Source organism: Chryseobacterium sp. P1-3, from assembly GCF_000738495.1.
GTDB classification, from domain to species: domain Bacteria; phylum Bacteroidota; class Bacteroidia; order Flavobacteriales; family Weeksellaceae; genus Chryseobacterium; species Chryseobacterium gallinarum.
The window spans coordinates 57,672-152,763 of record NZ_JPEQ01000003.1 but is presented as its reverse complement, the minus strand read 5'-3'; the positions used below and the strand labels follow the sequence as shown (position 1 = coordinate 152,763).

Genomic DNA, 95,092 nt, shown 5'->3' with positions numbered 1-95,092 from the left:
GCACGGCAAGCTTATGGGGTGTTTAATAAAGAGGTAATGTGAAATTATTAAAATATAAGCTATAAAAGCACGAATAAAAACAATTAAAAAACGGCAAATTTAACAAATTGCTTGTTTTATTTTGAATTTAATAATTATTGCAATGTTTTTATGTATATAAAGCATAAATTGCTTGTCTAAAAACATGTAAGATGAATAAAAAACTATTTTTAACGCCAGTTATTGTGGCTGCTTTTTTTAGCTTTTGGTGACATCAGCGCACAAAACTCTAATATCATTATTCAGGAGTATTACAAAAAAAATGAATTACTCACTAATGGCAGTGATAAAACAGGAATCCTTATTTTAAATGAAGATCATTCTCAAAGTCTTGGGGTTAATATTGTCAACGTACAGCAAACTTATAACGGGCTTAGAGTTTTTAATGCTTTAGGTAAGGTGCTTATTAAGGACGGAAAAATTGTTTCTGAAAAGAATGAATTTAAACGGAATATTGTAGTATCTGATCAGAAAAAAGTTAAAGAAATGTTTCCGGAAGATCTTGTTAAACGGAAACTGGCAGTCAGTGAAACCTCTAAAACAGACTATTTTCCGGATGTATATTTTGAAAAAAACGGGATTTATATTCTTGCTAAGGAAATGTTTATATCAGATCAAAACTCTTCTGATATATGGCATGTTATTGCTGATGCAAACAGCGGGGAGATACTTCACAAAAGCAATACAACCTTGAGCTGTAATTTTGAAAGTATTTCACACCCGGGCAACGGAGCCGGAAAAACAGCAGAAGATCATTCCGGAAAAAAGATTCAAAGTAAAACAACAAATCTGCTTGTACCGGGTAATGCTTCCTATAATGTTTTTGCTTTGCCTGTTGAAGCTCCCACATTTGGCTCCCGGTCGGTGGTCAATAATCCTTGGGATCTGACAGCTTCCCCTGAAGGATGGCATTCCGATGGAACAAATACGTATACCAATACCAGAGGAAATAATGTATACGCTTACTCCGATCAGGATGATATGGATGCCCCAGGATATTCCCCGGATGGAGGAAGCTCACGTAATTTTGATTTCCCTTTTGCAGATGGAAGATACGAGAACCCTTTCATGTATAAAGATGCTTCCATTACAAATTTGTTTTATATGAATAACAAGATACATGACATCTTCTACAAATTTGGATTTACGGAGACCGCAAGAAATTATCAAGACAACAATTTTGGTAAAGGAGGGTTGGAAGGAGATGCCGTAAGAGCTGAGGCTTTTGATGGAAGCGGACTTAATAACGCAAACTTTAATCCGGGATATGAAACCGTAATTTCCGGACAAACTTATCTGGCGGAGCCGAGAATGCAAATGTATCTCTGGGATAGAGTAGAAACAGCCAATGATCCGGTGATAAGGTATCAGTATAATGCTCCTGCTTCAATTGTTAACCGCCCTAAAGTAGCAACAGGAGGAGCCGTGTTCGGATCTCTTTTATTTGGTGGACAGTCTGTAACAGGCGATCTTGGTCTTTCTACTCCCAATAGTGCTTGTACTGCGCTGGCTGCAGGAAGCTTGACAGGAAAAATAGGTATTGCCCGAAGAGGGGCATGCAGCTTTAAAACGAAAGTTAAAAATATGCAGACGGCCGGAGCGGTAGGAGCCATTATTTATGATCCGGTGAATGCGGATCCTGTACCCATGGGTGATGATGATACTGTGTACGATGTAACCATCCCTTCTATTATGATGGGTAAAGCAGAAGGAGAATATCTCGTGAGTCAGGTTAGTGGAGGAACAATAGTCAATACTACCTTGAATTTTGATTATAACGGCTTTAAGCATTCAAGTTTTGATAATGGTATTATTGCTCATGAATATGGACACGGTATTTCAAACAGATTAACAGGACCAGGGTATGGCTGTCTTAAGATCTCTGTTTCTGCAGAACAGATGGGAGAAGGATGGTCAGATTATTTTGCATTAATGCTGACAACCAGGCCTGGGGATACTTCGTCTTTAGCAAGGGGAATCGGAACCTATGTTAAAAATCAACCAACAGATGGAGGAGGAATCAGACTTGCTAAATATTCCCCTGATTTTTCTGTGAACAATTATACTTATATAAGAACAAATACGGTTTCAGGGGCTCACCGAATAGGATTCATTTGGGCAACAATGTTATGGGATCTTACCTGGAAGTATATTGAAAAGTATGGTTATAATAGTGATGTTCTGGCAAGTGCTACATCCGGAAATGCCAGGGTGCTGCAAATAGTAGTGGATGCGCTTAAACTTCAGGCGTGTAATCCTACTTTTATTGATGGGAGAGATGCTATTCTTCAGGCCGATGCTGTTAAAAATGCAGGAGCTGATAAATGTATGATCTGGGCTGCTTTCGCTAAAAGAGGATTAGGAGTTAATGCTTCTGCAGGAGTTAAATCTGTAGCCAACGATCAGGTTGAGGATTTTACGGTACCACAGGAATGTAATTCGGCTTTAGCTACCCAGGATGTTAAATTAACAGATAATAAGTTTGTTATATTCCCTAATCCTACTTATGATGAATTCTTTGTAGGAAATATCGACAAATCTAATAAAGAAGTTAAAATTACCATGTTTGATATGTCCGGGAAATTAGTGTTTTCTGATTCCAGGGAAGCTGCTTCTAAAAAAGCAATTTCTACCAAAGAGCTGCAAAAAGGAGTGTATATGGTTCATATCCGGCAAGGAGATAAAATACAGGTTGAAAAACTTATTGTAAGATAAATTTGTTAACGCAGGCAAAAAAATAAGCTTTCAACGGAAAGCTTATTTTTTATTTACTGAAATCAGGTAATCATATACCATTTGATGCTGATCATCACTAAGCTTGGCTTTTGGGGCCATTCTGCTTAACGTTTTGATCCAGCCCTGGTCATCATGTTTTGCAGGATCAGGTAATTTATGACATTTTGAACAGGCATTTTCAAAAATAGTCTTTCCCTGAGCCAATTGTTCAGATGAGGTATACTTGGGCCCGGTTACAGCAACGCTCTTAGGTCCGCAGGATAGCAACAGTGCTGAACCTGCAATACTGCTTACAATCAATTTTTTCATATCCATATTTGTTTAATGATTATTTTTTTACTGAAACGATGTAATCGTAAACCCATTGATGCTGCTCATCTGTCAGTTTTGCTTTTGGAGCCATTGAATTCATAATTCCTACCCATTGTACAGGATTATGTGAGGCGGGATCCGGTAACTTGTGGCATCTTCCGCATGAATTCTCAAAAATGGTTTTCCCCTGGGCAATTTGTTCAGCTGTAGAGGTCGCGGTTCCTGCAGTAGCTGTTGCCGTTGAAGCTTTTGGAGTACAAGAGGTTACCAGGATAGCAGTAAGAAATGCTGCAGCGATGAGTTTTTTCATGTTTCTTATTTTGATAGATAACAAATGTAATAAATTCCCTAGGCCGTTGTTACAGTGTTTTATAGTTTTAATTTAGAAGAAATAAAAATTGAATATGCCTGCAATCATAAAAATAAAACACAGCACTTCGCCTTTTTACTTGGCCATTAAGCATTGATCATTCACTTTTAATTATTATTTTTGAATCAATGAAATTTTCTACAAAAGAGCTAATAGAAGGGATACAATCAGGAAACAAACGCCTGATTGCAAAAGCCATTACGCTGGTTGAAAGTAAAAAAGCAGAACACAGGATACAGGCAGAAGAACTTTTGAAAAAAATAATGCCCTTTACGGGGAATTCCGTCAGGGTAGGAGTAACCGGAGTGCCTGGTGCAGGAAAATCCACTTTTATTGAAAATTTCGGCAGGCTGGTCATTGCTCAGGGGAAAAAAGTAGCTGTTCTCGCCATTGATCCAAGCTCTTCTATCAATAAAGGAAGTATTTTAGGAGATAAGACCAGGATGGAGGAACTGGCTAAAGAAGAAAATGCATTTATACGTCCTTCCCCAAGTTCGGGATTTTTAGGAGGAGTAGCCAATACCACCTTTGAAACGATGTTGATCTGCGAAGCAGCAGGCTACGATTATATCTTAATCGAAACTGTCGGCGTAGGACAATCGGAGGTTCTGGTAGCTGATATTACTGATGTTTTCTTATTTCTTAAAATTATCGGAGGAGGGGATGAGCTCCAGGGAATAAAAAGAGGAATAATGGAAATGGTAGACCTTATTTTCATTAATAAAGTTGACCAGGATAATCTTCAGAAAGCAAAAAATACAAGACTGGAGCTGAAAAGGGCACTCGATTTTATTCCCCCTAAAGAAAAAGACTGGAAAATTCCTGTTTTATTAGGCTCAGCACTACATAATGAAGGACTGAATGAGGTCTATAATAAGATTGCCGAATTTATAAACCTGAAAAAGAAAACAGGACGTTTTTGAGGTAGTCCGTACCCGGCAGGCCGAAAAACGCTTTGAATATTGGGTTCAGGAATATATCCTGGCTTTGATGAAAAAAAGTAATGCTGTAGAAGAAGCCTATCGCATACACAAAAAAAATGCTTCAGAAACTGGTTTCGAATCCAAGTACTGAAGCTAAATTATTTGTTGAAAAATTTTTATCCGGAGAAAACAGGGATTAAAGCTTAGCTTTTTCCTGATTCACTTCATTTTTTGAAATGTATCCGTCGTAAGTGATAGGCTGCCTGTCGTTACTTCTCATAGAAACAAAAGCCTTACCGGTTTTAAAGACTTCGATATTGATCTCGCTTACATTTTTTACATCGTTAGGCTTGATCTTTAATGTCCATTTCCCTTTCTTATTCTGCTCCTTCGTGATGGTAAAGTCTTTTGATGTGAATCTATAGCTGTTATCACTGGCACTACCATAAGTAGGATTAAATAATCTTCCGAAATAAGGAAGAACAACTTCCAGATTTCCTTTCCTTAATTCAATAGTATAATCTCCATTAAGATTTAACATTCTTGTTGCTGTAGCATTAGGCATCGAATTCATGATGTTGATTACATCATAATTGGTAGGATTTGCTCTCTGGGCATTAAATGTGAACTCCTGTGATTCGACTAATGCATCTACTGTTTTTGAATCTAATGAACCTTGTGAAGCACAGCTTTGGAAAAAGAACAAAAATCCAAAAATAAACAGAAGAGAAATATACTTTTTCATAATGAGATAATTATTACATTTAAATAGCAAAATGTATGCAAATATATATGATCCGGAATATTTTGGAATAAAAATTGTTAAAGTTGAATTATTAACACTCAAACTATGAAAGTTACACATCTATTAGGAATAGGAGCTATTGCTCTGTCGGCTCTTGCCTGTACTACCAACCCGATTACAGGGAGATCTTCTTTACAGCTGGCCAATAATTCAGAAATTTTAACAATGTCTGCCCAGGAATATAGAACGACATTGTCTAAAGGAAAAGTGATTACCGGTACGGCAGATGCAAAAAGAGTGGCAAATGTTGGAAGCAGAATAAAAAAATGCGGCAGAAAGATATTACCAGAGTATAGGAAGATCAGCAGATCTTGCGAATTACAGCTGGGAATTTAATCTTCTGCAAAGCAACGAGCTGAATGCATGGTGTATGCCGGGAGGTAAAGTAGCTGTTTATACAGGGATTTTACCAATAACTAAAGATGACAACGGGCTTGCCGTGGTAATGGGACATGAGGTTTCCCATGCGTTGGCTGGCCATGGTAATGAAAGAATTTCCCAGGCGATGGTAGCTCAATACGGAGGGGCTATCCTTGGAGGTACAATTTCCAATGCACAATGGGCCAGTATATTCCAGAAAGTATACCCGATAGGCTCACAGGTTGCTTTATTGAAATACGGAAGAAATCAGGAATCTGAAGCTGATGAAATGGGACTTTACCTGATGTCTATGGCAGGATATGATCCTAGAGCAGCTATTCCTTTCTGGAACAGGATGGAGGCGGCATCTACAGGCTCCAGACAACCGGAGTTTTTATCTACCCACCCGAATCCGGAAACAAGAATTTCTGATATCAATAAAGATCTTCCTAAAGCATTGGAATATTATAAGGCAGCAGGAGGAAAAATATAAGCTAGTATAAAATTTTAATCTTGAATAAGCCTTATTAAATTTTTAGTAAATTTGGTAAGGCTTTTTAATGTAAACACCTAAACACAATATTATGAAGAGTTTATCAATTACCGGACTTATTCTTTTGGCTGTTTCGGCCTTACTTTTTTATCTTACTACTGATTTTGCTGTAGAACAAATTAAAATTTCCCACGTTATGGGTATGATGGCGGGAGTAGGTATAGGGCTCATTATCGGTGGAATGGTAGGATATGTAAGTAAAGGAAGTGCTATGAAGGCAGAGCAAAAGAAAAAAGAATTTAAGCAACTGCAGAAAGAAAAAGAAGAGCTGGAAAAGCAGGCCGCTGATATCGCAAAGCGCCAGGCTGAGCTTGATAATCAAAATAGAAACCCCCAGATCTGAATCTGAGGGTTTTACAGTTGTTATTTTCGAAATGATTAAAATTTGTATCCTAAACCAACCATAAATAAGTTGGGTCTGTTGTCATATCTGATTTCCGAGCCGGAAACCCTGTTGATAAAGTTTCTTTGGTCTTTGCTGAAAGCACCTTCATATCTTGCATTCACAATAAGTTTTTTGATTTCAAGCTGTGCTCCAAACTGATATCCTACTGTAAAATCATTTTTGGCATTTTCTTTAAAATCATTGTACGTATTGTCTTTGTTTAGATTGAAGCTTCCAACAGGTCCTACAAATGCACCTAGCATATTACCTAAAAGATTATATCCCAGAAGAACCGGAACATCAATACGGTTGCTTTTTACATCAAAAGTAGTGTTTTCTGTAGTGAACTCATTTTTGAAATGGGTATAATAGATTTCCGGCATCACAAACAATGAAGTAGGCAATCCTATTTTCATGGAAAGTCCCACGTTGAATCCTACATTGTTTTTTCCTGTTCCCTCAATAGCATCATTCACAGTTCCTTTAATGTTGGACCATGAAGGTGAGCCTGTAGGAAAGATTAAATTGGCTTTACCTGCCAGGGAGATCTGTGCGGAAGCCAACATTGAAAACCCTATTAACGCTATACTAAGTACCTTTTTCATTATCATCTATTTTTGTAATTGTATTTTCAATTGTTTTATTATTTTCAAGCAAATATTCTCTCAGCTCCTTAAACAGCTCTGAAGAATAAACGAAGTCAATCAGATTTTTATTGCCTGCGGTAATCAGAATATCCTTATTACCCTCCCATTCTTTGATACCTAACCTCAGATATACAATTTTCTCACCAATCGTCATTACAGAGTTCATATCATGGGTATTGATGATAGTGGTGGTGTTGTATTCCTTCGTAATTTCGTAAAGAAGATCATCAATGACTTTGGAAGTATAAGGATCCAGTCCTGAATTGGGCTCATCACAGAACAGATATTTAGGATTGTTCACAATTGCCCTGGCAATGGCCACCCTTTTTTGCATTCCTCCCGAAATTTCAGAAGGGTATTTTTTATCAGCTTTATCAAGGTGTACTCTTCCGATTACTTCAAAAACTCTTTTCTTTTTTTCCCTGTAGGTAAGATTGGTAAACATATCCAGTGGAAACATAATATTTTCTTCCACCGTTAAAGAGTCAAATAATGCACTTCCCTGGAATACAGTTCCGATTTCCGAGCGGAGATGCTGTTTCTCATCTCTTGTCATGGTGTTGATATCCTTACCGTCGAATAAGATTTCTCCCGAAGACGGCATATATACATTCAGTAAACTTTTAAGGAATACTGTCTTCCCGGAACCACTCTGCCCAATGATCAGGTTTACCTTTCCTTTATCAAATGAAGTTGAAATTCCCTTAAGTACTTCAACATCACCAAAACTTTTCTTAAGATCTTTTACCTCAATCATTAGCTTAATATTAATTGGGTTAAAATTAATTCGGAAATGATAATGAATACCATGGTCCAGACTACAGCCTGTGTACTAGCTCTACCTACTTCCAAAGATCCGCCTTTTACATTGTATCCGAAATAGGAAGGGACGGTGGCAATGATAAAAGCAAAAACAATGGTTTTAATAAAGGCATAATAAATAAACAGGTTAGGCATATACATCTGAATTCCGACGATATAGTCATTTTCTGTCCAGTTTCCGGTTAAAATCCCGGCAACATAACCACCGCCAATACCGAATACAATACTGATAGCAATAAGAAGGGGATTAAAAAGGACACAGGCAATAATTTTAGGGAATATCAAAAAATTAGGGGAATTCACTCCCATAATATCCAATGCATCAATCTGCTCAGAAACCCTCATCGTTCCGATGCTGGATGCAATATAAGATCCCACTTTTCCTGCCAGAATCAGACTGATAATGGTAGGGGAGAACTCAAGCACTAAAACAGCTTTCGTAGCATATCCAACGAAAGAAGTGGGAATAGGAAACGACGAAGCATCAAAGTTATTGAACATCTGAATGGCGACTACCGCTCCTACGAATATAGATGTAAAGACAACCAATCCAAATGAATTGACTCCCAAATCATTAATTTCTCTCATGAACAGCTTCCAGAAAACCCTCATTTTCTGAGGCTTCTGTAAGGATTTTCCTAGAAGGAGCATATATTCCCCTACTGCTGTGAAAAACTTTTTTAACATGCTGCTAAATTAGACTTTTTTATTTAATTAGGCCAGAGTTCAAGGTAACGCCAGGCCCGGTTTAGTGTTAAAGTTATTTTAAAGCGATTTTGATCCCGTGGATTCCTTATTTTGCATTTTTATCTCCACCTATCACTAATAAAACGGTTTTTAATATAATGACAAGGTCCAACACAAAACTCCAGTTCCTGACATAAAAGGCGTCAGCCAGAATCCGTTTTTTCATTTCCACTTCTATATCTCCGAAATCCCCTCTAAGGCCGCTTACCTGTGACAATCCCGTGATTCCGGGACTTACCATGCTGCGCAGGCTGTATCTTCCTATTTTAGGTTTGTAATAATTATCTACAGCCAGCATATGAGGACGGGGCCCTACAACAGACATCTCTCCTTTTAATACATTAATGAACTGCGGGAGCTCATCCAGGCTGGTTTTCCTCAAAAACTTGCCTACCCTGGTGATTCTGGAATCATTCACCTGTGTGGTTTTGGTAGTAGATTCATCATTGATGACCATGGTCCTGAATTTAATACAGTTAAAAACTTCTTCATGGAATCCGTATCGTTTTTGCAGGAAAAAAACCGGTCCTTTTGAGGTTGTTTTTATGAGTAGGGCAATAATCGGAAATACCCAGGAGCAAATAAAAATAAGGATGACCAGGGAAAAAATAATATCAAAGGCCCTTTTCATCAGAAAATTAGCATAATAATCTAATGGATACCGGGCCTGGTTAAGCACCGGCTGGGTCTGGATATATCCCAGATCATAAAGGAAAAAATCACTTTGTGTAATACTCGGGATTAATGAAATGTGAACCTTATTTTCCTCAGCCATTTTAAAAATCTGAGCTTCGGTATCTTCCGAAAATGAATTTTCTGTGGATAAGAATAAAGTATGAATTCCGTTTTTTTTCCAAAATTCGACTAATTCATAAGCTTTAATTTCTGCCTTTTCGTACTCAAATATCCGGTATCCGTAATCTTTCCGGTCTTCAAATATATTTTTCAAGATCTCCGTAGACCCACTGTCGCCCAGAAACATGACATTCCTGTAATTGGCCCCCAGAGACCGGAGGTATTTGATGGCAAAGAAAATAATAGACTTCGCCAGAAAAATAAAAACCAACAGGTAAAGAGAGAGCCAATAAATATCCGAATTAAAAAAAAACATTTTTACTCACCTTCCCGATAAGCAGAACCCCCAGGATAAAAAAAAAGGAAATGGATCAGCAGGCGCTCAAGAAAAAGAGTATACGTCAGGTTCCTCGGGATATTGTATATTTTTGTTCTACCACTCAGGAGCATCCAGAACAAAAACAGCAAAATCAACGAAAACACATTCTGATACCAGGTTTCCTTGTGGAACTTTAAGCTTTCATTTCTGCTTATGAAAAAGAATATGAAGATAGATGCAATAACCATGAGGTCAAGCAAAATAATGATCGATTTCAGGTATCTAGAGTATCGAATTCTCTGCATCTATCGGTATTATCGGAATAGCAGCTAATTTACATATTTTTATGGGATATTCAGATATTTGTGGGTCTGAACAGAAGCCTGCCATTCAGGATGTTCCAGAATAAAATCTGTAATCTTAGGATACATATCATTTCTCTTGCTCCACTCACTCTGAAGATACAGCTTGCAGTTTTCAGAAACCCTGGCAGCCTGTTCTTGTGCGAATGTAAAATCATGATTGTTAAAGATGATTACCTTAAGCTCGTTGGCTTTCTGATAAATCTCTTCTTTAGGCAATCCTGTTTTCTTGGGTGAAAGGGTAATCCAGTCCAGCTGGCCACTCATCGGATAGGCTCCGGAAGTTTCGATATGAATGCTGCATCCTAGTTCCTTCAATCTGGATGTAAGGATATCCAGATTCCACATCAGGGGTTCCCCTCCGGTGAGAACAATCGTTTTACAATGTTTAGCAGCTGTTTCTGCAATTGCTGTAGCATCCATTAACGGATGAAGATCCGGATCCCAGCTTTCTTTTACATCACACCAGTGGCATCCCACATCACATCCTCCTAATCTGATGAAATAAGCGGCTTTTCCGGTGTGGGCTCCTTCTCCTTGTAAAGTGTAAAAATGCTCCATTACAGGGAGCATTTTACCTTCTTTTAATAAAATATCTTGTTCTTTATTCATTGTAAAATTAGTCGTTATAGACCGAAGTTTTGTAAGCAATGATGGTATTTTTCATCAGCATTGCTCTTGTCATTGGGCCTACTCCTCCGGGTACAGGGGTGATCCAGCTTGCTTTTGCGGCACAGCTGTCAAAATCTACATCACCCGCCAGGTAATATCCTTTTGGAGAATCATTATCTACTCTTGTAATCCCTACATCAACAATTACTGCTCCTTCTTTGATCATTTCACCTTTCAGGAAATGAGGGTCTCCCAGGGCGGTAATAACGATGTCTGCCTTTTTAGTATATTCTTCAATATCTTTAGTATAAGAATGGGTAAGGGTAACCGTAGAATTCCCGGGAAAATCTTTTCTTCCCATCAGGATGCTCATCGGTCTTCCTACAATTTTACTTCTTCCTATGATCACACAATCTTTTCCTTTGGTTTCAATATTGTATCTTTCTAACAATGTCAGAATTCCAAAAGGAGTGGCAGGTAAGAAAGTATCCATTTCGAGTGCCATTTTTCCGAAGTTTTCAGGATGGAAGCCATCCACATCTTTCCTCGGATCGATTGCATTGATGATTTTTTCCTGATCAATCTGGTCCGGTAATGGAAGCTGAACGATAAATCCGTCAACAGCTTTAGATTTATTCAGTTCTTCAATTTTTTCCAATAATTCTGATTCGGAAACGGTGCTTGGGAATTTAATTAAGCTGGATTGAAAGCCTACTTCTTCACAATCTTTTACTTTAGCATTTACATAGGCTTTGCTTGCTCCGTTGTTTCCTACAAGAATTGCCACCAAATGTGGTGCCCTTCTTTTGCTTTGAAGGATCTTCTCCACTTCAGCTTTGATCTCTGCTTTTATTTCTTTGGATACTTTAAGTCCGTCAAGAATTTCTGCCATTTTTACTTTTTTTACTTTTATTTAGATTTTATTAAATACTACAATATCCTGGAATTCATCAGCACCTTCTTTTTCCACATCATTTCTCCAGAAGCCTTCTTTTATAGTCGTTACTTTCAGTCCTGCGTCGTAAGCCATTTGATTTAATAATGGGATGCTCACGGCTATATTGGCTGCAGTTACTTTGTCATCCATCAGCCTGTAACCATCATACTGATAAGGGAAATCCATTGTTCCGCTTTCATTTCCGGAAACATCATACAGGAAAAAAGTTGCCAGGCATTGCCCGTCTTTTTTTCAGTACCCTGCTGATCTCCTGCAGGTATCTTCTGATTTCAGGAATCTGCATATGCGTGAATACGGAAAAGAGAAAAGCCTTATCAAACCGGCCATTTTCATAAGGAAATGTAAAGTCTTCAGCCTTTTGACTGTAAGTATTATACAGATCGTTATAGATGGGTGTGAATTTAAAATTGAAATGGGGATATTTTGAGTGAATATGCTTATTACACCATATGATTCCCTTTTCTACAGCGTCAAACCCGTCATACGTTCCTTTATCTATAAATCCGCTTAAAGCGACAGCCGTTCTCCCGATTCCACATCCTATATCAAGCACGTGGTCAGAATTTTTTAAAGCAATATATTTCTTTAAAACATTCATCTGGCGGATTCCGTGGGGGATAAAATCACTGCTGCCTACATAAATATCTCCTTTTTTAGGCTCATTTTCAGCTCTTTTCCCGGTAAGCCCTTCATACAGATCAATAGGAAAATAATAAATTTTTCTTCCTAATAATCTAAGGCCTGGAGGGAGCTTATAATAATATGATCGTAAGGCAGACATCTGCTATTTATTTCCTTTATAATAATTAATCAGTCCGTTGGTAGAGCTGTCGTGTGAGTTTACCGGCTCATTGTTTTCAAGCTCGGGAAGGATTTTATTGGCTAAAACTTTTCCTAATTCCACTCCAAACTGGTCGAAACTGAAAATATTCCAGATAACGCCCTGAACAAAGATTTTATGCTCATACATTGCGATCAGCTGTCCCAATGAAAATGGAGTTAATTCCTTGAATAGTATAGAGTTGGTAGGCGTGTTTCCGTGGAAGACTTTATAAGGTACTAAACGGTCTGTTTCTTCCTCAGATTTTCCGGAGTTCCTCAGTTCTTCCTCAGCTTCTTCCTCAGTCTTTCCAAAGGCAAGTGCTTCAGTTTGTGCAAAGAAATTGGCCAATAACTTTTCCTGATGGTCGGAAATAGTATTCGGACTTTTTACATAGGCAATAAAATCTGCAGGAATCAATTCCGTGCCCTGGTGGATCAGCTGATAAAATGCATGCTGCCCGTTTGTTCCGGGTTCGCCCCAAATAATAGGACCGGTTTCATATTCCACAAATTCACCATTGCGGTCTACACATTTTCCGTTGCTTTCCATATCTCCCTGCTGCAGATAAGCGGCAAATCTGTCCAGATACTGCGAGTAAGGAAGAATAGCATAACTGGTTGCTGCATAAAAGTTACGGTACCAGATTCCTAAAAGCCCCATTAAGACAGGAACATTTTCAGAAAAATCAGCAGTCTGGAAATGCAGGTCGGTATCATAGGCGCCTCTTAAAAGCTGCTCGAAGTTTTCATAGCCTACAGCCAATACAATACTTAGTCCGATAGCACTCCATAGAGAATATCTTCCGCCTACCCAGTCCCAGAATTCAAAAATATTTTCTTCTGCAATTCCGAATTTTTTAACTTCCTCAATATTAGTAGACAAGGCAACAAAATGTTTGGCCACATCCTCCTGTTTTCCCGCTTTCAGGAACCAGTCTTTTGCCGAGTTGGCATTGGTCATCGTTTCCTGTGTCGTGAATGTTTTAGAAGCAATGATAAACAAAGTTGTTTCAGGATTTAGGCTTTTGACAACTTCTGCAATATGATTTCCGTCTACATTGGAAACAAAATGTACATTTAACCTTGTTTTAAAATGTTTTAAAGCTGAACAAACCATCACGGGCCCCAAATCTGAACCTCCGATTCCGATGTTGACAACATCAGTAATTTCTTTTCCGCTAAAACCTTTATGCTCTCCTGAAATAATTTTTTCGGAGAACGCTTTCATATGATCAAGTACTCTTTTAATGTGTGGTTTGATATTCTCGCCATCCACAAGAATTTCTTTACCGGAAAAATCCCTTAAAGCAGTATGAAGAACTGCTCTTCCTTCTGTTTCGTTGATTTTATCACCGGAGAACATTTTAGAAATGGCATCTTTTAGCTGACATTCTTCTGCGAGACTCAATAAAAGCTCTTTCGTTTTTGAATCAATCAGGTTTTTAGAATAATCAAAAAGATAATTTTCTTTCTGTAAAGAAAATTCTGCAAAACGGTCAGGATTGTACTGAAAAAGACTTCTCAGGTCAAAATCATTTTCGCCGAAATGTTCATCAAGTGCCTTCCAGCTATTGGTTTGTATAGGATTTATTTTTGATAACATATTTAGGAATTTATATAGCTCAGAAATTAATTAAAGGGTAAAATCCATAAAAATTTACCATACTTTATTTCTGATTGGCAAATTTAAGGAAAAATAAAACCTCAAATAAATTTGGAGACGATAAATAACGATTTTTTAAAAAAACAAAATCACAGGAATGACCTGAGGCTTGCTTTTTTACATACTTTGAAGATATTTTTAATTGTAGTTTTCTGATAGTATTAGGACGGTATGAAAGCCGTTACCGCTTTAAGCAGAAAAACCTCCTGAAAAGGAGGCTGTAAAATCTAAAATTATGATGATAACCTTATCGGTTAGGATAGCTTTAATCAGGAATTTTGCTTTGTTTAGGTTTTGCCCCCTTTCTTTTTCTTACAAAATAGATTACACAGGCAGCAATTAATAATAATGGCCAGATATTAATAAGCGAAACAATGATTTTCTGGATCAGGTAAAATCCATATACCAAACCATCTTTTGCATCATAAATAAAATTGAATTTGTATTTATTATCAATACGGGTGGTGTTGGTAACGGCAATTTCAGCAATCCGGAGCTTAGGTTCTTTGATGTAAATGTCTACGGTGCTGTATTTCAGATTGTCTGCAATATCCATACCTGAGAGCTTCTGCAGATTGCCCTCTGTCATATTGTTGTCATCCAGCCTTACTTTATCTTTATTTGTTTTAAGCTGGCTGATGTTTTCAGCTGTTTTTTTGTTGCGCTGGCTTTCCATTTCTGCATATCTGATGCTGGAAGTCACATCTTCAGCGTTGATGGAACGGGAATTGAGGAACAGTTTATCATTATTGATTACTGTAAGAAACTCGCCAAGCTTTGCTGTAGGCACACGGACCTGCATTGCATTTTCAGTCTGGTATTTTTTGATCAGCATGGCATCCTCATCAGAAGTGTTATAGGTGTTTTCGGAAACAACATTACTTCGCAGATTGCTATGTGTAACAAATCCTCCTAGATCCTGAACGGATTTTTCAATGGAAATGGTGGCATTGTATACGTCTTTTACTTCCATATTGACATCTGCCGTTTTAATGAACTGCTTATCTTTTATTTTCATTGTAGCGGCTGAAGAAACACTGTCTGATACCATCTTGCTTGCCGGCTCTGTATTGGAATATGCTTCAAGGTCGCTTGCGGAGGCTTCTCCTTTTTTGCATGAATACACGCCCAGTAAAATTACTGCTGATAAAGATAGTTTGATGTAGGTAGATTTCATAACGTGGATTTTAATGGTTTGCTTAGGTCAAAGTTCAGAAGGATTCTTTTGTAACCTTTGAAAATCGGAAGTAAAAAGTTTGTAAAGAAAAATGTCGCTTTAATGTTTTGATTTTTAATGTTTTGTAAAATAAGCAAAAGGGTTTTCGATTGTTTATGGAGTAATTTTTGCTTATCTTTTACAAATCAAACCACAATATATCATTATGTCAAATACTTTCTCTAAAATCAGAAATGCAATTGAATTATTTACATCCATAGATTTTGATCAGCTAAGTGCAATCTCAGAAAAAGTTGATTTACCTAAATTGATGCATAATTTTTCCAAATTGGATGACAGGCAGCTCACAGGACTCATGAAAATGCTTGATCCGAATAAGAAAAAGAAAGAGCTTCCTCCTATTGATGGAGATTTCTATGATATCTACCATACATTAAACCCGGACCAAAGAGAAATTCAGCTTAAAGTAAGAGCTTTTATGGAAAAAGAAGTAAAACCTCTGGTTAATCATTACTGGCTTAGAGATGAATTCCCTTTTGAATTGATACCGAAGTTCCGCGAGCTTAATATTTGTGGGGTTACCTACGAAGGATATGGCTGCCCGGGAATGCCCTTTTTGATGGAAGGGGTTATTGCCATGGAAATGGCGAGAATTGACGCTTCCATTGCTACCTTTTTTGGAGTACAGTCCGGATTGGCGATGGGGTCTATCTACATTTGTGGTTCCGAAGAACAAAAACAGAAATGGCTTCCTCAGATGCAGAAATTTGAAAAAATTGGTGCCTTTGGACTTACAGAACCTGAGGTAGGCTCCGGGGCAGCGGGAGGTCTCACCGTCACTTGTAAAAAAACAGAGGAAGGGTGGGTGCTTAATGGCCAGAAAAAATGGATCGGAAATGCCACTTTTGCTGATCTGGTGATCATCTGGGCCAGGGATCTGGATAGCGGTGAAGTAAAAGGATTTATTGTAGAAAAGGATAATCCCGGATATTCTGTAGAAAAGATTAAAGGAAAAATGGCGCTCCGAATTGTTCAGAACGGGTTGATCACTTTAAAAGACTGTCTCGTGACTGAAGAAAACCGTTTGCAGAATGCCAACTCATTTAAAGATACCGGAAAAGTGCTGCGGATGACAAGAGCAGGAGTAGCCTGGATGGCGACCGGCTGTGCCAGGGGAGCTTATGAAAGTGCATTGGATTATACCCGGAAAAGGGAGCAGTTCGGGAAGCCTATTGCTTCATTTCAAATGATCCAGGGACACCTGGTAGAGATGTTGTCTAACCTTACAGCAATGCAGACGATGGTTTTCAGGCTCTCTGAAATGCAGGATGAAGGTATTTTGAAAGATGAACATGCTTCTTTAGCTAAAGTTTTCTGTACTTTAAGGACTAGAGATATTGTTTCCAGAGCCAGGGAAGTCATGGGCGGAAACGGTATCCTGCTGGAATATGATGTGGCAAGGTTTGTAGCAGATGCTGAAGCCATTTATTCTTATGAAGGAACAAAAGAAATCAACTCGCTCATTGTAGGGCGATCAATTACAGGCTTCAGTGCTTTTGTATAGATATTTGGCAGATAAATGAATGGTCAATAGCCAATGGTGAATTTGTTTGCATTGAATTTATAAAAATCGGCAAGCGATGGATTACTATTGACCATTATCGGAGCATTAGCTTACCAGTGCTTTATATTTTTTCCGGTTATCGATAATAATTCCAATATTGATCAGGAACAATATGCCGGAAATGGCAATACCTGTTGGTGAAGGATCTTTGAAAAGGTTGTGACTCAGGATTCCGACCATTACCGGCAAAATAACAATAGCTCCTAATGCTCTTGTTTTAGGAAAGATAAACAAGAGCCCTCCTATTATTTCAACGGCCCCGACTAAGGGTAATAGCCAGCCTATTTCTCCAAAAGCTGCATACACTTTCATTTGTGCATCAGTTAATTTTGGAGCAGGATTATAATGAAAGAATTTATCTAATCCTGCATTAAGAAACATGATTCCGAATAATAGGCAAAGAATGAATTTTATTATTTTCATGATTGGAAATTTTATATCAAATGTATAATAAAAACAGATTGTTTGTATTGGTTTTTGATAAAAATTTAAAATAAAGTACCAATTACGGCTTATTGATGATTAATCCATTTCTTTCAGGGTAATGTTCTTTGAGATTTTTATAGCTTTTTTTTCTTTTTATTAGGCTTTTGTTCCTCACCTAATAATCTTCCCCAGGGTTTTAAATCATCTACCTTTTCACAAATGATTTTTATAATAGCAATAGCCGGAATACAAAGGAACATGCCCGCAATTCCCCAAAGATGTTCCCCTAAAAGAATTCCGATAAAAGAAAATAAAGCGTTGATTTTCACCTTTGATCCTACAACAAACGGAAGGACAATATTCCCGTCAATAGCATGAATGCCAATATATCCCAATGCTACATAGATACATGTTGAGGGACTCGCAGTAGCAAATGCAATAAAACAGGAAATTAAAAGGGAAATAAAAATTCCCAGATAGGGAATCACGTTCAGTAAGCCCGTTAAAACTGCCAGGAGAATGGCATATTTTACACCTAAAATAGTAAGTAAGATAGAAGTAAGAACAGAAACGATAATAACCTGAAGGAAAAGCCCGAAAATATACTTTTTGGTCATGATACGGATCTCGGTAACAGCTTGTTGTACACTTGCTTTATGCCTTTCGCTAAAAACAGTAACAATAAAATTGTTTAAAATTCTTCTGTAATTTAAGATGAAAATAAAAAATAGGGTAAAGAATATAATAAACCCGAATCCTGTAGAAAATATTCCGAAAGTAAAGCCCAGAATAGCTCCTGAGGAAGAGAGAAGCTTGTTCAGCCCCTGGTTGATATAGTCTACCTGCTCATCCACTTTCACGTTAAATGTTTTGGATACCCAATGCTGGATATTGTTGAACACGGTAGTAAATTGCTCCCTTAAGTGAGGCAGGTCTTTACTGAAATCTGAAAGTTGGGTGCTGAAAAAATAAATAATTCCTCCCAGGATGATCAGCATGGTAAATACTGAGGTCATCGTAGATAAGGATCTGGGGAACCTTAATTTTCTTTCCATAAAAGTGGCTGCCGGTAAGAAAAGCATTGCCATAAGGAATGCAAGAAAGAACGGAGCCAAAATGCTTTGTCCCAATGCTAGAAGATAGCCGATTCCAATGATGGAAATAACCACAAGGGTGAGCTTGACAAGGAAAGGTAGTCTAAGAAAATTCATAATTTAAAATCTGCTGTGTGAAATAAATATAAGAAAACCCTATGAATTGAAGAATTTTTTATTCAATTCATTTGTATTTACTGTAGCGAAGCAAATTTTATTCCACTGATTAATGAATAATAAAGAGATACAATACTTTTCTGAATAACAGAAACACGCCCCGGTAGCGGAACGTGTTTCTTTATTGAGAAGTTGATATGTTATATAAGTTGTTTTATTTTTCAATGGCGATGTCGATGACTTCCTCCATTCTGTTGACATAGTGAACCTTCAGGTTTTTTAAATAATCCTTCTTGATCTCTTCTACATCTTTACGGTTTGCTTCACAAAGGATAACGTCTTTAACGCCGGCTCTGGTGGCAGCGAGGAGCTTTTCCTTAATTCCTCCCACCGGAAGTACTTTCCCTCTCAGGGTAATTTCTCCCGTCATTGCAAGGTGAGGCCTTATTTTTTTATTTTTAAAAGAAGAGACCATTGAGGTAAGCATGGCAATACCTGCTGAAGGTCCGTCTTTCGGGGTTGCTCCTTCCGGAACATGGACGTGGATATTTTTCTTGTCCAGGTCTTCCTGTGGAATTCCGAGCTCATCATGCTTGGCTTTGATGTATTCTAAAGCAATGGTTGCAGATTCTTTCATGACAGTACCAAGGTTTCCCGTCATCGTTAATGTTCCTTTCCCGTTGCTTAAAATGCTCTCAATATACAGAATGTCTCCGCCTACGCTTGTCCAGGCCAGGCCGGTTACTACTCCCGGAACACCTGTGATCTCTGATAAGCTTTTCGGTCTTGGTACTCCAAGAATCTCATCTACTTTTTCAACAGAAATTTTAGGGTCATATTCTTTGACCAAAGCGGTCTGTAAAGCTACCCATCTTGCGATAGCAGCAATTCTCTTTTCCAGTGTTCTGACGCCGCTTTCTGAAGTATGAGCTTCAATAATATGTTTAAGCTCAGCATTTCCAAGCTTAAATGATTTGGTATCCAGACCATTTTCTTCCTGTTGCTTTTTGATCAGGTGTCTTTTGGCAATTTCAATCTTTTCTTCCAGGGTATACCCGGCAATCTGAATGATCTCAGTTCTGTCTAAAAGCGGAGTCTGTATGGTAGATAGCGAATTGGCTGTAGCAATAAACATTACCTTTGACAGGTCGTATCCCATTTCAAGGAAATTGTCATAGAATGACTTATTTTGTTCAGGATCAAGAACTTCTAATAATGCTGAGCTCGGATCTCCATGAAGTCCCTGCCCGATCTTGTCAATCTCGTCAAGGACAATAACCGGATTGGACGTGCCTGATTTCTTGATAGACTGCAAAATACGGCCCGCCATAGCTCCGATGTAGGTCTTTCTGTGACCACGGATTTCGCTTTCGTCGTGAAGGCCTCCTAATGATAACCTTACATATTTTCTTCCTAAAGCATCTGCAACAGATTTTCCTAAAGAGGTTTTTCCTACTCCCGGAGGACCCACCAATAACAGGATGGGAGACTTCATGTTGTTTTTTAATTTTAAAACAGCCATGTGTTCCAGGATTCTCTTTTTAATATCTTCCAGGCCAAAATGGGCTTTATCCAGAACTTTTTCAGCTTTGGCAATATCAAAAACATCTTTAGTATACGTTTCCCATGGAAGATCAGTAAAGAAATCCAAATAATTTCTCTGAACGTTATAATCCGGAGAATTGGGGTTTTGGCGTTGTAGCCTGTTGATTTCCTTTTGGAAATGTTCTTCTACTTCTTTACTCCATTTCTTTGTTTTAGCCTTGGCGATAAGATCTTCCACATCGCTTTCGGGTCCTCCTCCCAGTTCTTCCTGAATCGTTCTGATCTGCTGATTCAAAAAGTATTCTCTCTGTTGTTTATCAAGATCTTTTGACGTTTTCTGGTGGATCTGGTTTCTTAATTCCAGCTTTCTGAAATCCTCATGCATCATTTCATAGCATTTGTTTGCTCTTTCCATAACGCTTTTTTCCTCAAGCAGTCTTTGTTTTTCTACTGATGGGAAATTTGCGTTTGTGCAGATGAAATTCAGAAGGTCATCGTTATTGTTGATGTTTTTGATAGCAAAATTAGCTGCGTTAGGAATATTAGGATCCAGCTCTATAATTTTTAAAGCAAGGTCTTTAATATTTTCTAACAGGGCATCATACTCCTCCTGGTTTTTAGGTCTCGTATCCTTTAGTTTTGATATTTCCGCTCTGAAATAAGGTTTATTTTCAACGATCTTCTTGATCTTGAACCTGTGAAATCCTTTGGTGATTGCAGTAATATTGCCTTCAGGAAGCTTTATAATTTTAATGATCTTTGCCAATGTTCCCGTAAGATAAATATCTTTTTCGGTAGGCTGTTCAAGATCTGAATTTTTCTGGCTTACAATTCCGATAAAATCTCCGTTTTTCTGGGCTTCTTCAAGGAGCTGTATAGATGTTTTTCTCCCGGCTGTAATAGGAATGACTACATTAGGGAACATCACCATATTTCTTACGGGAAGTATCGGGATTATTTTTTGTTCGGAATTTTTATCAGTCTCCGAAAAATCGGAAAGATTGATTTCTTCAGCTACAATATCAAATCCGTCGCTGATCATTTCTTCTAAACTAATATCTTCAAATTCTGTCATAATGGATCGCATGACAAATTGTCATTTTCGTTTTTAATCGTTAAAGAGATTTTTTTATAATACGCTCTGAAAACGTGTGGCATATTATAATATACTAGAATGCACAATACTTATGCCATTCATTTTTTACTAAAAAATATGGTCAAAATTTCCTTATTTCCATAATCTTTCCAATTAAAAAGTAAAATAAAGAACTTCCGCTTCTGTAATTTCTTAAAAATGTGTATTTTCGCAAACTGATAAAAAACTATAATTTATAAAATGGCAATTTTAGGACAGATTAGGAGTAGACCTTGGCTTTTGATGGGAGTAATAGCACTGGCGCTTTTAGCATTCTTGGTGAACCCGGAAAGCATCGACAAGGTTTTTGGTAAAAATCCTGATGTTTTAGGAAAAGTAAACGGTGAAGAAAATCACCCGCGAAGAGTTCAATGATCAGCTTTTCGTGCTGCAGCAGCAGGCTGAACAACAAGGCCGCCCAAAGAATGGTCTTGAAGAGCAGGCATGGCAGTTACTTGTACAATCCAAACTTATCAAGCAGCAGTTTGAGAAATTGGGCTTTGAAATGACTGATGACTATTTCTGGAATCAGATCCAGTACGATCAGATGTTTGCCCAAAATCAACAGTTCTTTGATGAGAAAGGTAATTTTAAAACTCAAGAGCTTAAAAAAGAAATTGAAACATTAAAAAACACTAACCCTCAGGGATATACTCAGTGGTTGAAAACAAGAAAGACTATTGAGTACAGACTGATGGCAAGACAGGTGTTTACCAATATTTCAGCAGGTATCACTACAGGGAAAAAAGAAGCTGAAGAATTGATGAAGCAGAGAGATCAGCTTGCTGACATCGATTTTGTAAAAGTGGATTATGCTGCCTATCTTCAGAAAACTAAAATCAACGTTAGTACAGAAGATCTTGCAAATTACATCAAGCAACATCCTGTAATGTTCAAAGCGGAGCCAAGCCGGAATATCGGAATTGTATATTTCCCTTCCAAGCCAAGTGCAGCTGATGATGCCGCGGCAATGAAAGAAATTACAAAATTATATTCAGGAGGTACCGATGCAAGCGGTGGTACGGAGAATTTCCAGAATACGAAAAACGACTCTATGTTTGTTATGGCGAATTCAGATACCCCGTTTAATCCTCAGTATGTGACACCTAAGCAATTGCCTGCAACCATACAGGGTCAGATCACTACTGCTGCGGTAGGACAGGTTTTCGGACCTTATAAAGAACAAAACTTCTATGTTCTTTCTAAACTTGTAGGTAAAAAGACTTCAGATTCTACTTTATCCAGACACATCCTTATTGCTTTCAAGGGAAGTCCTGCAGGAGAAGGAGTGTCAAGAACGAAAGAACAGGCTAAAAAATTAGCGGATTCTATCGGGGCAATCGTAAAAGCAACACCTGCCAAATTTACAGAATTCCTTAAGTTATCCAATGATCCGAATTCTGCCGCACAAGGGGGGAGCTTAGGATGGACAACTCCGGAAACTCCTTTTGTACCTGAATTCCTAACTTATCTTGCAAATAATCCTAAGGGAGCTACAGGAGTAGTGGAAACCCAGTTTGGATACCATATCATCAATATTGAAGATAAAAAGACAGGTTCAATGGGATATAAGGTTGCTAACCTTACCAAAGAAATTAAGCCTTCGGACGCTACAGAAGCAGAAACTGATAAGAAAGCAAGAAAATTCATTCAGCAGGTTCAAGGGAAATCTTTCAACGATTTCGTGAACATTGCTAAGAAAGGTAACTACCAATTCTCTAATCCTAAAACGGCGAAGAGATTTGACGGTCAGCTTCAGGGATTAGGAACAGATAAAGATGCTGAAATCCTTGCCTGGGCTTTTGATAAGAAGAGATCTAAAGGAGATACGGAATTCTTTACCGTAGACGGAACAGGAGATAAAATTGTAGTGTATCTGAACGGAAAACAAGAAGCCGGTCTTGCTGATCCTGAATCAGTAAGAGATCAGATTGAAGTTATTGTGAAGAATAAATTAGCCGCAAAACAAATTTCAGATAAGATTGCAGCAGCTAAAGCTTCAAACTTAGACCAGATTGCTAAATTATTCGCCACTTCAAAACAGACGGCTCAGGTGAATCTACTGAACCCTTCAGTAGCCGGATCTATGGAGCCTAAAGTTGCAGGAGCTGCATTTGGAGTAGCAAAAGGAAAACTATCCAACCCGGTTGAAGGCGGAACAGGAGTTTATGTTCTGATCAAAAAATCAGAAACGGTAAACAAACAACCTGGTGATCTTAAACAGTTTACGGAATCTATTACCCAGAGAAATGCAGGAATGTTCGGGCAGGCCTGGATGAAGAGTCTTCAGGACAATGCTGACATCAAAGATTATAGAATTGAAATCTGGAATAAGCTGGGAAATCAACAATAGTAAGAAATTAATTTTTACAGATATAAAGCGACAAATTTTTTTGTCGCTTTTTTTTTGTATTTAACGCAGAATAATAAAGGAAAAGATTTATTTAAAATGTATTATATTTGCTTATTAGAAAAAAATTAGCAAGTGAAGTTCAGTAAAGAATTAAAAGCTGGTGTGATTGCACTTCTGGCTGTCGTAGGCTTTGTGGTGTTGTTTCAATTTATGAAAGGGAAAAGCCTTTTTACTACCGATAATATATTTTACGCAAAATACGATAATGTAGAAGGTCTGGCACAGTCTTCCGCAGTATCTATTAATGGTCTGAAAGTAGGGCAGGTGGATAAAATTATTCCTAAAACCTCTAAAGACGGTAAGATCAGTTTTGTGGTAAAAGTTACGGTTGATAACAAATTTGAATTTTCCAAAAACTCTACTCTGGAAATCTTTGAACCGGGATTAATGTCCGGTAAGGAAATGAGAGTAAATCTTGTCTATGGCGGAGCTACTGCAAAAGATGGAGATACATTACAGGGAGCTTTCAAACTGGGAACCCTGGGAAGCCTTTCATCACAGGTAGGTCCTGTAAAAGATCAGCTCCAGGTAGTGCTGCACAGAGTAGACTCTTTGATGGCCAATGCCAATCAGATCGTGGATGCACAGAATAGGGCTGAAATCAAAGCTTTATTGTCAAACCTTAACAAAACGGTAGGAGCATTACAAACTACTGCAGCCAGTGTAAACAACCTGGTAGGGCATAATGATCCTAAACTTCAGAAAGTATTGGATGATGCAAGTCTTACAATGCAGAGCGGAAAGGTAACCCTGGATAAATATGGTAATCTTGCTCAAAGTATTGATACCAAACAGTTGAATGCTGCTATCGCGAACCTGGATGCCACAGTAGGAAGGCTGAACCAGGTAATTGGCGGAATAGATAAAGGAGAAGGAAGCTTAGGTAAACTGATGAAGGATGAACAACTTTATAATAACCTGAATTCTGCTTCTTCCAATTTGAATTCACTGATTGAAGATATGAAAGCGCACCCTAAGAGATATATCAATTTCTCTGTTTTTGGTAAGAATAATAAAGACTAATATGCCCTATGGAGTACATCGATAACATTATTTTCCTGATTTTATTAGTAGCCGGATTTGGTTTATTTGCCAAAAGCCTCCAAAAGATATACAGAAATATCAGGCTGGGCCATGAAATCAACAGAAATGACAGAAAATCCGAACGCTGGAGTACCATGGCGAGAGTGGCGATGGGACAAAGCAAAATGGTAAAAACGTCCTGTTGCCGGAATACTTCACGTTTTTGTGTACGTAGGTTTTATCATTATTAACATAGAGCTTGTTGAAATCATTGTAGACGGAATTTTCGGAACTCACCGTTTTCTGGCCTCTGTTTTTGGGAACAGCTTCTACAGCTTCTTTACGGCAACATTAGAAATCCTGGCACTTCTTGTAGTCATCGGGGTTGTTATATTTTTCATCAGAAGAAACTTTTACGGGGTTAAAAGATTAACCATGAAAGAGCTGTTCGGATGGCCGAAACATGATGCAAACTGGATTCTTATTATAGAATTTGCCCTAATGATGGCGTTTTTTAAAATGAATGCCGCAGACTGGGTTTTACAACAAAGAAACGTATTACCGGAGCTTGGAAGCTTTCCTATCAGCTCCACTGTTTTAGGACCTTTGTTCAGTAATTTCAGTGACGGGTTTTTACACTTTACCGAAAAAGGAGCCTGGTGGTTCCATTTTGTAGGAATCCTTTTCTTCATGAATTATCTTTATTATTCCAAACACCTTCATATTATCCTTGCTTTCCCAAGCACATGGTACGCCAATCTTGATAAAAAAGGCAAATTCAATAATCTTGATTCTGTGACCAAGGAAATTAAATTGATGATGGATCCCAATGCAGACCCTTATGCAGCTCCGGCAGAAGGAGAAGGTGATGCTGCTCCCTCTAAATTTGGAGCGGAAGATGTATTTGATCTGAACCAGGTACAATTACTGAATGCCTATTCCTGTACAGAATGTGGACGATGTACCTCCGTATGCCCTGCCAATATTACAGGTAAGAAGCTTTCTCCGAGATTGATTCTGATGAAAACCAGAGACAGGCTTGAAGAAGTGGGCAGAAATATTGATAAAAATGGGAAATTTGTTGATGACGGCAAAAAACTGTTAAACGATTATATTACAAAAGAAGAACTTTGGGCTTGTACTACGTGTAATGCCTGTACGGAAGCCTGCCCTGTGCTGCTTGATCCACTCTCTATCATTTTTGAGATGAGAAGATTCCTGGTAATGGAACAGTCTGCTGCTCCGCAGGAACTGAATCTGATGATGACGAATGTGGAAAACAATGCCGCTCCTTGGCAATATAATCAAGCAGACCGTTTGAACTGGGCAAATGATTAATACATGTACCAATGTAACAATTTCAAATTGGTACATTGATATATTGCTAGATTGTTACATTATTTAATTTTGAAGAAATGGATTTCAATATAAAAACAATGGCAGAATATGCTGCCGAAGGAAAATCTCCGGAAGTCTTATTCTGGGTTGGATGTGCCGGAAGTTTTGATGACCGTGCGAAAAAAAATTACAAAGGCATTTTGCAAAATATTAAATAAAATAGGGGTTGAATTTGCGGTCCTGGGACAGGAAGAAAGCTGTACCGGAGATCCTGCAAAAAGAGCCGGAAATGAATTTGTTTTCCAGATGATGGCGCTTACGAACATTGAAGTTCTAAATGCCTATGAGGTAAAGAAAATTGTAACGGCATGTCCGCACTGTTTCAATACCCTTAAAAATGAATACCCAAGCCTGGGAGGGCATTTCGATGTAGTGCACCATACCCAGTTCCTTAAATCATTAATGGAAGAAGGAAGGCTGAAGATTGAAGGCGGAGCTTTCAAAGGAAAGAAAATTACCTTTCATGATCCATGTTATTTGGGACGTGGTAATGATGAATATGAAGCACCAAGGGTTTTACTTGAAAAACTGGATGCTGAGCTTGTTGAAATGAAGCGTTGCAGGACAAATGGTCTTTGCTGCGGAGCAGGAGGTGCACAGATGTTCAAAGAACCCGAAAAAGGAAATAAAGATATCAATATCGAAAGAACTGAAGAAGCTTTATCTGTTGAACCTAAAGTGATTGCTACAGGCTGTCCTTTCTGCAATACCATGATGACGGATGGCGTGAAGCACTTTAACAAAAATACTGAGGTTGCCGTAAAAGATATTGTTGAACTTCTTGCTGAAGCAGAAGACTTGTAATATTTTTGTTCTATGAAGGTAAAATGGAGGATGTCCTTCCTGTTTATAATCGCCGTACTTGCTTTTCTTACGTATTGGAATTATAACAACAGGGTCTATGATTGGGATATGCCGGGATATCTGGGGAGCGTATATACATGGGAATTCCCTGATTCACCCGATAAAGTGCGGGAAATTACATATTCAACCATAAAAGAAGAGGCCCCTTCAGATCATTATACAGACCTTATCGGAACAAAACCCTGGGATATTCCGAGGCAGTATTTTGCTCAGAATACTCAGTCTTTTACAGAACAACTGCCTTACTTTCAAATAAAAATAGGCTATATTCTTGTCATTGCACTTTTTTTTTAAGCTGGGACTTACACCACCCATGTCGGTATTGGGTGTAAGCCTTATCTCCTATTTTTTTTCAGGATTACTGATCTTTTATATCTTAAAAATCCTGTTTCCCGAAAAATATGGACTTGCGGTCCTGCTGACAATAGCATCGATGCTGTTACCTCCAATGACTTATATGGCCAGGGTTTCCACTCCGGATATGTTCATTTTCCAGTTTATCCTCATCTTTGTGATAGGTTTACTAAAAAACTGGAGTAAATGGACAATATTTTTACTCCTTTTAGGGATTACTTTTATACGGCCTGACTATGCCACCTTTACACTGTCTTACCTTGGAGCTGTATTCCTATTAAATTATTTTAATGAAAAGACTATTGATTTTTCACTAGTCATACAAGGTGTTGTCATTCTGTTGATGTATGTATTTATCATGAAATTTTATCATTATCCGGGCTGGACAGATCTTTTTTATGATTCATTTATAGACAGGAGGCCTATCATTTCCACACAGCCGGTGAATTTAACCCTATACGCTTATTTACAGGTTATATACATCAAAATTATTTATTTTAAAAAAGTAACCCTTTCTGTTGCCATCATGATAACAGTAATTTTCTGGAAATCAAAAGACGTCTGGGTAAGACTTATTTCGGTTCTGTTTCTGGTAAATGTATACATTAAATTCTTTTTCTTCCCACAGTCGGCGGCATTACGTTTTTTTCTTTCCGTTTATTTTTCCGCTTTTCATCATGATGTTGTATGTGTTAAGTCAAAAATACAATAATCTTAAACTCACGAAAATTACGTAATTTTGTTCTTTGAACTGAAAGGGCACGAAAACACACTATTAAAATTCTGAATGATCAAATAGATGAAGATAGTTGACTATCATGGCCTTATAAAATATTTGTTTTATGAAAATCGAAGAATCTAATATAGTAGAAACCAATGATTACCGGGTTATTATATATCCGGCATCAAGACCTTTTGAAACAAAAGAGGCAAAAGCGATTACTGAGAAATTATTTGACTTCCTGGCTACGTGGGCTGCGCACGGAAAACCACTTTCTTCTTCTTTCAAAATTGAAAAAAATCAATTTATAGTGGTATGCGTGGATGAAGAAAAAGAGATGGCCTCAGGGTGTAGTATCGACGCCTTAGGGAAAGTGATGAGGGAAATTGACGAAGAATATCAATTAGGACTTTTTGACAGGATGAAAGCCAGCTTTGTGGAGAACGGAGAAGTGAAAACACTGAAACTGATGGACTTTAAAAGCAAACTTAGAAATGGAGAGCTTTCAGAAGATATCCAGGTGTTTGATTTTTCAAAAAATACCTATCTGGACTTTTTAAGCCACTTTCTTCTTCCATTAGAGAAGAGCTGGGCAGCATCAATAAAATAAGTAAACTCCGTCAGGGATTGCTATACATCATAAAGTGGAACGTGTTTTCCACTTTTTTGTTTTAATGTATCTTTGTAGGAACCTCAGAAAAAATTAATGCCTAAAATACTTTTCTTAACCACTTCTCACAGCTATGATGACGACAGGATCTTCTATCATCAGGCGAAGACCCTCAGAGCTCAGGGGTTCGAAGTTAAGATTTGCAGCTTATATGCAGATTATAAGGGGGTTATTGAAGGGATTGAAGTGGAAGCCTATTCTGTTTTGAGTGAAAGCATAGAAACAAAAATGGAGACGTTCCGGAAGGTATGCTATTTATTTGAACCTGATACTATTATCTGCTCCGAACCTTTAGCAGTAGTAGCGGTAAAAAGGTATGTAAAAGAAAGGAAAGTAAGCTGTATCTATGACGTTACCGAATGGTATCCTGCAATGTCGATGTTAGAAGTGTATCCCTATCCGTCTAAACTATTCCATGCCGTAAAATTCTTCCTGATCCAGCTGTATGCAGGATTTTTAAGTACTCATTTTATTTTTGGCGAAACCACAAAAAAGTTTCCTTTAGCCTATTTGTTTTGGTTTAAAAAACAGATGATATTGCCTTATTATCCGGACCCTGGTTATATTAAGGAAAGTATAAAAACATTACAGCCTGATACCCTCACACTTTGCTATACGGGCATGATTTCTGAAGATAAAGGGATCGGAAATTTTTTCAAAGCAGTAGATAATGTCCGGAAGAAACTTCCCGGGCTTAATCTTACAATCTTACTGGTAGGAGCCACACGGAAAGAAAGTGATGAATTGTATTTCTCCAAATTACTTTCACAATATGCTTTTGAGGGCATTGAAATAGTAAAACCGGTTCCCTTTGAACATTTTACAGAAACGTTTGCCAAAGCAGATATTTGTTTTGATCTCCGGGAATTTAATTTTGAAAATCACCATTCACTTCCTATAAAGCTGTTTTATTTTATGGGAGCGGGGAAACCGGTTATTTATTCCAATTTAAAAGGCATCCGGGAACATATGGGAAGCCTCACCTTCGGGCATCTTGTAGATCCGGGAAATGCTGGACAAATCTCTGATATTATCATCAGTTATATTGAAAATCCGGAATTATATGATATACATGCATCCAATGCAAGAAAAGAGTTTATGAACAGATACAATTGGAAAATGATAAGTGATTCCTTTGTTGATTTTGTAAAAAGGTCCATAGATAAAAACTGATCCCATGCAGCTGTCTGTCATTAAAACTTTTATCTCCCGTTTTCTGATTCTTATCCTGAGTTTCGGACTGGTGATTTATTCTACCAATATGTGGGGCAGTGAAGGAAAGGGTACTATTTCTATCGTGATTGCCAACGTGGCGGCAGTAAGTTTTTTTAGCAGTATATTTTCCGGGAGCAGTACTTCTTATTTTGCTTCAAGGTTTAAAATAGAGCAGGTTTTATTATACGCTTATGTATGGTCTCTGCTGATCGGTATTTTGATCCCTTTTTTATTCAGTTTTGCCTCCATTCAAAGTGAATATCTTATCTATCTTATCGGGATTTCGGTTTTTTCGTCCTTATTATCTACCAATATTAATCTGTTCATCGGGACTCAGAACATTAAAAGGTTTAATGTTTATACGGTTCTGCAGCAGCTGGTACACCTTATATTCATCGGTATTCTTGTTTATGTTTTTAACCAAAAGGATGTTTCTGTTTATTTTATGGCGCAGATTGGATGTCTTGCCCTATTATTTTTTACCAGTTTCTTTCAGATTATCAGGAAATGTAAAATTTCAGCAATATCATTTTCAGGGGTAGTAGCCAGGGATATGTTTGAGTATGGCTGGAAAACTCAGCTGAGCGCTTTTATCCAGTTCCTTAATTACAGGCTTTCCTTTTATTTCCTGGAATATTTTGATGGTATTTCGAGCGTGGGAATTTTTTTCTATCGGGGTTACCTTCTCGGAGGCCATATGGACTATTACACGCAGTATAGCTGTCGTTCTGTATTCTGATGTTGTCAATAGTAAAAGCAGAGAAGAATCTGTGCTGAAAACAAAATCTTCGCTTAAATTAACCTTTCTCTTAATGCTGGTGTTTATAGCAGGAATTATTATGATTCCTTCACAGGTTTATGAGTTGATCTTTGGAAAAGAATTCAGGGATACAAAACTTATTATGCTTTTTTTATCACCCGGGATTTTTGCCATTGCCGTAAGTGATATGGTGGGATATTATTTTTCTGGGATTAAAGAACTGAAGATATTGAATATCAAATCCATTGCAGGGCTGCTGGCGACTATTGGCTTGTCGTGGGTAGCGATTCCTGAATGGGGAATTTGGGGAGCCTGCTTTGCCACAACGATTTCCTATCTGATTTCAGCAGCATTTCTATTCCGGAAGTTTTATCGTTCAGTTGAATTTCAATGGAAAGACTATATGATCACAAAAGAAGAAATTAGGATTTTACAAGAAAAATTCCTTCGGAAATAACTCCTTAAGGTCCTTATGAACCAAGTCATTTCCTTATTTTTACAAACCTATTAATTCTTACTATGTGCGGAATCAGCGGATATTATTCATTTCATAAAAGTATTTCCTCTAAAAATATTGTGGAAATGAATCAGGCGATCAGACATCGTGGTCCGGATGATGAAGGATTCTGGCTATATGAGAAAGATAAAAAAAAAGAGTCAATCTTTTTCAGGAGATGATTCTACAGAACCGGTAAAAGTGCAGTTTCCGCTTTTAAAAGATGAATATTCAGAGATTGCATTAGGGTTTCGCAGGCTTTCTATCATAGATCTTTCTGAAAGAGGGCATCAGCCTATGCTTTCTGAGGATGAACAGGTTATCATCACTTTCAATGGAGAAATTTACAATTTTAAAAAAATAAAGCGGGAGCTTGAAAAACTGGGCCACTTGTTCAGGAGTTCTTCTGATACTGAAGTTATCCTGAAATCGTATCAGGAATGGGGAAACTCAATGTTCGCCAGGCTGGATGGAATGTTTGCCATTTGTATTGCAGATATTGCCCGGCAGAAAATTATTCTGGGAAGAGACAGGGTAGGAATGAAACCTCTATTCTATCACCGAAGCGGGCAGGGGCTGGTCTGGGCTTCAGAAATAAAAGGTTTGTTAAAGAATGAATTGGTAAAGGCTGAAATTAACTGGAATGGAGTGTATACCAATTTCCTTTTTCAGACCACTTTGGCTCCGGAGACCTGTTTTAACAATATTTTTTCCCTGGAACCGGCTTCGTTAATGATTGTAGACCTAACAAACCAGACTATAACCAATGAAAAGTTCTGGAATCTGTCTCTAAAAACGGATGAAAAGATTATTGAGGCTGAGGCAGTTAAAGGAATAGATGAATTATTATCTGAAAGCATCTCAGAGCAGCTATATGCTGATGTTCCGGTTGCTGTTATGATGAGTGGAGGAATAGATTCCACCTTGATTGCTTCCAAATCAAAACCGTTTAACGGTAATATAAATACCTATACTGTTTCTTATGCTTTTTCTGAAGAAGAAGTGGCGAATGCTTCTCTGGCAGCAGCTTATTTTGGAGTTTCCCATAATATCTTCCACGTAAATGATGAAGAAGTTTTAGAAGAACTTAAAGAGAATATACAACATTTTGAAGAACCTTACAGCAGCCTTGAAGTTTTGATTAATGCTGCAAAATATGCTCATGAGAAAGGATTTAAGGTAGTTCTCAGTGGCAACGGTGCCGATGAACTTTTTGCAGGCTATTCCCACACAATGAAGCTTAAAAAGTGGCTTTTCATGAGGAACTTTAACGCAATAAGGCATTTGATTTTTACCAATGATTCATTCTCTGCAAGGGTGAAAAATTATTTTTCCCAGGATAATATGTTTGATTTTTTCCGTCAAAGCCAGGTAAGTATGACACCCGGTGAGGTAAAGCGTATTATCAGTGATGATATCTTTCAAAAAATAAATACTGACCTTTCAGGATATCACCTTTCGGATTCCAAGGATTATAAAGGATATTTTGAATATGATATGAAATATTCCCTGTCTTCTCACCATGTTTTCCGGGATGATCTGAGCGCGATGAAATATGGAGTGGAATTTCGTTATCCTTATCTGAGTAATGATTTAATAGACTACGTCGCTTCTTTACCCGAAACCTTTAGGTTCAATGGAGTTCAGAACAAGCCCTTACTCCGGAAAGTGGCTGAAAAATATCTTCCTTCCGGAATTTTAAAGATGTCCAAAAGAGGATTTTCTTTTCCGCTCAATTATTTTATTAAAAATGAAAAAAAGATGCAGGCCTTCATTACTGAAGCCTTGGAAAGTTTAAAAAAACGGGAATTTTTCAAGCCGGAAGTAGTAGATGAATGGTGGAATCATCTCGAAAATGAATATGATTGGGTAAAAGTATGGCAACTGGTTACTTTTGAGCTATGGTATCAGAAATATTTTGAAAAATAAAGAAGGCGCCTAAAGATTAATATTTTATCTTTGCTGTGAATGAAAAATATTGTTTTTGGAATACTGATATTAGGATGTGCACTTTTAAGCTGTAAAAGTGACGATGAATCTTTGCAAAGAATTGATCAGATCCTGAATATCTATATGAAAAGTAATACTAATCCGGATCTGTTGAACAGTAAAAAAGCAGGATCATACAGTGGATTTTCTGTAAATGATATGTTTGGAAACAGAGATGTTTCCCCGGTGAATGTTCCCCTTAGAATGACTTCGGATTCCCTGTTTTATATGGAATATATTGCCGGAGCCAAAAGAAGAAGGTTAGACTCTGTAAGTCCTGCCAGCCCGGGAACAGGAACATCTTTTCATTCCAAAATGACATTGGCACTTAGAACTACTGTAAATAATGTGACGGATACAATTGTTGATACTCTGGAAATTCAATATCGTATGAGTCCTACCTTATTTCAGGTCTCGAAGGTTCTTTATAACAGCAAGGAAGTATTTTCAAAAAGTGCTGATGCTCCCAATTCGATCAATACCGTAATTATCGAAAAATAATTTTTTTAAATTTGTACAATCGTTAGTGTATATAAAAAACTAACTTTCTAATATTTAACATCTCAATAAAATGTTACAAGTCAATTTTTTACGCGACAATAAGGAACGCGTTTTTAGAAGGTCTTAAAAAAAGACAATTCAAGAATCTTGAGTTGGTAGACGAGGCTATCGCTGCTGACGAAGAAAGAAAAAGAATCCAGTTTGAATTAGATTCCCAGCTTTCCGAGATCAATAAAATTTCCAAGGAAATCGGACTTTTAATGAAAGAAGGAAAGAAAGAAGAGGCGGAATCTGCAAAATCTAAAACAGCACAGTACAAAGAGTCGAGTTCAGAATTGAAATCCCAGCTGGAAGTACAGGAAAAGGCCTTACTGGAAATTCTGTACCAGATCCCGAATATTCCTAACGAATTGGTAAAAAGCGGTGCATCTGCTGATGACAATGAAATTATTTTCCAGTCACACCCGGTAGAAGGACTTGGTGAAGGTGCCATTCCGCATTGGGAACTGGCAAAGAAGTATAACCTTATTGATTTTGAATTAGGAGTAAAAATTGCAGGAGCAGGCTTCCCGGTGTACTTAGGAAAAGGAGCGAGATTACAGAGAGCTTTGGTTCAGTATTTCCTTGATAAAAACGTAGAGAAAGGGTATACAGAAGTGAACCCTCCTCATGTAGTGAATGAAGCCTCTGGTTTTGGAACAGGGCAGTTACCGGATAAAGAAGGACAAATGTACTATATCAACGAAGATAAATTGTACCTGATTCCAACAGCGGAGGTTCCTGTGACGAACCTTTACCGCGATGTGTTGTTGGACGAAAAAGACCTTCCAATTAAAAATACGGCTTTTTCTCAATGTTACAGAAGAGAAGCAGGAAGCTACGGGGCACATGTAAGAGGACTGAACCGTCTTCACCAGTTTGAAAAAGTAGAAATTGTAAGAATTGAAAAACCTGAAAATTCTTATGCTGTTTTGGAAGAAATGGTAGAGCATATCAAAGAGATCCTTACAGATCTTGAACTTCCATTCAGAGTATTAAGACTTTGTGGTGGAGATACAGGCTTTGCATCTGCAATGACGTATGACTTTGAGGTATGGAGTGCAGCACAGGAAATGTGGCTGGAAGTAAGTTCTGTTTCTAACTTTGAAACATTCCAGGCAAACAGATTAAAGTGCCGTTACAAAGCAGACGGTAAGTCTCAGTTGGTTCATACCCTAAACGGATCCGCAATGGCTTTACCAAGAATTATGGCAGCTTTGCTTGAGAATAATCAGACTGCGGAAGGTATTAAGCTTCCTAAGAAAGTTGCAGAATATGCAAGATTTGATTTAATTAACTAAATCTGATCTAAAAAATAAAAAGAGGTTGTACACGTGTTCAACCTCTTTTTTTATGAAATAAGAATAAGTTACTTTTTTATTCAGTCACGATAGTAATTTCTTTATCAGGATTCTCAAATACTGCTTCTTTATCATATAAAGCTTTCAGATCATATTCTATTTTTACCGAATAATCATCTATCTGACTTAGCCAATTGTGCACGTAACAGATTTGATTTTGTTTTCAAATTTCAGAGTTTCAATCTTTTTAAAAAACATGGTCATCATTCCTTCCATCTTTTCTGCCTCTTCTTTTGAGCTTTTCGTACGAAGTGCTTCTTCCAGATTTTTAAGGTTGAAATTTTCCGTATTGATCATCAGGGTTTTCCCGTTCCATTTATTAAAGATATTCTGGTCCAGTGGCAGTTTTTCGTTTTTTGTGAAGCTTTTCAGGACCTGATAATCATCGGAAGTGAAATGTTCCAGTTTAAAAGCAAAGCCAACCGCTTTATTGTTTTCCTTTCCGGATTTCATAAAAATCTTCTTTATGATTTTAATGGAATCGGGATTCTGGGTTTTTAGCTCCCTTCTTTTTTTTCCAATTCATATATACTTGTCCAGGCAGTGGAAAGCTTTTCCATTTCTGCAAACTCATACTGTTTTAACGAGTCCGGCGTCATTGCTTTCATTTCTGTCATAAATGCCCTGTTATCAATATCAGTAACCGAAGTAATAGCAGCATCCTTGTGATAGATATCTCAGAGTTGACATTACATGATTAAAGCATCAACATGCTTATCAGAAATAAAACAAAGGTTCTCTTCATGAGAGTATAAGCTCTGATTAATGGCAATTAACCGCTTCGTTATGATCTTTAGAAATAGTCATGGCCTCAGCTTTTGGAGAAACGTAAGGTATTCCCAATTCTAAGCCTCTGAGAATAAATAGCCCTCCTAAAATGATCATAATAACAGGAACTGCTTTTAAAACTTTTATCCTGAAAGCCTGATTCATAAGGTTTCCGGCCAAAACAATGGCAAACATAAATGGAAGGGTTCCCAATCCGAATAAGGCCATATATAAAGCTCCCTGCCATATTCCTCCACCTGCGAGACTGGCCGTAAGGGCCATATAAACCATTCCGCATGGCAGGAATCCGTTAAGAATCCCCGTAGTAAATCGTGAACGGTAATCTGCTTTCTGAAGTAGCCTTCCTAAATTGGACTTCACAGAATATAAAAATCTGGAAAGGAAAGGAATTTTCGAAGCAAAATCTTTTCCGCCAAATGAGAATACAGCCATGACAATCAATAATATACCTGCTGTAATAGTAAGGTATTTCTGAAAACCAGCCATCTCAAAACCCTGGCCTACAATACCCAGAAGGGCACCCAGTAAAGAATAAGTGAAAATCCTTCCGAATTGATAGGTGAGATTCTGAAGATAGAAATTAGCCGCCTGTTTTTTGGTTAGTCCCATCGATAAGGCAATAGGCCCGCACATTCCGATACAATGAAAACCGGAAGCAAAGCCTAAGGCTATTGCCGATATTACAAGTCCTATTTCCATATCAGGTCATAATCCATTCTGTAGTCTGTTTTGTCTTTTGTCCAGTTCAGTCTTAATGTATAATTTCCCATTTTCAATACTTGTGCCGGGATGGTGAAAGACTGGTTGGCGTCAAGCTGTACAGACTTTTTAATATCTAAATTCTGGTCGTCAGTCCTGTTTAAAACAAACTTTACTGTAGTATTTGAGTTATTATAATCTTTTGGAAAAGTAATTGTAATTCCCCTGCTGTCCTGATTGTATACAGGTTTTTCCTGCAGATCGTCCGCCCTTTTTTTGGCATCAATGACATCCTGGTACTTCAGCTCCTCTTCATAATAATTATCTGTTACCATTTCAGAATTCTTCTGCCCGTTCGGGAAAAGAAACATCATGGATAATATAAAAGCGATGAATGCAAACAAAGCAATTACAACACCGTGTCCCCAACTAAAGTTCTTCATTTCTTCCTTATTTTATTTATGGTTTAAAACCTCCGTGATGGTGACCACGGAGATTTCTTTTTTAAAATTAAAATTGTAGTTTGAACGGCCCTTCGAAATAGGTCTGATAAGAATCTATAAGTTTGCCCTTCATATCGTAAACGCCAATCGTGATATTCTGCTTGGAAAGTTTCATTTCATCTTCAGGGAAGCTGATATTGATTGTTCCTTTTGAAATTTTATCTCTGTCTACCTGAATTTTGCTTGAAGCACTATAAGTGATCTCTCCATGAGCAGGATCAATGACTTTGATCGTAACGATTTTTTTATCATTGGTCTTATTAAGGAAGGTATAATTATACGTATTGGTTATCTTACCGTCTCTTACAAAGAATGTGCTTCCGGCAGGCTTGATGAATTTAGCCTCCATTTCACCACGGCTGTAAAGAAGATAGCCCAGGAATCCTACCAGAAGGAGAAGAAACACTGTGAACCCTTTCATTCTTCCTGTAAACTTAAACGGAGTCTGCTTTTCAATTTCGTTTTCAGAAGCATATCGGATCAATCCTTTTGGAAGACCTACTTTGTCCATCACTTCATCACAGGCATCTATGCAGGCTGTACAGTTGATGCATTCCAGCTGTTGCCCGTCCCTGATATCAATTCCGGTAGGACATACCACGACGCACTGGTGACAGTCAATACAGTCTCCTTTACCAGCAGCTTTCCTGTCTTCACCTTTTCTCCATTTTGATCTGTTTTCCCCTCTTTTGAAATCATAGAAAACATTGATTGTATCTTTATCAATCAGGACTCCCTGAAGTCTTCCGTAAGGACAAACTAATGTACATACCTGCTCTCTGAACCATGCAAATACAAAATAAAATGCAGCGGTAAGCAGGATCATCACTATAAAATTGGTAGGATGGGCAAAAGGCCCTTCAGATACGATTCTTAATACCTCTTCATACCCTACGATATACATGAACATGAAGTGAGTAATGATCAGAGAGATAACGATATAAACAGACCATTTCAAACTCCTTTTCCAGATTTTCTCACTGTTCCACTCCTGTCTGTCCAGCTTCATCTGCTTGTTTCGGTCCCCTTCGATCAGATATTCGATTTTACGGAAAATCGATTCCATAAAAAATTGTCTGAGGGCATATCCACCCGCAGAAAATTCTTCCGAATGCAATCGTAAAAAACAATAATAAAGATCAAGGATGCAATAGCACCTAAAGTCAGGATAAAAAAAGTCTTGTGGATAGAAAGGTTGTCCGAAAATAAAAAACTCCCTGTCTATTACGTTGAACATCAGCAATGGGTTACCATTGACTTTGATGAACGGTAATGTAAAATAAATGATTAATAATGCATAGCTTACAAGATTTCTATAGTTGGTGTATTTTCCTTTAGGTTTTCTTGGGAATACCCATTTCCTTTTACCGGATTGGTCCATCGTGCCTATAGAATCCCTGTAAGTTTCAGGGTCCAGAACCTGTCCCTGTCCGCCTCGTACTTCTATTTCTTCTATGTCTGACATGTTGTAATATGTTTTAAAAAAAAGAAAAAACATAATTCGTTACTATTTTTGATCTAATAACAAATTATGTTTTTTTTCATATGTTTCTAATTTTTTTAATTACTCTTTTTCCCAGTGTGCTTCAGTTCCTTGAGGAGCAGCTCCTCCCTGAGCCGGAGTTACTGGTGGAAGTTCCTGGTTGATGTGATATACATAGGCTGCAATCTTTTCAATTTCAGCACCGGAAACTTCTCCGTTTTTACCGAATGCTCTCATCGCAGGGTTGGTAGGGGAACCGTTCCAGTCCATATGGAATACGTTTTTAAATAACGTCTTTTCCGGCTGGTTGATCCAGTAGTTATCAGTAAGGTTTGGTCCGATACCTCCACTACCGTCTTCTTTGTGACAAGATGCACAGTTTGTTTTGAATAATTCTTTACCTTCTGCAATATTATCCGCTGAATATTTTGCTGTTTCAATGGTTACAGGAGGCTGGCTTGCTTCATATATTGCTATGCTTGCCATCTGTTCTTTATATTCTTTCTCATATTCGCTTAGCGGGTGTGCGAAATCTGTGAAAGCGTAAGCTGCGATGTATACAATACAAAAAGCAGTCCCAAAATAGAATAAACCTACCCACCATTTTGGTAATTGGTTATCCAATTCCATGATTCCATCGAAACCATGGTCGATAAGGATATCTTTTTCTTCAGTATCAGATTGCTTTTTGAATGCTGCAGCATACATTCTTTTGAAAAAAGGAATTTTCTTTTCAGCCAGATAAGCCGCTTTTTCTTCAGGAGATAATTTTTTGAATTTATTGTTTTCAATCAAATCTCCAATAGCATTGTGAATATAAGCCAGGATACCAGCGATCACCACAGTTCCCCAGAAGTATGGCGAACCCAGGAACGCATAACTTTGTACGAACAAATAATAAAAAACGATTAAAAGTCCGATTATTATTAAGATGTTTACGACAACAGGTGTTCTTTGTTTCATAAAATAGTCTAATTTTTTAAATTAAAATCGTCATCTTCATCATCCCCAAGAGGTGCTTCTTCTTCCTCTTTGTAATATTTTTTAGGCTTGCTAAAAACATAGATTATCAAAGCAACGAAGAACAGCATAAAGAAAATCAGAGCCAGCGTCTGGTAGAAACCAGCGTTTTCTGTATTGGATAATATATCTTTAAAGTTCTGAGGAATCATATGAACCTTTTAATGTTTTTTAGTTATTACTTGCTGTTTTGATTTCCGTTGTTTTGATATCAGTTCCCAGTCTCTGAAGATAAGAAATAAGTGCTACGATTTCTTTTTTCTCTAATTCTCCCTGAGGTCTCTTAGCATAAGCCTCTTTCAGGTCATTTGCTTCAGAGAAGATATCTTTTACAATTTTTGCCGACTGGTTGTCTGCCCATTTATCTGCAGAATCAATCTGTGCCTTAGTATAAGGTACATCAAATGTATTCTTCATCAGCTTCATTTTGTCTACCATTTTAGACCTGTCTAAGTTATTAGCGATTAACCAAGGGTAGCGAGGCATGATGGAACCTGCAGAAGTAGATCTTGGGTTATACATGTGTTTGTAATGCCAAGAACTTGGATTTTTACCTCCTTCTCTATGCAAATCCGGTCCTGTTCTCTTGGAACCCCATAAGAATGGTCTGTCGTATACGAATTCTCCAGCTTTGGAGTATTGTCCGTTTTTACCGTTGAATCTTACGATCTCATCTCTGAACGGTCTGATCATCTGAGAGTGACATGCGTTACATCCTTCACGGATATAGATATCTCTACCTTCTAACTCAAGCGGAGAATAAGGCTTCACTGCTGAAATGGTAGGTACACTTTTTTTAAGGGACAGCGTAGGAATAATTTCTACCATACTTCCGATTGAGATCGTGAATAATGACAATACTGTTAAAAGCATCGGCATTCTTTCCAGCCAAAGGTGGAATCCTTCTCCTTCCTTACGTTTGTTTCCGATATTTGCCAGCGCAGGTGCTTCAGCAGGAACTTCTTTCTGGAATGATCCTTTTCTTACCGTAGCAATAACGTTAACAATCATCAGGATCGCTCCGGAAATATAGAATAAACCTCCTACGAATCTCATTTTAAAGTAAGGAATAATAGCCGTTACTGTATCCAGCCAGTTTTTCCATAATAAGGTTCCGTCCGGGTTGAACTGTTTCCACATTAATCCTTGTGTGAATCCGGAAATATACATTGGCACTGCATAGAAAATGATTCCTAAAGTACCTAACCAGAAATGCCAGTTAGCTAATTTTACAGACCAAAGTTTTGTTCTCCACATAATTGGTACCAGGTAATAAATAACTCCGAAGGCCATGAAACCATTCCATCCAAGAGCTCCTAAGTGTACGTGACCGATAACCCAGTCTGTAAAGTGACCAATTTTGTTGATGTTTTTAGTTGCCAATAATGGCCCTTCAAATGTTGCCATACCATAACAGGTAACAGCTACCACGAAGAACTTCAGGATAGGATTTTCTCTTACTTTATCCCAGGCTCCTCTTAACGTAAGAAGACCATTTAACATTCCTCCCCAGGATGGTGCGATAAGCATAATAGAGAAACCTGTTCCTACTGCCTGTGCCCATGCCGGAAGAGCGGTATATTGAAGGTGGTGAGGTCCCGCCCAGATATATACGAAGATAAGTGACCAAAAGTGAATAATAGACAGTTTATATGAGAAAACCGGTCTGTCTGCAGCTTTTGGTAAGAAGTAATACATTAAACCCAGAACCGGAGTTGTCAATACGAATGCTACCGCATTGTGACCATACCACCATTGTACGATAGCGTCTTTTGCTCCTGCATATGCAGAATAAGATTTCCAGCCTGAGAAAGATAATGGAACTTCAAGGTTGTTGAAAATATGAAGCATTGCTACTGCCACCCAGGTTCCTAAATAGAACCAAATAGCTACATAAAGGTGTCTTACCCTTCTTTTTGCAATAGTCATGATCATATTCACCCCGAAAATAATCCAAGAAATAGCGATTAATATATCGATTGGCCATTCATGTTCAGCATATTCTTTTGAAGTATTGATTCCCATAAAGAACGTAATGAACGTAGCAACAATCATAAACTGCCAAGTCCAGAAATGAATCCAAGATAATGTATCACTATACATTCTTGTTTTTAATAATCTTTGTGTGGAGTAGTATACCCCAACATATACGATATTACATACAAATGCAAAGATTACGGTATTGGTGTGCAACATTCTGATTCTACCAAAACCAAATGCACCATGAGTGTTTATTAACCCTTGAATATTACCTGATGATAAACTTCTGATGGTTGTATCATCTGTACCGAATAAGAATTCAGGTAATTCAGGGTAGAAAAGCATTAATGCCGCCGTAAGCCCGAACGTAAATCCTATGAAACCAAAGATGATGGTCGCATAGAGGAACGCACGGACAATACTGTTGTCATAACTAAACTTTTGTGTTTCCATATCAACTATTCACTATTTTTCTCAATTTTTATTATTTTCTCCTATTTCTTTTTCGTCTTTATCTTTGTTGCCAGTTTCATCATTTTCTTTGATGGTTTCATCATCGAAAAGGATTCTGACAGCCGGAGATTCATCATCTTCAAACTGCCCTTTTTTGGCATACACTATAAATACGACCAGGAAGATCGCAGCCAAAGAAACACTGCAGACGATCATTAAATATAGAATATCCATTGGACAACAAAATTAACCTATTTTCGGGGTTCAAATTTAGTGAAAAATAATGACATTCATCACGAAATGCCGATTTCAGCTAATTTAAAATCAGTCTAAATAAGGGCTTTCAGGCCTGTTTTTTGAAATATTTCCGACCTAAAATCCAGGTTGAAAGTGTCGTAAAGGTAACCACCGTAATCGAGCTGATTGGCATGATGATAGCAGCGAAAAGCGGATGCATATGTCCTGTGACTGCGTAACTTAACCCGACAATATTGTATAAAAAACTAATTATGAATGTCATTTTCACAATTGTTATAGAGCCTTTGCAGACGTTCAGGTAGTTATCCAGGCTAACAACTTTTTCACCGTTCATAATAACATCGGAAGAAGGAGTAAAGCTGTTGGTGTCATCAGCAATAGCGATTCCTACGTTACTCTGCTTCAATGCCCCGGCATCATTAAGACCATCACCAAGCATTGCTACTTTCATATGCTGATCCTGAAGGTTTTTGATATAGTTCAATTTGTCTTCCGGGCTTTGATTAAAAGCCATTCCCTGGTAATTAGGAATAAGCTCTTTCAGCTGGCTTTCTTCGGAGGAATTGTCCCCGCTCAGAATGAATATTTTGTATGGAGTAAGCTTTTTAAACAGGTCTTTCAGCTTCGGACGGTATTCATTTTTAAAAATGAATTTACCCAAAAACTGGTTGTTTTTGCTAATGTATACGGCCGTTTCCAGGTTTTTAGGCTCCTGATTGTTGTAACGGGCGGAACCTATTTTGTAAATGTTCCCCCTGATATGGGCTTCGTATCCTTTTCCGGAGATTTCTTCAAACTTTTCAACAGGGAAGTAGTCATCATTTACCTCAATAAACTCGTATAGGGATTTTGAAAGAGGGTGGTTTGAATTTTTCAGTAAAGTCTTAATATTCAATAAATCAAATTCCTTAATCTCGGTACCTTCATACCTGATGTTTGATTTTTTTCTGTGCGTAATAGTCCCTGTCTTATCAAAAACAATAGTATCCAGTTTTGCAATTTTTTCTATTGTTAAAGTGTCCTTTACATAAAATTTATTTCGCCCTAAAATCCTCATAATATGCCCGAAAGTGAATGGTGCAGACAGGGCAAGAGCACATGGGCAGGCAATAATCAGAATAGCGGAAATAACCTGGAACATTTTTTCAAGATCGATAAATGCCCAGTAAATCCCTGAAATTAATGCGATACCTAAAATAATGAAGGTGAAGTATTTACTGATACTGTTGGTTAATGTATCGAGTCCTGTTTCATGCTTTTTAAAGGCTTCCTTATTCCAGAGCTGGGTAAGGTAACTCTGGTCAACATCTTTAATAACTTCCAGCTCTAAAGAAGAACCTATTTGTTTACCTCCGGCGAAAATTTTGTCTCCCGGCTGTTTGCTGATGCTTTCACTTTCTCCGGTGATAAAGCTATTGTCGATATTTCCTTGCCCATTGATCAGAATCGCATCTACCGGGATGATTTCCTGGTTTCTAACTAAAATCCTGTCTCCTACCTTTATCTCTGAAAGAAGGATGTTTTCCTGTTTTCCGTCAAAGTCTACCTTTGTTACAGCAATGGGGTAGAAGGATTTATAATCTCTGTCATAAGAAAGAGCGCTGTAGGTTCTTTTCTGGAAGAGTTTACCCATCAGCATAAAGAATAAAAGGCCACAAAGGGTATCGAAATATCCGGGGCCATAATCGGTTGCCACTTCATAAATACTCCTTCCGAAAAGGACAAAGATTCCCAATACGATAGGAACATCAATATTCACAATCTTGTTTTTTAAACCGTACCATGCAGATTTATAGTAATCTGAGGCGGAATAAAACACAACAGGACATGCCAGTAAAAACATCAGCACCCTGAAAAGGCCTTTATAATGTTCCATCCAGTAGTCTTCTCCGCCCACATATTCAGGAAAAGCAAGGAACATCCCGTTACCGAAAGCAAATCCTGCAATGGCAAACTTTACAAGAAGAGATTTGTCAAGATGATCCACATTTTTTTCAGCGGTTTCAAGGCTGATCACCGGTTTGTATCCTAAATTCGTTAGGAAATTAGCTAATTCGCTTAATTTTAAATCGTTATGATTGAAAGAAATCTGTAAGGTCTTTCTGGTGAAATTGACCTGGGAATATTTGATATGTTTGTTCAGTGTATGAAGGCTTTCCAAAAGCCAGATGCATGAAGAACAATGGATTACAGGGATTTTAAATGTGACAAGACTGGTGTTTCCTTCCGAGAAGTCTGTTATTTTCTCAAAAAATTTCGGGGGTATCCAGGTAGTCAAACTGCCCGGAGCTGTCATCACTTGGCCGGATTCCGGCTCCCTTATTCAGTTCGTAGAAATTGCTTAAATTATTTGTATTCAGAATCTCATAAACAGACTTACAGCCGTTGCAGCAGAAAGTCTTTTCATCAAACAAAATTCTTTCCTTTTCTATACCTTGACCACAATGAAAACAGTTCTCGCTCACCACCCTAAAATATTGAAGTACAAAATTATAACAATTTTTTTTTGTTTATCGAGTTAAAAAGTTCTATTTTTGTGATAAATATCATATAAAATGCCGCAGGAACAACAGATAGCAATTGAAGAGAGGTTCGCCAGAGTTTTTAATGATAAATCATTCAAGGAAAGACTTTCTAGCGCAGATTTTGAAAAATACATTAATGGCAAAAAGAAACTGAGTTTTCAGAAACATGATACCATCTTTGAGGACGGAGAAACTCCCAAAGGAGTATTTGTTCTGGAGAAAGGTGCTGCCAAACTTTCTAAATCCGGGGCGTTCGGGAAAGACCAGATTTTAAGATTTATCAAAGAAGGAGATATCATCGGCTATCGTTCCCTGCTTTGCGGGGAAAACTTCCAGGCAAAAGCCGAAGCGATGACAGACATTGAATGTGTATTCTTACCTGCAGATATTTTTATGTATCTGCTGGAAGTAGATCCGCAGCTGTCTTTCGTAATGCTTCAGAAAATTTCTTATGAACTTGGAGAATCCTCCAATACCATTACCTTCCTTGCACAGAAAACAGTAAGAGAAAGATTAGCGGAAATTTTATTGCTCCTGGAACAGAAATTAGGAGTAGATCCCGAAGGATTTATTAAAATCTCCTTAACAAGGGAAGAAATTGCCAACATTATCGGTACTGCTACAGAAAGTGCCATCCGTTTGATCTCCGAATTTAAACAGGATAACCTGATTGAAGTGGATGGAAGAAATATTAAAATTCTCAATCACGACAAACTCATGAAACTCGGTCACGTAGTTTTATAAAAATTATACAAAACTTAAGTCGGCTCAAGGCCGACTTTTTAACTTTTAAAAATAGATAAATTATGTCTGTTCACTCTGAAATTAAAAAAGTTACGACTGAAACCTTGCGTAAAATGAAATTCGACAAGGAAAAAATAACAATGCTTACCGCTTACGATTTTACCACGGCAAAGATGGTAGACGCAGGAGGAGTAGATGCTATTTTAATTGGTGATTCTGCAGCAAATGTAATGGCTGGTTTTGAAACTACATTGCCCATCACATTAGATCAGATGATCTATCATGCTCAAAGTGTGGTAAGAGGTACCGACAGAGCTTTGGTGGTAGCAGACCTGCCATTCGGAACTTATCAGAGCAACCCCGAAAAAGCTTTGGAATCTGCAGTAAGAATGATGAAAGAAGGAGGTGCCCATGCCGTAAAAATTGAAGGAGGAAAAGAGATTTCAAAATCTATTAAAAAGATTATCAATGCCGGAATTCCTGTAATGGGACATTTGGGATTAACTCCCCAGTCAATTTACAAATTCGGGACCTATAAAGTAAGGGCAAAAGAAGAAGCGGAAGCAGAAAAACTGGTTGCCGATGCGCAGCTTTTGGAAGAATTAGGGTGCTTTTCTATTGTTTTGGAGAAAATTCCGGCTGAACTGGCTAAGAAAGTAACGGAAAGCATTTCCATCCCAACCATCGGGATTGGTGCCGGATCTCACTGCGACGGACAGGTGCTTGTATATCATGATATGGTAGGGATGAATAAAGGCTTCAGTCCTAAATTCTTAAGAAGGTATCTTGACCTTTATACAGAAATTACAGGAGCTGTATCTCAATATGTGAAAGATGTAAAAAATGTGGAATTTCCAAATGAAAACGAAAGTTACTAATTAATGCAAAATCAACAACAATCTATTCAGGGAATATTATCTATTGCAGCATTGGTTTGTCTTGCTATAGGATGGTTTAATTTATTTTCTCCTGAAATCAATCATCTTCTTTCCAGAAAAGTCTTTTATGTACTAATTGGAGCAAGCTTTTTTATCCAGGCACCCCTGCTTATCAATAAAAATTTTGTTTATGCCATGTATGCTGCAGCAGCGATATGCGTGATAGGAGCATTTCTTCCTGAAAGTTCAGGATTATCCAGCCTGAAAACCATCGGGCTTCTTGCCGGGATTATCCTTTCATTAACGAACAGAAGAAGATAAACGGATAAAATGAAGGAACAAATTGTCTATGAAGACAACCATCTTCTGGTAGTCAACAAAAAAGTCGGTCAGCTTGTACAAGGTGATAAAACCGGCGATGAATCGCTATTAGAAACTGTAAAAAAATTATATAAAAATAAGAGATGCTAAGCCGGGAAATGTTTTTCTCGGCCTGGTTCATCGTATAGACCGTCCTACTTCGGGTCTGGTGATTTATGCTAAAACATCCAAAGCGCTTTCCCGGCTGACCCAGATGGTGAAAAACCGTGAGATTAAAAAGACGTATTGGGCTGTGGTAGCAAAAGAAATGATTCCGCAAAGTCAAAGGTTGGTTCATTACTTAAAGAAAAACGAAAAGAATAATAAAGCGATTGTTTTTCCCAAAGCTACAGAAGGGGCAAAAGAAGCAATTCTGACATACCATGTAATCAAAGCCCTGGATAATTACCTGCTTTTGGAAGTTGACCTTGAAACCGGAAGACATCACCAGATTCGTGCTCAGTTATCTAAAACAGGGGTTCCGATTAAAGGAGACTTAAAATATGGATCACCACGTTCCAATCCGGATGGAGGAATCAATCTTCATGCAAGAAAACTGGAATTTATTCATCCCGTTACTAAAGAAAAAATTGAAATCGTAGCTCCTGTACCACAAAATGATCCTGTATGGAGAGCATGTGAAGAATAAAAAAGAAAGTCTGTTCGGGATAAATATTGGGCTTAATCATGGCGTGAAGCTGGAAGCGGGGAGCTTGAAATAATAAAGGCCGCAAAGGACAATTTTTATCTTTTTTAAATTAAAAAAATAATTGTATCATTAGTCATTAGTAGTTAAACAGAAAGGATTTTCTAACTCCTTTTCTTCCAGTGTTTATACTAATTCCCCTAATCCGAAGCCATCTTGAATCTATAATAAAAATGTTTTCACCATTTTAAACTTTCTGCTTCCATCATCCCGCTTCCATCACTACAAAAAATTTTGTCCATTCTCAAAAAATAACTAACTTCGTCCCATACTTTAGGGGTGTCTGTGTTTACAGACTGAGACTTTACCCTTTGAACCTGATCTGGATCATACCAGCGTAGGGAAAAGTAGATGACTTTGCTGTACATTCTATTGTACAATCATAGCCATTCCTAAAGTGTATTTAAAATTATTAGGAATGGAACTTATCATCAACCACACCCGAAAAACATTTGATGTACTTCCCGAAAATCTGGAAGCATTACTGGCTATGGAATTACCTGGAAAGAAAAAAGGGATTGCTGTAGCGCTCAACAATCGTATTATTCCACTGGCCGCCTGGCCAGAAACATTTCTCAAAGACAAAGATTCAGTTTTAATTATCACTGCCACTCAGGGCGGTTAGTTTTCATATTTAAATACCCAAAATCATGGCTCACTCTATTACATGTTCACCATTTCCGAACTCAAAAAAGATTTATGTTGAAGGAAAAATATACCCTATCAATGTAGCAATGCGTGAAATACAACTTAGCCCGACTAAGCTTTCCAATGGTACTCTGGAGCATAATGCTCCCGTAACGGTATACGATACATCAGGTCCCTATACGGATGAAAATGCAAATATTGATATTCAGAAGGGACTTCCGAGAATAAGAGAACAATGGATTCTGGACAGGAATGACGTAGACATCCTGGATGGAATTACTTCAGAATACGGGAAAGCGCGTTTGGCAGATTCCCGACTTGATGAACTTCGCTTTTCTTACGATCATAAACCTAAAGTGGCCAAAGAGGGAAAAGAAATTACCCAATTGTATTATGCAAAGCAGGGAATCATCACTCCAGAAATGGAATATGTGGCGATCAGGGAAAACCAGCGTATAGAACAGCTTGAAACAGTTTCTGAACAGATGGCTTTCCAACATCCGGGAAACAGCTTCGGTGCTCATACTCCCAAAAATAAAATTACACCGGAGTTTGTGAGAGACGAAATTGCTGCAGGTCGGGCGATTATCCCCAATAATATCAATCACCCCGAAAGTGAGCCGATGATTATCGGACGGAATTTTTTGGTGAAAATCAATGCCAATATCGGGAACAGTGCTGTTTCATCCAGTATTGAAGAAGAAGTAGAAAAAGCAGTGTGGGCCTGCCGTTGGGGAGCAGATACCATAATGGACCTTTCTACAGGTAGAAATATCCATGAAACGAGAGAATGGATCATCAGGAACAGTCCGGTTCCTATCGGTACTGTCCCTATTTATCAGGCGCTTGAAAAAGTAAAGGGAGTACCCGAGGATTTAACATGGGAAATTTTCAAAGATACTTTGATTGAACAGGCAGAACAGGGAGTTTCTTATTTTACCATTCATGCAGGAGTTTTATTAAGATATATTCATCTTACAGCAAAAAGAGTAACCGGAATCGTATCCAGAGGAGGATCTATTATGGCGAAATGGTGTCTTTATCATCATAAGGAAAATTTCTTATATACTCATTTTGAGGAGATCTGCGAGATCATGAAGAAATATGATGTGGCTTTTTCTTTAGGAGATGGCCTGCGCCCGGGTTCTATTGCTGATGCCAATGATGCCGCTCAGTTTGCAGAACTGGAAACTTTGGGAGAGCTTACAAAAATAGCATGGAAACATAATGTACAGGTAATGATCGAAGGCCCGGGCCACGTTCCGATGCATATGATCAAAGAGAATATGGATAAGCAGCTTAAAGAGTGCCATGAAGCTCCGTTTTATACATTAGGCCCTTTGACAACAGATATTGCACCAGGGTATGACCATATTACTTCAGGAATCGGTGCGGCAATGATCGGATGGTTCGGGTGTGCGATGCTTTGCTATGTAACTCCAAAAGAACATTTAGGACTTCCGAACAAAGAAGATGTAAAAGTTGGGGTGGTAACTTATAAACTGGCCGCCCATGCCGCAGACTTGGCAAAAGGACATCCAGGAGCACAATATAGAGATAACGCATTAAGTAAAGCCAGATTTGAATTCAGATGGGAAGATCAGTTCAATCTTTCCCTGGATCCTGATACAGCCAGGTCTTATCATGATGAAACCCTCCCTGCTGACGGTGCTAAGATTGCCCATTTCTGTTCTATGTGCGGACCTAAATTCTGTTCTATGAAGATTACTCAGGAAATCCGTGAATCTGCTGAAAAGGGAATGCTGGATAAGTCTCAGGAATTTATTGAAAGAGGAAAAGAAATATACATATGATCCTGGTTATCACCCCTGAAAAAGCCGTTCGGAATGAAGCAGAAATGATTAACCGGATGTTTGATGAAGGATTAGATCTGCTGCATATCAGAAAACCTTTTTTTAACCGGAAAGAAGTGGCAGACCTGATTGACTGTATTAATCCATCCTTTTATTCCCAGCTGGTTCTGCATACCCATTATGACCTGGGAAAAGATTATCCTGTTTCAAGGTTGCATTTCAGGGAAGCAGACCGGCAGAAGGAAATGTATAAGCCATTTCTTGACGGAAATACTATTATTTCCACTTCGGTACATGACATCACTACCTATAATATGTTAAAAGGAGAATGGGCTTATGCTTTTATAAGTCCGTTCTTTTCGAGTATCTCTAAAAAAGGGTATGGAAAAGATTCAACAGTCATGCAGGAGGTCGGAATGCGAAAGAATCGGGATGTAAAGATGATTGCTTTAGGTGGAATTAATGCAGATACCATTCCATCTGTTTTGGAGAAGGGAGTAGACGGTGTGGCCTTATTAGGAGCCGTTTGGGAAAATGATCAGCCGTTAGAAGCATTTAAAAAATGCAAAAAGACTATTTTTTAATAATATTTCAGATGTAATCAATGGAAAAACTACAATACATTTCACAGGGAAATACTCTGCATGAACAGAAATTAAATATTACCAGGGCTCTGGATAATGGGATAAAATGGATTCAGGTTCGTTGGAAAAATGCTCCCGGAAATGAATTAATAAAGCTGTGTGAGATTTCCAGAACAGCATGTGCGGACTATAAGGCTGTTTGTATCATTAATGATCATGTACAGTTAGCACATGAAGTAGATGCAGATGGAGTTCATCTTGGATTAAACGATAGTTCTGTAGAAGAGGCAAGATTGATATTAGGGGATCACAAAATAATTGGTGGAACAGCGAATACGATTCCGGATGTACTGCAAAGAATACAAGAGGGCTGTGACTATATAGGATTAGGACCGTTAAGATTTACTCCTACCAAAGAGCAGCTGAGCCCCGTCCTTGGTTTTGAAGGATATCAGAAAATGATTGAAACTCTACGTGACCAATCAATAGAAGCTCCGAAAATATTTGCCATTGGTGGTGTTACGCTTGAGGATATTCAGCCTTTACAACAATCAGGTATTTATGGAGTCTCCGTTTCAGCACAGATCACAAAACAACCATCCATCATTAATGAATTTAAAAAAGCAATGATATGAACAATCAGAAATTAATAATAGCAGACAGGACTTTTGAATCCAGATTGTTCCTGGGAACGGGAAAATTCGGAAGTATCAGGGATATGGCAGCATCAGTAGTTGCTTCAGAAACGGATATGGTAACGATGGCATTGAAAAGAATTGATTCCGGATTTGCAGAAGATAACTTACTCGATTCATTAAGAGAAACACATGTCCATCTGTTACCGAATACATCAGGGGCAAGAACGGCTAAAGAAGCGGTATTGGCTGCACAATTAGCCAGGGAAGCGCTGGAAACAAACTGGGTAAAACTGGAAATTCATCCGGATCCGAAATATTTGTTGCCTGATCCGATCGAAACATTATATGCTACTGAAGAACTTGCGAAACTGGGATTCGTTGTAATGCCATACATTCATGCAGATCCTGTTCTTTGTAAACGGCTTGAAGATGCCGGAACAGCTGTGGTAATGCCTCTGGGAGCCCCCATAGGAACCAACAAAGGGTTAAAAACTCTGGATTTTTTAGAAATTATCATTAGCCAGAGCAATGTTCCGGTGGTGGTAGATGCAGGCATAGGTGCTCCTTCAGATGCCGCAAAGGCTATGGAAATGGGAGCAGATGCCGTACTAGTCAATACCGCTATTGCGGTAGCGGGAAATCCGGTGAATATGGCTTTGGCTTTTAAAGAAGGAGTCATTGCAGGAAGAAGGGCTTTTGAATCAGAATTGGGAGCTGTTACCAGCCATGCCCAAGCTTCAAGTCCTTTAACATCATTTTTATTTGAATAAAATCAGGTTCATGAAAAGCTTTAAAGAGGTTTTTGAACAGTATCAATGGGATGAAGTAAAAGCCAGACTTGAAAAAGTGTCCCTGTCGGATGTCAGAAATAGTCTCCAGAAAAAAAACAAAACTATTGATGATTTCCTGGTCCTGCTTTCACGGGCTGCATCAGGGGAACTGGAGCTAATGGCCAGAATGACGCAAACGCTTACACAGAAACGTTTCGGAAAAACCATTCAGCTGTACGCCCCTTTATACCTTAGCAATGAATGCCAGAATATCTGTACCTACTGCGGTTTTAGTTTAGATAATCATTTAAAAAGAAAAACCCTCTCTGATACCGAGCTGATGGTGGAAGCCTCTGTCCTGAAATCGATGGGAGTGAATCATATATTGCTGGTAAGCGGAGAGGCTAATAAAATAGTGGGGGTTCCCTATTTCCAGAATGCTGTCCGGTTGCTGAGGCCTCATTTTGCCCATATTTCTATTGAAGTACAGCCATTGGAAGAAGATGAATACAGGTTGCTCCACGAGGAAGGGGTTCATTCCGTGCTGGTCTATCAGGAAACATATCATCAGGAGGTTTACAAAGAATACCATCCGAAAGGCAAAAAATCGAATTTTCATTATAGGTTGGACACACCGGACAGAATTGGAAGAGCAGGCGTTCATAAAATAGGTTCAGGTGTTCTTTTAGGATTGGAAGACTGGCGTGTAGACAGCTTCTTTAATGCCCTTCATATAGACTATCTTCAGAAACAATACTGGAAAAGCAGGTTTTCGGTTTCATTTCCAAGGCTCAGACCTGCGGAAGGGATTATTGAACCCAATTTTATTATGGAAGATAAAGATTTGCTGCAATTAATCTGTGCTTACAGAATTTGGAATGAAGATCTGGAAATTTCAATTTCTACAAGAGAAAGTGAAGTATTCCGGGATCATGTTGTAAGATTAGGAGCAACAACCATGAGTGCGGGTTCCAAAACCAATCCCGGCGGATATTCTGTAGATAAAGAATCTTTGGAGCAATTTGAAACAAGCGATGAGCGGAGTATGGATGAGATCAGAAGTATGATTAAAAAAGCAGGCTATGACCCGGTAATGAAAGATTGGGAGTCAGTGTATAGCGGGTTTTAAATTTTAATCTTAAAGAGATTAATGCCATTGTTATTGGCCTATAATATACCATGAAAAAAGAGGATATTTTTGAAAGATACAGCCGTCAGATATTTATTGAAGAAATAGGAATGGAAGGACAGAAAAAAATACTGTCTGCCAAAGTGCTTGTTGTAGGTGCCGGAGGTCTGGGAAGTCCGGTGGTTCAATATCTGGCAGCCGCCGGAATAGGAACTTTGGCCGTGGCAGATTTTGACCATGTGGAAATTCATAACTTAAACCGTCAGATTATTCATAATGAAAATAGTGTCGGAACTTTAAAAATAAAGAGCGCCGGGCTTTTTGTCCAAAACCTGAATCATCAGGTAAACTATATCGGAATTGAAGAGAAGATTGATCCGGATAATGTGGAGGAGATTCTGCGGCCTTATGATGTAATTGTTGACGGTTCTGATAACTTTTCAACCAGATATTTAGTAAATGATACGTGTGTTAAATTGGAAAAGACTTTAATCTACGGAAGCATTTCAGGATTCTCGGGTCAGATTGCCATCTTCAATCATAAAGGTAGTAAAAATTTAAGAGACATATTCCCCGAACCTCCTTTTGATGAAGACCTACCGGATTGTGACAGTCTTGGTGTTTTGGGAGCTTTACCGGGAATAATTGGCAGTATGATGGCGCTTCAGACCTTAAAGGTTATTGCAGGCCTTCCGGTGAAACCTAATCAGATTACCCTTATGGATACTCTGGATTGGAGATTCCAGACGCTGGATTTTTAATAGAAATGATTATTAATACAACGGGCTTTAGCCCGTTTCCTCCTTATAAAAATATTCCATTGGCTTTAGCCAAAAAATGTTTTCAATTTTTCAGAATAAAAGAAGGCAGTAAAAAATTATTACTGCCTTGTATTTTACATTATTGTCCTTGTTGCATTACTCCTCCGTTATCCTCTTTCTTTGTCTGGTTTAAGATATTTGGATCTTCCTTAGCCAGTTTATTCTTGGTAGGAATTTTATAATTGATGGAAATTCCGAAGTTTCTTGAATCATATTTGGACCTTAGCATCACACTTTCTCCTGAAGGGGGATTAGAACGTACCTGCATGACCTGTCCGTTGAAAATATCATTAGCAAAAACAGATACTGTAAGGCGGTTGTTCATAAATTTCTTCGTCAATGTAATGTCTAAATTATTATTGAACGGTTTTTCTGCTGTAAAATAAAAGTAGCCTGCTTTAGGAGTAAGATAACTGTAATTAGCTGTCAGCTTGATATCTTTTGGAAGAAGCAATTGAGTCATGATATTGAAAATCCAGAACCCTTTATTGTTGAGGTTATCAATTTCGTGTTTCTGATATCCTGCATAGATGTACATAAAATTCATCTTATCAGGATTGAAGTTTGACTTCATAATTTCACTTATAGATTTGGTGAAAATCAAAAACGGAACAGGTAATCCAACATTGAAATTATGAATTCGCATATTGGAAATGTTAATCTGCTCGTTGTAAAGATTCTTACCATCTCTTCTGATGAGCTGCGCGACCTGGTTATTGGCAGAACTTACACTATAACCGATAAATGCATAATCAAAAGCGGAAACTTTCAGCTCGTAATTATCAAAAATAGTGGGCTGAAGATTCGGGTTACCACTGATCTGGGTGTTAGGACCTGCAAAAGTAGTATTATTCGGGTTTAAGGCTGAAATGCTTGGTAAGCTGATCTTCCTGTTATAGTTGGCGGCAACATATACCTGGTTCATCAGGTTATACTGTACACTTGCATTGGGAAATAATTTGAATTTATTAAAAGGGATAAGATCTTTTTGTACAACAGTACCTAAACTATCCTTTCTGGTAATACCATAAATATCATAGTTTTCTGCTCTGGCTCCTAAAGTAAAATCAAATTTCTTCAATTTTGCCTGGAATTCCAGATAGGTGGAAGCCGTCTGTCTGTGGTATTCCAGGTTGGTAAGTCCCTTGCTTTCCGTATCATAATCCTGCCTTTCATATAAACCTCCGGCACTTACTTTACCTCCATCGAGCAGTTTTATCGGCTGTGAATAGTCTACTTTAAAGTTAGCCACCCTCATATCCGATTCATTGCTCAGAAGTCCATTTATCCCGGGTTGGAAAAATACATCCCCACCATCTGTATAATATCCTGAACGATAGAAGTTATCCTGGGAAAACCTGCTGTTGGATTTTGTATAGCCCAGTTGAAAATCCAGTTTTTGAGATTTGTCTGCAAATCGCTTCTGATAGGTTACCACAGCTTCCTGTCTGAGCGAATTGGTACGGGCAGCATCAAAAGATTCAAATTGAGCTTCCCTGTACGTTTTTGGAGGAGCTACAAGAATATCTGCTATCCCATTACTTGAAGTATAGTTGTCATTATTATTGTGATAAATATCGTAGTTCAATAGTAATCTGTCCTGGCCAAGTTCAAAAGTGATCCCTGATTTTGCAAAATAACCTCTTCCGTAACGATCCGTATTGCTTTCCAACAGATTATCCTGCTGGGTATTCATCATGTTTTCACGATAATTCTGTCCCACATTCAGCTGCCATCCAAAATATTTATTCCTGGCATTCAAATTAATGGAATTGGTTGTTCTGCTTCTGTACTTATCATAGTTGCTAAACGAATAATTCCCGGAATAAGTAGCCGTTAAATATTTATTGGCGTTTTTTATTTGTAATGATATTCATAATGGCTCCTCCGGATGTTGCAGGAAATTCTGCTCCCGGCTGGGTAATCACTTCAATCCTTTCTACGGAGTTGGCAGGCATTCCTTCAAGAAAAGAATTCAGCTCATTGGAAGTGATATTTAAAGGTCTTCCGTTGAGATAAACATCCAGCATCTTTCCCTGATACATCATCCCGGCAATATCTGTAGCGACAAGCCCGGGAAGCTTTTTGATCCCTTCCAGAACATTGCCGTTATTAAGTTGAGGCTGTTCAGAGAAATCAAAAATAGTACGATCTGCTTTTTGTTCAACGGCTTTTTTAGTTTTGGTGATGACTACACCTTCAATTTGTTTCTCTTTAGACGTATTGTCCTCTTTTTTCTGTGAAAAAGCAAATACAGAACTCAAGAGTGACAAAGCGAATATAGTTTTTTTCATAATGTTTTTACTGATATCCGGTTAGACGCCAAAAAAGAAACTTTGTTACAAAAAAAGGTGTAATTTATTCTTTCATTGATGGAAATTCTATAAAATCAGGTTTTCGCTAAAGTCTTGGAATGATTATGAAAGTAAAGTGGACTAAAGCCCACTCCTATTGAATTTAAAAAAGACGACTTCAATTGAAGCCGCCTTTTATATTAATCGATCTAACAATTAATCTTATTTTTCCTGTTGTTTAATCAAGTTCAGTGCAGAACCTGCTTTGAACCAGTCAATTTGCTGATCATTATAAGTATGGTTGGCCATGATGATATCTCTGGTCCCGTCTGTATGAATGAATTCTAAAGTCAGTTGTTTTCCAGGAGCAAACTGGTCAAGATCAAGGAAGTTCACTATGTCATCTTCCTGAATTTTGTCATAATCGGCCTCATTTGCAAAGGTGATTCCCAACATCCCTTGCTTTTTAAGGTTGGTTTCATGGATTCTTGCAAATGATTTTACCAATACAGCTTTTACACCAAGATGTCTTGGTTCCATAGCAGCATGTTCTCTTGAAGAACCTTCACCATAATTTTGGTCTCCCACAACGATAGTAGGAATACCTGCGGCTTTATAAGCTCTTTGTACAGCAGGAACTTCACCGTATTCACCGGTTAATTCATTTTTAACTTTATTGGTTTCCATGTTGTAGGCATTTACTGCCCCGATCAACATGTTATTTGAAATATTATCTAAATGACCTCTGTATTTCAACCATGGCCCTGCCATAGAAATATGGTCGGTAGTACATTTTCCGAAAGCTTTAATCAATACTCTGGCTCCTGTAATGTTTTTGCCATCCCAGGCCGGGAATTCTTCTAATAACTGAAGTCTGTCTGAAGTAGGGCTTACGTTCACAACAACATTGGAACCGTCCTCAGATGGAGCCTGATATCCGTTATCATCTACAGCAAATCCTTTTGCAGGAAGCTCGAACCCTTTAGGCTCGTCAAGTTTTACCTGTTCACCAGCTTCGTTGGTTAATGTATCTGTGATCGGGTTGAAATCTAATCTGCCGGAGATTGCCACAGCAGCTACCATTTCAGGAGATGCCACGAATGCATGGGTATTCGGGTTACCATCTGCTCTTTTGGCAAAGTTTCTGTTGAAGGAGTGGATAATAGAGTTTTTCTCTCCTTTTTCTGCACCCTCTCTGTCCCATTGTCCGATACATGGTCCACAAGCATTGGTAAAGATTCTTGCGTTTTCAAATTTTCTGAAAGAATTCAGGAAACCGTCTCTTTCTGCAGTGAATTTCACCTGCTCAGAACCCGGGTTGATTCCTAAAATTGCTTTAGGTTTTACACCTTTTGATACCGCATCTTCTACAATAGAAGCAGCTCTTGATAAATCCTCATAAGAAGAGTTGGTACAAGAACCGATAAGGGCCCATTCCACTTCTAACGGCCATCCGTTAGCTTCAGCTTTAGCCCTGAACTCAGCAACCGGTGTTGCCAGGTCCGGAGTAAAAGGTCCGTTTAAGTGCGGAGTCAGTTCAGAAAGATTAATCTCAATTAATTGATCAAAATATTGTTCAGGGTTGGCATATACTTCAGGGTCACCTGTTAAATGTTCAGCAATTTTATCAGCAGCATCTACCACATCCTGTCTTCCCGTTGCAGATAAATACCTTCTCATAGAATTATCATATCCGAAAGTAGAGGTGGTAGCCCCGATCTCAGCACCCATATTACAAATGGTACCTTTACCGGTTGCAGAAAGAGATTCTGCCCCTTCCCCGAAATATTCTACGATGCATCCTGTACCGCCTTTTACCGTAAGGATTCCTGCTACTTTTAAAATAACATCTTTAGCAGAAGTCCATCCGTTCATTTTACCGGTTAATTTAACCCCGATAAGCTTAGGCATTTTGAGCTCCCAGGGCATTCCTGCCATTACATCTACTGCATCAGCACCTCCTACACCAATAGCCACCATTCCCAGCCCGCCGGCATTTACGGTGTGAGAGTCAGTACCGATCATCATTCCACCCGGGAAAGCATAATTTTCCAATACAACCTGATGGATGATACCCGCTCCCGGCTTCCAGAATCCGATTCCGTATTTATCACATACAGAACTCAGGAAGTTGAAAACCTCAGAATTTTTGTTGATACCTTCCTGTAAATCTTTATCAGCACCTACTTTTGCCTGGATCAGGTGATCAGCATGAGCGGTAGAAGGAACAGCTACTTTAGCTTTTCCTGCCTGCATAAATTGCAAAAGAGCCATTTGTGCTGTTGCATCCTGCATGGCAACCCTGTCCGGTGCAAAATCTACGTAAGAGTTTCCTCTTTCATGTGCTTGTGTAGCATTTCCTTCCCAAAGGTGGGTGTAAAGGATTTTTTCTGAAAGGGTAAGAGGTTTTCCCACGATTTGTCTTGCCGCAGCAATTCTTTCAGGGTAGCGCTCATACACTTTTTTGATCATATCAATATCAAAAGTCATATCTCTTAGAATTAATGTTTATACATTTATGTTTATCGCAGTTGAATATTAGTGGCCTACCTGCACAAGCTCTTTAATAGGAGGTGCAAATTTTGTTAGGTCAATCCCTTCAACGGCTGCTTTATATTCATCAATATTAGGAATACGCCCGATAATAGCTGATAAAACAACTACCGGCGTTGAAGCTAATAAAGACTCTCCTTTTTTACGTTCGGAATCTTCAACAACTCTGCCCTGGAAAAGGCGGGTTGAAGTTGCCAATACCGTATCTCCCTTGGCTGCTTTTTCCTGGTTACCCATACAAAGGTTGCATCCGGGACGCTCAAGATACATTACATTTTTGTATTCTGTGCGGGCTTCACCTTTAGGAGCATTGTCATCAAATTCAAAACCGGAATATTTTTCTAGCAATTCCCAATCTCCTTCAGCCTTTAGTTCATCGATGATGTTGTAGGTTGGGGCAGCTACTACAAGCGGAGCACTGAATTCTACTTTTCCTTGTTGTTTTTCAAGGTTTCTAAGCATTTGGGAAACAATCTTAAGGTCTCCTTTGTGAACCATACATGATCCTACAAACCCAAGATCTACTTTTTTCTCACCACCATAGTAAGAAAGATCCCTGATGGTATCGTGGGTATATCTTTTGGAAACATCTTCGTTGTTTACATCCGGGTCGGCAATCATAGGTTCTACGATAGCGTCAAGGTCTACTACTACTTCAGCATAATATTTGGCGTTAGCATCCGGAGTAAGAGCCGGTTTTTCGCCAGATCTGATTTCAGCAATTCTCTTATCGGCTTTTTCAATAAGCCCTTTAAGAACCTGGTTTTTGTTGTCCATACCCTTGTCGATCATAATCTGGATTCTGCTTTTTGCGATTTCCAATGATTCGATCAAGGTGTTGTCTTCGGAAATGTTGATAGAAGCTTTTGCCTTCATTTCCGCTGTCCAGTCTGTAAAGGTAAATGCCTGATCAGCAGGAAGTGTTCCGATATGAACCTCAATGATCCTTCCCTGGAATACATTTTCTCCTCCAAATTGTTTCAGCATCTGGGCCTGGGTGGCATGAACTACATCACGGAAATCCATGTGTGGCTTCATCTCCCCTTTGAAGGTTACTTTTACAGATTCAGGAATTGGCATAGAAGCCTCTCCTGTAGCTAATGCAAGGGCTACTGTCCCGGAGTCAGCTCCGAAAGCTACTCCTTTAGACATTCTTGTATGGGAGTCACCGCCAATGATGATCGCCCATTCGTCTACCGTGATATCGTTAAGAACTTTGTGAATAACATCCGTCATGGAATGATATTCTCCTTTCGGGTCACGCGCTGTGATCAGACCGAAATCGTTCATGAATTTCATAAGCTTAGGAATATTAGCCTGAGCTTTTTTATCCCAGACAGAAGCCGTGTGACATCCTGACTGGTAAGCACCGTCAACAGTTGGAGAAATTACTGTAGCTGCCATTGATTCAAGTTCTTGAGCCGTCATAAGACCTGTAGTGTCCTGTGAACCTACGATATTGACTTTTACACGGACGTCAGAACCGGCATGTAATACTTTTCCTGGTGTTATACCAACAGCATTCCTGTTAAAGATTTTTTCTACAGCTGTAAGACCTTGCCCTTCGTGGGAAATTTCTTTTGACGGAGCAAAAACAGCCGGAGCCTCAATGCCCAGAACCTGAGCAGCAAAGGTTTGGAGTTTTTTACCAAATACGATGGCGTAAGATCCGCCGGCTCTGATGAATTCCATCTTTTGAGGAGTAAAAGATTTCGTAAGGTCGATTAATTCTTTATCCCCGTTATATAATTTCTTCTTTTTAGTATTGATCGTTAAAACAGTTCCTGTAGCTACAGAATAAACCTGTTCAAGAACCGGATCCCCGTTTTCATTAAGAACCGGGTTTCCGTTTTCATCTACTTTCTTTACCCAGTTTTTAAGATCAATACCGATACCTCCGGTAACATCAACTGTTGTAAGGAAAATCGGCGAAATACCGTTGGTACCTCCTACGATCGGAGCAATATTAACGAATGGTACATATGGGCTGGCTTGTTTACCGGTCCATAAAGCTACATTGTTTACTCCTGACATTCTGGATGAACCTACACCCATCGTACCTTTTTCAGCAATAAGCATAACGCTTGCATCAGGATGTTGTGCCTGTAAAGCTTTGATTTCTTCCTGTGCCTGAGGCGTAATCATACATTTACCGTGAAGCTCACGGTCAGATCTTGAGTGAGCCTGATTGCCGGGAGAAAGTAAATCTGTGGAGATGTCTCCTTCACCTGCGATATATGTTACGACTTTAATCTCTTCAGCTACTTCAGGAAGTTTCGTGAAAAACTCAGCCTTTGCATAACTTTCAAGGATCTCTTTTGCGATTTCGTTACCACTGTTGAAAGCTTCTTTCAAACGGTTGGTATCTGCTTCATAAAGGAATACCTGTGTCTTAAGAACTTTTGCCGCTTCCTGAGCAATGGCAGGATCGTTACCCAAAGCAAGATCCAACAATACTTCGATGGAAGGCCCCCCTTTCATATGGGATAATAATTCGAAGGCAAAAGCAGGAGATATTTCTTCTACTACGGATTCACCCAGAATGATCTCTTTTAAAAATTTAGCTTTTACACCTGCTGCACTTGTTGTTCCCGGCAGCGTGTTATAAATGAAGAATTTAAGAGAATCTGATCGGTCTGCATTTCCTGAATCTTTAATCTGCGCGATGATTTCGCTTAGCAATTCAGCACCATCAATTGGCTTTGGATGAAGCCCCTGGTTTTTTCTTTCTTCAATCTCTTTGATGTAATCCTTATAAATATTCATAATAGAAGTCTTTCTCTCTTAAAGGTAGATCTATAAAGCAGTTGTTGTTTTTTAATTTACTCTTTACCGGCTGTACAAATGGGCAACTGCCGGCGCTTATTCCCACATCCTGTAATGTGATAATAAACCGGGGTAAAGGCTGTATAATCTACACTTTTTTAAAAGTTTTAAATTTATTAAACAATTCGAAATGTTCCCCAAAATTACGAAATTTTACTATTTTATAAGAGTGAAATTATTTAGATTCTTTATAAATATGTATTTGATAATTTCTATTTTTGGCCGTAATTTTGCAGGCAAATGATGAATATGAAAAATATCCTGAAAGTTTTATGCGTTTTTATTCCGGTTTTCGTTTTCTCACAGACCAGATCTGTGAAAAAAATAACGGTTAAAAATACAACCAAAACTACAGTGAAAAAAGGGACCGTGGCTCCTAAGGCAAACCCTGATCTGGTAATAATCAACAAAGATCTTCCGGTGCTGATTCCAAAGAAAAAAGATGGGAAATTCGGGTATGTGAATCAAAGAGGAAAATTCATTATTCAACCGGAATATCATATTGCCGTATTTTTTTATGAAGATTGTAATCTCCTGAATTCTCCGAATGAAAAAATAAGAAAATTCGGGACGAAAGAATATGCAACGGTGGAAAAAGATATGATTTCATACCGGATTGATCATGCCGGAAAAAGAGTATATCAGTTCAAAGACTCTGATTTAGGGAAATGCAAGTTTGAAGAATACAAACAGCAACCGTTCCAGGCTTATATTTTGAATGGTTTTTACGGGATTATCGAAAAATCAAAATTTGTGAATGCTGCAGATTACAGGCAATATCAGATCTATCCTCAATATCAGTACTTATACATTATGGAGGGAGACGATGTCACAGATCCCATGATTGTAGCTTCCAACAATGATAAATTCGGAGTGATTGATGTGAATAACAAGATTATCATTCCTTTTGAATATTCCAATATTAAAAGAAATTTCAGCTGGAAATTAGGTAAAATGTTTGAAGTCACAAAAGACGGAACAAACTACTACTATATTGACGCGAACAATAAAACCTATTAATGGTAAATATGAGTTCTGATCAATAACTCATATTTTAATATCAGGTTTTTGTCTTATTGGCGACCGAATTCAGCCCCGATATCTCACTTATTTTTTGTAATTTTGCGGCTGAAATAAAGGGGTGCTTTAACAGGCTGAGATTATACCCAATGAACCTGGAACGGGTAATGCTGTTTAGGGACATATTTAAAAATAACTGATAGATCGCGATAAAAGATCAGTGCATCAATTATCATTCATCATGTATCAATTATATTCATAATCACCCCTTTTATTCATTAAATTTTAAAATTTATAGAATGAAAGGTTTATTTTTTTTAGGACTTAGTGTAGGTTCTGTAGCTTTTATCCAGGCTCAAAATAAAGATTCGTTAAGCATCAGGGAAATTGAAGCGGTCAATTTTACCAAAAGGCTTCCGGTGGCTAAAGAAGTCATCAATGTTCAGAAAGATTTAGACAGTAGAAATCTTGGGCAGGATCTTCCTGTTTTATTAAAAAATCAGACATCAGTTATTTCTACTTCAGACGCTGGAAATGGGGTGGGATATACAGGATTCAGAATTCGTGGAGTAGCCGGAAGGGGCATCAATGTAATGATGAATGGTGTTCCCTACAATGATTCTGAGAGCCAGGGAACATTTTTTGTCAATGTTCCGGACCTTACCAGCTCGGCATCACAAATTGTGATTCAGCGAGGGGTAGGGACTTCCAACAACGGAGTTTCTGCTTTTGGAGCAAGTATCAATGTGATTTCTAAAGAGCCCGAAGAGAAAATGTATTTCAAAACTGATGACAGCTATGGGTCTTTCAATACCTACAAATACTCTGCTGAGATGGGAAGCGGTAAGTTCTGGAAAAACAGGCTTTCAGTAATGGGACGGTATACCCATATTCAATCGGACGGATATATTGACAGGGCCTCCTCAAGACTGAACTCTTATAATTTCACTGCCTTATTTGAAGAAAAGAGAACGAAAATCCGGTTTATGGCTTTTGGAGGTAAGGAAAAGACTTATCAGGCCTGGAATGGAATTGACCGGAAAACATGGGAGACAGATCCGAAGTTTAATTATTCAGGAGCAATTTATGATGCAGACTGGAAGAATATTATAGGATTTTACAATAATGAAACGGATAATTACAGGCAAAACCATTATCAGTTGCTTTGGGAACAAGGTTTCAACGATAAATGGAGCCTGGAAACTACTCTGCATTACACCAAAGGGAAAGGATATTACGAAAATTATAAACAGGATGATCCCTTTGCCAGGTATAATTTACCCGATATAAATGTCAATGGGCAGATGACCAAATCATCTGATTTTATCAGGAAAAAATGGCTGAATAACGATTTTTACGGAATTGTTTCCACTCTTTATGGTAAACTTGAATCCGTTGACCTTAATTTTGGTGTGGTTGCCAATCAATACTATGGAAGGCATTTCGGAAATGTTACCGGCGTGTTTTTTCCACAAATTGATGAGCATGAATATTACAGAAACCGCTCTGTAAAAAATGAATTGGCTGCTTTTGCAAAAGCTTTATGGAGAGTAGGCGACCGTTTTGAATTGTTTGGGGATCTTCAGGTCAGAAATATAGACTATGATACAAAGATCCTTACCGAAGGCGATGGGGAAGGAGGGAACCTTGATAAAAACTGGCTGTTTTTCAACCCGAAAGCAGGAATTAACTATAAAATAGAAAGTGGGAAAATTTTCCTTTCTTATGCCCATGCACAGAGGGAGCCAAACAGGGATGACCTCATGAGTGATAATAATGTAAAAGCGGAAAAACTCCATGACTTTGAAGCGGGTATTGAAAAGCAGTTCGGAATATTGTCCGTAACAGCGAATGTATACTATATGTATTACGTTAATCAGCTGGTTTTAAATGGTGAGCTTAATAACGTGGGAGCGTTCATCCGGACAAATTCCGGTAAAAGCTACAGAAGAGGAGTTGAAATTGGGGCATTGGCAAAACTTTCAAAACAATGGGAATTGACCGGGAACCTGAGTGTAAGCCAGAACAGGAACCTGGATTTTAATATCAATAACAAGAAGGAGATTAAAAATCTTGGAAATACCCAGATTTCATTTTCTCCGGATGTGATTGCCAACCTGGGAGTAAGATTCAGTCCTTCGGAGAGCTTCCAGTTTGCCCTGATGAATCAATACGTAGGTAAGCAGTATCTGGACAATACCGAAGATAAAAACCTTCAGCTTAAAGATTATTTTCTCACCGATTTTAATGCCCAGTACCAATTTAAAATAGCCAATAATGATATTGCACTGAAGTTGCTGGTGAATAACCTGTTCAATAAAAAGTATGTCAATAATGGAGCGGTTTATGACGGAGCGCCTTACTATTTTTCACAAGCAGGAACTAACTTTATGTTTGGAATCAGCTGGAAGATCCAATAATTGGCAACGGTAAAATGCAGAAGATACAAAAAGCTGGTTTACAAACCTGCACTTGTCGCTAAGCTTAAAAGAAGTTTAAACAAATGGATTCCTGTTTTTATTCGGAATCATCAAAAGACTGTTCCGGCAGTCTTTTTTTATAAAGGTTAAATATCTTAAAAGTCATGAAAAAGTTATAAATTTGCCACCAAATGAATATTTCAGCATACATTTTAGAATACTTGAAACAATTTGGAACTGCCACAGTTCCAGGTTTTGGTGTGTTTTCCCTGAAAAATTCCAAGGCAATTATTAACTCTGAAAACGGAAGTATTCTGCCTCCCGCAAGTGAGATCGATTTTACAATTGATTATGAAGTGAAATCAGAAGAACTAACGGCCTTCATTGCAGGTCAAAAGCAAATGTCTTTAGAAGCTTCCCGAAGTGATCTGAAAATTCAGACTGATTTCTGGAAGAAAAAACTGCAGGCAGAACAGGTTTTGGAAATTCAGAATCTTGGAACCATTTTCATGGAGGAAGGGCATTCCCATTTTAAAGGAAAAAGAGTAGAATCGGGCCGTCCTGATTTTTACGGGCTGGAAGAGATCCGGTTTTCGGATATCAATAACGGGGAAAAAGTAAATACTTCGGAAAACCGTGAAAAAGATTATAAGCTCAATAAATCGATTCTGTGGATATTCCTTTTAATAATTCCTGTTTTAGGAATTCTGTACTTTGTTTTTACTCAGAAAGAAACCCTTTTTGGAAAGAAATCCTTTAATGCTGTGCAAACTTCTACTCACAGAATTGAAAAGGATACCATCAAAGTAATGGTGCATGAAACCCCTGTTTCAGATTCTCTGAAAAAAGATTCATTAGTAAAACCGGCTGTACAACAAAAGAAAACAGGTCCGGCTGTCCCAAACAACACTAAGAATAAATGGCAAAAGTAAAAAAAGCGTCAGAATCACTGACTATCATGACCAATATCGTTCTTCCGAACGAAACGAATTCTTTAAGAAACCTTTTTGGCGGTGAATTATTAGCAAAAATGGATCGTTGTGCGTCTATTTCTGCGGCAAGGCACTGTGAAAGAAGGGTGGTAACCGCGTCTGTAAATCACGTTTCTTTTAATCATCCGATTCCGGAAGGAGGAGTTGTCGTTTTGGAATCTAAAGTTTCCAGAGCATTTTCCACCTCTATGGAAGTATATGTGGATGTTTGGTCAGACGATCCGATCAATCAGAAGAAAATTCATACGAATTCCGGAATCTATACGTTCGTTGCGGTAGATGAATTCAACCGTCCGATTCCTATTCCTGAAATGATTCCCGAAACTGAAGAAGAAAAAGAACGCTATGCAGCAGCATTCCGTAGAAAAGAACTCTCATTAATTCTTTCCGGAAGGATGAAGCCGCTGGAATCTGTAGAGCTTAAGAAGCTTTTTCAGGAACCACAGGAGTCTAAGAAAGACAAAAAGTAAAAAATTATTGTATAAGAATAAATGCTTTTAACTTTGCTGAGTGTTAATACCTCCGCGAGCTTAAAAGCATTTTGTTTTATAAATCTGTGTGAGAATCGTGTTGCAATAATCACAATTATTCAATTTCAAAATTTAAACAGAAATGAAAATCCTTCTTTTAGATAAAAACCATCCCCTTATTACCGAACAGCTTTTAGCAAAAAACTTTATTTTGGAGGAAGATTTCACGTCTTCTTACGATGAGGTTTGTCATAAGATTCAAAATTATGATGGCGTTATCATCAGAAGCAGAATCCCTTTAGATAAAAACTTTCTCGAAAAGGGAAGAAACCTGAAATTTATTGCCAGAGTAGGGGCCGGAATGGAGAATATTGATATTCCTGTAGCTGAAAAGCTGGGCATTCAACTGATTAATTCTCCTGAAGGAAATAGAGATTCTGTGGCAGAACATGTATTGGGAATGCTGCTGGTGATCATGAACAGGCTTTTTATTGCTTCCCAGGAAGTAAAGAACGGTATCTGGAAACGGGAGGAAAACAGGGGAGATGAATTACTGGGAAAAACCGTAGGACTGATTGGGTATGGAAATATGGGAAAAGCTACTGCAAAACGATTTTCTGGTTTCGGGTGTAAAGTGATTTTCCACGATATTCTTCCAGGGCTTTCTGATGAATTTGCTACCCAGGTCAGTGTAGAAGAATTGAAAAGGTCTGCAGACATTCTGAGTTTACATATTCCTTTAACTCCGGAAACCCACTACCTTATTGATGAAGCTTTTATTAATGGGATGAAAAAAGACTTTTATTTCATTAATACAGCAAGAGGGAAAAATGTTGAAACTAAAAGTTTAGTTAACGCGTTGAAATCAGGAAAGGTAAAAGGAGCCTGTCTGGATGTACTTGAATATGAAAAATCTTCCTTTGAAAATCTTGAAACAGAAAATGAAGACCTGAATTATTTGCTGCATTCTGAAAAAACAATTGTAACACCCCATATTGCCGGCTGGACGCATCAGAGTAAAGAAAAACTGGCTCAGTTTATTGTAGATAAAATTGTAGCCTCTTACTGCTAGATAAATACTAAGCTGTATAAAATAATTGACGAAATAGAGCCAGAAAAATTAATGATATCTTTCTGGCTTTTTTGTTTAGTCCATTTTCTTCCAGGCGTTTCTTGTGTCTTTCCCTTTTGCAATTTCGCCTTTTCGCCTTTTTGTGTTAAATAATTCATAATATCCCTCTCATATTTACTATTTAGTTTTGAGTTTTATTAAATTGCCGCTCATTTTTGAATCTCATGACGACGCGTAATTTTGTACTCATTGTAACTGTTTTTTTATCCCTTTTTTCCTGCAAAAAAAAAATCTGAAGCTAAAGAAGTTTCAGCTGAAAATACTACCACTCTTCCCAATTATGGAAATGTAGATCTGGGAAACGTGTTTACGAAAGCTGACGGATATCTTTCAGATAAACAATCAATGGTAAGGTATATTGACCAGTATTATACGAAAATCTGGGAAGGAGGAGATCTGAGCGGAGGAATACTGGTCGCTAAAGGAGACGATATTTTGTATGAAAACTATAGAGGATTTGGAAGAGAAGGAAACCAAATGCCGATTGATAAAAATACACCGTTACATGTAGCTTCTGTATCGAAAACATTAACAGCAATGGCGATGATGAAGCTGGTAGAAGCCGGAAAAGTTAAACTCTCTGATCCGCTTACGCAATATTTTCCCGGATTTCCTTATCCTAATGTGACGGTTCAGACTTTATTGGATCAAAGGAGTGGACTTCCGAAATACGAATATTTTATTACCAAAATACAGCCTGCACCTGCAGAACTTGCCAAGCCTTTTATTACCAATCAGGATATCCTGAATATGATCATTCAATATAAGCCGGACCTGGCAAGAGATACAGACACAGGATTTATGTACTGTAATACCAATTTTGCCCTGCTGGCGTTGTTGATTGAAAAAATAACAAAGATCCCTTTTCCACAAGCTATGAAGGAAATGATCTTTACTCCGCTGAAAATGAACAACAGTTACATCTTTCAGGAAAAGGATATTCCGACAGCTTCACAGTCATTTTATTATGGTGGGAACAGGTTATATCCGCTGGACAGATTGGATCTTATTTACGGGGATAAAAATGTGTATACAACCCCCAGGGATTTATACAATTTTTCAAAGGCTATGTTTTCAAAGGATTTCTTAAAGCCGGAACTGATGCAGATGGTATTTACCCCTTATAGTAATGAAAAAGCCGGTATGAACAATTATGGATTAGGGTTTAGAATGAAAATATTTGATAACGGTGAAAAGCTGACCTATCATAACGGATGGTGGCACGGGACCAATTCAGTATTTGCACACCTTCTAAAATCAAAAGTGACGATTGTTGCCATTGGAAACAAATATTCCAACAAAGTATATACAGCCCTTGCTTTGTCCGGATTGTTTGAAGATTTCCCTTTACAAAAAGAAAAACTTCATTCCGTGATGAATGACAATAAAGATACTTTGAATTCAGGACACGAAGTTTTTGGAGAATAATGTTTACTTTTGTTCAAACATTTTCATGAAAAGGTTTCTTTTATTACTGGTTATCTGTTTTCTTGTGCATTCCTGTGCGAGAGTAGGCTCTCCTGTAGGAGGTCCGAAAGATACATTAGCTCCAAGATTTTTAAGTTCTAATATTGACACCACCAGGGTCAATGTAAAAAGAGATATCCGCGAACTCCGGCTGGATTTTGATGAATATGTTACCTTGAAGGATATCAATAAAAACCTGATCATATCCCCGCCGATCAAAAATATCAAAAGGATTCTTCCATCAGGGATTGCCAACAAATTCGTATTGATTCAGTGGACGGATACCTTACAGGCAAACACAACATACAATTTCAACTTCGGAAACTCAATAGTGGATAACAATGAGTCTAACCCGTTGCGGTATTTCAATTTTGCATTTTCTACAGGAGAGAAATTAGATGATCTGTACATCAGCGGTGAAGTGAAAGATGTCTTAGATATTAAAAGCAAAACCGGAACCACAGACAACAAACTGGTGGTGGGCCTGTATCAGGCAAAAGATACCATAAACTATAAACAAAAGCCTTATTATATCACTAAGGTGGATGATGACGGGTATTATGAAATGAACTACCTTACACCGGGAAAATATAAAATCATCGCCTTTGAAGATGAAAACGGAAATTCCATCTATGATCCGGGAAAGGAAAAAATAGGATTTAAAAAAGAGCCGATAGATGTGGAGAAATCTATTTCGGGACTGAACCTGAAAGTTTATCCGTCCAAAAAGCCTTTGAAGTATGCAGAAATGAAGGAAATAGCCGGGGGAGTCCTGATGACATTCGAAGGGAATCCTTCTGAAGTAAAGGTAGAATCATTAAATGACAAGCTCAAAGATATCAAAGTAACCCATACCCCAAAATCCGATTCAGTAAGAATCTGGTTTGATGCAGTGAAAAATAATGTAGGGCAGGAGTCTGCGGAAAAACTGGTTTTCGGCCACAATATTGGTCCGAAAAAAGATACGGTGTATAGTGTTTCTCTTTTCTATAAATACAATAAGAAAAACACGATGACCATCAGCAGTGATAATGGAGGAGGTTCACTGGCCCCGAAATCCGATTTTAAAATTACTTCCAATTATTTCATTGATAAAATAGACCCTGCAAGCTGGAGATTAACGGTAAAAGGAGATAGTTTGACAACTATACCGTTTACAGCGAAAATTTCAGAGACCAATCCTTATCAGATACTGGTACAGTCTGATTTTGTTTCAGGGAAAAATTATCAGCTTTTAGTTCCAAGTAAAACGGTTTCTTCTTTTTATGAAAAAACCTCGGCTCCTCATCGTTTTGATTTCGATGTAGCCAAAATTGACGAATTTGGCAGCCTTGCGTTCAAGCTTCAAAATGCTCCTGTTGCCAAATACTGGATACAGCTGCTTGATTCTTCAGGAAAAGTGATTTATCAGAAATATACGGAAGGAGACAGTGTGAAATTTGATATCCTGAAACCGGAAGAATATATTGTCAGAATACTGGTTGATAATAATGGGAATAAATATTGGGATGAGGCAGACTTTGTCAATGAAACGTTTGCTGAAGATGCTTATATTTTCTATAAAAAAGTAATAGTGAGGGGATTGTGGGAAACCAATGAAGAATGGGATCTGAATGATACCAGGACATTGGATAACCCTAAAGGGGCTTTACCTGCAACACCGCCACCGGCAATCCCTGCCGCCGGTCAGAAAGATGAGGTGAAGCAGGAAGTAAAAAAGGAGCTGAAATCTGATAATGCAATTTTAACACCGGTAAAATAAGCTCATGAAGACGGTAAAAAAAGTGATTTTTTGGATATTGGTAGGTTTTGCCTTGATTCAATTTGTTCCTATAGACAGGATTAATAAACCGGTAGATCATACTGTTAATTTTGTTGATGCTAAGAAATCCCCGGAGAAGATTAAAACATTGCTGAAAAATGCTTGTTACGACTGTCATTCCAATGAAACGGTATATCCCAAGTATGCCTTTATTGCTCCAATATCCTGGTCTGTGAAAAGTCACGTCAATGAAGGAAGGGAACATCTTAATTTCTCTGTGTGGGAAACTTATAACAAAGATTTAAAGGCCAATATGCTTACTAAATCTGTTCAGACGATCCAGGGTAAGACAATGCCGATGCCGGGCTATATTGTTTATCATAAAGAAGCTAATCTTTCTGAAGCGGAAAGATCATTGCTGGTTCAGTATTTTGAAGGAATGCTGAAGTCAAAGACTTATTAATACTGAGAATTTTAAAGCTGTTTTTAATAAAAAAAAAATCTCGCAGATTTTGCAAATCAAGCAGGTTATAAATCATAATCAACTGCCGGACTGCAGAATCTGCGAGAGCATATACCAGATAGGAGAATCTATTTCTTTTTATAACCTTCAAAAAATTTCTTCTGGGAATCGAAAGCAATATCTTCCAGGTTAAGTTCCTGTAAAGGAATCCATACTGCATCTGAAATTTCCGAAGTTTCAAGATTTACCTCAAACTTTTCCGAAACATTATACTCATAAAAAAGATCAATTGTATTATAATCAATTTCTTTATACTGATACACGTTTGGAAGGCTTGTAAGGTATTTCAGGTTTGAAATATCAATGTCCAGCTGAAGCTCTTCAAAAAGTTCTCTTTTACAGGTTTCTTCTGCACTTTCTTTAGGATCAACGAATCCTCCGGCCAGATCAAGTTTTCCTTTTTTTAGGATCTCTGTTTCTCCTGGTAAGATAAACTTCGTCTCCACATCTGATCACAACCGCTACAGCGCCTGCAACATTATTATAAAGTGTAAAACCACAATTGGGACAGCTCCATTTTTTTTTCGCCGTCCCAATGTAAAGATTCTTTGCCGCAGCTTGGGCAATATTTCAATAATTTCATTGAGTAATATTAATATTTCTCGGGTGATAACTTAAAATAACATCCCTTAATTCTTCTGTTTTCAAATGCGTATAGATTTCCGTAGTGGTAATGCTGGAATGTCCCAGCATCTCCTGGATGTAGCGCAGATCTGCACCGTTTTGCAGCAAATGCGTTGCAAAAGAATGCCTGAAGGTGTGTGGAGAAATTTTTTTGTTTACCCCGGCTTTATCTGTAAGTTCTTTGATAATAAGAAATACAATTACCCGGGACATAGATGTTCCACGGCTGTTTAAAAACAGGGTGTCTTCATATTTCTTATTGATTTTTCCTTTAGAACGTACTTCCTTGATATAACTGTCCAATAATTCTGCTGTATAATCAGCCAAAGGAACGAAACGGGTTTTATTTCCCTTTCCGTGCACTTTAATGTATTGTTCCTTAAAATTGATATTTGATATTTTCAGGTCAATCAATTCGGAAACGCGAAGCCCGCATCCATACAGTACCTCAATGATACAATGGTTTCTTTTTCCTAAATCGGTATTGACTTCAATAGCAGCAATAATTCTGTTGATGTCCGGAAGGCTTAAGGTGTCCGGTAGGTATAGCCCCAATTTAGGGCCTTCAAGTAACGCTGCAGGGTTGTCTTCCCGAAATTCATCTTCAAGCAGAAACTTAAAGAAGGCTTTTATGGAAGATATCCATCGTGCCTGAGATCTCTCGCTGAATTTCTGTTTAGACAGATTGAAAATGTATTCCTGCAGGTTTTCGTAGCCGATAGTATCTGGGCCGACGTTTGCCAGATCTTCTTCTGCGTAATCTTTTAACTTTTTAATGTCCCGAACATAAGCGTCGAGAGTATTTTCTGAAAAATTTCTTTCGAAACGAAGAAATATTTCAAAATCTTTGATCTTTTCATCCCAAGTCATTTGTGCTTATTTTTTTTAGTTCACAGTCCGATATTTGTTCTATTTCAATGTTATGGTTTCTCAGGAACGATATACCATCGTCGTCCGAATACTCATTGATATACACCAGTCTTGCAATTCCTGCCTGCAGAATCAGCTTGCTACATTCTTTGCAGGGCGACAGCGTTAAATACAACGTTGCTCCCTTTGCAGATTGGGTAGAAGCAGCCAGTTTCAATATGGCATTGGCTTCGGCGTGCAATACATACCAGTGCGTTTTTCCCTCTTCATCTTCACAGCAGTTTTCAAATCCCGAAGGAGTTCCGTTGTAACCATCTGAAATAATCATCCTATCTTTTACGATAAGAGCTCCTACCTGTTTTCTCTTACAGTAGGAGAGTTTTGCCCATTCCTGGGCCATTTTTAGATAAGCTTTATCAAACTTATTCATACCGCAGCATTAGTTTTTCGAAATAATTTGGATTAAAAGTCTTGAAAGTTAGAAGTTCGGCTTTCTTTTCTCAAGGAAAGCAGTCACTCCTTCTTTCTTATCGTCCATTTCAAAAAGCTCTCCGAAATATCTGATTTCAGTTTCAAAGCCTTTTTCTGTGTCCGATAGATTCACGGCGCTTATCGCCTTAGATATTGCCATGGGTGAATTGTGGGCAATAGTACTCGCTAATTCTTTCGTTTTGGTTAATAATTCTTCAATAGGGTATACTTCATTCACCAGTCCGATCTCTTTTGCTTTTTGGGCAGGGATCATTTTAGCCGAGAAGATCATTTCGTTGGCAATACCTTTTCCGACAAGTTTTGGAAGCCTCTGGGTTCCTCCGTATCCGGGAATCAATCCCAAGGTTACTTCAGGAAGCCCCAATCGGGCGTTTTTCCGATGCATATCTGATGTGGCATGCCATAGCAAGCTCCAAACCGCCTCCCAATGCAAAACCGTTTACGGCTGCAATGACAGGCTTTGACATATTTTCAATTTTATTGAACAGGATGTTTTGTCCATTTCTGGCTAATTCTTCAGCTCTCTCCTGTCCAAAATCACTGAATTCTTTGATATCAGCACCTGCTACAAAAGACTTTTCTCCACTTCCTGTAAGAATAATAACCCTACAAGACAGATCAGAATCAAGCTCATCCAGTACTGAACTGATTTCCTGAATAGTTTTTGCATTCAAAGCATTTAAACTCTCAGGTCTATTTATTGTAATGATAGATAAATTATCTTCCTTTTTTAATAATATATTTTCGTAACTCATTTTTCCACTTTAAAATATCATCCCTCGCAAATTATGAATTTTTTTGCAAAAAAAAGGAAAAAATATTTATTTTTTTTTCCTTTTTTTAAAATTTATTATTCAATATGATTATTTGGAATGATTCATCATATTTGCATCAATATTAACATTTAGTTGAGAAGCCACTTTCATGCCAAGTTCAATATTTGCCCTAAAAAAAGTGGCATAGCTGGCGGTTGATGATCTCATCCTTTTTTGGCCCGGTGATTCCTTTCATACTTCCTACAATATTTTTGACAAGATGATCCCTGTCTTCTGCATTCATGGCTTTTGAGTAAAGGAGACCAGGCTGGGTATAATGATCGCTGTCATTTTCATTCCTGTTGTAATGGGCAACATGGGCGCTATCTAGTTCATATTCATAACTCTTGTAGGATGGATCAGGCTGGATATCATCAAAGCTGTTAGGGAAATAATTAGGCTTGTCCTGGTATTGGCTGGAATCTGCCATATATCCGTCCCTCTGGTAATTGTTGACGGCAAAAGGACATCGGTTCACCTCAAGCTGATGCGAATTGACTCCCACTCTGTAACGGTGCGCATCAGGATAAGAAAATAATCTTCCCTGCAACATTTTATCCGGAGAAAAACTGATTCCATTGATCAGGCTGCTTGGCGAAAAGGTAGATTGTTCAACGTGTGCAAAATAGTTAACAGGAACTTCATTAAGTTCCATTTCTCCTACTTCGATCAAAGGGAAATCATCATGAAACCAGACTTTAGTCACGTCAAAAGGATTCCATCTGAAATCTTTGGCCTGCTCTTCAGTCATTACCTGGATATACATGGTCCATTTTGGGAAATCACCATTTTCAATGGCATTGCAAAGGTCCTCCTGTGCGAAATCCGGATTTTCTCCTGCCATTTTTACGGCTTCTTCATCGGAGAAGTTTTTTTATTCCCTGCTTCGTTTTAAAATGGAATTTTACCCATACCCTTTCATTTTTCTCATTAATCATAGAGAAAGTATGGGAACCAAACCCATGCATATGTCTATATCCATAAGGAGTTCCCCGGTCTGACATTAAAATAAGGACCTGATGTAGTGATTCGGGATTTAAGCTCCAGAAGTCCCACATCATTGTGGCGCTTTTTAAATTGGTTTTAGGTACTCTTTTTTGTGTATGAATAAAATCCGGAAATTTTTTGGCGTCTTTAATAAAAAACACGGGTGTATTATTTCCCACAAGATCCCAGTTTCCGTCTTCTGTATAAAATTTCAAAGCAAACCCTCTAGGATCTCTTGCCGTATCTGCACTTCCCTTTTCGCCTCCAACGGTAGAGAAGCGGGCAAACATCCTGCATGAATTTCCTACTTTTGAAAACAGTTTTGCTTTTGTATATTGGCTGATGTCATGTGTTACAGTAAAGGTGCCGTAAGCGCCGCTTCCTTTGGCATGAACAATTCTTTCAGGAATTCTTTCCCTAACGAAATGGGCAAGGTTTTCCTGAAGAACAAAGTCTTGCAGCAATACCGGGCCTCTTGGTCCTACTGTCTGTGAATCCTGATGTTCAAAATAAGGCGTGCCGTTACTTAACGTTAATTTTTTAGAATCCATATATTGATGATTTGAATAATTGTTTTTTTACTTTCTAAATCGATGTGTAAAGGTAGTGAATATCAAATTTACTTGAATTTTTAATTGCTAATAGCAAAAACATCATATCTTTGTAATAGATAATATTAATCAAATGAACATTCAGCAACTGGAGTATCTTATCGCCGTTGATAAGTATAAACATTTTGGAAAAGCAGCCCAGGCCTGCTTCATTACCCAGCCTACCTTAAGTGCCATGATACAGAAATTTGAGGATGAATTGGATGTGAAGGTTTTTGACCGGACTACACACCCGATCCGTACCACGGATGTAGGACTTCAGATTATTGATCAGGCGAAAGTAATCATAGAATCTGTCAATGAGCTGAAAAATAAAGCAAACCTTTTGAATAATATTTTAGGAGGTACAATCAATCTGGGAATCATTCCTACTGTTTCTTCTTTTATCCTGCCTACGGAAATCTTTAAATTCCTTGAAGACAACCCGAAGATCCAGATGAATGTAAAAGAAATGACAACGGATAATATTATTAAGGCGTTAAAAGCCGGAGAACTGGACGCGGGAATTATCTCAACACCTTATGATACTGCTGACGAGTTTTATCAGGACTTCCTGTTCAATGAAGAACTGATGATCTACAGCTCCAATACGGAAGCCAACAAAAAGAACTCTTACATTATCCCGGAAGAACTGAACGTAGAAAAAGTATGGTTACTGGAAGAGGGTAACTGCCTTAGAAACCAGTTTGAAAACATCTGCCATCTGAAAGAAAATACACTGAAACCTAAAAACCTGGACTTTTTAGCTTCCAATATCCAGACCCTGGTGCATATGGTAGATAAAGTAGGAGGAATCAGTATACTGCCGGAACTGGCTTTAAGCCAGCTTTCAGAAGAACAGAAGAAAAATGTGTTCAGGTTCAAAAAACCTTTCCCGTACAGAGAGATCAGTATTATTTATTATAAGCCTACTTTTAAACAAAAAATTATTGATGAATTATCACATTCCATCAAAACTTCATTGGAACTTAAGCTGAATTATCACGAAAGTCCGAAAGAATTTGTAAGCATAAAGCCACAGTAATTAAAAGGCTTTAAAGTGATATAAATCATTAATTTAAAGAAATTTATAATTAGTAAACAAATTTTTTGAGTATTACGAAAATAGTGCTTAAATTTGCTGACGTTTACAACGAGGAAAAATTTGACCTGATTGCAACCTCTATAAAAAAATGCTAAAACAGTATTCTTTTTTCTGGGCAATTTTTATTCTTATTTTTCTTCGTCAATATTTTTAATCTAAAAAACAAAGAATAATATGTCTTATTTATTTACGTCTGAATCAGTTTCAGAAGGACATCCGGATAAAATTGCCGATCAAATCTCAGATGCATTAATCGACCATTTTTTGGCCTATGATAAAAGCTCAAAAGTAGCATGTGAAACGCTTGTAACAACGGGACAGGTTGTATTGGCCGGAGAGGTGAAGTCTGATGCCTATCTTGACGTACAGACGATTGCCAGGGAAGTAATCAACGGGATCGGATATACTAAAGGAGAATATATGTTCAATGGAGATTCTTGTGGGGTAATTTCTGCTATTCATGAGCAGTCTCCTGATATCAACCAGGGTGTTGACAGGGCGGTAAATGATGAGTCCTTTGAAGCAAAAGCAAATGCGCAGGGTGCAGGTGATCAGGGAATGATGTTCGGATATGCAACTAACGAGACGGCGAATTATATGCCTCTTGCTTTAGATCTTGCCCATACGATCCTTAAGGAACTTTCTGCTATCAGGAGAGAAAATAAGGAAATTACCTATTTGCGTCCTGATGCGAAAAGCCAGGTAACCATTGAGTATTCTGATGATCATAAGCCTATCAGAATCGATTCTATTGTAGTTTCTACGCAGCATGATGATTTCGGGACAGAAGAAGAAATGCTGAATAAAATCCGTGAGGATATCAAAAAATATCCTTGTTCCCAGAGTAGTTGCACAACAAACAGAAGAAATTAAGGCATTATTTAACGATCAGATTAAATATCATATCAATCCGACGGGTAAATTCGTCATCGGAGGTCCTCACGGAGATACCGGCCTTACAGGCAGAAAGATTATCGTGGATACGTATGGAGGTAAAGGGGCTCACGGTGGTGGTGCATTCTCAGGAAAAGATCCTTCCAAAGTAGACAGAAGTGCGGCTTATGCGACAAGACATATTGCTAAAAATTTAGTTGCTGCAGGAGTTGCAGATGAAGTGTTGGTACAGGTTTCTTATGCCATCGGGGTTGCTGAACCATGTGGTTTATACATCAATACTTATGGAACAGCAAAAGTGGATCTTCATGATGGAGATATCGCTAAAAAGGTTTCTACAATATTCGATCTGAGACCTTATGCTATCGAACAGAACCTGAAGCTGAGAAATCCTATTTACCAGGAAACGGCTTCTTACGGCCACATGGGTAAAGAGCATTATATTGCTGATAAGACCTTCAATAAAGGTCAGAAAAATGAACTTACCCTGAAGGATCTTGAATTCTTTACCTGGGAAAAACTAGACAAAGTAGAAGAAATTAAAGCTGCTTTTGGTATTTAATTTTTTCTTTACAGAATAAATAGACTGCTTTATCTTTGGATAAGGCAGTTTTTTTTTAATTTTACAGCTTAATAATTGAAAGATGATGAATTTTAGAATTGCAATCGCTATCCTGTCCGTGCTTATTATGGGTACACTGGTAAAAGCACAATATACTATGCATAAAATGATCAGTGTGGGGTATACTTATCAGAATCAGAGTTTTGGCGAAGTGGGCGGTAAATTGCTTTTCCTTAAAAATGATGATGTGATTTACAGGCTGGGAGGTTCTGCTATGATGGGAGGCGTAGATTCAAAATTTGCCATTATGCCAAAAATACAGGCCGATGTCTTGCTGAATTTTCAGAAGGATGTGGATTTTTATCATTCTTTTTACTTTTTAGCGGGGGCAGAAGGTACTAATAAATATATTGCACCGAAAATAGGAGTTACCTTATTTGGTTTATTAGATCTTACGGGTGGCTATGCTTTTCCTATCGGAGACACCCGGTTGAATGGTAAGGAAATGAAAGGGCTGAATATTAATTTTACATTAAATATCCCTACAGTCTTTATTCATGACATGTTTAAGTGATTTTTTTTTATTTTTTTCTATGAAAAATTAATATTTGCTTAACAGTTATTAAAAAATTATTATATTTACACCATAATATAATTGTACTGCCTATTGAAGAGACTTTACTCTAAAACTGTTTTGTATTTACAGCAAAGACCAGATGACAATCTGGAGGAATACCTGTCTGCAAATTTATATTGAGAAGAGTTATGGAATCAAAATCGGATAGTTTACTAATTTCGCTTTACCAGAAAGGAAGGGAAGAGGCTTTATCAGCCCTTATTCATCGCCATCAGAGAGAATTGTTTACATTCATTTTTTACAAAATTAATGATGAAGATTTAGCCAACGATATTTTTCAGGATACATTCATGAAGATTATTGTAATGCTGAAAGAAGGACGCTATAACGAAGAAGGCAAATTTATTCTGTGGGCTAAGAGAATCGCTCACAATTTAATTATCGACCATTTCAGAGCCAAATCTAAAAATATCAAAGTTTCAGAAACCACTTTTGAAACGGATGAGTATTCTATTTTTGATCTAATCAGGGAGCCTTCTGAAAATATTGAAGACCAGCTTGTGTCTAACCAGATTCAGGAAGACTTATTAAAAATGCTGCAATTCCTTCCATTGAATCAGCAGGAAGTAATCAAATTAAGGTTTTTTGACGGACTGAGTTTTAAAGAAATTGCAGATCATACGGATATGAGTATTAATACAACATTGGGGAGAGTAAGATATGCACTGATAAACCTGAGAAAAATCATGGATGAAAACAATATAATATTAACCAGATAGATAATATTTAGTAAAATTTCACGTTTTTAAGGAAAACATACTTCGCTTATGAAAAAAAAATGACTCCTTAAAAGTGAAAACTTTGAAACCTAAGAAACAAACCATTGATTTTTTACTTAATTTTTCTAAAAGCCTGGAAATTGTAAAATCCAGGAGCAAGAATTATCCTGTTTCGAAAAATTAAAATGATTAACTTTGTGCTGTATGAAGATGCAGCACATATTTTTTGATCTGGACAATACGCTCTGGGATCATCGCAAAAATGCCTATCTGACCATCAAGGATTTATTTGAAAAACAGGAAATTACTTCGAAGTATAGTATTGACTTTGAAGAATTTCATGCTGTTTACCATGAGATTAATGAAGATTTGTGGGAAAAAATCAGAGATGGAATTATAGGTAAAGAGTATTTGAGAGAACACCGTTTTTATGATGCATTCAGACATTTCGGTGTAGAAGATAAAGAGCTGGCTCATTATTTTGAAGAAAATTTCCTTGATAATATTGTCGGCTATAACGAACTGGTAGAAGGTGCAGAAGATGTCCTTGAATATTTAAAGGCAAAGAATTATACGTTACATATTATTTCCAATGGTTTCCAGGAAGTAACAGAAAGAAAGTGTACCTTATCCGGAATTGCCCCTTATTTTGAAACCATTACCAGTGCAGATTCTATTGGAGTAAGAAAACCTAACCCAAGAATTTTTGAATATTCTTTGAGTCTTTCTGAAGCAAAAAAGGAAGAAAGCATCCTGATTGGGGATGACTGGATTGCTGATGCCATGGGAGCAAGAGACTTCGGAATGGAAGCTATTTTTTTCGATGTTTATAAAGAAGGGAGAAAAGAAGAAGGCTTAAAAGCCATCACCCATCTTCAGCAGATTAAAGAATACTTATAATATTCAATACCATACAATGGAAAACCAGTAAGCCGCAATTCTTACTGGTTTTTTATTATCGAGATATTATTTCTAAATCTCAGCTAGGGTTATGATACAACATTATTTAGGTGGGCTTTAGCCCACTCAAATGATATTATATTTTCTTTGTCTTTAGTCTAATCCAATATGACAATGCTCATGTCCTTGAAAAACACAATAATTTTAGGTTTCATCAATAGCGGGCTTTAGCCCGCTTAAACAAAAAATATAACCCATCCATCGGATTTAGCCAAAACCTATCGACATACACTATCATGTATTCATTCATCTCAAAAATATAAACATCCGTTTTAGCAAATGAAGTTATTCCCAATTCTTTCCCAAATTGATTCAGAACTTTGCCTTATAATCATAACATAAAAATTTAATATTATGAAAAATGTAAAGAAAATCACAGGGGTATTTATTTTATTTTTTATGGTAATAGGAGGATTGATTTCTGCACAGGACAGGGCAATACATCCTAATCAGTTGCCCAAAACTGCCAAGAACTTTCTGTCTGCTCATTTTAAAGGAATACCTGTCACATCCGCTATTGAAGACAGAGAAATTTATGGTGTGGATGAATATAAGGTGTATCTGAGTAACGGAATGAAAATAGAATTTGATAGTAACGGAAACTGGAAAGAAGCGGATGGGAAGCATCAGAAGCTGCCTTATGGCTTTATTCCCGTATCTATTAAAAATTATAGCACCCGTAATTTCCCCAATACCTATATTACCAAAATTGAAAAGAAAAGATGGTCTTATAAAGCGGATCTTTCTAACGGATTGGAGCTCGAATTTGACAGAAACGGGAACTTTAAAAGAATTGATGACTAATTCTGAAGATTAATGTTTAACAATAAATTGAGTATTATGGTTAACTGGAATTTAATTGGAGCTCATGGAAAGAATTCTTCAAATGTGATTAGAAAAAGCATAGTGTCTTACATGACGAAACATTTTCCATGCAGTGTAGTTCATTCTATTGAGCAAAAATATAGTGCCTACAAAATCCATCTTCTGAATGGGCTGTGTCTTATTTTTGACGCCAACGGCCGTTATGTAAAAAGCAGTTAATAGCCTTATGAAAGAATATCAGGAGAACAAAACCGGAGATTATTTACTGATAATTGACCTTTTGTGTATTGTCTATCACATTACTCTCTTATTGATTCTATTTTCCTGAATCTCCGGTTTTCTTACAAATCCATTATTTTTATATATTTGATATACGCTAGCCCATGTAGCAGATAATAAGCAGCAAGTATGAAGATCCTACTAATAGAAGATGAACCTGAATTAAGAGATACTGTACGGAAATTTCTGGAAGCAGAGCATTTTATCGTGGAACAGGCAGACAATTACAATTCAGGTTTGGAAAAGATTATTTCTTATGAATATGATTGCATTCTTCTGGATATAATGCTGCCCGATGGAAGTGGAATAGATCTGCTGAAAGAAATTAAAAAAATGCACAAGAAAGACCCGGTGATTATTCTTTCTGCCAAGGATTCGGTAGATGATAAAGTAACCGGTTTGGAGATTGGTGCAGATGATTATCTCGCAAAGCCTTTTCACCTTGCAGAACTCATGGCAAGGATTAAGTCTGTTATCAGAAGAAATCACCAGGATGGAGAGCATACGATTCAATATAAGAACATAGTGATAGATCCGGAAATCCGGAAAGTAAAGGTAGGAGATGAAGAATTGGTGCTTAACCGTAAAGAATATGATCTCCTGTATTATTTTGTTATTCACCCTGAAAAAACATTACAGAAAACAACATTAGCAGAAGCGATCTGGGGGGACTACATCGATCAGGCGGATAGCCTGGATTTTATTTATTCCCAGATTAAGAACCTGCGGAAAAAATTAAAAACACTTCATGCAGAAGCGGACTTTCAGGCTGTATACGGAATAGGTTATAAATTTGTCTGATGAAAGTTTCGTTAAAATATTTTACCATAAAATACCTGATTATGATCCTCCTGCTGGTTATTGCAGTGTGGGCAGGGTTATTTTATGCCTATATCCTGGATGAAGTACATGATAATGTAGACGATGGCTTAAGAGACAGGAAGATACAGATTATCAAAGCGGTTTATTTGAATCCGCAGTTGCTGAAGAATAACGAATTCGGATTTAATGAATTTAAAATTAATCCTATAACGGCAGCAGAATACAAAAACAGAAGCAGACTCTATAATAAAATGTACTATATGGAGTATGATGACAAGGACCAGCCTTACCGGGTACTTGAAGCTGATTTTATTGACCAGTACAAGAACCATCAGCGACTTGTTATAAGAACTTCTACCGTGGAGGAAGATGAGTTGATATACGATCTGACCACCGCCCTGATTGTACTTTATACTCTTCTTGTCATAAGTATTGTGGGAGTGAATGCTTATTTGCTTAATAAGGCGATGCGTCCGTTCTATTCAATTCTGGAAAAGCTGAAGAAATACCAGTTTGGAATTCCTTTCCCTCAGGAAAAGCAGGAGTATCCCATCAAAGAATTTGAAGAACTGAATATAGAAATTGATGAAATGATCGACCGGAATGAATTGGTTTTTTATCAGCAGAAACAGTTTATTGAAAATGCATCCCATGAACTTCAGACTCCATTGGCTATTGTTATCAATAAGATAGACCTCCTTATTCAGAATGATGATCTTGACAAAAAAAATCTCAACTTTCTGATTGAAGTGAAGAACGATCTGAGAAGAATGGTAGGGTTGAATAAATCTTTATTAATGCTTTCTAAAATAGAGAACAGCCAGTTCAATAAAACCTCCGGCGTCGATTTCAATGCCCTTATCAGTAAGCTTGTTCATAATTATGAGGATTTTATAGATTTTAAAAAAGTAAATGTCAGTATTATTGAACAGGGACATTTCGAAGCCGATTTTAATCAGGATCTTGCCGATATTATGCTTTCCAATCTTCTGAAAAATGCCATTAAATATAATCACGAAGAAGGAACTTTAAACATCATTATAGAAAATAACAGAATCACGTTTCAAAACAGTGGAGCTGGAACTCCCCTGGATAAATCCAAAATCTTCAATCGTTTTTACAAGCAGGGAACTGATCATAGTTCCACCGGTCTGGGATTATCTATCATTAAGACGATTATCAGACAATATCCCGGCTGGGATGTTACCTATGAGTTTGAAGATAATATGCACTATTTTATCTTGGTAAAAAATAAAGTCTGAACGTAAGAATAAATAAATGTGTTAAAAGGATCGGCGGGCTCACGAAGTGAGCCCGCCGATTTCTTATAGTTGAAACTGAAGCTTGGAATTAAAACCCTAAGCTTGTTCTTACTCTTTTTAAAGTTTCATGAGCAATAGGTCTTGTTTTTTCAGCGCCTTGCTGTAGTTTTGCTTCCAGTTCGTCAAGGTTGTTCATATAATAGTCGAACGTCTCTCTTTCTTTAGCAAAACGTACCAGGATAAGGTCTAGCAATTCTTTTTTAGCATGACCATATCCAAAGTTCCCCGCAAGATATTTAGCCCTTAATTCCTCAGTTTGCTCCGGTGTAGCAATCAGCTGATAAATAGCAAACACCTTGTCTGTTTCCGGATCTTTTGGTTCTTCCAGAGACCTGGAATCGGTTTCAATACTCATAACCTGTTTTTTAAGCTCTTTCTCCGGTAAGAAAATATTGATGATATTCCCTCTTGATTTTGACATTTTCTGGCCATCTGTTCCCGGAACATACTTCGTGTCTTCCTGAAGCTCAGATTGTGGCAGCACAAGAATCTCTCCCATCTGATTGTTGAATCTTGAGGCAACATCCCTGGCAAATTCCAGGTGCTGAAGCTGATCTTTTCCTACAGGAACAATCTCTGCGTCATACAATAAAATGTCGGCAGCCATCAAAATAGGATAGGTAAACAAACCGGCGTTCACATCCTGAAGACGGTCTGCCTTATCCTTAAATGAGTGAGCCAATGTTAATCTTTGATAAGGAAAAAAACATGATAAATGCCAAGATAGTTCACAGGTTTCAGGAATATCACTTTGTCTGTAAAAATATGTTTTTTCGGTATCTAACCCACAAGCAAGCCAAGCCGCAGCAATTTCGTAGGTATTTTGTCTTAAAGTCTGCGCATCCTTAATCTGGGTAAGAGTGTGAAGATTTGCAATAAATAAAAATGATTCATTTCCTTCCTGCTTGGATAATTCAATAGCAGGAATAATCGCCCCAAGTAAATTTCCAAGATGGGGAGTTCCGGTGGCTTGAATGCCGGTAAGAATTCTTGACATTTGTTTACAATTTATATTTTAAAAATTAATGAATTGCAAATTTACGAGGTTTGATGGTAATAATGATTGAAAAGATCAAAAGATTATGGACTAAATTTCAATAGCTGCATCAATAGGGGGAGCTTTCCACCTCATCATACAGAACCTTTTTCATTGGCTTTAGCTAAAACATAGCAAAAACGATCAATCTTTTCCGGACATCTGTAAAATCCGTATCATCTGCAGTCAAAAAAATTAAGGAATTATAATCTTATTACCACCAAACTTAGGTTGTACACCAAAGATAAGATCCCAATACACCTTGGCTTTGGCAAGATATTCCCTTAAATTGGTTTTTAACCCTGCATATTTATTCACATCTTCTGCATTATACCCGAATGCATCTATTCCATTTTGTTGGGCTAAAAAAAACGGCTCTTTCGTTATGGAATTTCTGAGAGATAATCACCAATTTGGTTTGCCCAAAGATATCTTTAGCTCTTACTACAGAATCCAGCGTCCTGAATCCGGCATGATCCAAAATAATCTTATCTTGAGGAACACCTTGTTGGATCAATGCAAGCTGCATGTCTTCAGGTTCATTATAATCCTTAGTGCTGTTATCACCACTTACAATGATGTATTTTACTTTTCCACTCTTGTACAAATCTGCAGCCGCTTTAATTCTATTATAAAAATAGGCGTTGGGCATCCCGTTATTTAACGCTTTTCCGGTTCCCAATAACAGGGCCGTTTTAGTTTCAGGAACATCGGCGATGTTATAGGATACAGAGGTCTCGCTTTCTTTTTTAATGCTATAATTAGCCCAGGCAATAAAAATAATTCCTGCTACAAAAAGAAGCAGGAAAATTTTTAAAATATTTAGGAATATTCTTTTCATTCAATATTTCTTAAAATTCAAGACCATTCGGGAATGCTTTTTTTCTGAAAATAAGTAATAAAGCAGCACCTACGGTAATAGCAGAGTCTGCTACATTGAAAATATATTTAAAGAATTCAAGATGTTTACCTCCGATGATAGGCCAGTTATCAGGAACATACCAGTCTACCAGCGGGAAGTGAAGCATATCTACTACACAGCCTTTCATGAAGGTGGAATACCCTTGTCCGAACGGAACAAATTTGGAAATACCGCCATAGCCGATCCATCGGTCTATGCTTGGATCATATACCGTTCCGCTGTCGAAGATCATCCCGTAGAACATTCCGTCAATAATGTTTCCTATTGCTCCTGCAAAAATAATGGACATTGGAATTAAAAGGTAGTTGGAAGCGCCTTGCTGCAACCATTTTCTGAACATGTAAACCATTCCTCCGATCAGAAAAAGTCTTAAGATGACCAGAAAGTATTTTCCGATAACCCCTCCGAAATGAAGGCCGTAAGCCATTCCCGGATTTTCCACAAAGGTGAGCTTAAATCCCGGAAAAACAGAAACACTGTCATCCAGGTTGAAATGCGTTTTAATATAAATTTTTGAAGCCTGGTCAATCAATAATACTAAAAATGTTATCGCTAAAATCTTTTTCATTACTGTCCTTTAGGTTTAGAAGGTTTTGTAGACGCTTTACCATTTTTATTGTCGCTGGCTTTCTTGATTACTTTTTGTCCGTTAAAGGAACTTTTAACATGAGCCTTTTCAAACTTGATGTTCATTTCTTTCAAAACGCTTTTCAATGCGTTGAGCTCCATAGAATTTTTCGGATGTACTATGATAGATTCCATTTCTTATATTTAATTGTTACATTTTAGACAATTCTTCAAGTCTTTTTCTGTCTTTTGCAGACAGGTCATTGACTCCGTTTTTGCCCATCTTACCCAATAGCTTGTCGATTTCCTTCTCCCGTTCGCGTTTATCAGAGTTAAACTGATCATCAATGGTGTAGTAAGTGTGTTTTTTCGGGAAAAATCTGCTTCTGATCCATTCCCTGTTGAAAAAAGCCAACGCTGCCGCCACAATGATCACCAAAATTAATACTTCGTTCATGGGTATACATTAAAAATTAGGTTTATAAAGTATCCATGAATACGATATAAACCCAATATTATTTTACAAACCTTTCGGCTATTTCTGCATATTTTTCGCTTCGATGCTCAACGTGGCATGAGGAACAGCTAATAATCTTTCCTTAGGAATCAGTTTTCCTGTTACTCTGCAGACACCATACGTTTTATTTTCGATTCTGATTAAAGCATTCTTAAGGTCACGCACGAATTTTTCCTGTCTTCCTGCCAAAATAGAATTCTGCTCCTTACTCAACGTTTCTGCGCCTTCTTCAAAAGCTTTGAAGGTAGGAGAAGTATCATCTGTACCATTATTTTGATCATTGATGAAACTTTCTCTGATCAGTTGAAGATCTTTTTCTGCTTTTTCTATTTTTTCTTTAATAACTGCTTTAAATTCCTGCAAATCAGCATCGCTGTATCTAACTCTTTCGTCTGACATATTCTTTCTCTTTTTTAATAAAATTATGAAATGGAATTTGAAATACAATAACTACATGTTAATTTTTTTCAATATTTATCTTAAAATTAACCTCATCTATCTCGATTTCGTTAAAATTTAAAAGTGAAGATACAATTTCTATTTTATTTGACAAGACTTCAGAAGAAATATATTCCTCATTTTTCTTAATATCTTCCATGAATGGTGAATTTTCTTCAAGGAAGATTGTAATTCTGTCTGTCAGCTCAAAATCTTTATCTTTTCTCAGGTTTTGAACTCTGTTAATAAATTCTCTTGCAATACCTTCAGATTTTAACTCATCTGTTAACGTCAAATCTAATGCCACAGTTGTTTTTCCATCAGTAGTTACCGTCCATCCCGGGATGTCTTTTGTAGAAATTTCCACATCATCAAGGGTGATCTCATATCCCTGGATATCTAGCTTTCCTTCTTTTTCAAGAACGGTAATCTGTTCTGGGGTAAGATTGCTGATCTCAGTTCCTACTACCTTCATATCCTTTCCTAGTTTAGGGCCCAGAGCTTTGAAATTAGGCTTTATTTGTTTTACAATTAAGTGAGCGGCTTCCTCCGCATTGATCAATTGTAATTCTTTAACATTTACTTCCTGTTTGATAAGGTCTGCCATAGCAAGAATCTGTGCTTCCGTTTTAGCATCCAGTACAGGAATCAATACTTTTTGCAGGGGCTGACGTACCTTTACGTTTTCTTTCTTTCTGAGAGAGAAAACCATACTGGTGATATTCTGTGCCAGGTGGGTTTTTTCAACCAGATCCTGATCGATTAAACTTTCATCAGCTACCGGGAAGTCGGTAAGATGTACAGACTCACAATTTTCCTTACCTGTCACTTTATTTAAATCCTGATACAACTGATCCATAAAGAACGGCGCAATAGGGGCGGATAATTTAGCCACTACTTCAAGACAGGTGTACAAAGTCTGGTACGCAGAGATCTTATCATCCGAATAATCTCCTTTCCAGAAACGTCTTCTGCACAATCTTACATACCAGTTACTCAGGTTATCATTCACAAATGTGCTGATGGCCCTGGCAACTCTTGTTGGTTCGTAATCTTCATAGAATGCTTTTACTTCTTTGATTAACAAGTTCAGCTCAGAAAGTATCCATCTGTCAATTTCAGGACGATTTTCTATTTCTTTCTCTGAATAGTTGAACCCATCAACGTTGGCATACAATGCAAAGAATGAATAGGTGTTATAAAGGGTTCCGAAGAACTTTCTTCTCACCTCATCAATTCCTTCAATGTCAAACTTCAGGTTTTCCCATGGGTTGGCATTAGAGATCATATACCAACGGGTGGCATCAGGTCCGTAAACAGATAGTGTTTCGAACGGATCTACCGCATTTCCTAAACGTTTTGACATTTTTTTGTCCGTTTTTATCCAGAACAAGACCGTTACTCATTACATTTTTATAAGCAACAGAATCAAAAACAGCTGTACCGATAGCGTGTAATGTATAGAACCAGCCACGGGTCTGGTCTACACCCTCTGCGATGAAGTCAGCCGGGAATGCTTTATTGTTGTCGATTAACTCTTTATTTTCAAAAGGATAGTGCAACTGAGCATATGGCATAGAACCTGAATCGAACCAAACGTCAATCAGATCGCTTTCACGCTTCATTGCTTTTCCTGAATCGGAAACAAGAATTACTTTGTCTACTACATTTTTGTGAAGATCAACCAGCTCATAGTTAGATTCAGACATATTTCCGATAATGAAACCTTTGAACGGGTTTTCTTTCATGTATCCTGCTGCAACGGACTTTTCAATTTCGTTGTAAAGCTCCTCTACAGAACCTATGATCTTTTCTTCTTTCAGGTCATCCGTTCTCCAGATTGGTAACGGAATTCCCCAATATCTTGAACGGGATAAGTTCCAGTCATTTACATTTTCCAGCCAGTTGGCAAAACGTCCCTCACCTGTCGCTTTAGGCTTCCAGTTGATTTCTTTGTTTAAGTTAACCAGTCTGTCCTTTACAGCAGTCATTTTTACAAACCAGGAATCCAGCGGATAGTACAATACAGGCTTATCTGTTCTCCAGCAGTGTGGATAAGAGTGAACATATTTTTCTACTTTGAAGGCTTTGTTCTCTGTTTTCAACAAGATTGCAAGTTCTACATCCCATGATTTTTCAGGAGCAGTTCCTTCATCGTAGTATTCATTTTTGATATATTTTCCTGAAAATACTTCAGGGACATTTTCTCCCTGAATGAATTTACCCTGTAAATCTACCAATGGAACAAGATTGTCATTTTCATCTTTTACCAACATGGGCGGGATCTCAGGCTGAGCCATTTTAGCAACTCTAGCATCATCAGCACCAAAAGTAGGAGCTGTATGCACAATACCTGTACCATCCTCAGTAGTTACAAAATCACCTAAGATCACTCTGAATGCATTTTCAGGATTATCGTTTGGTGTAAACCAAGGAACCAATTGCTCATATCTTGTGTCAACAAGTTTTTCTCCGGTAAACTCTTTTAAAATCCTGTATGGAATTACTTTGGTTTCCGGAGTATAGCTGGCAAAATCTTCATCAGTGCCTTCCGTATATTTCTTACCGAATACTTTAGGTAAAAGAACGCTGGATAATACAACTGTTACCGGTTCAAAGGTGTATTGGTTGAATGTTTTAACCAATACATATTCGATATCTCTTCCCACGGTAAGCGCTGTATTGGATGGTAGCGTCCATGGAGTGGTTGTCCATGCAAGGATATGAACGTCTCCGTCAACATCGTTAAACAAAGTGGAAGAATCTTTTTTCACTTTAAACTGAGCTACAACCGTTGTATCGGAAACATCACGATAGGTTCCAGGCTGGTTCAGTTCATGGGAAGAAAGTCCTGTTCCCGCTTTTGGAGAGTAAGGCTGGATGGTGTAGCCTTTATACAACAAATTTTTGTCGTATAATTGCTTCAACAGCCACCAGACGGTTTCCATGTATTTTGACTTGTACGTGATATACGGATCATCAAGATCTACCCAATATCCGATTTTTTCAGTAAGGTTATTCCATACGTCAGTATAACGCATTACCGCTTCACGACAAGCTTTGTTATAGTCTTCAATAGAGATTTTTTTGCCAATATCTTCCTTGGTGATTCCTAATTCTTTTTCCACTCCAAGTTCAACAGGAAGTCCATGTGTATCCCAACCCGCTTTACGGAAAACCTGCTTTCCGTTCTGAGTCTGGAAACGACAAAAAATATCCTTTAATGCTCTTGCCATTACGTGGTGAATTCCAGGCATACCGTTTGCTGAAGGCGGACCCTCATAAAAAACAAACTCAGGATTTCCCTGACGGATCTCAACACTTTTATTGAAAGTTTTATTTTGTTTCCAAAATTCTGCTACATTCTCTGCTACGTCAATAAGGTTGAGGTTTTTGTATTCTTTAAATTGGCTCATTGTATAGATCTCAATATCGTTGATTAATTAAGTCTGCAAATTTAGTGATTTTTGTCGGTTTATAATATATGTTTTATTTAGGTAATTTCTATTAAAAAGTTCAATTTCAGAAATATAAGTAAAAAGAAGAGGAAAAAGTGAATGATGATGATAAATAAGTGGATTTTCAATATAGGTTTTAATAGCTTTAGAAGCCTGTTTATTCAATAGAAGTGGGCTTTAGCCCTCTTAAAAAAAATTAAACCAATCCATTGGCTTTAGCTCAAACTTAAATATAATTTCTCGCAGCTCAAACAGATTTCGCAGATTTATCCATAACCATCTATGAAAATCTGTTTGATCTGTGGGAAAAATAAAACCAGCTAAAGCAATATAGCACGATCATTGCTTGAAATCTCATATATTTAAGAACTAAACCCAAATGCTGTATGAAAATCTTCTCTAAACTGATGATTGCGACCTGTTTTATCTATACAATCATCACACAAGCCCAAAATAACTATCCCCAAAATTATTTCCGCAATCCACTGAATATTCCCATGCAGCTGGCTGCCAATTTCGGGGCAGTAAGAACCAATCATTTCCATATGGGACTGGACCTTCGGACTAACAGTCAGGAAAACCTGTCTGTACTTGCAGCAGCAGATGGCTATGTAAGCAGAATAAAAGTGGAACGATACGGCTTTGGAAATGCAATATACATTACCCATCCCAATGGATATACAACTGTTTATGCTCATCTGAACAAATATTTTGATCAACTTGACGCGTATGTAAAAGAAAGACAATATAAAGACGAAAAATGGGAACAGGATATCACCTTTCAGCCAGGACAATTTCCGGTTACAAAAGGCCAGCTTATTGCTTTGAGCGGAAATACCGGCGGATCAGCAGGTCCACATCTGCATTTTGAAATCCGGGATACAAAAACGGAAGAATGTCTTAATCCCTTGCTCTTTGGCTTTGCGATTCCTGATAATGTTGCCCCGATTATCAGCGGGCTGTATTGGTATGACCGGAGGTTCAGTACCTATGAGCCGGGAGCAAACAGTGTTGCTGTTAAAAAAGCAGGAAATGCTTATACTGCTGATGTGGTCAGAGTCAATTCACCTCTGATAAGTTTTGCAATCAAAGCTGTGGATAAGGCGAATAAGGGATTCAATCTTGGAGTTTATCAGGCGGAATTAATAATGGATGGTAAATCAATCTATAGTTTTTCTATTGATAAAGTGAGTTATGATGATACCCGGTATGAGAACGGATGTATTGATTATACTAAATTTTCCAGAGATAAAATAAGTATTCAACATCTGTCAGTCTTGCCGGGAACGAGATTGCAGAACTATAGTAATCCAGGTTTATCCGGGATTATTAACCTTCAGGATAATGAGGTTCATCAGATTGAAATTATTTTAAAAGATGTTAAAGGAAATACAAGCCGGTTAACAACAAAAGTCCAGCTTGGCACACCAGTAAATAAAATTAACCCGACAGGGAATATGGTGCAACCCAATGAATCCAAAATAATCACTACACAGAATTCTGAGATCAGTTTCAGTAAAAATGCGTTTTATGACGCTGTCAATTTTAATGCCTATGAAGAACAGGTATCCGATATTAATGTGATCTCCAATACGGTTGTTTTACATAGTCCTTATATTCCCGTTCATGATAATTATACGATAAAAATTAAACCCAATAAAAAATTAAGCAGGGAAGAAAAAGAAAAAATAGTCGTTTTGTTTGATTATGGAAGCGATACGGATGCCGTAAAAGGAAAATGGAATGGTGATTGGGTGGAAGGACAGTTTAACAGGCTGGGAACCGTCAGATTGGTTTTGGATAATACTTTGCCGTCTGTTCTTTCGGGCTGGAAGGAAGGATCCGTTGTCAATAGCAGTTCCTTACGGTTGAAAGGCAGTACAAAAGTGGGGGACATCACTTCATTCCGGGCAGAACTGGACGGCAAATGGCTTCGTTTCGCCAGGGTGAAGAATGATTTTGTATATATTTTTGATGAAAAATGCCCGAAAGGTTCAGGTTTGCATACCTTAAAAGTTACCACCATCAATACAGCAGGGAATACCAATGTACAAACTTTTACCTTTCAGAGATAAATAAACAAAGAAGAGTATCTTTTCATCTTTTACTACTTCAATCCTTTAATTTTAGATAAATTTGTCCTTTAAAAATAAACACCATTGGAATTCTATCCACCCATCGAAAAATCCGGCATTCAGGAAATCAAACGTTTTCAGGAGGAAAAGCTCCGCGAACTGTTGATCTATCTTGATACTCATTCTCCGTTTTATCAGCAGCTGTTCAAAGAAAACAAAATCAATATTGAAGAAATCAGAACATTGGAAGATCTGCAGAAAATACCTACGACTACTAAAAATGATCTGCAGCAGAACAACCACGATTTTTTCTGTATTCCACCGGATAAAATTGTAGATTATAGTACTACTTCCGGAACGTTGGGCGATCCTGTTACTTTTGGATTATCTGATAATGATCTTGAAAGACTGGCCTATAATGAAGCCATATCCTTTGCTTGTGCCGGTATCCGAAAAGGAGATGTTGTACAGATGATTACAACCATAGATAAGAGGTTTATGGCAGGGCTTGCTTATTTTTTAGGTTTAAGAAAAATGGGAGCCAGTGTTGTCAGGATGGGACCGGGGATTCCTGAGCTGCAATGGGACTCCATTTTCAGATATAAGCCCAAATATTTAATCACAGTTCCTTCCTTTCTGCTAAAAATGATTGATTATGCAGAAAAGCATGGTATCGACTATAAAAATTCAAGTGTTTACGGAGCTGTTTGTATAGGAGAAAGCATCAAAAACCAGGACTTTACTGATAATATCCTTTCACAGAAGATCAAAGAAAAATGGGACATCAGATTGTTCTCAACCTATGCATCCACTGAAATGAGTACAGCCTTTACGGAATGTGAATATCAGGTAGGGGGGCATCATCATCCCGAGCTTATTATCACAGAAATTTTTGGATGATGAAGGTAATCCTGTAAAAGAAGGAGAGAGTGGAGAATTAACCGTCACCACGCTGGGAGTAGAAGCTCTTCCTTTATTGAGATTTAAAACCGGGGACATTGTAAAAGCACACTACGAACCTTGCGAATGTGGAAGAAATACAATGAGGCTCGGCCCCGTGATTGGAAGGAAGCAGCAAATGATCAAATATAAGGGTACCACATTGTATCCACCGGCAATGAATGATATTCTGAACGATTTCAATACTATCTTATGTTATCAGATTGTGATCCGGTCTAATGAAATAGGGCTTGATGAGATTATCATCAAATTGAGTACGGAAGAAGAAAGTGAAGTTTTTGTAAATGAAGTAAGGGATCATTTCCGTGCCAAGCTGAGAGTGAGCCCGAAAATTGAAATGGTGGACTTTGATATTCTTTCCAAGGTTGTTTTCAATCCCAATAGCAGAAAACCCATTACTTTTATTGATTTAAGATAAATGAATCAGAAGCATAAAAAACGGCCTGAATTTCAGGCCGTTTTTTATGCTTGATTTTGTTGTTCCTGTTTTTCTGATTTGATGAGGTTTGCAAGATTTTTGATCACTGTATCATGCTTTTTTACAAAAGGATTATCTTTATTCCAGACATACCCTGCCAATACAGCACATATTTTTTTCTTTACATCCGGATTTTCCGGCTGGTGGAAGAATAATTCCTGAAGATTTCCGGTGTACCACTCCTTTACATAGGTAGTGAAAACATCCACGCCATATAGAATATAATCGGTATATTCTGTTTGCCAGTTAATTTTCTCACCGTTTAACTGCCTTAAAGCCAGTTTTGCAGCAAGCATCCCTGATTCCGTAGCGAAAGCCATTCCCGATGAGAAAACAGGGTCAAGGAATTCAGAAGCATTCCCGGTTAGGGCAAATCCGTCCCCAAATAATTTTTTTACAGAACATGAATAATCTTTCAGGTGTCTTGGCTCAAACAAAAATTCTACATCACCAAAGCGTTTTACATAATAATCTGAAAGGGAAATGGCTTTTCTTAAGGCTTCAGCAGTATCACCATTGGTGGACAGCTTATCAATATAATCAGTAGGGCCTACAATTCCCAGGCTGGTATTCCCATTGGAAAAAGGAATAACCCAAAGCCATACTTCCGTTTCAATGATATCAAAAGAAATTAAAGTTCCCTCTTCTCCTTCTTCTCTGTTGATGTCTTTTACATGAGAAAAGATAGCGGAATGTGGAGAGAGTTTTGAAGGTTTTTCCAGGTC

74 protein-coding genes, 15 pseudogenes and 2 riboswitches (1 of these 91 running past the window's edge) are annotated in these 95,092 nt (G+C 37.9%); of the genes and pseudogenes, 47 read left to right on the top strand and 42 right to left on the bottom strand.

From position 1 onward, the window contains the following. Nucleotides 1–222 precede the first annotated feature (222 nt). Nucleotides 223–2,754: a T9SS-dependent M36 family metallopeptidase gene (locus HX13_RS02745; RefSeq protein ID WP_050019813.1), complete on the top strand. Its 2,532-nt coding sequence runs from the start codon at nt 223–225 to the stop codon at nt 2,752–2,754. A gap of 42 nt (nt 2,755–2,796) precedes the next feature. Here HX13_RS02745 and HX13_RS02740 read toward each other — a convergent pair whose 3' ends face one another. Continuing rightward, on the bottom strand, nt 2,797–3,084 hold the full coding sequence (locus HX13_RS02740; protein WP_050019821.1) for a c-type cytochrome: 288 nt from the start codon (nt 3,082–3,084) through the stop codon (nt 2,797–2,799). Nucleotides 3,085–3,103: 19 nt separating this feature from the next. Then, nucleotides 3,104–3,397, bottom strand: a complete 294-nt coding sequence (locus HX13_RS02735) for a c-type cytochrome (RefSeq protein ID WP_050019812.1) — start codon at nt 3,395–3,397, stop codon at nt 3,104–3,106. A 188-nt stretch (nt 3,398–3,585) separates the two neighbouring features. Here HX13_RS02735 and meaB point away from each other — a divergent pair, with 188 nt between their 5' ends. Then, nucleotides 3,586–4,380: a methylmalonyl Co-A mutase-associated GTPase MeaB gene (gene meaB, locus HX13_RS02730; RefSeq protein WP_238554977.1), complete on the top strand. Its 795-nt coding sequence runs from the start codon at nt 3,586–3,588 to the stop codon at nt 4,378–4,380. Nucleotides 4,381–4,576: 196 nt separating this feature from the next. Here the strand turns inward: meaB and HX13_RS02725 are convergent, their stop codons facing one another. Beyond that, complete coding sequence (locus HX13_RS02725; protein ID WP_050019811.1) at nt 4,577–5,125, bottom strand: DUF4251 domain-containing protein; 549 nt, start codon at nt 5,123–5,125, stop codon at nt 4,577–4,579. Nucleotides 5,126–5,230: 105 nt separating this feature from the next. Here HX13_RS02725 and HX13_RS02720 point away from each other — a divergent pair. Then, nucleotides 5,231–6,038: pseudogene (locus HX13_RS02720) on the top strand (M48 family metallopeptidase). Nucleotides 6,039–6,129: 91 nt separating this feature from the next. After that, a complete protein-coding gene (locus tag HX13_RS02715; RefSeq protein ID WP_050019810.1) occupies nt 6,130–6,441 on the top strand; it encodes a hypothetical protein in 312 nt (103 codons plus the stop codon). 35 nt (nt 6,442–6,476) lie between these two features. Here the strand turns inward: HX13_RS02715 and HX13_RS02710 are convergent, their stop codons facing one another. The 10 genes from HX13_RS02710 to HX13_RS02665 all read right to left on the bottom strand — a co-directional run bounded on the left by HX13_RS02710 (nt 6,477) and on the right by HX13_RS02665 (nt 15,407). Then, nucleotides 6,477–7,088: an outer membrane beta-barrel protein gene (locus HX13_RS02710; RefSeq protein ID WP_050019809.1), complete on the bottom strand. Its 612-nt coding sequence runs from the start codon at nt 7,086–7,088 to the stop codon at nt 6,477–6,479. Beyond that, on the bottom strand, nt 7,072–7,887 hold the full coding sequence (locus HX13_RS02705) for an ABC transporter ATP-binding protein (protein WP_050019808.1): 816 nt from the start codon (nt 7,885–7,887) through the stop codon (nt 7,072–7,074). Before HX13_RS02705 ends, HX13_RS02710 begins: the two co-directional genes overlap by 17 nt. Next, a complete protein-coding gene (locus HX13_RS02700; protein WP_050019807.1) occupies nt 7,887–8,639 on the bottom strand; it encodes an MlaE family ABC transporter permease in 753 nt (250 codons plus the stop codon). Before HX13_RS02700 ends, HX13_RS02705 begins: the two co-directional genes overlap by 1 nt. A gap of 106 nt (nt 8,640–8,745) precedes the next feature. Next, on the bottom strand, nt 8,746–9,810 hold the full coding sequence (locus tag HX13_RS02695; RefSeq protein WP_238554976.1) for an exopolysaccharide biosynthesis polyprenyl glycosylphosphotransferase: 1,065 nt from the start codon (nt 9,808–9,810) through the stop codon (nt 8,746–8,748). 347 nt (nt 9,811–10,157) lie between these two features. After that, entirely contained in the window at nt 10,158–10,787 is a 630-nt protein-coding gene (locus tag HX13_RS02690; protein WP_050019806.1) for a 7-carboxy-7-deazaguanine synthase QueE, read from the bottom strand. 7 nt (nt 10,788–10,794) lie between these two features. Next, nucleotides 10,795–11,679 carry a bifunctional 5,10-methylenetetrahydrofolate dehydrogenase/5,10-methenyltetrahydrofolate cyclohydrolase gene (locus tag HX13_RS02685; protein ID WP_050019805.1) on the bottom strand — a complete coding sequence of 295 codons (885 nt, stop codon included), beginning with the start codon at nt 11,677–11,679 and terminating at the stop codon, nt 10,795–10,797. A 21-nt stretch (nt 11,680–11,700) separates the two neighbouring features. Beyond that, nucleotides 11,701–11,910 carry a hypothetical protein gene (locus tag HX13_RS02680; protein ID WP_050019804.1) on the bottom strand — a complete coding sequence of 70 codons (210 nt, stop codon included), beginning with the start codon at nt 11,908–11,910 and terminating at the stop codon, nt 11,701–11,703. A 25-nt stretch (nt 11,911–11,935) separates the two neighbouring features. Beyond that, nucleotides 11,936–12,526: a class I SAM-dependent methyltransferase gene (locus tag HX13_RS02675; protein WP_050019803.1), complete on the bottom strand. Its 591-nt coding sequence runs from the start codon at nt 12,524–12,526 to the stop codon at nt 11,936–11,938. A gap of 3 nt (nt 12,527–12,529) precedes the next feature. Beyond that, a complete protein-coding gene (pgi, locus tag HX13_RS02670; RefSeq protein ID WP_050019802.1) occupies nt 12,530–14,170 on the bottom strand; it encodes a glucose-6-phosphate isomerase in 1,641 nt (546 codons plus the stop codon). A 325-nt stretch (nt 14,171–14,495) separates the two neighbouring features. Beyond that, entirely contained in the window at nt 14,496–15,407 is a 912-nt protein-coding gene (locus HX13_RS02665) for a DUF4349 domain-containing protein (RefSeq protein WP_050019801.1), read from the bottom strand. A gap of 205 nt (nt 15,408–15,612) precedes the next feature. Between HX13_RS02665 and HX13_RS02660 the strand changes: the two genes are divergently transcribed. Next, nucleotides 15,613–16,971 (top strand): acyl-CoA dehydrogenase family protein, encoded by a 1,359-nt coding sequence (locus HX13_RS02660; protein ID WP_050019800.1) that lies wholly within the window; start codon nt 15,613–15,615, stop codon nt 16,969–16,971. Between the two features lie 105 nt (nt 16,972–17,076). On the opposite strand, the gene HX13_RS02655 is transcribed toward HX13_RS02660, so the two are convergent. The 3 genes from HX13_RS02655 to lon form a co-directional block, all read right to left on the bottom strand. Beyond that, complete coding sequence (locus HX13_RS02655; RefSeq protein ID WP_050019799.1) at nt 17,077–17,454, bottom strand: DoxX family protein; 378 nt, start codon at nt 17,452–17,454, stop codon at nt 17,077–17,079. A 137-nt stretch (nt 17,455–17,591) separates the two neighbouring features. Next, nucleotides 17,592–18,668, bottom strand: coding sequence for an AI-2E family transporter (locus HX13_RS02650; RefSeq protein WP_238554975.1), 1,077 nt, complete (start codon nt 18,666–18,668; stop codon nt 17,592–17,594). Nucleotides 18,669–18,882: 214 nt separating this feature from the next. Further along, the gene (gene lon, locus HX13_RS02645; protein WP_050019798.1) at nt 18,883–21,288 is read right to left on the bottom strand and encodes an endopeptidase La; all 2,406 of its coding nucleotides are present in this window, start codon (nt 21,286–21,288) and stop codon (nt 18,883–18,885) included. 261 nt (nt 21,289–21,549) lie between these two features. Between lon and HX13_RS02640 the strand changes: the two are divergent. The 13 genes and pseudogenes from HX13_RS02640 to serS all read left to right on the top strand — a co-directional run bounded on the left by HX13_RS02640 (nt 21,550) and on the right by serS (nt 35,092). Next, nucleotides 21,550–23,701, top strand: a pseudogene (locus HX13_RS02640) (SurA N-terminal domain-containing protein). Nucleotides 23,702–23,833: 132 nt separating this feature from the next. Further along, nucleotides 23,834–24,784: an MlaD family protein gene (locus HX13_RS02635; protein WP_050019797.1), complete on the top strand. Its 951-nt coding sequence runs from the start codon at nt 23,834–23,836 to the stop codon at nt 24,782–24,784. Between the two features lie 8 nt (nt 24,785–24,792). Next, nucleotides 24,793–26,122, top strand: a pseudogene (locus HX13_RS02630) (4Fe-4S dicluster domain-containing protein). Between the two features lie 77 nt (nt 26,123–26,199). Beyond that, nucleotides 26,200–26,986 (top strand): annotated as a pseudogene (locus tag HX13_RS02625) ((Fe-S)-binding protein). A 12-nt stretch (nt 26,987–26,998) separates the two neighbouring features. Beyond that, nucleotides 26,999–27,340: a hypothetical protein gene (locus tag HX13_RS02620; RefSeq protein WP_050019796.1), complete on the top strand. Its 342-nt coding sequence runs from the start codon at nt 26,999–27,001 to the stop codon at nt 27,338–27,340. Continuing rightward, nucleotides 27,318–28,112, top strand: a complete 795-nt coding sequence (locus HX13_RS02615) for a hypothetical protein (RefSeq protein WP_238554974.1) — start codon at nt 27,318–27,320, stop codon at nt 28,110–28,112. Before HX13_RS02620 ends, HX13_RS02615 begins: the two co-directional genes overlap by 23 nt. A 130-nt stretch (nt 28,113–28,242) precedes the next feature. Further along, nucleotides 28,243–28,731 carry a hypothetical protein gene (locus HX13_RS02610; protein WP_050019794.1) on the top strand — a complete coding sequence of 163 codons (489 nt, stop codon included), beginning with the start codon at nt 28,243–28,245 and terminating at the stop codon, nt 28,729–28,731. Nucleotides 28,732–28,827: 96 nt separating this feature from the next. Beyond that, nucleotides 28,828–29,964, top strand: a complete 1,137-nt coding sequence (locus HX13_RS02605) for a glycosyltransferase (protein ID WP_050019793.1) — start codon at nt 28,828–28,830, stop codon at nt 29,962–29,964. A 4-nt stretch (nt 29,965–29,968) separates the two neighbouring features. After that, entirely contained in the window at nt 29,969–30,745 is a 777-nt protein-coding gene (locus HX13_RS23215; protein WP_238554973.1) for a hypothetical protein, read from the top strand. Then, complete coding sequence (locus HX13_RS23210; RefSeq protein ID WP_238554980.1) at nt 30,648–31,223, top strand: lipopolysaccharide biosynthesis protein; 576 nt, start codon at nt 30,648–30,650, stop codon at nt 31,221–31,223. The genes HX13_RS23215 and HX13_RS23210 overlap by 98 nt, the downstream gene beginning before the upstream one ends. Before the next feature lie 177 nt (nt 31,224–31,400). After that, the gene (gene asnB, locus HX13_RS02595; protein ID WP_050019792.1) at nt 31,401–33,191 is read left to right on the top strand and encodes an asparagine synthase (glutamine-hydrolyzing); all 1,791 of its coding nucleotides are present in this window, start codon (nt 31,401–31,403) and stop codon (nt 33,189–33,191) included. 39 nt (nt 33,192–33,230) lie between these two features. Further along, complete coding sequence (locus HX13_RS02590; RefSeq protein WP_050019791.1) at nt 33,231–33,752, top strand: hypothetical protein; 522 nt, start codon at nt 33,231–33,233, stop codon at nt 33,750–33,752. 70 nt (nt 33,753–33,822) lie between these two features. Beyond that, nucleotides 33,823–35,092 (top strand): annotated as a pseudogene (gene serS / locus HX13_RS02585) (serine--tRNA ligase). A 76-nt stretch (nt 35,093–35,168) separates the two neighbouring features. Here serS and HX13_RS25280 read toward each other — a convergent pair. The 10 genes and pseudogenes from HX13_RS25280 to HX13_RS02540 form a co-directional block, all read right to left on the bottom strand. Beyond that, nucleotides 35,169–35,294 carry a hypothetical protein gene (locus HX13_RS25280; protein ID WP_262483474.1) on the bottom strand — a complete coding sequence of 42 codons (126 nt, stop codon included), beginning with the start codon at nt 35,292–35,294 and terminating at the stop codon, nt 35,169–35,171. Beyond that, nucleotides 35,279–35,605, bottom strand: a complete 327-nt coding sequence (locus HX13_RS23205) for a hypothetical protein (protein WP_238554972.1) — start codon at nt 35,603–35,605, stop codon at nt 35,279–35,281. Before HX13_RS23205 ends, HX13_RS25280 begins: the two co-directional genes overlap by 16 nt. A 309-nt stretch (nt 35,606–35,914) precedes the next feature. After that, nucleotides 35,915–36,640 (bottom strand): sulfite exporter TauE/SafE family protein, encoded by a 726-nt coding sequence (locus HX13_RS02575; protein ID WP_050019790.1) that lies wholly within the window; start codon nt 36,638–36,640, stop codon nt 35,915–35,917. Continuing rightward, nucleotides 36,631–37,083: a FixH family protein gene (locus HX13_RS02570; protein ID WP_050019789.1), complete on the bottom strand. Its 453-nt coding sequence runs from the start codon at nt 37,081–37,083 to the stop codon at nt 36,631–36,633. The genes HX13_RS02575 and HX13_RS02570 overlap by 10 nt, the downstream gene beginning before the upstream one ends. 67 nt (nt 37,084–37,150) lie before the next feature. Next, a pseudogene (gene ccoG, locus HX13_RS02565) lies at nt 37,151–38,608 on the bottom strand (cytochrome c oxidase accessory protein CcoG). 99 nt (nt 38,609–38,707) lie between these two features. Further along, on the bottom strand, nt 38,708–39,589 hold the full coding sequence (locus HX13_RS02560; RefSeq protein WP_050019788.1) for a cbb3-type cytochrome c oxidase N-terminal domain-containing protein: 882 nt from the start codon (nt 39,587–39,589) through the stop codon (nt 38,708–38,710). 8 nt (nt 39,590–39,597) lie between these two features. After that, nucleotides 39,598–39,798, bottom strand: a complete 201-nt coding sequence (locus HX13_RS02555; RefSeq protein ID WP_027373015.1) for a cbb3-type cytochrome oxidase subunit 3 — start codon at nt 39,796–39,798, stop codon at nt 39,598–39,600. A gap of 19 nt (nt 39,799–39,817) precedes the next feature. Beyond that, nucleotides 39,818–42,079, bottom strand: a complete 2,262-nt coding sequence (gene ccoN, locus HX13_RS02550; RefSeq protein WP_050019787.1) for a cytochrome-c oxidase, cbb3-type subunit I — start codon at nt 42,077–42,079, stop codon at nt 39,818–39,820. Nucleotides 42,080–42,100: 21 nt separating this feature from the next. Further along, nucleotides 42,101–42,313, bottom strand: a complete 213-nt coding sequence (gene ccoS / locus HX13_RS02545) for a cbb3-type cytochrome oxidase assembly protein CcoS (protein ID WP_050019786.1) — start codon at nt 42,311–42,313, stop codon at nt 42,101–42,103. 109 nt (nt 42,314–42,422) lie between these two features. Then, nucleotides 42,423–44,802 (bottom strand): annotated as a pseudogene (locus HX13_RS02540) (heavy metal translocating P-type ATPase). A gap of 90 nt (nt 44,803–44,892) precedes the next feature. Here HX13_RS02540 and HX13_RS02535 point away from each other — a divergent pair. The 11 genes and pseudogenes from HX13_RS02535 (at nt 44,893) to HX13_RS02480 (ending at nt 53,894) form a co-directional block, all read left to right on the top strand. Continuing rightward, nucleotides 44,893–45,606 carry a Crp/Fnr family transcriptional regulator gene (locus HX13_RS02535; RefSeq protein ID WP_050019785.1) on the top strand — a complete coding sequence of 238 codons (714 nt, stop codon included), beginning with the start codon at nt 44,893–44,895 and terminating at the stop codon, nt 45,604–45,606. A 62-nt stretch (nt 45,607–45,668) separates the two neighbouring features. After that, nucleotides 45,669–46,484 carry a 3-methyl-2-oxobutanoate hydroxymethyltransferase gene (panB, locus tag HX13_RS02530; RefSeq protein ID WP_050019784.1) on the top strand — a complete coding sequence of 272 codons (816 nt, stop codon included), beginning with the start codon at nt 45,669–45,671 and terminating at the stop codon, nt 46,482–46,484. A 3-nt stretch (nt 46,485–46,487) separates the two neighbouring features. Beyond that, nucleotides 46,488–46,805, top strand: a complete 318-nt coding sequence (locus tag HX13_RS02525; RefSeq protein ID WP_050019783.1) for a hypothetical protein — start codon at nt 46,488–46,490, stop codon at nt 46,803–46,805. 9 nt (nt 46,806–46,814) lie between these two features. Continuing rightward, nucleotides 46,815–47,493, top strand: a pseudogene (locus HX13_RS02520) (RluA family pseudouridine synthase). 322 nt (nt 47,494–47,815) lie between these two features. Further along, nucleotides 47,816–47,911, top strand: a riboswitch (TPP riboswitch). 57 nt (nt 47,912–47,968) lie between these two features. Further along, entirely contained in the window at nt 47,969–48,175 is a 207-nt protein-coding gene (thiS, locus tag HX13_RS02510) for a sulfur carrier protein ThiS (protein ID WP_050019820.1), read from the top strand. 25 nt (nt 48,176–48,200) lie between these two features. Continuing rightward, the gene (gene thiC / locus HX13_RS02505; RefSeq protein ID WP_050019781.1) at nt 48,201–50,012 is read left to right on the top strand and encodes a phosphomethylpyrimidine synthase ThiC; all 1,812 of its coding nucleotides are present in this window, start codon (nt 48,201–48,203) and stop codon (nt 50,010–50,012) included. Next, nucleotides 50,009–50,596: a thiamine phosphate synthase gene (locus tag HX13_RS02500; RefSeq protein WP_050019780.1), complete on the top strand. Its 588-nt coding sequence runs from the start codon at nt 50,009–50,011 to the stop codon at nt 50,594–50,596. The genes thiC and HX13_RS02500 overlap by 4 nt, the downstream gene beginning before the upstream one ends. A gap of 20 nt (nt 50,597–50,616) precedes the next feature. Next, on the top strand, nt 50,617–51,231 hold the full coding sequence (thiE, locus tag HX13_RS02495; RefSeq protein ID WP_050019779.1) for a thiamine phosphate synthase: 615 nt from the start codon (nt 50,617–50,619) through the stop codon (nt 51,229–51,231). Continuing rightward, on the top strand, nt 51,228–52,004 hold the full coding sequence (locus HX13_RS02490; protein ID WP_050019778.1) for a thiazole synthase: 777 nt from the start codon (nt 51,228–51,230) through the stop codon (nt 52,002–52,004). The genes thiE and HX13_RS02490 overlap by 4 nt, the downstream gene beginning before the upstream one ends. A 10-nt stretch (nt 52,005–52,014) precedes the next feature. Further along, a complete protein-coding gene (gene thiH / locus HX13_RS02485) occupies nt 52,015–53,133 on the top strand; it encodes a 2-iminoacetate synthase ThiH (RefSeq protein WP_050019819.1) in 1,119 nt (372 codons plus the stop codon). A gap of 50 nt (nt 53,134–53,183) precedes the next feature. Then, nucleotides 53,184–53,894, top strand: a complete 711-nt coding sequence (locus HX13_RS02480; protein WP_050019777.1) for a HesA/MoeB/ThiF family protein — start codon at nt 53,184–53,186, stop codon at nt 53,892–53,894. Between the two features lie 139 nt (nt 53,895–54,033). Here HX13_RS02480 and HX13_RS02475 read toward each other — a convergent pair. The 3 genes and pseudogenes from HX13_RS02475 to HX13_RS02465 all read right to left on the bottom strand — a co-directional run bounded on the left by HX13_RS02475 (nt 54,034) and on the right by HX13_RS02465 (nt 61,567). Further along, nucleotides 54,034–56,248 (bottom strand): annotated as a pseudogene (locus HX13_RS02475) (outer membrane beta-barrel protein). 222 nt (nt 56,249–56,470) lie between these two features. Next, entirely contained in the window at nt 56,471–58,738 is a 2,268-nt protein-coding gene (locus tag HX13_RS02470) for an aconitate hydratase (protein ID WP_050019776.1), read from the bottom strand. Between the two features lie 48 nt (nt 58,739–58,786). Beyond that, entirely contained in the window at nt 58,787–61,567 is a 2,781-nt protein-coding gene (locus HX13_RS02465) for a bifunctional aconitate hydratase 2/2-methylisocitrate dehydratase (protein WP_050019775.1), read from the bottom strand. Nucleotides 61,568–61,876: 309 nt separating this feature from the next. Between HX13_RS02465 and HX13_RS02460 the strand changes: the two genes are divergently transcribed. The 8 genes from HX13_RS02460 (at nt 61,877) to HX13_RS02425 (ending at nt 71,353) form a co-directional block, all read left to right on the top strand. Continuing rightward, nucleotides 61,877–62,647 carry a WG repeat-containing protein gene (locus tag HX13_RS02460; RefSeq protein WP_050019818.1) on the top strand — a complete coding sequence of 257 codons (771 nt, stop codon included), beginning with the start codon at nt 61,877–61,879 and terminating at the stop codon, nt 62,645–62,647. A 107-nt stretch (nt 62,648–62,754) separates the two neighbouring features. Further along, nucleotides 62,755–62,846: riboswitch (TPP riboswitch) on the top strand. Between the two features lie 100 nt (nt 62,847–62,946). Continuing rightward, nucleotides 62,947–65,067, top strand: a complete 2,121-nt coding sequence (locus tag HX13_RS02455; protein WP_050019774.1) for a TonB-dependent receptor — start codon at nt 62,947–62,949, stop codon at nt 65,065–65,067. Nucleotides 65,068–65,258: 191 nt separating this feature from the next. Continuing rightward, on the top strand, nt 65,259–65,999 hold the full coding sequence (locus HX13_RS02450; protein WP_050019773.1) for a hypothetical protein: 741 nt from the start codon (nt 65,259–65,261) through the stop codon (nt 65,997–65,999). Then, nucleotides 65,987–66,529, top strand: a complete 543-nt coding sequence (locus HX13_RS02445) for an acyl-CoA thioesterase (RefSeq protein WP_050019772.1) — start codon at nt 65,987–65,989, stop codon at nt 66,527–66,529. The genes HX13_RS02450 and HX13_RS02445 overlap by 13 nt, the downstream gene beginning before the upstream one ends. A gap of 142 nt (nt 66,530–66,671) precedes the next feature. Beyond that, entirely contained in the window at nt 66,672–67,601 is a 930-nt protein-coding gene (locus HX13_RS02440; protein ID WP_050019771.1) for a 2-hydroxyacid dehydrogenase, read from the top strand. Between the two features lie 363 nt (nt 67,602–67,964). Then, nucleotides 67,965–69,089, top strand: a complete 1,125-nt coding sequence (locus HX13_RS02435) for a serine hydrolase domain-containing protein (RefSeq protein WP_238554971.1) — start codon at nt 67,965–67,967, stop codon at nt 69,087–69,089. Nucleotides 69,090–69,114: 25 nt separating this feature from the next. Then, nucleotides 69,115–70,890, top strand: coding sequence for an Ig-like domain-containing protein (locus HX13_RS02430; protein WP_050019769.1), 1,776 nt, complete (start codon nt 69,115–69,117; stop codon nt 70,888–70,890). Between the two features lie 4 nt (nt 70,891–70,894). Beyond that, nucleotides 70,895–71,353: a heme-binding domain-containing protein gene (locus tag HX13_RS02425; RefSeq protein ID WP_050019768.1), complete on the top strand. Its 459-nt coding sequence runs from the start codon at nt 70,895–70,897 to the stop codon at nt 71,351–71,353. A 128-nt stretch (nt 71,354–71,481) separates the two neighbouring features. On the opposite strand, the gene HX13_RS02420 is transcribed toward HX13_RS02425, so the two are convergent. The 5 genes and pseudogenes from HX13_RS02420 to HX13_RS02400 all read right to left on the bottom strand — a co-directional run bounded on the left by HX13_RS02420 (nt 71,482) and on the right by HX13_RS02400 (nt 75,752). Then, entirely contained in the window at nt 71,482–71,859 is a 378-nt protein-coding gene (locus HX13_RS02420) for an NUDIX hydrolase (RefSeq protein ID WP_238554970.1), read from the bottom strand. A 133-nt stretch (nt 71,860–71,992) separates the two neighbouring features. Beyond that, nucleotides 71,993–72,907, bottom strand: a complete 915-nt coding sequence (xerD, locus tag HX13_RS02415) for a site-specific tyrosine recombinase XerD (RefSeq protein ID WP_050019767.1) — start codon at nt 72,905–72,907, stop codon at nt 71,993–71,995. Continuing rightward, a complete protein-coding gene (locus tag HX13_RS02410) occupies nt 72,894–73,337 on the bottom strand; it encodes a deoxycytidylate deaminase (RefSeq protein WP_050019766.1) in 444 nt (147 codons plus the stop codon). Before HX13_RS02410 ends, xerD begins: the two co-directional genes overlap by 14 nt. Nucleotides 73,338–73,385: 48 nt before the next feature. Next, nucleotides 73,386–74,154, bottom strand: a pseudogene (locus tag HX13_RS02405) (enoyl-CoA hydratase-related protein). 108 nt (nt 74,155–74,262) lie between these two features. Beyond that, nucleotides 74,263–75,752, bottom strand: a pseudogene (locus HX13_RS02400) (catalase). A gap of 133 nt (nt 75,753–75,885) precedes the next feature. Between HX13_RS02400 and HX13_RS02395 the strand changes: the two are divergent. The 8 genes and pseudogenes from HX13_RS02395 (at nt 75,886) to HX13_RS02355 (ending at nt 83,856) form a co-directional block, all read left to right on the top strand. Further along, entirely contained in the window at nt 75,886–76,836 is a 951-nt protein-coding gene (locus HX13_RS02395) for a LysR substrate-binding domain-containing protein (RefSeq protein ID WP_050019765.1), read from the top strand. Nucleotides 76,837–77,070: 234 nt separating this feature from the next. Then, a pseudogene (gene metK / locus HX13_RS02390) lies at nt 77,071–78,352 on the top strand (methionine adenosyltransferase). A gap of 82 nt (nt 78,353–78,434) precedes the next feature. Further along, nucleotides 78,435–78,926, top strand: coding sequence for a hypothetical protein (locus tag HX13_RS02385; protein WP_128572162.1), 492 nt, complete (start codon nt 78,435–78,437; stop codon nt 78,924–78,926). Between the two features lie 191 nt (nt 78,927–79,117). Beyond that, nucleotides 79,118–79,708, top strand: a complete 591-nt coding sequence (locus HX13_RS02380; RefSeq protein ID WP_050019764.1) for an RNA polymerase sigma factor — start codon at nt 79,118–79,120, stop codon at nt 79,706–79,708. 204 nt (nt 79,709–79,912) lie between these two features. After that, on the top strand, nt 79,913–80,608 hold the full coding sequence (locus tag HX13_RS02375) for a YjjG family noncanonical pyrimidine nucleotidase (protein WP_050019763.1): 696 nt from the start codon (nt 79,913–79,915) through the stop codon (nt 80,606–80,608). Between the two features lie 414 nt (nt 80,609–81,022). Continuing rightward, a complete protein-coding gene (locus tag HX13_RS02370; RefSeq protein ID WP_050019762.1) occupies nt 81,023–81,472 on the top strand; it encodes a PepSY-like domain-containing protein in 450 nt (149 codons plus the stop codon). A 429-nt stretch (nt 81,473–81,901) separates the two neighbouring features. Then, nucleotides 81,902–82,573 carry a response regulator transcription factor gene (locus tag HX13_RS02360; protein WP_050019760.1) on the top strand — a complete coding sequence of 224 codons (672 nt, stop codon included), beginning with the start codon at nt 81,902–81,904 and terminating at the stop codon, nt 82,571–82,573. Further along, entirely contained in the window at nt 82,573–83,856 is a 1,284-nt protein-coding gene (locus HX13_RS02355) for a sensor histidine kinase (protein ID WP_050019759.1), read from the top strand. The genes HX13_RS02360 and HX13_RS02355 overlap by 1 nt, the downstream gene beginning before the upstream one ends. 88 nt (nt 83,857–83,944) lie before the next feature. Here the strand turns inward: HX13_RS02355 and trpS are convergent, their stop codons facing one another. From trpS to ileS, 7 genes and pseudogenes are all read right to left on the bottom strand, one after another. After that, the gene (gene trpS / locus HX13_RS02350) at nt 83,945–84,913 is read right to left on the bottom strand and encodes a tryptophan--tRNA ligase (RefSeq protein WP_050019758.1); all 969 of its coding nucleotides are present in this window, start codon (nt 84,911–84,913) and stop codon (nt 83,945–83,947) included. A 234-nt stretch (nt 84,914–85,147) separates the two neighbouring features. Beyond that, nucleotides 85,148–85,793 (bottom strand): annotated as a pseudogene (locus tag HX13_RS02345) (vancomycin high temperature exclusion protein). A gap of 10 nt (nt 85,794–85,803) precedes the next feature. Beyond that, entirely contained in the window at nt 85,804–86,442 is a 639-nt protein-coding gene (locus tag HX13_RS02340; RefSeq protein WP_050019757.1) for a lipoprotein signal peptidase, read from the bottom strand. Next, nucleotides 86,442–86,636: a DUF2683 family protein gene (locus HX13_RS02335; RefSeq protein ID WP_050019756.1), complete on the bottom strand. Its 195-nt coding sequence runs from the start codon at nt 86,634–86,636 to the stop codon at nt 86,442–86,444. Before HX13_RS02335 ends, HX13_RS02340 begins: the two co-directional genes overlap by 1 nt. A gap of 16 nt (nt 86,637–86,652) precedes the next feature. Next, nucleotides 86,653–86,898, bottom strand: a complete 246-nt coding sequence (locus HX13_RS02330; protein WP_050019755.1) for a DUF6576 domain-containing protein — start codon at nt 86,896–86,898, stop codon at nt 86,653–86,655. A 78-nt stretch (nt 86,899–86,976) separates the two neighbouring features. Continuing rightward, complete coding sequence (locus tag HX13_RS02325; RefSeq protein WP_050019754.1) at nt 86,977–87,357, bottom strand: TraR/DksA family transcriptional regulator; 381 nt, start codon at nt 87,355–87,357, stop codon at nt 86,977–86,979. 58 nt (nt 87,358–87,415) lie between these two features. Continuing rightward, nucleotides 87,416–90,812 (bottom strand): annotated as a pseudogene (gene ileS / locus HX13_RS02320) (isoleucine--tRNA ligase). Between the two features lie 428 nt (nt 90,813–91,240). On the opposite strand from ileS, the gene HX13_RS25895 reads away from it, so the two are divergent. Both HX13_RS25895 and HX13_RS02310 read left to right on the top strand, forming a co-directional pair. Next, nucleotides 91,241–92,929 (top strand): M23 family metallopeptidase, encoded by a 1,689-nt coding sequence (locus HX13_RS25895; protein WP_050019753.1) that lies wholly within the window; start codon nt 91,241–91,243, stop codon nt 92,927–92,929. Nucleotides 92,930–93,013: 84 nt separating this feature from the next. After that, nucleotides 93,014–94,307: pseudogene (locus tag HX13_RS02310) on the top strand (phenylacetate--CoA ligase family protein). Between the two features lie 44 nt (nt 94,308–94,351). Here HX13_RS02310 and HX13_RS02305 read toward each other — a convergent pair. Next, nucleotides 94,352–95,092, bottom strand: partial view of an NAD(P)/FAD-dependent oxidoreductase gene (locus HX13_RS02305; protein ID WP_050019752.1) — the 3' portion only. 516 nt of this gene lie beyond the right edge of the window; only the last 741 of its 1,257 coding nucleotides appear in the window; its start codon lies beyond the right edge, outside the window — the gene reads right to left on this strand; its stop codon occupies nt 94,352–94,354.

What these genes read in the sequence shown, in the direction of transcription:
- HX13_RS02740 (WP_050019821.1), bottom strand. Translation starts at nt 3,084, where the DNA reads ATGAAAAAATTGATTGTAAGCAGTATTGCAGGTTCAGCACTGTTGCTA.
- HX13_RS02735 (WP_050019812.1), bottom strand. Translation starts at nt 3,397, where the DNA reads ATGAAAAAACTCATCGCTGCAGCATTTCTTACTGCTATCCTGGTAACC.
- meaB (WP_238554977.1), top strand. Translation starts at nt 3,586, where the DNA reads ATGAAATTTTCTACAAAAGAGCTAATAGAAGGGATACAATCAGGAAAC.
- HX13_RS02725 (WP_050019811.1), bottom strand. Translation starts at nt 5,125, where the DNA reads ATGAAAAAGTATATTTCTCTTCTGTTTATTTTTGGATTTTTGTTCTTT.
- HX13_RS02715 (WP_050019810.1), top strand. Translation starts at nt 6,130, where the DNA reads ATGAAGAGTTTATCAATTACCGGACTTATTCTTTTGGCTGTTTCGGCC.
- HX13_RS02710 (WP_050019809.1), bottom strand. Translation starts at nt 7,088, where the DNA reads ATGAAAAAGGTACTTAGTATAGCGTTAATAGGGTTTTCAATGTTGGCT.
- HX13_RS02705 (WP_050019808.1), bottom strand. Translation starts at nt 7,887, where the DNA reads ATGATTGAGGTAAAAGATCTTAAGAAAAGTTTTGGTGATGTTGAAGTA.
- HX13_RS02700 (WP_050019807.1), bottom strand. Translation starts at nt 8,639, where the DNA reads ATGTTAAAAAAGTTTTTCACAGCAGTAGGGGAATATATGCTCCTTCTA.
- HX13_RS02695 (WP_238554976.1), bottom strand. Translation starts at nt 9,810, where the DNA reads ATGTTTTTTTTTAATTCGGATATTTATTGGCTCTCTCTTTACCTGTTG.
- HX13_RS02690 (WP_050019806.1), bottom strand. Translation starts at nt 10,787, where the DNA reads ATGAATAAAGAACAAGATATTTTATTAAAAGAAGGTAAAATGCTCCCT.
- HX13_RS02685 (WP_050019805.1), bottom strand. Translation starts at nt 11,679, where the DNA reads ATGGCAGAAATTCTTGACGGACTTAAAGTATCCAAAGAAATAAAAGCA.
- HX13_RS02680 (WP_050019804.1), bottom strand. Translation starts at nt 11,910, where the DNA reads ATGGATTTCCCTTATCAGTATGATGGTTACAGGCTGATGGATGACAAA.
- HX13_RS02675 (WP_050019803.1), bottom strand. Translation starts at nt 12,526, where the DNA reads ATGTCTGCCTTACGATCATATTATTATAAGCTCCCTCCAGGCCTTAGA.
- pgi (WP_050019802.1), bottom strand. Translation starts at nt 14,170, where the DNA reads ATGTTATCAAAAATAAATCCTATACAAACCAATAGCTGGAAGGCACTT.
- HX13_RS02665 (WP_050019801.1), bottom strand. Translation starts at nt 15,407, where the DNA reads ATGAAATCTACCTACATCAAACTATCTTTATCAGCAGTAATTTTACTG.
- HX13_RS02660 (WP_050019800.1), top strand. Translation starts at nt 15,613, where the DNA reads ATGTCAAATACTTTCTCTAAAATCAGAAATGCAATTGAATTATTTACA.
- HX13_RS02655 (WP_050019799.1), bottom strand. Translation starts at nt 17,454, where the DNA reads ATGAAAATAATAAAATTCATTCTTTGCCTATTATTCGGAATCATGTTT.
- HX13_RS02650 (WP_238554975.1), bottom strand. Translation starts at nt 18,668, where the DNA reads ATGAATTTTCTTAGACTACCTTTCCTTGTCAAGCTCACCCTTGTGGTT.
- lon (WP_050019798.1), bottom strand. Translation starts at nt 21,288, where the DNA reads ATGACAGAATTTGAAGATATTAGTTTAGAAGAAATGATCAGCGACGGA.
- HX13_RS02620 (WP_050019796.1), top strand. Translation starts at nt 26,999, where the DNA reads ATGAAGGTAAAATGGAGGATGTCCTTCCTGTTTATAATCGCCGTACTT.
- HX13_RS02610 (WP_050019794.1), top strand. Translation starts at nt 28,243, where the DNA reads ATGAAAATCGAAGAATCTAATATAGTAGAAACCAATGATTACCGGGTT.
- HX13_RS02605 (WP_050019793.1), top strand. Translation starts at nt 28,828, where the DNA reads ATGCCTAAAATACTTTTCTTAACCACTTCTCACAGCTATGATGACGAC.
- HX13_RS23215 (WP_238554973.1), top strand. Translation starts at nt 29,969, where the DNA reads ATGCAGCTGTCTGTCATTAAAACTTTTATCTCCCGTTTTCTGATTCTT.
- HX13_RS23210 (WP_238554980.1), top strand. Translation starts at nt 30,648, where the DNA reads ATGGTATTTCGAGCGTGGGAATTTTTTTCTATCGGGGTTACCTTCTCG.
- asnB (WP_050019792.1), top strand. Translation starts at nt 31,401, where the DNA reads ATGAGAAAGATAAAAAAAAAGAGTCAATCTTTTTCAGGAGATGATTCT.
- HX13_RS02590 (WP_050019791.1), top strand. Translation starts at nt 33,231, where the DNA reads ATGAAAAATATTGTTTTTGGAATACTGATATTAGGATGTGCACTTTTA.
- HX13_RS23205 (WP_238554972.1), bottom strand. Translation starts at nt 35,605, where the DNA reads ATGAAATCCGGAAAGGAAAACAATAAAGCGGTTGGCTTTGCTTTTAAA.
- HX13_RS02575 (WP_050019790.1), bottom strand. Translation starts at nt 36,640, where the DNA reads ATGGAAATAGGACTTGTAATATCGGCAATAGCCTTAGGCTTTGCTTCC.
- HX13_RS02570 (WP_050019789.1), bottom strand. Translation starts at nt 37,083, where the DNA reads ATGAAGAACTTTAGTTGGGGACACGGTGTTGTAATTGCTTTGTTTGCA.
- HX13_RS02560 (WP_050019788.1), bottom strand. Translation starts at nt 39,589, where the DNA reads ATGAAACAAAGAACACCTGTTGTCGTAAACATCTTAATAATAATCGGA.
- HX13_RS02555 (WP_027373015.1), bottom strand. Translation starts at nt 39,798, where the DNA reads ATGATTCCTCAGAACTTTAAAGATATATTATCCAATACAGAAAACGCT.
- ccoN (WP_050019787.1), bottom strand. Translation starts at nt 42,079, where the DNA reads ATGGAAACACAAAAGTTTAGTTATGACAACAGTATTGTCCGTGCGTTC.
- ccoS (WP_050019786.1), bottom strand. Translation starts at nt 42,313, where the DNA reads ATGGATATTCTATATTTAATGATCGTCTGCAGTGTTTCTTTGGCTGCG.
- HX13_RS02535 (WP_050019785.1), top strand. Translation starts at nt 44,893, where the DNA reads ATGCCGCAGGAACAACAGATAGCAATTGAAGAGAGGTTCGCCAGAGTT.
- panB (WP_050019784.1), top strand. Translation starts at nt 45,669, where the DNA reads ATGTCTGTTCACTCTGAAATTAAAAAAGTTACGACTGAAACCTTGCGT.
- HX13_RS02525 (WP_050019783.1), top strand. Translation starts at nt 46,488, where the DNA reads ATGCAAAATCAACAACAATCTATTCAGGGAATATTATCTATTGCAGCA.
- thiS (WP_050019820.1), top strand. Translation starts at nt 47,969, where the DNA reads ATGGAACTTATCATCAACCACACCCGAAAAACATTTGATGTACTTCCC.
- thiC (WP_050019781.1), top strand. Translation starts at nt 48,201, where the DNA reads ATGGCTCACTCTATTACATGTTCACCATTTCCGAACTCAAAAAAGATT.
- HX13_RS02500 (WP_050019780.1), top strand. Translation starts at nt 50,009, where the DNA reads ATGATCCTGGTTATCACCCCTGAAAAAGCCGTTCGGAATGAAGCAGAA.
- thiE (WP_050019779.1), top strand. Translation starts at nt 50,617, where the DNA reads ATGGAAAAACTACAATACATTTCACAGGGAAATACTCTGCATGAACAG.
- HX13_RS02490 (WP_050019778.1), top strand. Translation starts at nt 51,228, where the DNA reads ATGAACAATCAGAAATTAATAATAGCAGACAGGACTTTTGAATCCAGA.
- thiH (WP_050019819.1), top strand. Translation starts at nt 52,015, where the DNA reads ATGAAAAGCTTTAAAGAGGTTTTTGAACAGTATCAATGGGATGAAGTA.
- HX13_RS02480 (WP_050019777.1), top strand. Translation starts at nt 53,184, where the DNA reads ATGAAAAAAGAGGATATTTTTGAAAGATACAGCCGTCAGATATTTATT.
- HX13_RS02470 (WP_050019776.1), bottom strand. Translation starts at nt 58,738, where the DNA reads ATGACTTTTGATATTGATATGATCAAAAAAGTGTATGAGCGCTACCCT.
- HX13_RS02465 (WP_050019775.1), bottom strand. Translation starts at nt 61,567, where the DNA reads ATGAATATTTATAAGGATTACATCAAAGAGATTGAAGAAAGAAAAAAC.
- HX13_RS02460 (WP_050019818.1), top strand. Translation starts at nt 61,877, where the DNA reads ATGAAAAATATCCTGAAAGTTTTATGCGTTTTTATTCCGGTTTTCGTT.
- HX13_RS02455 (WP_050019774.1), top strand. Translation starts at nt 62,947, where the DNA reads ATGAAAGGTTTATTTTTTTTAGGACTTAGTGTAGGTTCTGTAGCTTTT.
- HX13_RS02450 (WP_050019773.1), top strand. Translation starts at nt 65,259, where the DNA reads ATGAATATTTCAGCATACATTTTAGAATACTTGAAACAATTTGGAACT.
- HX13_RS02445 (WP_050019772.1), top strand. Translation starts at nt 65,987, where the DNA reads ATGGCAAAAGTAAAAAAAGCGTCAGAATCACTGACTATCATGACCAAT.
- HX13_RS02440 (WP_050019771.1), top strand. Translation starts at nt 66,672, where the DNA reads ATGAAAATCCTTCTTTTAGATAAAAACCATCCCCTTATTACCGAACAG.
- HX13_RS02430 (WP_050019769.1), top strand. Translation starts at nt 69,115, where the DNA reads ATGAAAAGGTTTCTTTTATTACTGGTTATCTGTTTTCTTGTGCATTCC.
- HX13_RS02425 (WP_050019768.1), top strand. Translation starts at nt 70,895, where the DNA reads ATGAAGACGGTAAAAAAAGTGATTTTTTGGATATTGGTAGGTTTTGCC.
- xerD (WP_050019767.1), bottom strand. Translation starts at nt 72,907, where the DNA reads ATGACTTGGGATGAAAAGATCAAAGATTTTGAAATATTTCTTCGTTTC.
- HX13_RS02410 (WP_050019766.1), bottom strand. Translation starts at nt 73,337, where the DNA reads ATGAATAAGTTTGATAAAGCTTATCTAAAAATGGCCCAGGAATGGGCA.
- HX13_RS02395 (WP_050019765.1), top strand. Translation starts at nt 75,886, where the DNA reads ATGAACATTCAGCAACTGGAGTATCTTATCGCCGTTGATAAGTATAAA.
- HX13_RS02385 (WP_128572162.1), top strand. Translation starts at nt 78,435, where the DNA reads ATGATGAATTTTAGAATTGCAATCGCTATCCTGTCCGTGCTTATTATG.
- HX13_RS02380 (WP_050019764.1), top strand. Translation starts at nt 79,118, where the DNA reads ATGGAATCAAAATCGGATAGTTTACTAATTTCGCTTTACCAGAAAGGA.
- HX13_RS02375 (WP_050019763.1), top strand. Translation starts at nt 79,913, where the DNA reads ATGAAGATGCAGCACATATTTTTTGATCTGGACAATACGCTCTGGGAT.
- HX13_RS02370 (WP_050019762.1), top strand. Translation starts at nt 81,023, where the DNA reads ATGAAAAATGTAAAGAAAATCACAGGGGTATTTATTTTATTTTTTATG.
- HX13_RS02360 (WP_050019760.1), top strand. Translation starts at nt 81,902, where the DNA reads ATGAAGATCCTACTAATAGAAGATGAACCTGAATTAAGAGATACTGTA.
- HX13_RS02355 (WP_050019759.1), top strand. Translation starts at nt 82,573, where the DNA reads ATGAAAGTTTCGTTAAAATATTTTACCATAAAATACCTGATTATGATC.
- trpS (WP_050019758.1), bottom strand. Translation starts at nt 84,913, where the DNA reads ATGTCAAGAATTCTTACCGGCATTCAAGCCACCGGAACTCCCCATCTT.
- HX13_RS02340 (WP_050019757.1), bottom strand. Translation starts at nt 86,442, where the DNA reads ATGAAAAAGATTTTAGCGATAACATTTTTAGTATTATTGATTGACCAG.
- HX13_RS02335 (WP_050019756.1), bottom strand. Translation starts at nt 86,636, where the DNA reads ATGGAATCTATCATAGTACATCCGAAAAATTCTATGGAGCTCAACGCA.
- HX13_RS02330 (WP_050019755.1), bottom strand. Translation starts at nt 86,898, where the DNA reads ATGAACGAAGTATTAATTTTGGTGATCATTGTGGCGGCAGCGTTGGCT.
- HX13_RS02325 (WP_050019754.1), bottom strand. Translation starts at nt 87,357, where the DNA reads ATGTCAGACGAAAGAGTTAGATACAGCGATGCTGATTTGCAGGAATTT.
- HX13_RS25895 (WP_050019753.1), top strand. Translation starts at nt 91,241, where the DNA reads ATGAAAATCTTCTCTAAACTGATGATTGCGACCTGTTTTATCTATACA.